The sequence below is a fragment of the Achromobacter sp. 18P8.1.1 genome (assembly GCF_057799415.1).
In genome coordinates this window covers 225,798-339,166 of sequence record NZ_JBYOKH010000001.1, presented here as the reverse complement: position 1 = coordinate 339,166, position 113,369 = coordinate 225,798, and the positions used below count along the sequence as shown (strand labels likewise).

Here is a 113,369-nt window from a genome sequence, read left to right as displayed (position 1 = left end):
AGGCGCGCCGCCGTGACGGGGTCCAGCCGTGCAAGTTCGGCATGCAGCGCGGGCCAGCCCTGCGCGGCTGCGCGGGCTTCCAGTTCGGCGCGCAGGGCCGGGTCGGCCTGCGGCAGGTCGTCCAGCCCGTCGCGCAGCGCCTTGTAGTACATCATCGTGCCGCCGGCCAGCAGCGGAATGCGTCCCCGCGCGCGGATCTCGGCAATCAGGCGCAGCGCGTCGGCGCGGAACTCGGCGGCCGAATACGACTGCGCCGGGTCCAGGATGTCCAGCAGGTGCTGCGGCACGCGGGCCTGTTCTTCCCGTGAGGGTTTGGCCGTGCCGATATCCATGCCGCGGTAGATCGTGGCCGAATCGACGTTGACGATCTCCATCGGCCAGCGTTCGGCCAGGGCCAGCGTCGAGGCGCTCTTGCCGGCGGCGGTGGGGCCGGCCAGGCAGATGACGGGCAGCGTGTCGGGAGAGGGGATCGACGACAAACCTATTGTCCGCGCAGAAAGAGCTTGTCCAGGTCCGACACCGACCACTGCACCCAGGTCGGGCGTCCGTGGTTGCACTGGTCGGCGCGTTCGGTCGTTTCCATCTGGCGCAGCAGGCCGTTCATCTCTTCGATGGTCAGCTTGCGGTTGGCGCGCACCGAGCCGTGGCAGGCCATGGTGGACAGCAGTTCGTTGCGCTGTTCGGTCAACAGGCGCGAGACGCCCACGGCGCCCAGGTCGCGCAGCACGGCGCGGGCCAGCGTCTCGATGTCGCCGCGCGCCAGGATGGCCGGCACGGAGCGCACGGCGATCGACGTGGGACCCGACGGGCGCATCTCGAAGCCCAGGTCGGCCAGTTGCTCTTCGAATTCCTCGACCGTGGCCACGTCCTTTTCCTGGGCGTGGAACACCACTGGCACCAGCAGGTCCTGGCGGGGCAGGCTGCGGGCGTCCAGCGCCTGTTTCAGCTGTTCGTACACCACGCGCTCATGGGCGGCGTGCATGTCCACCAGCACCATGCCGCGGCGGTTCTGGGCCAGGATGTAGATGCCGTGCAGTTGCGCAAGCGCCATGCCCAGCGGGTGCTCCTCGTCGGCAGGCAGGCGGGGGGCGGAGCTGGGCTCGCTCACCGGCGTAACGGTCGCCGCTGTGTCGTCGGACAGCGGGCGGTACAGCGACTGCCAGTCCGCGGCCGGAATGCCGGCGGGTTCTGCATGCAGGCGGAACGGCACCTGCGTGTGGGCGCGTTGCGGGGCCGGGGACGGGCGCAGGCCGTAGGTGGCGCTGCTGCCTGCGCTGCCGGCAGAATGGCTGCCCGGATTGCCGCCGGAATAACCCGGCCGGGGCGTGTCCGCCATTGGAGCGGGGCTGCCGGCGGGGGCGCTTTGCGGCGCGAGGGAAGGCGCGGGCGTGGAGCCCTGCGCGACGGTTTCGAAACCGCCGTCTTCCGCGTCGCTTTGCTGCGCGGCGGGCGTGACGGCCGATGAGCCACCCGTCTGTGCCAAGGTCTGGCCGACGGCGTGCGACACGAAGCGGTGCACGGCGCCGCTGTCGCGGAAGCGGACCTCGTGTTTGGCCGGGTGCACGTTCACGTCCACGGCGGCGGGGTCGATGTCCAGGAACAGCACGTAGGCCGGCTGGCGGTCGCCATGCAGCACGTCCGCGTAGGCGGCGCGCAGCGCATGGCTGACGGTGCGGTCGCGCACATAGCGGCCGTTCACGTACAGGTACTGGCGATCGGCGCGGGCGCGCGCGGCCGTCGGGCGGGTGATCATGCCGGCCAGGCTGACGGTGCCGACCGAATGCGACAACAGCAGTCCGTGTTCGGCGAATTCAGCGCCCAGCACGTCGCGGATGCGCTGCGGCGGTTCCGCCGGCAGCCATTGGCGTTGCGCGCGGTCGTGATGGAACAGGCGGAACGCGATCTGCGGGTGCGCCAGCGCGATGCGCTCCATCGCGTCGACGCAGTGGCCGAATTCGGTGGCCTCAGAGCGCAGGAACTTGCGCCGCGCCGGAACCGCGTCGAACAGCTGGCGCACGTCCACGGTGGTGCCGGGCGGCCCCGACGCGGGGCTGACCTGCATGCTGCCGGCGTCGATCTGCCAGGCATGCTCGCCGTCGCGGGTGCGGGAAATGATGGTGACCTGGGCAACCGAGGCGATCGATGCCAGCGCTTCGCCGCGGAACCCCATCGACGCCACGGATTCCAGTTCGTTCAGCGAGCGGATCTTGCTGGTGGCGTGGCGCGCCAGGGCAAGGGGCAATTCCTCGGGCGGGATGCCGCCGCCGTCGTCCGTGACGGCAATCCGGCGGATGCCGCCGCCTTCCAGGCGCACTTCAATGGCGCGGCCGCCCGCGTCGATCGCGTTCTCAAGAATTTCCTTGAGCACGGAGGCGGGGCGCTCGATCACTTCGCCAGCGGCGATCTGGCTGATGAGCAGGTCGGGAAGCGCAAGAATGGAACGGCGTTCGGTCATTAGGCTCAGGTCTGGTGGGGCTATGTGGATGATTTTAGCGCCATGGCCGGGTGGGCTATAGTCGCTGGGGATTAACCCTCTACCGACTTCCGGGCTGCTGAATGCTTGAATTTTTCAATATGGTGCTCCACATCGACAAGACGCTGGGCGTCTGGGTCGCGCAATACGGCGTGTGGGTGTACCTGGTGCTGTTCTTGATTGTGTTTGCGGAAACGGGGCTGGTCGTCCTGCCCTTCCTGCCTGGCGATTCCCTGCTGTTCATTGCCGGCGCGTTCGGCGCCACGGGGCATATTGATCCCGTCATGATGGGGGTGCTGCTGATCGTCGCGGCGATCTCCGGCAATACGCTGAACTACATGATCGGCCGCTATATCGGGCCACGCGTATTTTCGATGAACCTGCGGTTCCTGGACCGGGGCGCGCTGATGCGCACGCATGCGTTCTACGAAAAGCATGGCGGCAAGACGATCGTCATGTCGCGCTTCATCCCTGTCGTGCGCACGTTCGCACCCTTCGTGGCGGGCGTGGCCGACATGTCGATGTCGCGTTTCCAGCTGTTCAACGTCCTGGGCGCGCTGCTCTGGGTCGTGAGCCTGGTCGCCGCAGGCTATTTCTTCGGCAACATCCCGCTGGTGCGTGAACACCTGAACACCATCGTGCTGCTGGGCCTGGCCGCGGCGATCGTGCCGGTCGTCGGCGCCGGCATATTCAAGCTGATCAAATCCCGCCGCTCGTAGGATGGGTGTAGCGCGCGAGGCCGTCGCCCAGAGCGCCGGCCGGCAGCGCGCGCAACCCATCAAGCACACAGGGCCGCACGACGGCTTTCCAAAAGAAAAAAAGGCGATGCGTCCAGAACGCATCGCCTTTTTTTACGCCAGCGTGATCAGCTGACGTCGCCCAGCCGCGCCAGCGGCGGGTTGGCGGTGAAGTAGCGCTGGATGCCGGTCATCATGGCTTGGGCCAGCTTGTCCTGGTGCGCGTTGCTGCGCAGCAGGGCTTCTTCCTGGGGGTTACTGATGAATGCGGTTTCGACCAGCACGGACGGAATGTCCGGGGCCTTCAGCACGGCAAAGCCGGCCTGCTCGACGCTGTTCTTGTGCAGGCGGTTGATCTTCTTGATCTCGTCCAGGAAGGCGTTGCCGACCTTGAGCGAATCATTGATCTGCGCGGTGGTGGACAGGTCCAGCAGCACCTTGGCCACCTGGCGGTCGTGGCTGCCCAGGTTGACGCCGCCGATCAGGTCGGCCGCGTTTTCCTTGTCGGCCATCCAGCGCGCTTGAGCGCTGGTGGCGCCGCGCTGCGACAACGCGAACACCGACGAGCCATTGGCAGACGGCTTGACCCAGGCGTCCGCATGGATCGAGATGAACAGGTCCGCGTGCACGCGGCGGGCCTTCTGCACGCGCACATGCAGCGGTACGAAGTAGTCGTCGTCGCGCGTCAGGTAGGCGCGCATGAAAGGTTGGCTGTCGATCAGCGCTTTCAGGCGCCGGGCGATGCGCAGCACCACGTCTTTTTCGCGCAAGCCGCTGCTGCCGATGGCGCCAGGATCTTCGCCACCGTGGCCCGGATCCAGCGCGATGGTCAACATGCGCTGCTTGCCGCGGCCGGCGGTGGCGGGGGGCGGCTTGGGCGCCGTGGGCAGCGGCGGGGCCGGCTGCTGGCCCTTCACGCGGGGCGGTTCGGGCGGATCGGCGCGGGTTGCCGGATTGCGCTGGATGTCTTCCAGGATGCGCGCCAGCGGGTCGTCCGCGTCGGCGCCTCCCTTGTTCAGAATCGCCACCAGGGGGTCCTGGGCGATCTTGGGGTACAGATCCAGCACCAGCCGGTACTGGTAGTCAGCCACGGGCTTGAGCGTGAACACCTGGGGCGCCACGGGCTGCTTCAAGTCGAACACCAGCCGCACGACGTTCGGGCGGTTCTGCGCCACGCGCAGGCTCTGGATATAGGGGTCGTCCGGGCGGACCTTCGAGACCAGGTCGTTCAGGGCCGCGCTGATGGTCAGCCCTTCGATGTCCACCACCAGGCGGTGGGGGTTTTCAAGCGTGAACTGTTCGGCCTTGAGCTCGCTGTCGAGTTCGAGGGTGACCCGGGTGTATTCGTCTGCCGGCCAGGTACGGACGGCCAGGATCGTCGCGGCTTGCGCCAAGCGCGGCAGAACCGGCAGGACGAGCAGCGTGGCCGCGACGCTGATCAGGCGGCGCCGGGTGGCGCCTGCCGAGGGAAGGGCGCCGTCTTTGGCGGGGGGACAATCGCGTTCAACCATGTTTGTCCTCGAGCGGTGTTCGCGGTCAGGGTGGCGTCACGTCCCTCGCCGGCATAAGCCAGGGAAATCAGCAGGTCGGGCGGGGGCAAAAGACCCTCGGCCCGCTCCGGCCATTCGATCAAAACGACCGCATCGTCACGCAGTAAATCCCGGAATCCTGCGTCCAACCATTCACGCGAATCACTAAATCTATAAAAATCAAGATGATAGAAGTATAAGTTAGAAACTTTATAGGATTCAAGCAGCGCGTAGCTTGGACTTTTGATTCGGCCAGTGATGCCGCATTCCCGCAACAATGCCCTGGTGAAGGCCGTTTTTCCTGCTCCGAGGTCACCTTGAAGGTGGATACAAGCGCCTGCCGGGCCGGTTTTGCCTCCGGAAATCAAGGGGGCAAGCTGCCGCGCCAGCGATTCCGTGGCGGCTTCGTCGGGCAGGTGCAAGGTCAGGCTGCAAAGAGGGGCGGACATGGCGCTGGGCGAGTGGTAAAAAACGGTGGAGGGAACACGGATTCCTGCAATTATAGGAATGCGGGTTTCTGCTAACCTAATAAGTGATTGCTATTCTCAATAATGTCGCGCTTGGCGGGTGCCGCCGGCCGCGACTTACGTCGCCACGGAGTTGTACGCGCCATGAAGACCCGCATCGAAAAAGACACGTTTGGGCCCATCGAAGTCCCCGAGGATCACCTCTGGGGCGCCCAAACGCAACGTTCGCTGCATTTTTTCGCGATTTCGACCGAGAAGATGCCTGTTCCCCTGGTCAACGCCATGGCCCGCCTGAAGCGCGCGGCCGCCAAGGTCAACGCCGAACTGGGTGAGCTGGATCCGAAGATCGCCGACGGCATCATCCGCGCCGCCGACGAAGTCATCGACGGCAAATGGCCCAACGAGTTTCCGCTGTCCGTCTGGCAGACGGGGTCGGGCACGCAAAGCAACATGAACATGAACGAGGTGCTGGCCAACCGCGCCTCGGAGCTGCTGGGCGGCGTGCGCGGCGAAGAGCGCAAGGTGCACCCGAACGACCACGTCAACCGCGGCCAATCGTCCAACGACACCTTTCCGACCGCCATGCACGTGGCCGCCGCCGTCGAGGTCGAGCACCACCTGCTGCCGACGCTGAAGAAGCTGCGCGCGACCTTTGCCGAGAAAAGCGCCGAGTTCTACGACATCGTGAAGATCGGCCGCACCCACCTGCAGGATGCGACCCCGCTGACGCTGGGCCAGGAACTCTCGGGCTACGTCGCGCAGCTTGACCTGGCCGAGCAGCAGATCCGGGCAACGTTGCCCGGCCTGCACCAGTTGGCCATCGGCGGCACCGCCGTGGGCACCGGCCTGAACGCGCATCCGCAATTCAGCGTCAAAGTGTCCGCAGACCTGGCGCATGCCACCGGCACGGCCTTCGTGTCGGCGCCCAACAAGTTCCAGGCGCTGGCCTCGCACGAAGCGCTGCTGTTCGCGCACGGCGCGCTGAAGGCGCTGGCCGCCGGCCTGATGAAGATCGCCAATGACGTGCGCTGGCTGTCCAGCGGCCCGCGTTCCGGCCTGGGCGAAATCAGCATCCCCGAAAACGAACCGGGCAGCTCGATCATGCCGGGCAAGGTCAACCCGACGCAGTGCGAAGCCATCACGATGCTGGCCGCGCAGGTGCTGGGCAATGACGTGGCCATCAACATCGGCGGCGCCAGCGGCAACTTCGAACTGAACGTGTTCAAGCCGCTGGTGATCCACAACTTCCTGCAATCCGTGCGCCTGCTGACCGACGGCATGGCCAGCTTCAACGAGCACTGCGCCGCGGGCATCGAGCCCAACCACGAGCGCATCGCCGAGCTGGTGGACCGTTCGCTGATGCTGGTGACGGCCTTGAATCCGCACATCGGCTATGACAAGGCCGCGCAGATCGCCAAGAAGGCGCACAAGGAAGGGCTGTCGCTGAAGGAATCCGCGCTGGCGCTGGGTTATGTGACCGAGGCGCAGTTCGCCGAATGGGTCGTGCCGGGCTCCATGACCAACGCGCACAAGCCGTCCTGATCGGCTTTGCCCAAGCGTGAGAATGGCCGCCTTCGGGCGGCCATTTTTTCATGAGATGGCGCGGGCCCGCCAAGCCCGCGTAAACCGCATGAAATAAGGGAAAACCAGAAGATTTTGCCTTGGCCGGAAAGGCATTTTCTGAGGGCGCTGGTTGCAGATCCGCACGCTATGCGTGTGTAAGCATTTGCTGCTATTCTCCGTCATTCTGGCGGGCGCGTGTGCCACAAGCAATCCATAAAAGCAGCGCGAAACACGCAGCACACACGCAAAGCGCCCCCACCGTTAACTGCTGGTCCGCCTACAGGCGGGCACATCACAAAACGGGCCGTTTACATACGGGCTCGCAATCTTGGAGGAAACACACCTATGAATAAAGTTCGCTCCCTGGCCGTGGCTATCGCTTTGGCTACTGGCGCTGCCGGCACGCTTGGCGCCTCCGTCGCGCACGCCGCCGACAAGTACCCCAGCAAGCCCATCCGCGTGATCGTTCCGTTCGCGCCCGGCGGTTCCACCGACATCATTGCGCGTCTGGTGACGCAGCGCATGAGCCAGGAACTTGGCCAACCGATGGTTGTGGAAAACAAGGGCGGCGCAGGCGGCGCCATTGGCGCTGCGGAAGCCGCGCGCGCGGATGCCGACGGCTACACGCTGTCCATCGCCACCGTTTCGACGATGGCCGTGAACCCGGCTTGCCGTCCGAAGGACCTGCCGTACGATCCGATCAAGGACTTCCAGCCCGTCACCAACTTCGCCAATACGGCCAACGTGGTCGCGGTGAATCCGAAGTTCCCGGCCAAGGACTTCAAGGGCTTCGTCGAAGAGCTGAAGAAGAACCCGGGCAAGTATTCCTACGGCAGCTCGGGCACGTGCGGCGTGCTGCACTTGATGGGCGAGTCGTTCAAGATGGCCACGGGCACCGATATCGTGCACGTGCCGTACAAGGGTTCGGGCCCGGCCGTGGCGGATGCCGTCGGCGGCCAGATCGAAATCCTGTTCGACAACCTGCCGTCGTCGATGCCGCAGATCCAGGCGGGCAAGCTGCACGCCATGGCCATCGCATGGCCCGAGGAAATTGCTGCCGTCAAGGGCGTGCCGACCTTCAAGCAAGCCGGCTACCCCGTGCTGAACCAGCCCGTCTGGTACGGCCTGCTGGCGCCCAAGGGCACCCCGATGGACGTCGTGAACAAGCTGCGTGACGCCGCTGTCGTGGCCCTGAAGGACCCGAAGGTCATCAAGGCGCTGGACGACCAGGGCTCGGCACCGTCGGGCAACACGCCGGAAGAGTTCGCCAAAGAGATCAAAGAGCAGTTCGACTGGGCTCAAGACGTCGTGAAGAAGCAGAACATCAAGCTGGACTGATGCTGCGCGCGGGGGCAGGCTTTGGCCCGCCCCGGCTTGCACGGCAAAACGGGCGCCTTCGGGCGCCCGTTTTCTTTTGGCGCAGGGTCCGCAATTCAGGCTCGCAATTCAGGCCGGCAAGTCCAGCGCGGCGATGCGTTCGGCGCACGCGGCGCGCAAGCGTTCGATCAGGTCGCGGTGCAGGGATGACAAGGGGTCCTGGTTGCGCACCATGATGCTGATCGGCACGCGCAACGCGGGCTCCAGCCGGCGCAGGTGCATGCCGGGCCGCAGCATTGCCTGCGCCGTGATGGCGTCGACGATGGCGTCGCCGCAACCCGCATCGACCAGCGCGCAGGCCACGTAATGCGTCTGCACCTGGATGGCGACTTGCGGGTCCAGGCCCTGCGCGTCCAGCGCCATCTGCAGCAAGGCGCCCGAGGCATCGCTGGCGTCCAGCACGATGAGCGTGCCGCCCGACGGCGTCGTCAGCTCCGGCAGCCGTATCGGGCCCGAGCCGGCCGTGCGGCTCAGGTGCACCAGTTCGGTATGGCCCAGGCCCATGCGCGTCAGGCCGGGATAGTCGTTGGTGTCGAAGGTGACGGCTAGATCCAGTTCGCGGGTCAGCAGCCCCTGCACGAGTTCGGCGCTGTGATGCGTGTGGATATCGAAGGTGATGCCGGGCTGTGCGTCACGGCTGTCGCGCACCACGCCCGGCAATAGTCCCAGGCCCAGCGCGGGCGCGCATCCCAGGCGCAAGTGGCCGTTGGGCCGGTCGCGCAGATTCGCGGCCAGACGGCGCACGCTGTTCAAGTCTTGCGAGAGGCGCGCGACTTCGGGCGTCAGGATGTCGGCCTCGTGCGTGGCGACCAGCCGGCCCTTGACGCGTTCGAACAGCTTGAAGCCCAGTTGGGCCTCGGCGTGCGCCAGCAGCTTGCTGGCGGCGGGTTGCGAGATATGCAGCGTGGCGGCGGCCTCGGTCAGGGATCCGGTACGGCGGATCGCTTCGAAAATCTCGATGTGGCGCAGGCGCATGGCACGATGGGGGAAGAAGGACCGGAACCGGGATTCTATGTCGGAAGGCGTGGGGCAGCCATTTCCGGTGCGCGGCCCGCCGTGGGGCGACAGCGGCGGGTGCCTTGACTATGATGGACGCCTGCCGGAACGCCGGCGTTATCCCGGAGCCAGATCATGCGCGCCTGCCGCCACGCCGCCGCCTTCCTGCTTGCCGCCGCCATGGCGGCTGCGCCCGCCGTGTGGGCGCGCACTCCGCAGGCGGCCGAAGACCGCAATCCCGAAGCCGCCAGCGGCACGCAGGCGCGCGAACTGGTGCGCGCGCCGCATTACATGATGGTCTCGGCCAACCCGCTGGCGACCCAGGCGGGCGAAGCAATGCTGCGCCGGGGCGGCAGCGTGGTGGACGCCGCCATCGCAACCCAACTCGTGCTGAATCTGGTGGAACCGCAATCTTCCGGTATCGGCGGCGGCGCATTCATGGTGCTGTATTCGGCCAAGACCGGGCGCATCCAGACGGTGGACAGCCGCGAGACCGCGCCCGCGGCCGCACGCCCGGACCGCTTTCTGGATGCGCAGGGCAAGCCGCTGCCCTTTGCGCAAGCCGTCAACAACGGCATGTCCGTAGGCGTGCCCGGGTTGCTGCGCGGCCTGGAACTGGCCCACGAGGAAGCGGGCGTGCTGCCTTGGGCCGACCTGTTCCAGCCCGCGATTGGGCTGGCCGAGCAGGGCTTTGCGGTGTCGCCCCGCTTGCATGCGCTATTGGCCGGCAACAAGGCTTTGCCCAAGCAGGCGGCTGCCGCGGCGTATTTCTATGCGCCTGACGGCGCGCCGTGGCCGGTGGGGCATGTACTGAAGAATCCCGAATTCGCGGCCACGTTGCGCGCCGTGGCCCAGCAGGGCGCGGATGCGTTCTACCAGGGCGACATCGCCCGCGATATCGTGGCTGCGGTGCACGGGCACGCCACGCCGGGCGACCTCAGCTTGGCTGACCTGGCCGGCTACCGCGCCAAGACGCGCGACCCGGTATGCGGCGCTTATCGCGGCTACCGACTGTGCGGCATGGCACCGCCTAGCAGCGGCCCGATCGCCGTGCTGCAGATGCTGGGCGAGCTGGAACAGTTTCCGATGGCCAGCTTCGCGCCCGGCTCCGTCGAGGCCGTGCATTATTTTTCCGAAGCCGGGCGCCTGGCATTCGCGGACCGCGACTTCTATGTGGCGGATCCGGATTTCGTTCATGTGCCCGTGCGCGCCATGCTGGACCCGGCCTATCTGCGCGCCCGCGGCGCGTTGATCCAGCCCGACCGCAGCATGAAGGTGGCGCTGCCCGGCGACCCCGAAGGAAAGCTGCTGACGCTCGGCCGCGACAACGCGTTGGAGTTGCCATCCACGAGCCATCTGGTGGCGGTGGACGCGCAAGGCAATGCGTTGTCCATGACGACCACGATCGAAAGCGAGTTCGGCAGCAAGATCTTCGTACGCGGCTTCTTGCTGAACAACGAGATGACGGATTTTTCATCGTCGTTCAAGGACCCGGAGGGGCGCTTGATCGCCAACCGCATTGAACCGGGCAAGCGCCCACGCAGCGCCATGGCGCCGATCATCATCCTGCGCGACGGCAAGCCCGTCATGCTGGTGGGCTCGCCCGGCGGCAGCGCCATCATCAATTACGTGGCCAAGACGATCGTGGGCGTGCTGGATTGGGGGCTGGATATCCAGTCCGCGATTTCCCTGCCGAACATGGGCAGCCGCAACAAGGAAACCGAGCTGGAGAAGGGCACCGCGCTGGAAGCGCTGGCGCCTGCCCTTGAACGCATGGGGCACCCGGTGCGCATCACCGAGTTCCCCAGCGGCATCCACGGCATCGTCATCGACGGCAACGGCCTGCAAGGCGGCGTGGACCCGCGGCGGGAAGGGCTGGCCGCCGGGGGCTAACCCCGGCGCCCGTCCTGCCTGTGGCGCTGACCTACTCCAGCGTGGACGGGTCCAGTTGCATGCGCGCTTCCTTGCGGTGCGCCAGATAGGTCACGCCCCACATCACGACGCCCAGCAGCAGCAACCAGCCCGCCACCTGATACTGGATGACGTCGCGCCCGGTCAGCGGCGTGACCAGGAACAGGCACGCCGCCGCGCCCAGCCAGGGAATGATGCGGTTGATGCTGAAGTGTTCATGCTTGACCTTGTCGCGGCGCAGGACCAGCACCGCGACGTTGACGAAGGCGAACACGCCCAGCAGCAGCAACGCGGTGGTGCCCCCCAGCGCGCGGATGGCTTCGGAATCCGCCAGCGCCACCAGGATGATCAGCCCCAGCGCCAGCACGGTGGTGAACAGGATGGCCGTCCACGGCGTCTGGTTCTTGCGGTGCACGTGCGCCAGGAAGGCTGGCAGCACACCCTGGCGCGACATGCCGTAAAGCAGGCGGCTGGCCATCATCATGTTGATCAGCGCGGAGTTCGCCACGGCGAACATCGAGATGACGGGCATGATGTATTCCACCGGCAGGCCGGGGGCGGCGCGCTTGACCACCAGCACCAGCGGCGTCGAGCTCTTGGCCAGTTCACCCACCGGCACCAGCGCCACCGCGCAGATGGACACCAGCACATAGATCACGGCGGTGATGCCCAGCCCGGTCAGCATTACCTTGGGAAAGATGCGGCTGGGATTATGGGTCTCTTCGGCCATGTTGACCGAATCCTCGAAGCCGACCATTGCGAAGAAGGCGAGCGCCGTGGCGGAGGTCACCGCCAGGAATACGCTTTTGTCCTCGGGCGTGTCGAACGCGATCACGCGCGAAAAGTCCGCTTGCCCGCCGGCAATGGCATAGAAGCCCAGCAGGATCACCATCAACAGGCCCGACAGTTCGATCAAGGTCAGCACCACGTTGGCTTTGACGCTTTCGGCCGCGCCGCGCAGGTTCACCAGCATCACCAGCAGCATGAAGCCCAGCGCGCCGAACGTGATCCAGGTCTTGTCCGCCTTGATACCGAAGGCGGCGAACAGGTTGGCGGCAAATGCCTGCGACGCGGTGGCCGCGGACGTCAGCCCCGAACACATGACGGTGAAGCAGACGATGAAGGTCAGAAAGTGCACGCCGAACGCCTTGTGCACATAGAGCGCCGCACCGGCGGCCTTGGGATACTTGGTGACGAGTTCCAGATAGGACAGCGCGGTCAGCAAGGCCACCGCAAACGCCACCAGGAACGGCAGCCAGGCCGCGCCGCCGACTTCGGCGGCCACCTGTCCGGTCAGCGCATAGACGCCTGTGCCCAGGATGTCGCCGACGATGAATAGCAATAATAGTTTGGGGCCCATCACCCGCTTGAGCGGGGCGTGTTCTTTCGTTTCATTCGTGGCCATGGTCCTTCTCCTCTTTCTTCGAATTTGGGGGAGGTGCTGCCCGGCAACGCGAGGCGACCCGAAAAGTCTACGGCGGCCGGTGGCCTTTCGATGCAACATCGGTGCAACGAAATGTCTTAGTTGTTGGCATTCGTTGAAAATGTGGACGTAGGATGGGTGAAGCGCGAGAAGACGTACGCACGCACACTGACGCCAAACGCGCGCAACCCATCAAGCAGCGTTGGTGCCGTGGCTGATCCAGCCATTGCTTGCCATGCAGCTTGATGGGTTGCGCGCGCTTGGCGCATCAGTTCGTAGGGCGGTGCTCTCGCGCTTCACCCATCCTACGTGATCGCGATGGCGGCCGTCTTATTGGGCGTCGGTCTGTGGCGCCAGCGCAGGCGGCAGCTTGCGCAGCGTGGCGGGCGTACGCGACAGTTTGATCGGCGAACCCACGCCTTGGTAGTCGCCCTGTTCCAGCACCATGCCGCGGTGGCGCGTGTGCGGATGCGCCAGGGCCTGGTCCACCGTTTGCACGGCGGCAGCCGGTACGCCGGCGCGCAGCAGGCGATCGGCCAACGCGGCAGCGTCCTGTCCCGCCAGCAAGGCGGACAGCTCGTCGCGCAGGGCTTGGCGGTGCTGCAGGCGGTCGGCATTGGCGGCATAGCGCGGGTCCGTCGCCAGGCCCGGCGCCTCCAGCACCTGCGCCAGCAATGCGAACTGCCGGTTGTTGCCGATCGCCAGGAAGATCGGGCCGCTGGCGGTGGGCAGCGTTTCGTATGGCGCGATGTTCGGATGCGCGTTGCCGCTGCGGCGGGGCACCTTGCCGCTGTAGAAGTAATTGGCCGCATGCGGATGCAGCAGCGACAGCGCGCAGTCGTACAGCGTGATGTCCAGGAACTGGCCCAGGCCGCTGCGCGTCCGTTCATTCAGGGCAAGCAGAATGGCGACAGCCGCGTTCAGGCCGGTCACCATATCTACGACCGGCAGGCCGACGCGGGTGGCGTCGCCGTCCGCTTCGCCGTTCACGCTCATCAGCCCGCACATGGCTTGTGCGCACGCGTCGTAGCCCGGCAGCCCCCCCAACGGGCCATCCGATCCGAAGCCGCTGACGCGGCAATGGATCAGCTTGGGAAAGGCCTGGCTCAGGGTATCGAAACCCAAGCCCCACTTCTCCAGCGTGCCGGGCTTGAAGTTTTCGACCAGCACATCGGCGTCGGCCAGCAGGTGGCGCAGCAACTCCTGGCCGGCCGCCTGCGACAGGTCCAGCGTCATGCCTTCCTTGTTGCGATTCACGCCGATGAAGTAGGACGCGGTGTCGCCCAGGAAGGGCGGGCCCCAGCCCCGGGTTTCATCGCCGCCGGGCGGCTCGATCTTCAGGACGTCGGCGCCGTGGTCGGCCAGGATCTGCGTGCAATAGGGACCGCCCAGCACGCGGGACAGGTCGATCACCTTGCAACCGGCAAGCGCGCCGGCATTCGGTAGGGTGGGAGCCATGGGGAGTCAGCTTCAGTCGATGGAAACGTTGGCGCTGGTGATGAGCTCGCGCCACTTGGGGACTTCGGTGGTGATGAACGCCGCCAGGCCTTGCGGGGTCTGGTCCTGCGCTTCGACGATGCCCTGCGAATGCAGGGTCTGCTTGATGGACGGGTCCGCCAGCGCAGTCTTGAACGCCTGGTTCAACGTGTTCACCACGTCGGCCGGCGTGTCCTTGGGGGCGACGATGCCGAAGAAGACGCTGACGTCATAGCCCTTGAGGCCCTGTTCGGACAAGGTAGGCAGGTCGGGCAGGGCTTCCGAGCGCTGGGCGCTGGCCAGGCCGATGGCGCGCAGCTTGCCCGCCTTGATGTAAGGCAGCGCGGTCAGGATGTCGGTGAACGACATGGATACCTGCCCGCCCAGCAGGTCGTTCAACGCCGGGCCCGTGCCCTTGTAGGGGATATGCATGATCTGCGTGCCGGCCATCTTGTTGAACAGGATGCCGGCCAGGTGCGACGAGGCGCCATTGCCGGACGAGGCGTAGCTGAGCTTGTCCGGATTCTTCTTGGCGTAGGCGATGAGCTCTTGCGCGTTGTTGGCCGGCACCGACGGGTTCACGACCAGGATGTTGGGCAGATGGCCCAGGCGGATGATGGGCGCGAAGCTGGTTTCGGGGTTGTAGCCCTGCTTCTTGTACAGGCTGACATTGATGGCCAGCGGGCCGGACGTGCCGAACAGCAGCGTGTAGCCGTCGGGCTTGGCCGAGGCTACGTATTCCGATCCGATGTTGCCGCCCGCGCCGCTGCGGTTTTCGACGATGACGTTCTGCTTGAGAGGTTCGCGCAGTTTCTCGGCCAGCCGACGCGCCATGGCGTCAGTGGGGCCGCCGGGCGGGAAGGGCACGATCAGCGTGATGGGGCGGGCCGTGGGGAAGGCGTCCGCGGCCAAGGCGGGTGCGGACGGGGCCACGGCGGTGGCCGCCGCCAGCATCAGAGGGGCAAGAAGGCGTTTCATGGTGGTGTCTCCTGAGGGGCGCGCCGGCTGTGCCGCCGGCGTCGGTTTACAGCGCGTAATGCAGGATGGCCTGGCACGCCGCGCTTTCGTTGGGGGGGATGGCATAGGGATCGCGGGGCGCCAGGCGGTGCAGCAGCACCTGGTCGGCCAATTGCGCGCGGCTTTCCAGGCCGGCACTGGTGGCTTCCCAGCGCAGCGCAGCCATCGACACCGCGTGGTACAGCAACGATGCCGCCTGGCGGGCCAGTTCGGCATGGTCGCCCTGGGCGGCATACTCGGCCAGCGCGAAGGTCTGTTCGAGAGCGTGCGCCTGCGCCTCGGCCAGGGCGGGCGGGCAGGGCGCGCCGTCAGCCAGCAGGCGCTCGATGTGGGCGCGCAGCGCGGGCAGCGAATTTTCTTTCTTGATGGCGCGCAGCACGTCCAGCGCGACGATGTTGCTGGTGCCTTCCCAGATGGAGCCCAGATGGGCGTCGCGCACCAGGCGCGGTTCGGTCCATTCTTCGATGTAGCCGCAGCCGCCGCGCACTTCCATCGCGTCGCCCGTTACCTTGCGGGCGTCGCGGCAGGCGCGGAATTTGATCAGGGGCGTCAGGATGCGGGCCAGCGCGGGATCGGCCGCGCCGTGGTCCGCGTCGGCCAGCGCGCGGGCCGTCTGGAACATGACGCTGCGCGCCTGCTCGGCCCAAACCGTCATTTTGACCAGTTGGCGCTGCATCAGCGGCATGTCGATCAGGCGCTTGCCGAAGGCGCGGCGGTTCTGCGACACGTAGACGGCTTCGGTGACCGCGCGGCGCATCAGGCCGGCCGCGCGCATGCCGTTGGACAGGCGCGAGTTGTTGATCATGTCGGCCATGTGCTTGAAGCCGCGGCCGCGTTCGCCCACCAACCAGGCGACCGCGCCCTCCAGCCGGATTTCACCGCTGGCCATGGAACGCGTGCCCAGCTTGTCTTTCAGGCGCAGGATTCGGTAGTGGTTGTGGCTGCCGTCGGCCAGGTCGCGCGGCAGCAGGAAGAGCGACACGCCCTTCAAACCGGGCTGCGGCTCGCTGCGGGCCAGCACCATCGCAAAGCCGGCGTCGGGGTTCGAGCAGAACCATTTGTCGCCGTGGATGCGCCACGTGCCGTCGTCCTGGGCCTCGGCCGTGACTTCGGTGGCGCTGACGTCCGAGCCCGCGCCCTGTTCGGTCATGAACATGGCGCCCTGGCGCAAGGTGTCGAAGTCCTGGGAGGTGACCTGCGGCAGCACGCGCTCGACCAGCGCGGGGGCGCCGAACTTGCGCAGCGTGCGCGCCAGCGAATCCGTCATGCTGACCGGGCAGCACAGGCCGAATTCCGCCTGCACGAACAAGTGGCTCAGCGCGTACTTGGCGGCAGCCGGCATGGGCTCGGGCCAGCCCAGCACGCCGCCGCGGTGCGAGAGTGCCGCCAGGCCGAATTCGCTGTAGGCCAGGCGTTCAAGTTCGACGTAGGCCGGATGCTTGTCGACGCGGGATTCGTCGGTGCCGGCGCGGCTGCGCACGGACAGGGTGGGGGGATGCTTGTCCGCCGTGGCCGCCAATTCGTCCATGACGCCGCCGGCCAGGCCGCCCAGCCGTTCCAGGTGGGGCAGCAGGTGGGCATGCAGCGCGGGCGGCAGGTAGCGCTGGCTGAGGGCCGCCGCATAGGGGTCCGCGTTGAAGAGGTTCAGGCCGCGGGAGTCCGGAACGGGCGTGGCGACGGGGGCGGCGGCGGTCGGGGCGGCGGTCTTGGGAGTATCCATGGCGGCATCCTGCGGAAAACGGGGAAGATGGCCGATGTTGCGCGGGTCGATTAATCTATGCAAATACCGTTTTCGTGTAGAACAATCCATAAAAAATATAGATTAGGAGGGGACGATGGACCTGGATCCGCGCCTGTTGCGCTACTTCATCGCGGTGGCCGAAGAGCGCCATTTCAGCCGCGCCGCCACGCGCCTGCACATTTCGCAGCCGCCACTCAGTTACGCCATCCGCCAGCTGGAAGACAACGTGGGCGCGCGCCTGTTGGCCCGCACCAGCCGCCACGTAGAGCTGACCGATGCCGGCCAGGTGCTGTACCGCGAGGCGTTGACCTTGCTGCGCCAGGCCGAAGAGGTACGTACGCTGGTGCAACGGGTCGACGCGGGCCTGCGCGGCCGGCTGCGCATCGGCTTTGTGGGGTCCATGCTGTATCGCGGCCTGCCCGCGCTGCTCAACGCCATGCGGGCCGAGCTGCCTGACGTGGAGCACGTGCTGACCGAGCTGAACTCCTATGAGCAGATCGAAGCCGTCCGGCGCGGCGAGCAGGACCTGGGCTTCATCCACGCCAATCCGGTGCCGGACGAGGTCCACGCCCGCGATGTGATGGCCGAACCTTTTGTCGTGTGCCTGCCGGACTCGCACCCGCTGGCCGACCGCGCGTCGCTGCAACTGGCGGAACTGGCAGGCGACGATTTCGTCTTCTTCGCGCGCGCCGCGTCGCCCAGCTATTACGAGACGGTGCTGTCGATGTGCGTGGCGTCGGGGTTCATGCCGGTGATCCGGCACGAGGTGCGCCACTGGCTGAGCGTGGCGTCGCTGGTGTCGCAAGGGCTGGGGGTGTCGATCGTGCCAGCCTGCCTGTCGCGCAGCGGCCTGGCGGGAACGCGCTTCATCGCCTTCGGGCACGAGGCCCGGTCGGTCAGCCAGGTGATCTGGCCGGCCCAGGCGCGTTCACCGCTGCAGCAGAAGGCGGTGGCGCTGGTGGCGCGCCAGTATCCGCCCGCCGCGGCTGGCTGAGGCTTAGCGGAACACGACGGTCTTGTTGCGGTTCAGCAGGATGCGGTGTTCGACGTGGCTGCGCACGGCGCGCGACAGCACCAGGGATTCGATGTCGCTGCCGACCTGGGTCAGGTCCTGGGCGGTCATCGTGTGGTCCACGCGTTCGATGTCCTGATCGATGATCGGGCCTTCGTCCAGGTCGGAGGTCACGTAGTGAGCGGTCGCGCCGATGATCTTCACGCCGCGCGCATGCGCCTGGTGATACGGGCGGGCGCCCTTGAAGCTGGGCAGGAAGCTGTGGTGGATGTTGATGGCGCGGCCGTTCAGCGCGCGGCACATGTCCGCCGACAGGATCTGCATGTAGCGGGCCAGCACCACCAGGTCGGTGTTTGACTGCTCCACGATCTGCAGCACCTGCTTTTCCTGTTCCGCCTTGGTGTCCGCCGTGACGGGCAGGTAGTGGAACGGGATGTTGTAGGACGCGGCCAGGCTGGCGTAGTCGTTGTGGTTCGACACGATCGCGGCCACTTCGGCGTGCAAATGTCCGCTATGCACGCGGAACAGCAGGTCGTTCAGGCAGTGGCCCTGCTTGCTGACCATGATCAGCAGGCGTTCCTTGCGGCGCGCATCGTGCAGCTTCAGGTCCATGCCGTATTCGCTGGACAGCGTGGCCAGGCGGCCGCGCAGGTCGTCGGTGGCCACGGCGGTGGGCAGGTCGAAGTGCACGCGCAGGAAGAACTGGCCCGTTTCCTCGTCGCCGAATTGCTGCGAATCCAGGATGTTGCAACCCAATTCGAACAACAGGCCGCTGACGCGGTAGACGATGCCGGTGCGATCGGGGCAGGACAGGGTCAGGATGTAGTCGTTGTGCTGCATGGTGCGGAAATAGGCCGAGGTAAGAAGGGGAATGGGGCGGAATCAGGCGGCCAGGCGCGCCAGGGTTTCTTCCGCCAGGGCCAGGCTGGAGGTCAGCCCGGGGGATTCGATGCCGAACAGGTTCACCAGGCCGGGCACGCCATGCACGGCGGGGCCGGCGATGACGAAGTCGGCGGCGGGTTCGTGCGGCCCGGAGATCTTGGGCCGGATGCCCGTGTACCCGGGTGCCAGCGCATTGTCGGGCAGGGCGGGCCAGTAGCTGCGCACTGCTTCGTAGAACACGTCGGCGCGGGCCGGGTCCAGCGTGTAGTCTTCGGTGCCGACCCATTCGGTGTCGGGGCCGAATTTGGCCTGGCCGCCCATGTCCAGCGTCAGGTGCACGCCCAGGCCGGCGTGCTGCGGCACGGGGTAGATCAGGCGCGAGAACGGGGCGCGGCCGGACAGCGTGAAATAGCTGCCTTTGCACAGGTAATCGGTGGGGATGCTGGCGGGCGGCACGCCGTCGATGCGGCGGGCCAGCGCCGGCGCCTGCAAGCCGGCCGAATTGATCAGCACGTTGCAGGTCAGGGTCATGGCTTCATCGCCGCCGAATTGCAGGTCGAACCCGCCTTCGGGACGGACGCGGCCGGACACCAGCGGCGTGTGGAACACGCATTGGGCGCCGGCGTTCTCGGCATCGCCCTGGAACGACAGCATCAGCGCGTGGCTGTCCACGATGCCGGTCGACGGCGACACCAGTGCGGCCGTGCATTGCAGCGCGGGCTCCAGGCGCATGGCGTCTTCGCCGGAAATGTATTGCAGGTCGTCCACGCCGTTAGCGCGGGCGCGCTGCGCGATGCCTTCCAGCTGGGCGGCCTGTTCGCGGTCGGTGGCCACGATGAGCTTGCCCAGCCGCTTGTGCGGGATGGCGCGTTCGGCGCAGTACGCGTACAGCAGATGCTTGCCGCGCACGCACAGGCGGGCCTTGAGGCTGCCGGCGGGGTAATAGATGCCGGCGTGGATGACTTCGGAATTGCGCGAGCTGGTCCCGGTGCCGATGGCTTCCGTGGCTTCGGCCACCAGCACTTCGCGGCCGGACTGGGCCAGCGCGCGGGCAATCGCCAGGCCGACCACCCCTGCGCCGATGACGACGCAATCGACATCCACGCTCATGGGGCTTTCCTTTCGGACCGGGAACCCGCCGGGGTCAGGTCGAAGCCGCCGGCATGGAAGACGAGCGGCGGTTCGCTGCTGTGGCCGCAGCGTTCGACTTCGCCCACCATGATGATGTGGTCGCCTTCTTCGTAGCGGCTGCGGTTGCGGCATTCGAACCAGGCGGCGCAGTGGCCGTCCAGCATCGGAGTGCCGCCGGGCGCATGGTGCACGGTCAGGCCGGCGTAGCGGTCAGGCGTCTTGCCCGTGGCGAAACGCCGCGCCAGCGCAATCTGCTCGGCGCTCAGCACGTTGACCACATAGCGTTCGCACCGCTCGAACGCCTCCAGCGAGGATGAACCGCGCGACAGGCTCCAGAGGATCAGCGGCGGGTTCAGCGACACGGAGTTGAAGGAGCTGACCGTCAGCCCGATGGGGGCGCCATCAAGGCCGGCGGCAGTGACGACCGTTACGCCCGTGGCATAGCGGCCCAGCGCGGTACGGAAGAAGGAAGCGTCAAAATCGGGGGAGGAGGCGGGCATGCAATCGTTAAGTCGGGCGGGCGCGCGGGGCGCCCGGCATCAAGGCGACAGGCGTTCGATATTCCAGGCCGTGCCGTCGGCGACATAGCGCAGGCGGTCGTGCAGGCGCGAGGGCCTGCCTTGCCAGAACTCGAAAGCGGTGGGCTTCAGGCGGTAACCGCCCCAGTGCGGCGGGCGCGGCGGCTGTTCGCCGAAACGTTCGCGGAATTCCTGCTCGCGGGCTTCCAGCTCTTCACGGGTGATGGGCTGGCTTTGGCGCGAAGCCCAGGCGCCGATGCGCGAACCGGCGGGCCGGCTGTGGTAGTACGCATCCGACTCTTCGGCGGCGACTTTTTCCACCACGCCCTCGATCCGCACCTGGCGTTCCAACGGCTGCCAGAAAAACAGCAGGCAGGCGCGCGGCTCGGCCAGCAGATCCTGGCCCTTGCGGGATTCATAGTTGGTGAAGAACGTGAAGCCGTGCTCGTCAAAGCCCTTGATCAGGACGATGCGGGCGCTGGGCTGGCCGTCGGCGTTCACCGTGGCGAGCGTCATGGCGTTGGGTTCCGGCACCTTGGCGGCCAGCGCTTCGTCGAACCAGCGGGAAAACTGCTGGAACGGGGATGCGGCGGCCTGGCTTTCCAGCAGGACGTTCTTTTCGTAGCTTTGACGCAGATCTGAGACGGACATGAGGCGTGGGATTCAGCGTTGATAACAGGGAGTTTATACCGCTTGGGGCATCCCTCCCTTATTGACCCCGCGCAGGTCTCAGGCATGTTTGGCGCCCGTGGCCGGGCGGGGGAGCTGTCAGCTGCCTTCCGGCAGCGGCCGCCCGTCCAGTTCCAGCCGGCGGGCAATGGCGTCCAGACGGGCGTCATGGATGCCCGCGGCGCGCAGCGCCTGGGCCGTCTGGACCACGTAGTCGGTGCAGGGGCCGTAGCGGCCGGCGGCCCGGCGCACGATGGCCAGCAGTTCGGCATCGGGCAGGGCGCGGATGTAGGCCGGATTGTCCCGGTTCATGATGAAGACCAGCGCGCGGACGGGGCCGGCGTCGGTCGCGCAGTTTATCCAGCGGGGCAGATAGGCCCCCGTGGACATCTCGCGTTCCCAGAGAGCGGGGAAATAGGTGGGCACCTGGTCGCCGGCCAGGCGGTAGACGACGCCCCGGCAGGAACCTCCGCGGTCCAGCCCGAAGACAAGACCCGGGCATTCCGGCGTGCCGCGGTTCACGCGCGACCACAGGCACAGCGCCCGGTGGTGCCCGCGCAAGGTCGCCAGGCGGCGTTCCATGAAATCGAAATCGGGGCGCCAGATCAGGGATCCGTACCCATATACCCAGACGTCTTCGCCGGATTGCCAATGCTGCAGGGCCTGGTCCAGCGAGGCCTGCCTTTCCTCTGGCGTCCAGAGGCGAAAGGGCAGGCTGGCGCCGGCGATGCCGGCGGCGGGAGGAGAGGACTGCATGTTCACGACTACGGGTTCCGGTCAGACTCGAGCGGGGGATTGCGGTTGGCCCATCCGCCCGCCATCAGGGCCAGCGAATACGCCCAGAACAACGGGGCGACGCCAATTACCGCACCCAGCGCGCCGAAGGTCAACGGCAGGGAAACCTGTGACCCGTTGATCAGCGCCATCCGCAGGCCGACGGCTTCGGCGGCGCGGCCTGGCGGCGAATGCTGGTGCAGCAGAGATAGCATACTCGGTTGGCAGCACCCCAAGGCAAGGCCCAGGATGAACGACAGCACGATCAGGACGGTAACGTCGGTGAACAGCGGGTAAAGCATGAAATCGATGGCGGCCGTCGCCATGGCCACCCGCACCAGCGTCCAGGACCGCACACGGCGCATGATCAGCGGCAATACCAGGCGGATGACGAACGTTGCCGCCGCGAAGGAGGCAAGAATGACGCCGATGGTGGTGGCCGACAGGCCGATGGCGACGCCAAAGATGGGCACGACGAACAAATGGGTGTCCCAGGCGCCGGACAGGATGGTGTTGACCATCAGGATGCGGCGCAACGCGGGCACGGCCAGCAATTCCGTTACCCGGCGGCGCTGTGCTTCCTTCGCCCCTGCGAGTTGCGAATCCACCGCCTTCAATTGGTGCCGCATCGCGTACAGCCCGATCCCGGACAGGATGGGGCCCAGGGCCAGCAGGCCGAAGGCCGTGCGCGTGCCCAGATGGTCGATCGCCAGGCCGGCGATCAGCGGCCCGGAAAAACCCGATCCGGCAAGCGCCAGCGACATGAACGAAAAATTGCGCAGCCGTTGAGTGGGCTCGGCATGGCCCAGCAAATCTTGGGTGGCGACCTGGTGCAGCATGAACCCGATGCCGATACAGCAGGAGGCAATGAGAAGCGCGGTCTGGGTTTGCGAGATAAAGGGCAATGCGGTGCCGATCGCCACCAATGACGTCCCGATGACGAGGGGACGCACGATGCCCACCCGGTCGACCCAACGTCCGGCGCGGACCGAGAACAGCATCGGCAGCACGGCGAATACAGCCACCAGCGTGCCGACCTTGAAGGTCGACAGGCCCATCTGCAGCGCGGTCAGCGAAACAGTGATCCGTCCCCCGGTCAGGGCGACGTGATTCATCATTGCCAGCAGGCACAGCAGCACCGCCCCGGAAAATTCCGGGGAACTGGAAGGCGAGGAGGGGGATCTGTTGGAGGTAGACACGGCGTAACTGCATTCATTCTGGGCGGATCGTCGGCCTATGTCGAGGCGCGGTTTTTTTGCACTGCCGCAAATTGTTTCAGCGGGTGGTGACAAGATAGGCGCCATCTAGCGGGCAAGTCACGTGCTTACGGCGCAAGATGGCGGCACGTTCGCGGCATGTGCGCAATGCGGAGTTCCGCGCGTGCGCCGCAGACGTTGTATCGTTCTCACAACGGAACAATCGCGTGCAGGCTTGACGAACCGGTGCCGCTTTACTGTTTTTCACCGTTTTGACACAGATTGGCAGTGGTTTGGACAGAAGGCGCGTTTAGGATGGGCGCCTATGCTTTGCAATACCGGCGCAGGTTCGCGGCCCGCGCCTCCTCTCATCAGGTTCAATGAAAAAGTCCCGCAGCAAGTTCAAGCGTTATGCGCTGATCGCCGTCGTCGTCCTGCTTGTGGCGTACGTCCTGCGCGCCATGTTCTTTTCGGCGCCGCCACCACCCACCTTCGCGGTGGGCCAAGTCAGCCGGGCAAATCTTGAAGACAGCGTGCTGGCCAGCGGCACCATCGACGCCATCGAGCGCGTCAGCGTGGGCGCCCAGGCAACCGGCCAGTTGAAGTCCCTGAAAGTGGCGCTGGGCGACCGCGTCAAGAAGGGCCAACTCGTCGCCGAGATCGACGACCTGACCCAGCAGAACGAACTGCGCAATGCCGAAGCCGCCCTGCAGACGCGCCGCGCCGAACGTGCGGCCAAGGTCGCCACGCTGAAGCAGGCCGAGCTGGCGTTCAAGCGCCAGCGCCAGATGCTGGCAGCCGACGCCAGTTCGCGCGAAGCCTTTGAGACGGCCGAGGCCACGCTGGCCGTGACGCGCGCGGAGATCGCCTCGCTGGACGCCCAGATCGCGCAGGCCGAGATCCAGGTCGACACCGCCCGCGTCAACCTCGGGTACACGCGCATCGTCTCGCCCATCGACGGCATGGTGGTGGCCGTGGTGACCAAGGAAGGCCAGACCGTCAACTCCATCCAGAGCGCGCCTACCATCATCAAGGTGGCCCAGGTCGACACCATGACGATCAAGGCGCAGATCTCGGAAGCCGACGTGACCCGCGTGAAGGCGGGGCTGCCGGTGTACTTCACCATTCTGGGCGAACCCGACCAGCGCTACCAGGCCAAGCTGCGCGCGGTGGAACCGGCGCCGGACTCCATCCAGAAAGACGACGCGACGTCGTCGCTGACGTCCTCCACCGGCAGTTCGACCACCGCCGCCGTCTACTACAACGGCCTGTTCGACGTGCCCAACCCCGACGAAAAGCTGCGCATTTCGATGACCGCCCAGGTCTTCATCGTGCTGGGCGAGGCCAAAGGCGCCGTCGTGGTGCCGGCCTCGGCGCTGGGCAAGCGCGGCGAAGACGGCCGCTATGCCGTGCGCGTGGTCTTGAAGGACAACAAGACTGAAGTGCGTCAGGTCAAGATCGGCATGAACAACAACGTGCAGGCGCAGGTGCTGGAAGGGCTGGAGGTGGGCGAGCGGGTCGTGACGGCGGATTCTGCGCCTGCGGCCGCCGCGGCGCCGGGGGCCTGACATGAGCGGCCCGCTAATCTCGCTTTCCGGGGTACGCCGCGAGTTCCCCGCGGGTGAGCAGACCATTGCCGTCCTGAAGGACATCAACCTGACCATCGAGGCCGGGGAAATGGTCGCCATCGTGGGCGCGTCCGGGTCGGGCAAGTCCACGCTAATGAACATCCTGGGCTGCCTGGACCGCCCGACCCGAGGCGATTACCGAGTCAGCGGTCGCAGCACCGGAGAACTTGGCCCGGACGAACTGGCCGAGTTGCGGCGGGAACACTTCGGCTTCATCTTCCAGCGCTATCACCTGCTGTCCGATCTGACGGCGCAGGGCAACGTCGAAATGCCGGCTGTCTACGCCGGCAAGCGCCGCGAAGCCCGGATGGCCCGCGCCGAGGAATTGTTGAAGCGGCTGGGGCTGGGCGACCGGTCTGAACACCGCCCCGGTCAATTGTCGGGAGGCCAACAGCAGCGCGTGAGCATCGCGCGCGCGCTGATGAACGGCGGAGACATCATCCTGGCCGACGAACCCACCGGCGCGCTGGACACGCATACCGGCCAGGAAGTGCTGCGCATCCTGGAAGAACTGAACGCGGCTGGCCACACCATCATCATCGTCACGCACGATATGAATGTGGCGCGCCACGCGCAACGCATCATCGAGATCAGCGACGGCGAGATCGTCGCGGACAAGCGCAATCCCGACGCGCCGCGGCGGGACGCCGACCGCGACCCGCCGCCGGAATTGCCCAAGCGGCCCGCCTGGCAGTCGTACCTGGACCGCTGCGGCGAAGCGCTGCGCATGGCGCTGCTGTCCATGAACGCGCACCGGCTGCGCACGTCCTTGACCATGCTGGGCATCATCATCGGCATCGCGGCCGTGGTGTCCGTGGTGGCGCTGGGCGAAGGGTCGCGGCGCAAGATTTTGGAAGACATCAGCGCGATCGGCACCAATACCGTCGAGGTGTTCCCCGGCAAGGACTTCGGCGACGAGAAAGCCGTCAACATCCGCACGCTGGTCGCCGCCGACGCGGACGCCCTGGCGCGCGAACCCTATGTAGACAGCGTCACCCCCGAAGTCGTCACCAGCAACACGCTGCGCTACCGCAACGTGTCGGTCAACGGCTCGATCCAGGGCGTAGGCGAACAGTACTTCCGCGTGCGCGCCGTCAAACTGGCGCAGGGCAAGTTCTTCGACGAGACCAGCGTGGTGCGCCGGGCGCAGGAAGTCGTGATCGACGAAGGCACGCGACGGACCTTGTTCGGCTCGCATACGGACCCGATCGGGCAGGTGGTATTCCTGGGATCGATGCCGGCCCGCGTGATCGGCGTGACCGAGAAAAAAGATTCCGTCTTCGGCAACAACGAATCGCTGAATGTCTGGATCCCCTACACCACCGCGCTGTCGCGCGTGCTGGGCCAGCAGCACTTGAAGAGCATTACGGTGCGGGTGAACGACGCCACGCCGCCAGCCGCGGCCGAGCGGGCCATCGAGCGCGTGCTGATGCGCCGCCACGTGGTGAAGGACTTCTTTGTGTTCAACACGGACGCCATCCGCAAGACCATCGAGCGTACGACGGCCACCATGACCTTGCTGGTGTCCCTGATCGCGCTGATCTCGCTGATGGTGGGCGGCATCGGGGTCATGAACATCATGCTGGTGTCCGTCACCGAGCGCACCCGCGAGATCGGCGTGCGCATGGCGGTGGGTGCGCGGCGCAGCGACATCATGCAGCAGTTCCTGATCGAAGCCGTGCTGGTCTGCCTGATCGGCGGTGCGCTGGGCATCATTCTGTCGCTGGCGCTGGGCGTGCTGGTGTCCAAGGCGACGGCAGGTTCGTTCCAGATGATCTATTCCACGGCATCGATGGTGGCGGCATTCACGTGCTCGACGCTGATCGGTGTGCTTTTTGGCTATTTGCCGGCGCGCAATGCGGCGCGCCTGGATCCCGTCGAGGCGTTGGCCCGGGAATGAGGACGATGAAAGCGGTTTCCCTGATTCGCACCCCCGCCGCCCTGGCGCTGCTTCTGGCGCTGGGCGGTTGCGGCAGCCTGCTGCGTACCGACTACGAGCCCCCGCTGACCCAGGCGCCCGCCGCCTGGACGCATGGCGCCCCGGGCGACGCGCAAGCGCCGCTGGCTGACGGCGGCGCCTGGTGGCGTAATTTCAATGACCCGGTCCTGAACGGACTGGTCGATGCCGTGCTGGCGCGCAACAACGACCTGGCCGCCGCGGCGATCCGGGTGCGGCGCGCCCAGTACCAGGCGGGGCTGACCGAAGACCAACTGATCCCCCAACTGGGCGGCAGCGCCAACGTGTCGCGCAACCGCAACCTGTACGGCGACCGCGCCATCGCGCGGACCAATGCCACCGAGCTGACTGTGAGCTACGAGGTCGACCTGTGGGGCAAGCTGTCGCGCCAGCGCGATGCCGCCCAGTGGGAGGCGCTGGCCACCGAGCAGGACCGCCAGTCCTCGGCCCTGTCCCTGGTGGGCACCACGGCCACGCTGTACTGGCAGACGGCCTTCATCAACCAGCGCATCGCCAGCAGCGAAGAAAGCATCGCCTACGCCCGCCGCACGCAGGACCTGGTGCGCGCGCAGTACGCCGCGGGCGGCGCATCGGCCCTGGAACTGGCGGAAGCCGAGCAGACCGTGGCCAGCCAGCAGGCGGCGCATACCTTGCTGGTGCAGCAGCGCGTGGAATACACGAATGCGCTGACCATTCTGTTCGACGGCCCGCCCGACCGCAGCATGGCCGACCCGGCCCGGCTGCCGCAGTACCCGCTGCCCGAAGCACGCGCCGGCGTCCCCGCCGACCTGCTGGGTCGCCGCCCGGACCTGCGCGCAGCGGAACTGCGCTTGCGTGAAGCGCTGGCCACGGTCGACGCCACGCGCGCCAGTTTCTACCCCCCCGTCACACTGACGGGCGCCGTGGGCAGCGCCAGCCCCACGCTATCGAACATCCTGCAAAACCCCGTCGCGTCCCTGGGGGTGGGCTTGACGCTGCCGTTCCTGCAATGGACGCAGATGCAGCTGAACATCAAGATTTCCAAGGCGGACTACGAAGAACGCGTCGTCAACTTCCGGCAGTCGCTGTATCAGGCGATGGCAGACGTGGAAAACGCGCTGTCGAACCGGACGCAACTGGCGTTGCAGGCGGAGCAGTTGGCGGTGTCGTTACGGGCGGCGCGTGATGCGGAACGCCTGTACGAAGTGCGCTACCGCGCCGGGGCCGTGTCGTTGAAGGACTGGCTGGACGCACAAGAGAAGCGCCGGACGGCGGAGATCGCGCGGGACGAGAACGGGTTGAATCGCTTGGTGAACCAGGTGACGGTTTATCGGGCGCTGGGCGGGGATGATGTTGTGGTTCGTTGATATCGGCGTTGGGTGTCGGGTGTCGGCGGTTGTCTCGTTGCGTGATGTTTGAGGTTCTTTAGACGCCCGGCGTGGCGGTGGGGCGGGGCGCGCGGGTCAACGATTGAGGTCCGGAGCCTTCGCTCCGGACTAGCCCCGTCGTCATCTTCGTCCAGGCCTGCGGCCTTCCCTTCAGATTCCCTCGGGCGCATCGACTCCCCGCGCACCCCGCCCCACCGCCACGCCGGGCTCTGCTAATTGAAATCTGACGTCAGCTGGGGAGGACGGCTTGCTTGGGGTTCCCTTCCGCGATGGGTGGGTGGTGAAAGATCTTGCGAGCCTCGCCCCAGGCCGGCCGCGCGGGCGGCCTTTTGGGGCTTTCACGGCGTCTTGCGTTGGGAGGATGCCGCTTCGCGTGTACCCGCGGATTTTCACGTCAATGTGGTGGTCGAAAATGATCGCAACCCCGGCAACCGCGCAAGCGACCTGCGCGACGACGTCAATCGACGTGTATGCCAATTGTGGCCGCCCACGCGGCCGCAATTTGGCGGGCAGCGCAAGACTCGCCCTTGCATACAGGTCTGGCAGCGCACCGACCCAAGACGGCGGCAGCCCGTCGTCGCGGTTGGCGTGCGGGCGCGCAACCTTGATGCGCCCGAGGGAATCTGAAGGCAGCGGCCGTAGGCCGCAACGAAGATGACGAGGGGGAAGTCCGGAGCGAAGGCTCCGGACCGCAATCGTGGGCGCGCGCCCGCACGCCAACCGCGGCGATGGGCGACCTACGAAGCACAACGCCGGCCCCTAAACACCGACAACGCCCCGACCTATAAAATACCCCCCATGAACTCCCCCGATCACCCGATCCCCCCCGCCGACCTCGACCGCCGCTTCGGCGGCCTGTCCCGTCTCTATGGCCCTCAAGCCCCCGCGCGCCTGCAAAACGCTCACGTTGCGGTCGCTGGCCTGGGTGGCGTCGGTTCCTGGACCGTCGAGGCGCTGGCGCGCTGCGGTGTTGGCGCATTGACCCTCATTGATCTGGACCACATCGCCGAATCCAACGTCAATCGGCAGATCCATGCGCTGTCGTCCACGCTGGGGCAATCCAAGGTGGATGCCATGGCCGAGCGGGTGCTGGCGATCAATCCGGAATGCCGGCTTACGCGGGTGGATGATTTCGTGTCGCCCGAGAACGTCGCCGACGTCCTGCCCGGGCCTTATACCGTCATCATCGATTGCACCGACCAGGCCACGGCCAAGATCGCCATGATTCTGCATGCCCGCGCGCTGGGCGTCCCGATGCTGCTGTGCGGCGGCGCGGGTGGCAAGACGGATCCGCTGGCGTTGCGGGCGGGGGACTTGTCGGCTGCGGTGAACGACGCCTTGCTGGCCAAGCTGCGCAACAAATTGCGCAAGGAGCATGGCTTTCCGCGCGCCTCAGACCAGAACGGCAAGGCGCTCAAGCGCGTGCCGAAGATGGGTATCCACGCGCTGTGGTTTGACCAGCCCGCCATCCTGCCTGACGCCTGGACCCGCCCCGTCGAGGGCGAGGACGACGTGGGCGCCTCGGGCCAGAACATCGCGCCCCAAGGGCTGTCGTGCGCGGGCTACGGTTCGGTTGTGACCGTGACGGCCGCCATGGGCATGGCGGCTGCTAACGAGGCGCTGCGACTGGCGATCTGAACGCCGGCCGGTGGCCGCGTCACGGCGTACCGGCCGCCCGGCTTTCGCCTTACAGCGCCACGAACACCATCCCGTCCTCGATCCTGACGGGGTAGGTCGCCACGTTTTCCCGCAAGGGGGAACACAACGCCCTGCCGTCGCGCACGTCGAAACGGCCCTGGTGCAGCGGGCACTCGATCTCGTGGCCTTCCAGAAAACCATCGCACAGCCGGGCGTTGCCGTGCGTACAGAGGTTGGCGGTGGCGTAGACCTCGCCGTCGACACCGTATAGCGCGATCTCGCGGTCGCCCGCCAGCACGGCGATGACGTCTTCTTCCGGCACGTCGGCCCGCGCGATGGCCTTGATCCATTGCGTACTCATAGCGATTGTCCTGGTCAGATGGGATAGATGAGCGAATTCGGGATCAGTTCGCTGTCGAAGATGCACAGCCGCGATTCGAACTTCAGGCCGTCGGACGTCTGGCGCACCACGTCCAGATAGCGCCCCACGTTGAAGACCGTGGTCAGCTGGTTGGGTTTGGTGCGGAACACCGCGTAGCTGGCCTCGGATTCGATGCGGTCGCCGTCGGCCGACAGCACGCGTGGCGCGCCCACGACGTGGCGCTGGTAGTACGGGTCGTGGAAGATCGTGTCGGTGGCGCCGTAGATGCGGTCCTTCAGCATGCCGCGGCTTTCGAACGCCATGGTCGCCAGCGGATAGCCGCGCTCGTGGTTTTCGCGGGGCAGCACCTTGTAGGTGCAGTCTTCCAGGAAAAAGTCCGGCCATTTCTCCCATTCCTCGGCGTCCAGCGCGGCGGCGTAGTCGGCGTACAGGCGGGTCAGCTGGTAGTAGAGCGGAAAGTCCAGCATCGTCATGCCTCCATCACGCGGCGCCAATACGCGTACATGCCGCGGATCAGCGTTTCGGTCACCATGTGGTCGGTGTTCTCGGCGGTCTTGCCGCCCAGTTCCGCCACGCTGCGGTGCCACGGCTTCTGTTGAAAACCCGCTTGCGAGAATTCGATGACTTCGCCGTCGTCGGCCGACACGAAGCCGGCCGGGCCGAACAGATTGGCCTGGCGCAGGCGCCGGCGTGTCATCTCGGGCGTATCGTCGGCAAAGCCGAAGTGGGTCCAGACGAAATCGAAGGCGTCGTGGCCCACGGGCTGGATGTGGCGAGTGGACAGCGAATTCACCTGCTGCTGGATGATGACGCTGGGGAACAACGTCATCAGCACGGCGGTGGGGCCGTTCCACCAGGGCTCCTGGACGATGTCCAGAAAGCGGTCGTCGTTAAGCGACATCTGCTCCTTGAAGCTGGACACGCCACTGGTGACGCTGCCTTTGCCGCCCTGGCCGCGCGTGGAAATCATGGCGGCGTGGCGGAAATGGCGGTCCATCTTCAGTTCCGACCGGTTGTCCGCGCGCCAGAGCCCGAAGGTGACGAACCAGGTATGCAAGAGGCCCGGGTGGTAGGGGTCTTTGATGTTCTCCTGCATCAGTTTCCAGTTGCCCGGAATGCGCTGGCGGCTGTAGCCGTGGATCACCAGTTCGCGGCCGTCGAAGACGCGGTCGAAGTAGTGCAGGATGTCCGGACCCAGGTAGTCTTCCAGCGATTCCACGCTGTGGTCGAACGAGGCGAAGACCACGCCGTTGCGGCAAGCCACGGCCAGCTTGGTCAGGCTGTGTTCTTCAGGCTTGAAATCGGGCGGCATGCCGCCGTTCACCTTGCCGTCCTGCTTCACGCCGCGCCGGAAGGGCACGCCGATCAGGTTGCCCTGCAGGTCGTAATTCCACTGGTGGTAGGGGCAGACAAATTCGCTGCGGTTGCCGGCGCGTTCGCGGCAGAACTGCACGCCGCGGTGGGCGCACACGTTTTCCACGACGCGCACTTGCCCGTCGTTATCGCGCAGCAGGATGACGGACCTTTCGCCCACCGCAGTGCGCTTGAAGTCGCCCGGGTTGGGGATTTCGGCCTCCAGGCCCACGTAGCTCCAGTGCGAGCGGTAGAAGAAGCGCTCCAGTTCGCGCTGGTGCAGCGCGGCATCGGTGTAGACGCCGAAGGGGATACGGTGGGATCCGTCGCCCTGCCAGGGCGGAACGAAGGTGAGCGGCTGGTCGGAGGCGTTCATGGGCGGCCTCCGGGGTGGCCGCCCGGTCTACAGGGCGTGGCGGATTGCATGGCTTGTCTCCATTGTTCATCTGCGCCGCTGGGGCGGGCAGGACCCGCGCGGCATCGGCGCGGGCAGTTGTCGCCTCATCATCGGGCAGACTGCCGAATAAATAAATAGAATCTGCTTGATAAGACAGATCACCAAAATCAATATTGGTGGAGACAAGCGCATGAACCTGAAAGACGTGGACCTGAATCTGCTGGTCGTCTTCAATGAACTGCAGAAGCACGGCCGGGTGTCCGCCGTGGCCCAGAGCCTGGGCATTTCGCAACCCGGCGTCAGCAATGCGCTGGGTCGGCTGCGCAAGCTGCTGGGCGACGAGTTGTTCCTGCGCACGTCGCGCGGCATGGTGCCCACGCCCTACGCGGAATCACTCGCCCAGCCCATTGCCGACGCCCTGGGTGCGCTGCACAGCACGTTGAACGCGCGGGCGCGCTTCGATCCCGCGCGCAGCGAACGGGCATTCGTGATCGGCGTGAACGACGTAGGCGAAACCTATTTCCTGCCGCGTTTGATGCGGGCGCTGGATGGCGCGGCGCCCGGCGTCACGATCCGGACGGTGCGCACAACATCGATCGACGTGAAAGACGAGATGGAGCGTGGCCGCATCGACTTGGCCATGGGTTTCCTGCCGGGCCTGAAGAGCGGCTTTTTCCAGCGCAAGCTGTTCAGCCAGCCCTACGTGTGCATCTTCCGGCGCGACCATCCGCTGGCGCGCTCAGGCGTAACGGCGCGGCAGTTCCGGGCGGCCGAACACGTGGCCATCGTGTCCGAAGGCACCGGCCACGGCGTGGTGGACGAGGTGATCGAACACGCCGGCATCCGCCGCCGCCTGCGGCTGACGGTGCCGCATTTCATGGCGGTGGGGCCGGTGCTGGCCGCCACCGACATGATCGCGGTGGTGCCCCAGCGATTCGCCGACTGCGCCTGTCAGCCTTTCGGGCTGGCGACGGCGCCCTGTCCGGTGAAGATCCCGGCGTCCGTCATCAACGTGTTCTGGCACGCCCGCAGCCACCGCGAACCCGCCAACCAGTGGTTGCGGCAAGTGGTGGTGGACGAGTTCGCAGATTGAGGCGGGTTCAGAACTGGACTTGGGCGGACAGCGCGACGCTGCGGGGGCTGCCCAGGTAATAGCTGTTGAGCCAGTAGTCTTTGCCTGTCAGGTTGTTGACGTTCAGGCGCAGCGTCACGGGGCGGCCCGACACCTTGGCGGCATAGCGCAAGCCCATATCGAATGTCGTGTAGGACGGCAGACGGCTGGTGTTGGTGTCCGTGGCCCATTGCTTGCCGACATGGTAGACGCCGCCGGTCACGCTTAGCCCGGGCGCGAAGGGCAACGCATATTCCGAATACAGCTTGGCCATGAATTTCGGCACGTTGACGGGAACCTGCCCGTCGTTGTCGCCGCCTTCGACGCGGGCGTGCAGCAAGGTGGCGCCGCCCATGACGGTCCATGCCTCCGTCACCTTGCCGACGGCCGACACCTCCGCACCGCGATGGCGCTGTATGCCGTCCTGGGCGTATATGTTTTCGCCGTTGATGAATTCGTAGGCCTTTTCGATATCGAACAGCGCGCCGCTGACGAGCACGCCGCCCACTTCGGCCTTGATGCCCAGTTCCTTTTGCTTACTGCGCATCGGCGGCATGACCTGCAGGCGGTTCACGGCTTCCTCAGGCGCCACGCCGCCTTGTTCCAGGCCCTCGATATACGTCGCGTACGTCGTCAACCAGGGTGCAGGGGTGAAGATCAGGGACGCGTTGGGCGAGTTGCGGCCGCGGTCGTAGTCGGGTTGGCTGGCGCTGCCGTCCGCTTGGCGGTCGATGGTCTGGATGGTGCTGCGGTTGATGCCGACCAGCGCGGACCATTGCTCATTGAACCGGACCAGGTCGCCGATCATGAAGTTGTCGTTGCGTACGCGGTTCGAGAAGTACGTCGTCTTGGGCGTGGACGGCCAGTCGGGTTCGGGCACATGCGTGGGCGAATCGAGCCCGTAAGGGCCCTGGTAGCCGGTGTGGGGAAAATAGCTGGTTTGCCATTGCCTGTCGGTGAAGCCGTAATAGCCCATGGTGACTTTGTGGGTGACGGACCCGGTGGCAAACGAGATGTCCGCCAGCGCTTGCCAGGATTCGGATTCCGTCCTGGTCGGACCGACCTTCTGCCGTAGCTGGAAGTACTCCCCCGGTCCCGATACCGAATTCATGCTGTGGTATTGCACCGGGCGGTCTTGGTACTCGCGGATATGCGCCACGCGCAGCGTCAGGTTGTCGCTGGCCTCGTAGGTGGCGCGGGCCATCCATTTGCGAGTTTCCGTTTCGTCCCGGATCCAGGGCTGGCTCCAGTTCTTGCTGGTATCCAGGGTCGGGCGAGGCGCGCCATCCTGGAAGAACCAGTAGGCCGTGGGCGCCTGCATCTTGTAGTCGCCATAGGACGCGCCCAGCTCAAGCTTGAAGCGATCGGTGATGTTGAAGTCCAGTGCCGCGCTGGCCAGCGTGCGGTCGATCTTCTGGTCGTCCACCGCGGTGTCGCCATCCTGGCGCACCAGGTTCACGCGATAGCCGACCTTGCCGTTGCTGTCGACGGGGCCGCCGAAGTCGCCGTGCACGTAGTACTGGCTACCGCCGTAGTTGCCTACCGTGATGCTGTTCAGTCGCTCTGCCGTGGGGCGCTTGTTGACGTAGTTCACCATGCCGCCGGGCGAGGCGGCGCCAAACAGGAATCCCGACAAGCCGTTCAGGATTTCGACCCGCTCTTTGTCTTCCAGCGACGCGGCAAAGCCGTAAGAGCGGCGCAAGCCATCTTCGGCCCGGTCGTAACTGTTGAAGCCGCGGATCTTCACCATCGGCGCCCATCCGCTGATCTGCGGCGTCTGCGACAGGGTGGACGGGCTGATCTTGTAGACGTCGTCCGGGGATTGCGCCTGCACGTTCTGCAGCAGTTCCCGCGACACGACGTTGAAGGCGTAGGGCGTATGCTGCCAATCCATGCCGCCCAGCGCGCCGACGGAAGACAAGGTCCCCGAGCGGTAGCCGTCGCTGGCCAGCCCGTCCTGTTGCAGGGCGGCGGTGGCCGACCCGATGACGGTGACACTGGGCAAGGTCGTCACGCCGGGCGTGAGGCTGGCGCGCAAGGTGTATTCGCCGCCGCCGCGGTTGACAGCTTCCAGCCCCGTTCCTGCCAGCAGCGCGTTCAGGCCGCCTTGCACCGATTGCCTGCCGCGCAGGCCGGGGCTGTCGCGGCCGGCGGTCAGCGACGCTTCGACCGACATCTGGATGCCAGCCTGCGCCGCGAACTGCGTCAGGACCCGGCTGAGCGCACCGGGCGCGATATCGTAGTCGCGCTCGGCCGGCGCGGATTGCGCGGACTGCGCCATTGCCGGTACGGCGGTGGCCAGGGCGATGCCTAGCAAGCTGGAACGGATTGCCAGCGACAGGACGGTGCGGCGGATGGGGGGTGACGAATGCATGGCGGGGCCTTGTCGATAGGGAGAGAAGTTGGTCTTCACCCCGTATGCCAAACACGGGCATCGAAAAGGGAACCTCCGCCTGAAAATAGTTGCGCCCGGCGCGAATTACTTCGGAACCACGACCACCCACCAGGGCATGGTGGCCCGCACGCGCACCGGCAGCGTGGCCGCCAGCGCGGCCAGTACGCGGTCCGTGTCGCCCACGGCATAGGCGCCGACGATCCGCAGGTCGGCCACTTCCGGCGCACACCCCAGATAGCCGCGCCGGTAACGCGACAGCTCGGCGATGAAATCGCCCAGGCGCATGTTCTCGGCGACGATCAGCCCGTTGGACCACGAGCGGCGGGCCTCGTTGGCGGGCACTGGCGCGTCGGCGCCGGTGCGGGTAACGCGGGACTGCTGACCGGCGTGCAGCAAGAGGGGGCGCGCGCCTGTCTGCAATGGCTCGACGCTTACCGCGCCGTCAAACACCGCGACGACGCTGGCACCGTCTTCCTGGTAGACGCTGTAGCGAGTGCCCAAGGCCCGCAGCCGCGCCTCGGCGGTGTCGACCACGAAGGGGCGGGCGGGCGACTGGATGTCGGGCGCGGTGTCGATCAGGATCTCGCCCGCGATCAGGTGGATGCGCCGCAGGTCCGCACGGTAGTCGACGTCGATTGCGCTATCCGTGTTCAACCACAGGCTGGCGCCGTCGGCCAGCCGGATTTGGCGCCGTTCGCCCAGGCCGGTGGCATGTTCGGCCGTCCAGACGCGCCACGGGGCGGTCCGTGCGGAAGCCCAGACGCCCAGGGCGGTGCCGCACAGCAGGGTCAGCATCTTCATGGCGCGCCGGCGCTGGGCGCGCTTGGCCGCTGCGGCATCCAGCAGGCGGTGCGCCATCGGCTTGTCGCCGCCGGGTACGTTCAGGAATTTGCCGCTGATGGCCTCGACCTGGCTCCAGGCCAGCTGATGGGCGGGGTCCGCATCGTGCCATTGCCGCCAGCGCAACCGCTCATCGGCGGGCACCGCCGGGGCCCGCAACACCGCGAACCATTCGGCGGCTTCCTGCAAGACCTTGAAGCTGGGAGAGGCGCCGCGAGCGGGCATCATGGCGCGACCGGCGCCGGCGCCAGGCTTGAGGTCAAGCACTGCAGCATCGCCTGCGCCATGTACTTCTTCACCATGCGCTCGGACACCTGCAGCTGCTCAGCGATCTCGATATAAGTGAGGCCTTCCAGATGGGCCAGCAGAAAGGCGGTGCGGGCCTTGGGATTCAGCTGGTTCAGCAGCGCGTCCAGTTCGCACAGGGCGTCCATCAGCAGCGCGCGATCTTCGGGCGAGGGCTGGTGAGTGTCTGCGACGGTGGCCAGCGTGTCGTGGTAGGCGCGTTCCAGGTCCTGGCGCCGCCAGTGGTTCACGACCAGCCCGTGGGCGATCGTGGTCAGGAATGCGCGCGGTTCGCGTATCGGTTCCTGGTTGCGGAACAGGCGCACGAACGTGTCGTGCGCGATGTCGGCCGCGTCGAACGCGTTGCCCAGGCGGCGCCGCAACCATTCCTGCAGCCAGCCGTGATGGTCGCAGTACAGGGACTCGATGCGGGCGGATGCCGCAAGGCGGGGGGAGGACACGATGGAACCGCTGACATGATATCAATAAGAATGAGTATCAATTATTATTCAGCGGCGCCGGTTTGGCAATCGGCGCATGCCCTTGGCAGACGGGCTCAGGCTTCCCGCAGCGTGACCGTGAACCAGCCGCGCAGGGCATTGGACAGGCGGATCTCGTCGGCGGCGTGCAGATCGGCCAGCGTCAGCACGCGTTCGCGGACGTTGCCCGTGTCCAGCAGTTCGCCGCGTTGCACACCGGGCAGGCAGCCGCTATCGACCGGCGGGGTGTACCAATGGCCGTCCATGCGCAGATACACGTTGCTGCGGCTGCCTTCGCACAGCTCGCCGCGTTCGTTCAGGTACAGCAGGTCGAAGATATGCGGGTGCGCGGGCAGCCATTCGATCGTCTTGGTGTACCAGGGGCGGTGCGTGGTCTTGTAGCGCAGCAGCGGTTCCGAGGAACGCAGCGCCTCCGGCGCCAGCATCACTTCCTGAATGGCGGGCAGCGGCGGCAGCCGGGCGGTCTGAATATGGCGGGAGCCGTCTCGGGCCACCAGCAGGCGCAGGCGATGCGGGCCGGGGGTGACGAGCCCCATCGCGGCGATCATGATGTCGCCTTCCACCGACCGTCCGCCCCAGACATAGCCCAGCGCCTTGCAGGACGCCTCCAGGCGCTGCAGGTGACGGGCCAGCAGAGGTACGCGTTGTTCGGCATCGACCAGGATGGTCTCGATCAATTCGGGTTGCATGGGACTCTCCTGGGACAAGGCGGGCGGGGCCGCGCTCTATGCTACTCCCGCTGCCGCCATCCTACGGTTATATCGTCAGGCGCGCAAAATCCGGGCCTTCCAATGGCATTCCTGCCATTCCTCCGCGGGGTTCGAGTCGTGCACGATGCCGCCGCCCACGCTGTAGACGCCGTGGCCGGCGGGGTCCAGCACCAGGGTGCGGATCGCCACGTTCAACGAGAAATCGCCATCCGGCGCCAGCCAGCCCACGCTGCCGCAGTACAGCCCGCGCGGCGCGGTTTCCATCTGGCGGATGCGGCGCATGGCGGCCACCTTGGGGGCGCCCGTAATCGAACCGCAAGGGAACAGGGCGTAGAGCACGTCTTGCAGCGTGGCCTCTGGCGCCAGCGCCGAGACGGTGGACGTCATTGTCCAGACCGTGGGGTAGCGTTCCAGCGAGAACAGCGCATCGACCTTGACCGAACCCGGCTGGGCCAGCCGGCCCAGGTCATTGCGCAGCAGGTCCACGATCATCAGGTTCTCGGCGCGGTTTTTTTCGCTGGCCAGCAATTCCTGGCCCAGGCGCGCGTCTTCGACGGGATCGGCGTGGCGCGGGGCCGTGCCTTTCATGGGGCGGGTCGTCAGCCGCGGACCTTCACGCCGCACAAAGAGCTCGGGGGAAAAAGACAGCACCGTGCGGTCGCCGTCCTGGATGAAGGCGCCGTGGGCCACCGGATTGCGGGCGGCGATGCGGCGGTAGAGCGTGGCCGGATCACCCTGGTACTGCAGATCCAGCGCTTGCGTGAAATTGACCTGATAGAGCTCGCCGTCGCGGATCAACCCGCGGATGGCGTCGATCTGGCGCACATAGTCTGCTTCGATCATGCGCGGCGCAGGCAGGCTGATGGACGCGGGCGCGCTGCCGGCGTCGGGCGCGTCCCACGGGGCCTCGTCCACCTTGCGTTCGAACACCAGCGCGGTCAGGCGCGGGCGTCCGTCGTCGCGCGGGGGCGTCCAGGGGCCGGCGGGCGCGGCCAGGGTGGCCTCGGGCAGCAGCCATTCGCCCAATTCGTAATCCAGCAACAGGGCGATCCATCGCCCCTCCCGCCGCGCGGCCTCGATGGCCGCCAGCGCGGGAGCGACGTCGGCCGCGGCGCGCGCTTCGATCCGGGAGCAAAAGCCCTCGAAGCGCAGCGCGCGGCCGGCCAGCCGGTCTTCAAAACGACATTCCATGCGTATTACTGCGGTTGATGTGCCAGGAATTCCGTGAGGACGCGTCCGGTGTGGGAGTGGTCGGCCAAGGTCATCACATGTTCCGGCGAGCCTTCGGCAACCAGCTGGCCGCCGCCCGTGCCGCCTTCGGGGCCCAGGTCCAGCAGCCAGTCGGCTTCGGCGATGACGTCCAGATTATGCTCGATCACGACCACCGTGTTGCCCGCTTCCACCAGGCGGTGCAGCACATGAATCAGTTTTTCCACGTCGGCCATCGACAGGCCCACCGTCGGTTCATCCAGCACGTACAGCGTGTGCGGAATGCGCGAGGCGCGGCCGGTCTTGATCAGGCCGTCGGTCAGGCGCGCCTTGGACAGTTCGGTCACCAGCTTGATGCGCTGCGCCTCGCCGCCCGACAGGGTGGGCGAAGGCTGGCCCAAGGTCAGGTAGCCCAGGCCCACGTCCTGCATCAGCTGCAGCGGGCGGTGGATCTTCGGGTGCGCCGCGAAGTAGCCGATGGCGTCGTCCACTTCCATGGACAGCAGTTCGCCGGCGTTCTTGCCGCGCATCTGGATGCTGAGCGTGTCGCTGTTGAAGCGCGCGCCGTTGCAGGCGTCGCACGGCACCTTCACGTCCGGCAGGAAGTTCATTTCGATGGTGCGCATGCCCTGGCCTTCGCAAACCGGGCAGCGGCCGTCGCCGGTATTGAACGAGAACCGCGCCGCCGTCCAGCCGCGCATGCGGGCTTCGCGGGTATCGGCAAACTGCTTGCGCACGTCGTCCCAGAAGCCCACATAGGTGGCCGGGCACGAGCGCGGTGTCTTGCCGATAGGCGTCTGGTCCACTTCCAGCACGCGGTCGATGGCTTCCCAGCCCTTGATGCTTTCGCAGCCCGCCCAGCCCGGCGACTTGCCTTGCGAGACGGCCTGGCTCAGGTTGTCCAGCAGCACTTCGCGCGCCAGGGTGGACTTGCCGGAACCGGATACGCCCGTCACGACGCTCAGTCGGCCCACCGGGATCTTGGCGTCCACGCTGCGCAGGTTGTGCAAGCGCGCGCCGCGGATCTCGATCATCGGCGTGTCGGCCTCGACCGCGCGGCGCCCTTGCAGCGGATGTTGCAGCGGTGTTTTCAGATAACGCCCGGTGACGGATTCCGGCGCATCCATCAGGTCCTGCACGGAGCCTTCCGCGACCACGCGGCCGCCGCGGATGCCCGCGCCCGGTCCGATGTCGATCACGTGCGAGGCGCGGCGGATCGTGTCTTCGTCGTGCTCCACCACCACCAGCGTGTTGCCGTTTTCTTCCAGGCGGGCCAGCGCGTTCAGCAGGATGCGGTTGTCGCGCGGATGCAGGCCGATGGTGGGCTCGTCCAGCACGTAGCAGACGCCCTGCAGGTTGGAGCCCAACTGCGCGGCCAGCCGGATGCGCTGCGCCTCGCCGCCTGACAGCGTCGGGGCGGCGCGGTCCAGCGCCAGGTAGTTCAGCCCGACTTCCTGCATGAAGTTCAAGCGTCCGCGGATTTCCGTGAGGATGTCGCGGGCGATCTCGCCTTCGCGGCCGCGCGCCACCAGTCCGGTGAAGAACGTGTGCGCATCCGACACGGGCAGCGACGCCAGTTCTGCGATGGATTTGTCGCGCCAGCGCACGGCGCGCGCCACGCGATTCAGGCGCTGCCCGTCGCATTGCGTGCAGGCCTTGGCCTCGCCTTCATACCAGGCGTTCCAGGCGGTTTCCTCGCCGGTCTGCTCTTCGTCGAAGCCTTGCAATTGCAGGCCCGTGCCGAAGCAGCCCGTGCACCAGCCGTGCTTGGAGTTGTACGAGAACAGGCGCGGATCGGGTTCGGGGAAGCTGGTGCCGCAAGACGGGCACGCGCGCTTGACCGAGAAATGCTGCTGCTGCAATTCGCTGTTCAACGCTTCGTGCAGCTTGTTCACCGGCCACACTACCGACATCACGCCCTGGCCGTTTTCCAGCGCGCTCTTGACCGCGGCGCGCAGGTCAGCCTCGTTGGCCGGGTCGACCACCACGTCCGCCACGGGCAGTTCGATGGTGTGTTCCTTATAGCGGTCCAGGCGCGGCCACGGGGCCACTGGGATGAACTCGCCGTCCACGCGCAGATGCGTATGGCCCTTGGAACCGGCCCACTTGGCCAGGTCCGTGTAATAGCCCTTGCGGGCGGTGACCAGCGGAGCCAGCAGGCCGATGTGCTCGCCCTTGTGGTCGCGCAGCAGGCGGGCCACGATCTGGTCCGTGTTCTGCGGTTCGACGGCCACGTTGCAGTCCGGGCAGTACTGCGTGCCCAGCTTCACATAGAGCAGGCGCAGGAAATGGTGGATTTCCGTCATCGTGGCCACGGTGGACTTGCGGCCCCCGCGGCTGGTGCGCTGTTCGATGGCGACGGTGGGCGGGATGCCGAAGATGGCGTCCACGTCCGGTTTGCCCGCCGGTTGCACGATGGCGCGCGCGTAGGCGTTCAGCGACTCCAGGTAGCGGCGCTGGCCTTCGTTGAACAGGATGTCGAAGGCCAGGGTGGACTTGCCCGAACCGGACACGCCGGTGATCACGGTGAACTTGTCGTGGGGGATCTCGACGCTGATGTTCTTCAGATTGTGTTCGCGCGCGTTGCGGATTTCGATCGCCATGTTGCCCTGGCGGCGCGCACGCATCACGGATTGCAGCGGCGTGCCTTCCCCTGCGCCGTTGGCTTGGCCATACGTCGCGGCGGGTTCGGCGATGCGGGCCGTCAGGCCGGCCTGCTCGACTTCCTGCGCGTCGGCGTCGCTGGTCACGACCACGTCGGCCGGCAGGATGCTGACTTCGTAGTCGCGCAGCGCGGCGCCGGTGTGGGACTTGGGGTTGTCCATCAAGTCCTGAGGCGTGCCCACGCCAAGCACTAGGCCGCCGGCGTCGCCGCCTTCCGGGCCCAGGTCGATCAGCCAGTCGGCCGCGCGGATCACGTCCAGGTTGTGTTCGATGACCAGCAGGGTGTGGCCCGCGGCCAGCAGCTTGCGGAAGGCGCGCATCAGGCGCGCGACGTCGTCGAAGTGCAGGCCGGTGGTGGGCTCGTCGAACAGGAACAGGCTGCCCTTCTTGGCGACCTTGGCGGTAGAGATGCCGCTGCGCGCGGCTTCGGCCAGGTGGCCGGCCAGCTTCAAGCGTTGCGCCTCACCGCCCGACAGCGTCGGCACGGGTTGCCCCAGCCGCACGTATTCCAGGCCCACGTCGGCCAGCGGCGCCAGGCCCGTCTGCACGTCGCGCAGACCCTTGAAGAAGTCCAGCGCTTCGCTGACCGTCATGGCCAGCACTTCGTCGATGGACGCGCTCTTGCCCAGGTGCTCGACACGCACTTCCAGTACTTCGGGGCGGAAGCGCTTGCCGTCGCAATCGGGGCAGCGCAGGTACACGTCGGACAAGAACTGCATTTCCACGTGCTCGAAGCCGGTGCCGCCGCAGGTCGGGCAGCGGCCGTCGCCGCCGTTGAAGCTGAACGTGCCGGCCGTGTAGGCGCGTTCGCGTGCCAGCGGGGCCTGGGCGAACAGCTTGCGAATGGCGTCGAAGGCGCCTACATAGCTGGCGGGGTTGGAGCGGGCCGTCTTGCCGATGGGCGTCTGGTCCACCATGACGACGTCGGCGATCTGCTCGGCGCCCAACAGGCGGTCAAACGCCCCGGGCGCTTCCGACGGCTTGCCCTTTTGCTTGAGCAGGGCGGGGTACAGCACGTCCTGCACCAGCGTGGACTTGCCCGAACCGGACACGCCGGTCACGCAGACCAGCCGGCCCAGCGGCAACTCCACCGAGACATTCTTCAGGTTGTGCGCGTTGACGCCTTCCAGCAGCAGCCGCGGCGTGTTCTTGGCGACCGGCATCGGACGGGGCGCTTCCACGCGCTGGCGCCCACCCAGGTAATTGCCCGTCAGCGTGTCAGCGGCGCGCAGCTGCTTGGGCGATCCGTCGAAAACGATGTAGCCGCCGCGTTCGCCGGGGCCCGGGCCGATGTCGATGATGCGGTCCGCGGCCACCATGACCTGCGGATCGTGTTCCACGACCACCAGCGTGTTGCCGGCGTTGCGCAGCCGGTGCATGACTTCGACCACGCGGTGCATGTCGCGCGGGTGCAGGCCGATGGACGGTTCGTCCAGCACGAACAGCGTGTTCACCAGCGAGGTGCCCAGCGCGGTCGTCAGATTGATTCGCTGGACTTCGCCACCCGACAGCGTGCGGCTCTGGCGGTCCAGCGTCAGGTAGCCCAGGCCCACGTCGCACAGGAACTTCAGGCGCGCGCGCACTTCGGTCATGAGCAGGTCGGTGGCCGCGTCCAGCGCGCCCGAAAACGACAGCTCGTCGAAAAAGCGCCGAACCCGCTCGATGGGCAGCAGCATCACGTCATGGATCGACAGGCCGCCCAGGTGGTTCAGCTGGTCGCGCGTCCAGTTGGCGCCGACCGGCATGAAGCGCTGGTAGCGGCCGTCTTCCGGCGGCAGCACCGTGTCGGCTTCTTCCTTGGTGCCCAGGCGCCACAGCAGCGCGTCGGGTTTGAGGCGAGCGCCGTTGCAGGTGGGGCAGGGCGTGTAGCTGCGGTACTTCGACAGCAACACGCGCACGTGCATCTTGTAGGACTTGGTTTCGAGCCAGTCGAAAAAGCGCTGCACGCCGTACCACTGGTGCTTCCAGGCGTCGTTGCCGCCCTTCCAGTCGGGGGTGCCGTAGAGCACCCAGCGCTTGTGCTCTTCGCTCATCGCCTTCCAGGGCACACCCAGCGGCACGCCCGCGCGCGGCGCGTACTTCTGCAGTTCGTCCTGGCATTCCTTATAGGACGGCGTGGTCCACGGCTTGATCGCGCCTTCCAGCAGGGTCTTGTTCTCGTCCGGGATGACCAGGCCGAAATCGATGCCGATCACGCGGCCGAAGCCGCGGCAGGATTCGCAGGCGCCCAGCGGCGAATTGAACGAGAAGCTGCTGGGCAGCGGGTCGGTGTATTCGATGTTGCAGTCGGCGCAATGCAGGCGGTCGCTGTATTTCCAGATTTCCGCGTCGCCGCCTTCGGCGTCCATCACGTAGACGGCCAGGTGCCCGGCGCCCATGCGCAGCGCGGTGTCCAGCGCTTCCATCACGCGTTCACGTTCGGTGCCCGCAAAACGGAACCGGTCCTGGATGACGTGCAGGATGCGGCGTTCTTCGCCGGCGTCCTTCGCGGCCTTGCCCTTCTTGGCGCCTTTGGCGGCTTTACCGCCCTTGGCCGCGGCGGTGGCGCGCGGCACGGCGGTTTCCTCGGCGTGCACGCGGGTGTAGCCCTGCTGCTCAAGAAAGCCGCGCACTTCGTCTTCGGTGAAGTTGGCGGGCACGGCGATGGGGAAGGTCACGACCAGACGCGGATCCCCCGCCACGGCGGCGCGTTCGGCCAGCGAATGGTAGATGGAGTCCGGCGTGTCGCGGCGCACCACCTTGCCGCAGCCGCGGCAGTACAGCCGCGCGCCGCGCGCGAACAGCAGCTTCAGGTGGTCGTTCAGTTCGGTCATCGTGCCGACCGTGCTGCGCGAGCTGCGCACCGGGTTGGTCTGGTCGATCGCGATGGCCGGCAGGATGCCTTCGATGCGGTCCACCTGCGGCTTGTCCATGCGGTCCAGGAACTGGCGCGCATAGGGCGAGAAGGTTTCCACGTAGCGCCGCTGCCCCTCGGCGTACAGCGTGTCGAAGGCCAGCGAACTCTTGCCGGACCCGGATACGCCCGTCACAACGACCAATTCGCCGGTGGCGATAGTCAGGTCCAGGTTCTTGAGATTGTTCTGGCGTGCGCCAACGATGCGGATTTGGGAGCTCATGGACGGTATCGTAGCCTGAGGAAGCCGCCTGCCCGAGCGATAACCCTTCGCTGGTTTCGAGCGCGGCGATATGGAATAATTGCCTATATTGTGAGTCAATGGTCCATAATATGGACAGTTATAGGCTAACTAGCTGTACAAATAAACAGTATCGCAGATTCGTCTGACATTCGCGCTGTTTGCCTTGCGAATTCTGTGTGTTCATAGTTAAGGCTGGTTGCCACTATTTGGGGACGTTCTTGTCGGAAACCAAGGTCGCGGGCGCTGCGGCGTTTGCCAAGTTCATGACCGTGCTGCAGGCGGTGGCCGACGCGCCCCAGCCGCCGACGGCCGCCTCGCTTGCGCGCAGTTGCGGCTACCCGCGCCCCACCGTCTATCGCATCGTGGCCGCGCTGGCCGAGCAGGGCATGGTGGCCGAAACTGGCGGCGTCTACCGACTGGGAACGCGCCTGATGTCCCTGGCCAGCCGTGCCTGGTCGCAGTTCGACCTGCGCGCCGCGCTGGCGCCCGACCTGCAGGCCCTGCGCGACGCCACCGGCGAAACCGTGCACCTGGCGGTGCCTGCCGGCCAGGAGATGATCTATATAGACAAGCTGGAAAGCCCGGGCCCGGTGCGCATGGTGTCGCGCGTGGGGTCGTCGGTGGCGCTGCATTCCAGCGCGGTCGGCAAGGCCTATCTGGCCGCCCTGGACGACGCCGCCCGCGAGCGCCTGCTGCGCGACCTGCCGCTGCCGGCGCGCATGCCGGGCACCGTGACCAGCCTGCCGGCCCTGCGGGCCGTCCTGGACGGGGACCGCGCCCGCGGCTACGCCATGGACAACGAGGAAAATGAAGCCGGCATCGTCTGCTACGGTGTGGCGCTGTGCGATGCGGCCGGCCGGCCCGTGGCGGGCGTCAGCGTCAGCACCTTGCTGTTCCGGCGACGCGATGACCCGCAAGCCGCCTATATCGATCCCTTGCTGCGGCTGCGCGATGCCGCCGCGGCCAAACTCGCCGTCCTGCCGGCATCGTCCGGCGGCGTCTGACCGCCCGCCCCAGAGGAATTCCATGACCGCATCCGCTCCCATTGCCTCCAAGCTATCCGCCCTGTTGGCCGCCCGGGTCGTGCCCGTGCTGCGCTACACGGACGCGGCCACCGCCGCCTATGCCGCCGAAGTCGCCGTGGCGGCAGGCTGCACCACGCTGGAGCTGACCTGGACGATTCCCGGCGTGACCGACCTGGTGCGCGCGCTGCGCGACAAACACGGCGCCAGCCTGCTGCTGGGCGTGGGCACGGTGCTGGACGAAACCCAGGCCCGCGAGGCGCTGGTGGCCGGCGCCGACTTCCTGGTATCTCCCGCTTTGGCGACCGAAATCGTGGACATGGCGCACGCGGCCGATGCCCTGTGCCTGCTGGGCGCGTTCACGCCCACCGAAGTGCTGGCCGCCCGCCGCGCCGGCGTGGACGTGGTGAAGGTGTTCCCGGCGGACACGGGCGGCCCCAAGCACCTGGCCGCACTGAAGTCCGTGTACCCGGACACGATCTTCTGCCCCACGGGCGGCATCACCCAGGACAACATGGGCACGTACTTCGCGGCCGGCGCCGGGCTGGTGGGCATCGGCAGCAACCTGTACGACAAGGCCGCGTTCGCCGCGCGCGACACGGCGGCGCTGGTTGCCCAGATCACCCGAACCCGCGAGGCCGCCCATGGCTGATTTCGACATCGTTGCGCTGGGCGAGCCGCTGGTCGAACTGAACCAGACGCACAAGGGCCAGTTGCAGTATCTGCAGGGCTTTGGCGGCGACACGTCCAACGCGGTCATCGCGGCTGCCCGCCAGGGCGCGCGCTGCGCCTACCTGACCCGCGTGGGCAATGATGCGTTCGGGGCGCAGTTCCTGGACTTATGGCAATCCGAAGGCGTGGACACGACGGGCGTGCAGACGGACGACGACGCCCACACCGGGCTGTATTTCGTGCAGCACGGCCCCGACGGCCACGCATTCAGCTATCTGCGCCGCGGCTCGGCCGCCAGCCTGATGACCGCGGCCTTGCTGCAAAGCGGCCTGATCGAACGCAGCCGTTTCCTGCACGTGTCGGGCATCAGCATGGCGATCAGCACCAGCGCCTGCGACACCGTGTTCGCCGCCATCGCCCGCGCGCATGCCGCGGGCGCGCAGGTCAGCCTGGATTCGAACCTGCGCCTGCGGCTGTGGCCGGTGGACCGCGCCCGCGCCGTCCTGCGCGAAGCCATGCGCGAGGCCGACGTGTTCCTGCCCAGCATGGACGATATGCAGCACCTGACCGGCAATGACGACCCCGAACGCACGCTGGACTGGATTCGCGACGGCGGTGCGGCGGGCGTGGTGGTGCTGAAACTGGGCAAGGACGGCTCCATCATCGACGACGGGCGCACCCGGACGCCGGTTGCAGCCTTGCGCGTGGACGCCGTGGATGCCACGGGGGCGGGCGATTGCTTCGCGGGCAGCCTGCTGGCGCGCCGCTGCCAGGGCGATTCCTGGGAAGACGCCGTGCGCTATGCCAACGCGGCGGCGGCGCTGTCCACGTTGGGTTATGGCGCGGTCGATCCGCTGCCGCGCGCGGAACAGGTGCTGGAACGGCTGAAATCGCTGGCGGGCTAGGCGGCGTCAGGACGGGACCGGGATCTTGGGGACGGATAGCATTCCTGCCCTATACCCTATCTTTCCGCCCCAATTGGCGTAGCCCAAGGATTTCAGGCTAAAATGCCAAGTTATCCGAATTTTTTCCGCCAGCCCTATTTCCGGTTGTGCGGGCCACTTTCCGCAAATTCAACAGGAGAATCAACATGGCTGAACGCAAACGCGTGCGTCGTAACACCCTGGAACGCCGTTGCTTGGGCAAGGCTTTCAAGCGCTTGTTCGTCAAGTCGCCCAAGGGTGTTTTCAAGATGCTGGAAAAGATCAAGCGCGTCTAATCAACGCCCTGATCTGAAAAATCCCCGCACGGCGCAAGCTGTGCGGGGATTTTTCTTTTGGGGCGCGGCCCGATCGAGCAACCCCCGAGCAACCCCCGAGCAACCCCCGAGCAACCCCCGAGCAACCCCCGAGCAACCCCCGAGCAACCCCCGAGCAACCCCCGAGCAACCCCCGAGCAACCCCCGAGCAACCCCCGAGCGACCCGCGCGCCATCACTCCACCGCCGGCCCCAGCTTGGGCTTGATGAAATCCATGAATGCCCGCGTTTTCGCCGGCTGGATGCTTGACGGGTAAATCACGTAGATCGAGATCGGGTCCACCGACCAGCCCGGCAATACGCGCCGCAGCGAATTGCGTTTGATGATCGGGTCCAGCGCCTGGCAGTGGGGCATCCGCGTGATGGCCAGATCCAACCCCGCCAGCGTGCCCGCAATGCTCATGTTGTTGGCGGCCAGATGGCCGCTGACCGGCACGATTTCGCTGTCCGTGCCGTTGTGCAGGGTCCAGTGCGAATGGGCGTCGTCGATGGTGGTGCGCAGGCATTGGTGCTGCGTCAGGTCGGCGGGCGTCTTGGGTTCGCCGTAGCGTTCCAGGTAGCGGTCGGAGGCGTACAGGTAATTGTTCAGCGACACCAGTTCCTGCACCACCGCGCCGTCGCTGCGCGCCACGGCCGTGCCATTGCCGTTGCCGTTGCCCGTGTCGATGGCAGCCAGCGGATAGTCGGTGTTGCGGCCAAAGCGCAGCACCACGTCAAACGGGGTGCCTTGCGCATCGGACGCGGTCATCATGCTCAGGTCGAACTCGCACTCCACTTCAGGATAGCGGTCGGTGAAATCGTTGATGGTTTCCGGCAGCAGCCAGATCGCCAGGCTGTAGGGCATGGACACGCGCAGGTTGCCGGACGGGCCGCCGGACAGCGACAGCAACTGCTCGTGCGCCAGGCGGGCTTCGTCGATCAGGCCCTGGCAGCGGCGCATATAAGCCGCCCCAGCCTCGGTCAGGTCCAGCCTGCGGGTATTGCGGTTGATCAGCCGCAAGCCGATTGCGCGTTCCAGTTCGTTGATGCGGCGCGAGAGCGTCGACGTGGGCATGTCCAGCGCGCGCGCGGCCAGGCTGAAGCTCTTGCGCTTGGCAACCTCTACGAACAAGGCGATGTCATTGAGCTGGACGGTCGAAGCTTCCATAGGCATTCCGGATTTGGCCGCCCGAGTTTACGCCACTCCCGCGCGCGCCCCAACGCTTAAAGGTCCCGAATACCCGTCAAAAAATGCAGGGGTTGACAGATTTGATTGCAAATTCGAATGGGTCGGCATCGGTTAACGCAGGCATATCCCCTACACTTCAGGCGAAAACAGTTAAGACCAAGACCGCAGCGGTGTCACGGAGATCGCAAAGGGGCATAGCAGGCATGACCGATACACCAACGTTTTTCACCGTTCTGACGCCCACCTACAACCGGGCGGGTACGCTGCACCGGGTGTATGAATCGCTTTCCCGGCAAACATTCAGGGACTTCGAATGGGTGGTGGTGGACGATGGTTCCACCGACAACACCCACGATTCCATCCTGGATTGGCAGACGCGCGCCGATTTTCCGATCCGCTACGTCTGGCAGAACAACCAACATAAGAAAACCGCGTTCAACCGCGGCGTGCGGGAAGCGCGCGGCCAACTGATCGTCGGCCTGGACAGCGACGACGAAATGCCTCCCGACGCGCTGGCTACCTTCAAGGACGCCTGGGAAAGCATTCCGCCCGCACGGCGCGATTCCTATGTGGCCGTCACCGGCCTGTGCGCGCGCCCCGACGGCACGATCGTCGGCGACCGCTATCCGCAGGACGTGTTCGACAGCACGGCGGTGGACGTGTATTTCCGCTATCGCATCAAAGGCGAGAAATTCGGCTGTATGCGCACCGACATCCTCAGAAAATATCCATTTCCCGAGGATGTGGCGGGTTTCGTGCCGGAAAGCCTGGTGTGGTGGGCGGTGGCGCGCGCGGGCTATCTCAGCCGCTTCATCAACCGCGTGGTGCGCACCTATCATGACACGCCGGGCGGGCTGAGCCAGGGCGCCGTGTCGGTGGCCAACAACGCGCAGGGCCTCTACCTGCTGGCCTGGGACATGCTGCAGCACCACCTGGAATTCTTCCGCTTCCGGCCGCGCGAATTCATCATGGCGGCCGCGCGCTACACGCGTTTCCGGCTGCACCTGAAGCACTCCGGCGTGCCTACGGCCGTCCAGGCCTACCGCCTGACGAACCCGGCGGCGACCTTCATGGTGGCGGCGATGTGGCCCGTGGGTTATGCGCTCTACCGCCGCGACCGTCGGCGCGGCGTCGCGTAGGCGCATGCCCTGCAGGCGCGGGCCTCAGGCGGGCGCCGCCGCTGGCGCGCCGTGCCCCAGCCCCAGATACACCTCGACGACACGCGGATCCACCGCGACTTCCGCCGCCGGGCCTTCCAGCGTGACGGTGCCGGTCTCCAGCACGTACGCGTAGTCGGCCACTTGCAGGGCCGCGCGGGCGTTCTGTTCGATCAGCAGGATCGACACGCCCATCTCGCGCAGCCGTGCGACGATGCGGAACACTTCCCGCACGATGCGCGGCGCCAGCCCCAGGCTGGGTTCGTCCAGCATCAAGAGCCGTGGCTTGGCCATCAACGCACGGCCCACGGCCAGCATCTGGCGTTCGCCGCCGGACAGCGTGCCGGCCAACTGGGCGTGGCGCTCCTTCAGGCGGGGAAATAGCTCGTAGACCTCGGCCAGCGTCTTGTCCTGGTCGCGCAGGCCGCAACGGAAGCGGTGGAACGCGCCCAGCATCAGGTTGTCTTCCACCGTCATTTCGGCGAAGAGCTCGCGCTTTTCAGGCACCAGGTTCATGCCAGCCGCCACCATTTCCTCGATCTCGGCGTGCGCCTGGGCCTTGCCGCCGAACACGATCTGGCCGGTCGAGGGCAGCACGCCCATGATGGCGGACAGGAGAGTGGTCTTGCCGGCGCCGTTGGGGCCGATCACGGTCACGATCTGGCCTTCGCCCACCGTCAGGCTGATGCCCGACACGGCTTCCACCTTGTCGTAGGCGACGCGCAGGTCGCGCACTTCCAGCAGTTTCGCAGTCATCATTCCACTCCGCCCAGATAGGCTTCCAGCACCGCGGGGTTGTGCTGGATCTCGGCGGGCAGCCCTTCGGCGATCTTCTCGCCGAAGTCCATGACCACCACGCGATCCACCAGGCCCATCACGAAGTCCATGTCGTGCTCGACCAGCAGGATGGCCATGCCTTCCGCACGCAGCTTCTTCAAGAGTTCGGCCAATTCGCACTTTTCCTGATAGCGCAGGCCGGCCGCGGGCTCGTCCAGCAGCAGGATGCAGGGGTCGGAGGCCAGGGCGCGCGCGATCTCCAGGATGCGTTGCTGCCCCAGCGCCAGCGAGCCGGCTTCGTCATGCAAATGCTTGCCCAGCCCCACCCGTTCGACCTGCCGTGCCGCTTCGGCCAGCAGGCGGGATTCTTCGGGGCGGTCCAGCCGCCAGGCGGCCGGCAGCACGCCGCGATGTCCGCGCAGGTGGGCGCCGATGGCAACGTTTTCCAGCACGCTCATGCGCGAGAGCAGGCGCACGTGCTGGAAGGTGCGGGACAGGCCCAGCCGCGCGATCTTGCGCGCGCCGACGCCCGCCACCGATTGGCCCAGCAGCGTGACTTGACCCGAGGTGGGCGTGTCCACGCCCGAAATCTGGTTGAACATCGTGCTCTTGCCGGCGCCATTGGGGCCGATCAGCGCCAGGATCTCGCCCGCCCGGATTTCCAGGTTCATGGCGTTGTTGGCGACCAGGCCGCCGAACTTGCGCGTCACGTCCACGGCCTTGAGCACGACCTCGCCGCGTGGCGGCATCGGCTTGCGGGGCAGGGGTTCGGCATCCATGTCCACGCGGCGCACGGGCTTCTTCACGCGGATCCAGCGCGTCAGCACCGGCCACAGGCCGCTGCGCGCACGGTGCAGCAGCAACACCATGCCAAAACCGAAGACGATGACCTCGAAGTTTCCGGTCTGGCCAAGCAGCTTGGGCATCCAGTCCTGCAGCCATTGCTTGAGCACGGTGAACACGCCTGCGCCAACCAGCGCGCCCCAGACCTGCCCCGCGCCGCCGATGACGGTCATGAACAGGTATTCGATGCCCATCTGCAGGCCGAACGGGTTGGGGTTCACGAAGCGCTGCATGTGCGCGTACAGCCAGCCCGAGGCGCAGGCCTGCAGCGCGGCGATGATGAAGATCACCATGCGCGAACGTGCCGTGTCCACGCCCATCGACTCCGCCATCACGCGCCCGCCCTTGAGCGCGCGGATGGCGCGGCCCTCGCGTGAATCCAGCAGGTTCTGCGTGGACCATACGGCAATCAGCAGGAACGCCCAGATCAGGTAATAGATGCTGCCGCCCTGGTTCAGCGACCAGCCGAACACGTTGATGGCGGGGATGTCCGGGATGCCGGTGTGGCCGCCCAGGCCTTCGACGGAGCCGAAGGCGAAATACAGCGACAGGCCCCAGGCAATGGTGCCCAGCGGCAGGAAGTGGCCCGACAGCTTGAGCGTGATGGCGCCCAGCAGCCAGGCGATGAAAAGCGTCAGCACCAGTCCGGCCAGCAAGGTCAGCCAGGGGGAGGCGCCCAGCCAGGCCAGCCACGTCGGCAGGGTGTCGGCGCGGGTGGTGAGTAGCGCCGTGGTGTAGGCGCCCACGCCCACGAAGGCAGCCTGCCCGAAGCTGGTGAGTCCGCCCACCCCGGTCAGCAGCACCAGGCCCAGCGCCACCAGCGCATACAGGCCGATGTAGTTCAGCAGGGTCACGTAGAACGGCGGCAAGGCCAGCGGCCCCAGCGCCAGCAGCGCCAGGAATACGAAGAGGATGATGCGGGGGTTCATTCGTCTTCTTCCTCGACGTGATGGCTTTTCAGCGAGCGCCAGAGCAGCACGGGGATGATCAGCGTGAATACGATGATTTCCTTGTAGGCGCTGGCCCAGAATGACGAGAAGGCTTCGATCAGGCCCACCAGGATGGCGCCGGCCGCGGCCAGCGGATAGCTGACCAGACCGCCGATGATGGCGCCTACGAAGCCCTTCAGGCTGACCATGAAGCCGGAGTCGAAGTACATGGTGGTGATGGGGGCGATGAGGATGCCCGACACCGTGCCGATCAGCGCGGCCAGGAAGAAGGTGGCGCGACCGGCGAAGATGGGGGAAATGCCCATCAGCCGTGCGCCCAGCCGGTTGAAGGCGGCGGCGCGCAGCGCCTTGCCGTACATCGAGCGTTCAAAGAACTGGTACAGCACGATGATGAGCACCACCGACACCGCCACCACCCACAGGGCCTGGCTGTTGATGTTGATGGGGCCGAGTGCCAGGCTGGCGTCGCTGAAGGGCGCGGTGCGCGCCCCTTCGGCGCCGAAAGCCAGAAGGCCCAGGCCGACCAGCGCCAGATGGACGGCGATGGACACGATCAGCAGCACCAGTGTCGAGGCCGACGCGATGGGCTGGTAGAACAGACGGTACAGCTGCGGGCCCATCGGCACCACCAGCAGCAAGGTCAAGAGCGCCTGCACCGACATGGGCAATTGCGCCAGCGGCAGCCGATAGAACAGCGCCGCCAGCACCAGCGGATAGATCGCCTTGGCCGCGATGCGCCAGAGGCCGCGGGCGCGGCCCGGACGCTTGGCGCGCGCCACCAGGTCGGCAGCCGCTTCGGCCAGCGCGAACGCCAGCAGCAGCCAGACCAGCAGCACGGGCTTGCCGGCCTGGATGGCCGCCATGGTCAACGCGCCGAAGGCGACGAATTCGCCCTGGGGGATGAACAGCACGCGGGTAACGGTAAAGACCAGCAGGATCGACAACGCCAGCAACGCGTAGATCGCGCCGTTGGTGATGCCGTCCTGCCCAAGTATCAAGGCGATCTGAGCATTCATGCGAAATTCCGACAGGGACGGGAAATGCCGGGCGGCCCGAAGGCGGCCCGCGCAACGCGGACGGTGTGCGCCGTCCGCGTTGCGGTTAAGGCCTTACTTGACGAGCGCCCAGTTGCCGTCCTTCACGGTGATGAGTTCGCGACCGCGGTCGTCGAAGCCGCTGTGGTCGGCCGCGCTCATGTTGTAGACGCCTTGCGTGCCCACCAGCTCCTTGGTCTGTTCCAGCGCGTCGCGCAGGGCGCTGCGGAATTCCTTGGTGCCCGGCTTGCCGGCCTTTTCCGCCAGCGGCACGGCCTTTTCCAGCAGCAGGCCGGCGTCGTAGACGTTGGCGCCGAAGGTGGCGGGCTTGGAGCCGTTGAGCTTTTCGTAGGCCGCGATGTAGTCGCTGGCGACCTTCTTGGACGGGTTGCTGTCCGGCATTTCGGGCAGCACCAGCATCAGGCTGGCGGCCAGCACCGTGCCTTCGACCTTCTTGCCGCCCAGCTTCAGGAAGTCGGGCAGCGCGGCGCCGTGGGTCTGGTAGAACTTGCCCTTGTAGCCTTGATCGAACAGGGTCGTCTGCGGCAGCACGCTGGCGGCGCCGGGGGCGGCCACCAGCACGGCGTCCGGCTTGGCGGCCAGGATCTTCAGCGCCTGGCCCGTGACCGAGCTGTCGAAGCGCAGGTAGCGTTCATTGGCGGTGACCTTGATGCCCTTCTCGGTGGCCAGGCCCGAGAAGACCTTGTACCAGTTCTCGCCGTAGGGATCGTTCAGGCCGATGAAGCCGACCGTCTTCACGCCCGTCTTGACCATGTGGTCCACCAGCGCGCGGGCGATGATGTCGTCGTTCTGCGTGGTCTTGAACACCCACTTCTTCTGGTCGTTCATGGGCAGCACGACGGCCGCCGTGCCCACCGGCGCCAGCATCGGCACGCCTGCTTCGGCCGCGAACTGGATCACGCCCATCGCGTTGGGTGAACCCGACGGGCCGATCAGCGCGTCCACGTTCTGCTCCGAGATCAGCTTCTTGAAGGCGGTGACCGAGTTGGTGGAATCGCTGGCGTCGTCCAGCGAGATGTATTCCACCGTCAGGTCGCCGATCTTCTTGGGCAGCAGCGGCACGGTGTTCTTCTGCGGAATGCCGACCAGCGCGGTCGGTCCGGTGGAAGACGTGACCACGCCGACCTTGACTTGGGCGAGGGCGGGCAGGGCGAACAGGGCGGCGACGGCGGCGGCCGCGGCCAGGGGGAGTTTCTTCGACAGCATGGCAAAACCTCCGGATAGGGAGCAATGGGCGTGCGACTTGAAAACGGAGAAAACGGGGAACTGCGGGAATTACTTGTTGCTTAAACTTTCTATGGGGCAAGGCTCAGCACTGTAGACCCGGTCCCCGTGCTTACCTATCCGTCAAAACCCGAAGGAGCGGTTGGAATGCGGACTCAGATGGTGATGGAACTGACGCTGGCGCCGCCGCAGACGAACAGCGTCTGTCCGGTGACGAAGCTGTTGGCGGGGTCCGCGAAGAACATCACGGCGCGCGCGACGTCGTCCGAACGGCCCAGGCGCTTGACCGGGATGCCGTTGGCCAGCTGCTTTTCGCGTTCGCTACCGGGTTCGATCACTTCATAGAACATGTCCGTCTGGATAGGGCCGGGCGCCACGACGTTGACCGTGATGCCGTACGGCGCCAGTTCCAGCGACCAGGTGCGCGCCATGCCGACCATGCCGGCCTTGGTGGCCGAATAGGCGGTGCGCGTGGGCAGGCCCAGCGCGCCGCGCGAGGACATCATTACGATGCGGCCGAACTTGCGTTCCTGCATGCCGGGCAATGCCGCCTGCACCAGGGCAATCGCCGCGCCCAGGTGGATCTGGGTCAGGCCGTGCAGTTCTTCCTGCGTGACCTGCGGCAGCAGGTTGGGCCAGATGACGCCGGCGTTGTGGATAACGTGGCTGATGGGGAACTTGGCGGCGGCTTCCTGCCCGGCCTGGGCGGTGGCGGCGGCGTCCAGCAGGTCCACCTGCATGTTGTGCAGGCGAGGATGGCTGAAGTCGGCCGCGCGGCGCGCCATCGAAATCACTTCATAGCCCGCGTCCAGCATGCTGCGGCAGATTTCCGCCCCGATGCCGGCGCTGCCGCCGGTGACGAGGGCAACATTCGCTTGTGTCATGGATTCCCTTTGTTGGTTGTGGCCGCGGCCGGTCAGGCCTTGGGCGCCAGCGCCAGCACGCGCAGGGGGCTGCCCGAGCCGCTGCGGATCTTCAGCGGCGCCGAAAAGATCACCGCGCCGGTGGGCGGCAGCTGATCCAGGTTCGTCAGGCATTGCAGACCGTAGCGGTTGTTGCCGTGCATGTAGTAGTGGCAGGGGTAGGGCGGATTCAGGTGATGGGCCTGGCCGGCGTCGGTGCCCACGGATTCGGTGCCGAAGCCGTGCACGTCGCGTTCCTTGATCAGCCATGGCACGACGTCCGCGTCGGGGCCGGGCGAGTGCGCACCGTCCGCCTGCATGTTCAGGTATTCGGCGGGCTTGGCGCGCTTGGACCAGTCGGTGCGCATCAGCACCCACGAGCGTGCCGGGATGCGGCCGTGCTTTTCTTCCCAGGCCTTCACGAAATCGATGGTCAGCAGGAAGTCGGGGTTGTCGCGCGCTTCGGCGGAACAGTCGATGACGCAGGCGCTGGCGATGAAGGACTCGATGGGGATCGTGTCCACCGTGTTGTCGGGCTGGTCCTTGCCGGTGACCCAGTGGGCCGGCGCATCGAAGTGGGTGCCTGTGTGTTCCGAGCACGAGAAGTTGTTCCAGTACCAGGCGGGGCCGCGCTCGTCATAGCGCGAGATCTCTTCCATGCGGAAGGGCCAGGCCTGGCCGAACTCCGGCGGCAGCACGATGGTGGGGAATTCCGGCGTCAGGGTCTCGGTCAGGTCCACCAGGCCGATGCGGCCCGACACGAGTTCCGACATGAATTGGGCAAGAATGTTCTGGCTCATGCTGTTGCTCCTCTTGGTTCGTGCGTTGTCGGGGGGGCCGTCAGGCGCCCAGTTCCCGTTCCAGTCCCTTGGGGTTTTCGGCCAGCCGGGCGCGGAATTCCTGCGCCACGTCGCCAACGTAGACGTCTTCGACGCCGTCCTTCAGCGCGCGCACGATGGCGGCCGCGATCGCGGCGGGGGCCACGCGCGGCGGGGGCGTGCGTTGCTCCCATTCGTGGTCCACCGGACCGGGGAACACGTTCACCACACGCACGCCCGCGCCGCGCATCTCGGCGCGCAGGCATTGGGCCAAGGACAGTGCGGCAGCCTTGGATGCCGACCACATGCCGCGTGCCGGCAGGTTCATGTGCGCGTAGATGGACAGCACGTTGACCCAGGCGGTGGCGCTGTTTACGCCGTCGGCAGCGCGGCCGCACAAGGCCGGGCCGAAGCACTGCGCCAGTCGCATCAGGCCCAGCACGTTCACATCCATGGCGTCGCGCGCGGTGTTCACGTCCTTGCGGCCCAGCAGGCCGCCTTCACGTTCCAGATCGGCCGTGTTCACCAGGATCTCGACCTTGCCGCCGATGGAGGCGGCCACGCGTTCGACGGAATCCGTGTCGGTAACGTCCATCACGACGGTTTGCACGCGCGGGTCGGCGGCCAGGGCGTCGAAGGCGTCGTCGCGCTTCCAGGCCTGCGGATCGCCCAGGAACACGGTGGGGCAGCCCGCATCCAGCAGGGCGCGCGCCACGGCCTGGCCCACCGCGGACTTGCCGTCCGTGACCAGGGCCCGACGGAACTTCGGGTCGCACGAGGTCTCGCGCAGGGTCTTGTCGTCTTCCATGTTCGGGGTGTTCCTTTCTGGCAGGGCGATCATCACGGCCTGGCCGCTGCGATCCAGCTTCAGCGCCAGCCGCACGCGGGCGCCGTCGGCGCAGTCCTGGTGCACGTGGGCCACGACCGAGGGGCCGGCGTCCATGCGCACGGTGCCCACGCGCCACGGCAGGCGTTCGCGGAAATAGAGGTCGTTGCTGTGGTGCAAGGTGGTGCTGACCAGCAGCACGCCGTTGGGGTCGGCCGGGCGCCAGGGCAGGTGCTCGGACAGGCAGTGGCCGCAGACTTCGCGGGGCGGGTATTGCACCGCGCCGCAGTCGGCGCAGGTTTGCAGGTCGAAACGGCCCTCGGCGGCGGCCGCGGTCAGCCCCAATGCGCCGCGGCTGCGCCAGCCGGGCGGCAGCGTGGGCTGGCGGGTACGCGCAACCGGGTTCTTCCGGGGCGGTTTGGCTAGCGGCTCGGTCATGCGTCGCTCCTGGCCAGAATGGCCGCGGCGGTGCACAGCCCGCGGTCGTAATTGATCATGCCGAAGCCGCTGACCATGCCGATGCGGGCATCGGCCACCTGCGTGCCGCCGGCCGCGCCGGTCAGCTGGCGCAGCGCCTCGACCATGCCCAGATAGCCGCCCGCGGCGCCTGCCTGGCCCACGGACAGCTGGCCGCCGTTGGTGTTGAACGGGAAGCTGCCGTCCACGGTGAAGGTGTTGTCGCGGATGAAGGCGGGGGCGGCGCCTTTTGCGCAGAAGCCCAGGTCTTCGATCTGCATCAGGTTGATGACCGGGTAGTCGTCATAGGCTTGCAGGAAGTCCATGTCGGCGGGCGCGGCGCCGGCCTGGCTATAGAGCTCGTCGATGTCCATGGTCCAGCCGCCGCGCGTCTGGATGGGATCGTCGATCCAGGCGTTGTGGCGTTCGATGGTGGACAGGATGCGGGCGTACGGCAGGTTCAGCGTGCGCGCCTGGGCCTCGCGCATGACAAGAAAGGCATCGGCGCCCGCGCAGGGCATCACGCAATCGAACAGATGGATCGGGTCGGTGATGACGCGGGCGTCCAGGTATTGGGCCAGCGTCAGCGGCTTTTTCATCAGCGCGTGCGGATAGCGCAGTGCGTTGTCGCGCTGCGCCACGCACAGCTTGCCGAAGTCTTCGCGCGTGGCGCCGGTCGTGCGCATGTAGTTCGTGGTCAGCAGCGCGAAGCTGGCGTTGGGGCCGCCGGCGCCGTAGGGATACACGGCGTCCTGCGCAAAGCGCGAGAACTGGCTGACGGTGTTGCGGAAGGAATCCACATGGTTGGTGTCGCCCGCGATGCAGGCCACGATGTTCGCGTCGCCGGCCTGTACGGCGCGGGCCGCGCGGCGCAGGGCCGCCACGCCGCTGGCGCCGCCCATCGGGATGTGGTCCAGCCAGCGTGGGCTCATGCCCAGATGCTGGACCAGGCCCACGGCGGTATCGGGCGCCAGCGTGAAACTGGACACGCACAGGCCGTCTACGTCCGCCTTGGCCACGCCGGACTGCCGGATCAGCGCGCCCAGTGCGCGCCCCAGCCACCAGTGGGCGGCGTGCGTGGAATAGCGCTCGTACGGGATCGTGACGGGCAGGGCCGCCACAATGCCGTCATAGCCCAGGCGGCTCATCGGGGCGCCTCCTGGCGTTTCTTCATGCCGGTCGTGTCGACGCAGCGCGCCGTGCCGGGCAAGGTGGGCGCCAGCGCCTTCATCTCGCCGCGCTGGATCTTGTTGGTGGTGGTGAGCGGCAGGCTGTCCACGAAGGCAACGTAGCCGGGCGCCTTGTAGTACGCCAGTTGTTCCAGGCACCACTGCACGATGCTGCGTGCGGCATCGGAGATGCCTGCATCGCCGGCGGGCAGCGATTCCGGCACGACGCAGGCCAGCACTTCGTCGCCACGCACGGCGTCGGGCACGGCGGCCACCGCCACGGCCTTGACCAGCGGATGCTGCATCAGCACGCTTTCGACTTCCACGGCCGAGATGTTCTCGCCGCTGCGGCGGATCACGTTCTTCTTCCGATCGACGAAACGCAGCGCGCCGTCGTCCTCGCGGCGGACGATGTCGCCCGTGTGGAACCAGCCGTCCTGCCAGGCTTCGGCGGTGGCGGCCTCGTCCTTGAGGTAGCCCGCGAAGAAACCGTAGCGCGGGTCGTCGCCCGCATGGCGCACCAGCAATTCGCCGTGTTCGCCGGTGGCGGCCGGCTGGCCGGCGTCGGTCACGATGCGCACTTGCACGTCGTCTTCCTCGCGGCCGAAGCTGCTGGTGCCGATGTGGCGCGGCTCCTGGTTGGCGATGATGACGGCGCCGGCGCCGGTTTCGGTCATGGCCCAGGCTTCCAGCAGCGGAAAGCCGAAGCGGGCCTCAAACGGGGCGTGCAGCTTGCGGTCCACGCCTGCGCCGAAGCCGAAGCGGATGGCGGGTTGCAGGTCGCCGTCGGACGGCGGCGCCTTCATCAGGATGGCGGGCATGACGCCCAGGTAATGCAGCACGGTGGCGCCGGAATCCCGCACGCTGCCCCACCAGGTCTTGGGATGGAAGCGGTCCAGCGGGATCAGGCAGCCGCCCGTCAGCATCATGGCCATGGCCGAATAGGCCATCGCGTTCATGTGGACCAGCGGCAGCGGGGTCAGCATGCGCTCCTGGCCGGGACGCAAGGCGGCCAGTCCGCCGATGCGGGCGTACCAGCCGCCCGCGTGCAGGAAGTAGCGGTTCGGCAGGATGCAGCCCTTGGGGCGGCCGGTGGTGCCGGACGTGTACAGCAACGCGCATTCGCTCAGTTCGGTCGGGGCAGTGTCGCCCAGCGGAGCGGCAAAGGGCGCGGCGGGCGGCGCGTCGTCCGGACCCATCACGCGCAAGGGGCGGCCGGCGCGTGCGGCGGCCGCCAGCAGGTCGGCGTGCCGTTCCGGCAAGGCGACGGCCAGCGCGATCTCGGAGTGGCCGGTCAGGTATTCCAGTTCGGCCGCGCGCAGATCGGGGTTGATCGGCACGACCGATACGCCCAGCGCATTCAACGCGAACCAGTGCAGGAAAAACGACGGGCGGTTCTCCAGCAGCAGGCCGGCGCGGTGGCCGTGGCCATAGCCGGCGCGGGCATAAGCGGCGCGCAGCGTCTCGATGGCGTCTGCGGCTCGGGCGTAGGCCAGTTCGCCGACTTCGATGCCATAGGCGGCTGCCGTTTCCGGCAGGATGCACAGGAAGGGCTGGGCGCCGTGGCGCGACGCGGTGTCGCGGAAAGCCTGGTGGACGGTCGTGTTCACAAGCCGCTCCTACATGAACAATTGGATGTTGCCGAACGCGGCGTCGCAGTTGACGAGGTCAACGCGCTTCAGGCGGATACGCAGGGCGCCGTCCTGCTCCACCAGATGGTGCGTGGTCCAGCCGGCGTAGAGCGTCTGGGCGTCCTGGCGGGTTTCGACGTAGTGGAAGGCGGTGCGCACGACGTGGTGGCCTTCGGCGGGCGCCGAGTCGGGATGGCCGTGTTCGACCGTGGGCGCCTGCAGCAGGTGGTGGCAACGGCTTTTCGGCTGCTGCGAAAACGTGCGCTGGCCGGCCAGCCGTTCCACGCGCACGCGCAGCAGCAGCTTGTCTTCGTACATCAGCGAGGCGTGCAGCTTTGGGTCCGTCTGACCGTGCGCCAGCGGCATCCAGTAGTAGCCGTCTTCGGTGTACAGGTCCAGCCAGTCCTCGAAGCGCAGCTCGTCCAGCAGGCGCGCCTCGGCGTAGACAAAATCGATCAACTCGCGGTCGCTTGCGCTCATACCGACTCCGGTCCGGTCATGTAGCGGCCCCATGCGCGGTACTGGTTGCGCATCTGCCATTCATTGGTGCCATTGGTGGTGACGTTCTTCTGGTCGATTTCGTCGGGCGTGTACAGCCGGCCCACGTTCACCCAGTCGCGCGCGCGGGAATTCAGGCCGTCTTGCGCGCGTTCGTACATTTCCAGGTCGTCGTGGCCAACAACCGAGGTGGGCGCATTGATCAGCCGGTTGTACATGAGCGTGCGTTCCAGCAGCAGGTCGGGAGCGCCTACCAGGCGGAACGTCCACGATTCGACCAGCGTGCGGTCCGCGGCGATGGGCTTGAATACTCGCAGCGTCTGGATGGGGCCCTTCACCATGATGTTGGGGAAGTACACGGTGTTGTGACGCACGTCGCCCAGGATCTGCTTGGCGCGCTCCTCGCCATAGGCGGCGACCATCGCGTCCCAATAGCCGGGCACGCCCGAGTAGGACGCGTGGATGGAGTCCGACACGCCCGTGTGGCCGTGCCCGTTTTCCCACACGCGGATGCCCATGTTCTCGAAGAACTCGTAAGGCGAGATGAAGGGCGCGAACAGTTCCACCGCCATCGGTTTGGGCGTGCCTTCCGGCGCCTGTTCCCAGACCTTCACGGCCGTGCCGGCCGACGATTCGTGCGCCACCATGGGGTGGCAGGTGTCGGTCTGGTTGTCGACCAGCATCTTCCAGTTGCAGCGGTGCATGTAGCGCAGCACGCCACCTGCCACTTCCAGCCGGCCTTCGGGCGAACGGTCGACCATGTTGTCCAGCGTGGACAGTGATTCGCCGAAGAAGTCCTCGAAGGACTGGCCTTCCGGATTCAGGCGGCAGAAGACGAAGCCGCGATGGTTCTTCACGTCCTTGACGGCCGCCATGCCCTGGCTGGCTTCGCAGTTCTCCAGCCCGGTGTTCTCGTAGCCCTTCTTCAGCGGGATCGACAGCAGGCTGCCGTCCGTCTTGAAGGTCCAGGCGTGATACGGGCAGCGGAAGAACTTGCCGGTGTTGCCGCAGGCATCGCCCGCCACCATCGTGCCCTTGTGCGGGCAGCGGTTGTGCAGCACGCGCACGCTCTTGTCGCTGTGGCGAACCATCACCACGGGCTGGTTGCCCACGGTGGTGGTGATGTAGTCGCCCGGATTGGGCACCTGGCTGTCGTGGCCGACGTAGACCCAGGTGTTGGCGTATAGCCGCTCCATCTCGAGGTCGAACAGTTCCTGGTCGATGAACAGGTCCTTGTGGACTTCGGTATCGCGCAACAGGGCGCGGATGGCGTCGGGGTTATCGCGGTATTTGGCCATGGTCGCTTCCTTGTCCGGCCTTAGAGGTCCAGCACCAGACGCGCCGACTTCGCGCGCGAGATGCAGATCTGGATGATCTTGCCGCTGGCCTTCTCGGTGTCCGAGAGGTAGTAGTCGCGGTGGTCGGGCTCGCCTTCCAGCACCGTGGCCTGGCAGACGCCGCACTCGCCGCGCTTGCAGTCGAACATCGGATCGCAGCCTTCTTCTTCCATGACGTCGACGATGGTCTTGTCGGCGGGGATGGTCAGCGTGCGGCCCGATTGGCGCAGCTCAACCTCGAATGGCTGGTCGCCGGCCTGCGGGGCGGCCGTGACGAACAGTTCGAAATGGATGTGGGCGTCGGGCCAGTGGCGCGCGCGGGCCTCGTGGATGACGGCGTCGATCAGCCCTTTGGGGCCGCAGACGTACAGGTGCTGCTTCGGCGAGGCCGCGGCCAGCAACGCTTGCAGGTCGAAGCGGCATGAGGGGTCGTCGTCGGCATGCACGGTCAGGGCGTCGCCCGCCAAGGCGGCAAGTTCGGGCAGGAAGGCCAATTGGTCCTTGCTGCGTCCGCAGTAATGCAGATGAAAGTCGCGGCCGGCGGCTTTCAGCGCGGCGGCCATGGATGCCACCGGCGTGATGCCGATGCCGCCCGCGATCAGCACCACGGGCTCGTCGCCCGCAGGCGATTCATGCAGCGGAAAATCGTTCTTCGGGCCTTCGACCGTCAGTACGTCACCTTCGGCAAGCCCATGCATGTGGCGGGATCCGCCCTGGCTGGATTCTTCCAGCCGCACACCCAGCCGGTATTCCACAGGCTGGGCGAATTGCCCGGCCTGGGGCGCCAATTGCACCAGCGAATAGCAGCGCGGGTCGCGCAGGCCCGGCACCGTCACCTTCAGGTGCGCGCCCGGCCCGAAGGCGGGCAGCGGGCCGGCGTCCTCGCGCGCCAGGCGGAAGGATCGGATCAGCGGCGACTCTTGCCGGACTTCCCGGACGATCAGTTTGAGTGTCTGCACGGCGGTTGTCTCTTTCTGTGTTCTTGTCAGGCGGCCAGCTTGTCAGCCAGCTGGCGTTCCATGGGGCCGCACTTCTCGTTGGCCAGCGCGGTGTCGCGCAGGGCGCGCAAGGTGTCGGCGGCATCGGGGCGGCCCACCAGTTGCGCCGCCGCGGCGATCAGTTGGCGGTACTTGCCGCCGCCGCGCACATGCGTGTCGCTATAGCCCTTGACCAGGCGGCGGCAATTGACGGTTTCGACGGCCAGGGCGTAGTCCTGCGGCGCCAGGCGCGCGATCAGGTCCAGCCACTGTTCCAGGCCGGCGGATTCGATCTGGTGGCGCAGCGTGCTGCGGCGAAAGCGCCGCATGCCGGCCAGCGAATACAGCATCAGGAAGCCGCCCAGCGTGCTGCTTTGCATCAGGCGGCCCTTGCCCAGGCGGCGTTCCACAAAGCCGCCGAAGGCCTTGGAGCCTTCCAGCCAGCGCCCCATCCGTACGGGCAGGGTCCCGCAGATCTCTTCCAGCCGCGGATGCATGTAGTCGGTCGTCAAGACCAGCTGTTCCGGGCGCGCGCCCACTTCCTGGCGCACGCGGTCAAAGCGCGAGCCGCGCGTCTTCAGGTCGGCGACGCGGATCACGTCGTCGTAGGCCATGGCCGTGGCCACGTAGCGGGCCGCGGCACAGGTCAGCGCCCACTGTTGGGCCTCACCGCCGTGTTGGGCGTCCAGGTCGCGCAGCGTCTTCATGCGGCGCAGGTAGTCGGCGGCGTAGGCGGCGTCCTGGAATTCCAGCTGGCGGCGCACCCCGGCCGTCAGCATGGGCTGCGCACAGGCGGGGAAGTCGCGCTTGATGGTGTCCAGCAAGGCCTGGGTCTTGGGGCTGGCGGCGCGCTCGGGTACGGCAGGCACCGGGCGCGTCAGGTCGATGGCGGCCGGCTGGGCCGGGGCCTGGTGAGCGGCGTCGAAGCCCAGCGCGAAGGCGCGCAGGCTGGCTTCCACGCCCAGCCCCGCGCGGCGCACGGTGGCTTCGAAGTCTTCGCGGGAAAAGGGCAGGGCGCCGCTGCCGGCCACCGCGCCGAACAGGCTGGCGCTGATGACGCTGCCGGCGCGGTCCGCCAGGTCTTGCAGGTCGAAGCACAGGAAGCGCTTGGCGGCGGCGCGGCCGGCCTCCAGTACCTTGTTGGGATCGGCGATGCCGTTGCCCGGCGCGGATTTTTCGCTGACGGCGTAGCTGCGGTGTGACGACGAAAGCAACACCGTGCGTTCCGGGGTGACCAAGCCGCGCTGGATGGCGCGGCCGCCTTCCATCAGTTCAGCGGCCACCACCAGGTCCACGTCGCCCGGGGTGGGCATCAGCGCCAGGGCCGGCGGCCGGCCGGCGCGCTGCACGTCGGCTTCGGGCAGCAATTCCAGGTAGTAGATCGTGGCGCCGGTACGCTGGGCCACGCCCGGCACGGACGTTGTCTGCGCCCACCAGCCGGCGTGCTCGGCCATGTCGACGATCCAGTCGGCCAATACGCCGCCGCCCTGGCCGCCCATGGCCAGGATGGCGATCTTGATCGGGTTGCCTTGTTGCAGTGCCACCGGGTTCATGAAGCTGTCGTCCTTACAGGGCGTATTGGGCCAGGCGCGCCGCGCGGCGGCGTTGCAGGAAACCGATGACGGCACCGCGCACCCGGGCCAGGAAGCGGTCGCCGCCCGTCGGGTTGTGCACGATGTCGGCGCGGTAGAAAGACGGGCACAGCACCGCGGCATGGGCGACTTCGCCGCAGTTGCCGCAGCCGACGCAGCTGCTTTCCACGTGCGCCACCGGGTCTTCCTTCAAGGGGTCGCCGCTGTCCTTCACCGACAGCGACGGGCAGCCCGACAGGCGGATGCAGGCGTGGTCGCCGGTGCAGACGTCAGGGTCCACGCCAAAGCGTTCCTTCACCACCCGCTTGCCTTCCTTGACCGCCTTGTTGAACAGCGGCTTGATGCGGCGCTGCTTGTTCAACATGCATTCGGACTGCGCGATGATGACCTTGGGACCCTTGATGTCGGTGGTCAGCGCCTCTTCGATCGTGGCGCGCACGCGTGCGACGTCATACGTGCGGTCCAGCGTGCGCACCCATTTCACGCCCACGCCGCGCACGGCATGGTCGATGGGGTTGTTGGTGGAACGGTCGGGGTTCTCGGCGCGAGACGACAGGATGTCCTGCCCGCCGGTCGCCGAGGCGTAGAAGTTGTCGACGATGACGATGACGCCGTCGTACTTGTTGAACACCGCGTTGCCGATGCCCGAGGACAGGCCGTTATGCCAGAAGCCGCCGTCGCCCATGATGGAGATCGGGCGCTTGGCGGCCGGCACGTTGAAGGCCGCCGCGCTTGACGCGCCCAGGCCGTAGCCCATCGTGGTGGCGCCCAGGTTGAAGGGCGGCAGGATGGAGAACAGGTGGCAACCGATGTCACAGGAAATATGGTGCTGCCCCAGCGTTTCCTGCGCCAGCGTCAGCGCGGAAAAGATGGGGCGTTCGGGGCAGCCCGTACAGAAGCCGGCGGGCCGTGGCGGCACGACGGACGCCAGGCCTTCCACCTGCTTGTGGAAGGTGATGGGCTGCTCCACGGCGACGGGCTTGGCCGGCTTGGGACGCGAGACTTCGGTGATTTCCAGCTGGCGCGCCTCGGCTTGCGCATCAACCGCCACGGCCGGATGGGTCTGCAACGATTCCGGGCGGTGGCGCTTCAGGAATTCGCGCACGCCGTCGCGCATGACTTGCGTCGTGTACTCGCCCGCCATGGGCAGCACGTCCTTGCCGGACAGGTGGGTGTCGATGCCGGCTTTGCGCAGCACGGCATGCAGATTCTGCTCGATGTAGTCGGGCTGGCCTTCTTCCAGCAGCAGCACGGCGCGCTTGTCGCGGCAGAAATCGATGACCTCGTCTTCGATGACCGGATAGGTCACGTTCATGACGTACAGCGGAATGCGGCTATTGCCGAAGTTGTCGGCCAGGCCCAGCAATTGCAGCGAACGGATGACGCCGTTGTACAGGCCGCCTTGCAGGATCAGGCCGATGTCTTTCTGGTCGCCGTCGAAGTGCTCGTTGAGCTTGTGTTCCTTGATGTAGCGGATGGCGGCGGGCCAGCGCTCTTTGATTTTTTCCTGCTCGTGCAGGAACGAGGCGGGCGGCAGCACGATGCGGCTGGTATCGCGCGCCGGGCTTTCCAGCGCTTCGGCCAGCGAAAAGGCGGGCCGCTTGTTTTCCTTGGCGATGAAGCGGCCATGCACGTGGCAGCCGCGGATGCGCAGCTGCAGCATCACGGGCGTCTTGCTGGCTTCCGACAGTTCAAAGCCGTCTTCCACCGCCTTGACCATGCTTTCGAGGTTGGGGCGCGGATCCAGCAGCCAGATCTGCGACTTCATGGCGAACGCGTGCGAGCGTTCCTGCATGATGGACGAGCCTTCGCCGTAGTCTTCGCCCACGATGACCAGCGCGCCGCCCGTGACTCCGCCAGAGGCCAGGTTGGCCAGCGCGTCGGAGGCGACGTTGGTGCCTACGGTGGATTTCCAGGTGACGGCGCCGCGGATCGGGTACATGACCGAGGCAGCAAGCGTGGCGGCGGCGGTGGCTTCCGAGGCGCTGGCCTCGAAATGCACGCCCAGCTCTTGCAGGATGTCGTTGGCGTCGGCCAGTACGTCCATCAGGTGCGAGATGGGCGAACCCTGGTAGCCCGCCACATAACCCACGCCGGATTGCAGCAGGCCTTTCGTCACGGCAAGGATGCCCTCGCCGCGAAACTCTTCGCCTTCGCCGATGCGCAACTGCTGGACTTCTTTCTTGAAAGACCTTTCAGCCATCTCGAACTCCTTCGCGGGCCGGGTTGCCGGTCCTCAAGCCTTGCTGCCGTGCAGCATCGTCATGCCACGAAAACTTCATCTGAAAAATACTTTAGGAGTCAACGTTTTAGCTGTCAACAAAAAAGATGAAATTTCATGGAAATCAAAAAATATCACGCTAAAACAAGGGTGTATATACTGGTTGTTCTCTAGGCCGATGGCGGTATTTCAGCGCCGGCATGGTGCAAAAACGGGTTGCGATTCCGGGTATACCCTGTGCTGCGCAACAGCATTGCGGCTCATCATGGCGCGTGTTTGCGCCGTCGTGGTGCAATGCGCTTTTCGGCCGTCGGCCAAACATGAATTCCGGTGCGTGGGAGCAAAGCAACATGCGGTTGGACAAGCAGCGGGACACGCTTCTGACAGGTCGGGGCGCGGCGGGGCCGCGTTTCGTCGACGGCTACCTGGCCTATCTGCTGGCGCAGGCCAGCCAGCGCATTTCGGCCGAATTCCATTTGCAGGTGAAGGCGGCCGGGTTGTCGGTCACCGAATGGCGCGTGCTGGCCAGTCTGGAAGGCAGCCCGGGCGAAACCATCGGCACGCTGGCGGTGCTGGCTATCACCAAGCAGCCGACGCTCAGCAAGGTGGTGCAACGCATGGAGGCCGAAGGGCTGGTGGCGCGCACCGGTGTCCGCGCCGACCGGCGCCAGACGCGGGTCTGCATCACGAACAAGGGCACCCATCTGATCGCGTCCCTCTGCGAGCAGGCGCTTCAGCATCAGAAAGCGGTGCTGGCGCCCTTCGGCGAAGAACGCGCCGCGTTGCTGATCGAGATGCTGGGCGTGCTGATGACGGAACACGTGCCGCTGGAGCTGCCGATCGACGCGGACGAGTAAGCCTGTTGCAGGCGCGCACTCGAACGCTGTTCGCTTCTATTATTTTGTTACAAGCATATGCGTCCCCAATTGTTCTCTCCCTGTGAAAAGGGTCTCCGGTACGCATAAACCCTGAATTGACGCGGTTCTGGCGCGTAGGCACACTCGCGCCGGTATTCAGACTAATGTCAGGAGTTAACCCCTATGCGCCGCACCTTGATTGCTATCGCGATCGCCGCCGCCGTGGCTGTGCCCTCGATCGGGCAGGCCAAGTCCTTCCGCTGGGCCGCCCAGGGCGACATCCTCACCTTCGATCCGCACTCCCAGAACGAAGGCATGACGATCGCCGCCAACAGCTACATCTACGAACCGCTGGTGGACTACGACAAGACGTTCAAGGTGGTGCCGCGCCTGGCGACGGAGTGGGAGCAGCTGTCGCCCACCCTGTACCGCTTCAAGCTGCGCCCGGGCGTGAAGTTCCATGACGGCGCCGCCTTCACGGCGGACGACGCGGTCTTCTCGATTCATCGCGCCATGGCCCCGACGTCGAACTACAAGGCCTACACGACCGGCATCAAGGAAGCGCGCAAGATCGACGACCTGACGATCGAGATCGAAACGTCGGCGCCCAACCCCGTGCTGCTGCGCCAGCTGACCAACGTGTTCATCATGAACAAGGCCTGGTCCGAAAAGAACAACATCGCCAAGCCGCAGGACTACGTCAACAAGGAAGAGACCTACGGCGCGCGCAATACCAACGGCACCGGCCCCTACAAGCTGAAGTCGCGCGAAGTGGACGTGCGCACGGTCTTCGAAGAAAACAAGGACTGGTGGAACAAGGCCGGCAAGGTCGGCAACGTGACCGAAGTGGTGTTCACGCCGATCAAGCAGAACGCCACGCGCACCGCCGCGTTGCTGTCCGGCGAAATCGACTTCGTGCTGGACCCGGCGGCCCAGGATCTGGAGCGCATCCGCCAGGCGCAAAAGGTCGTGGAAGGCAACGAATACCGCACCATCTACCTGGGCCTGGACCAGAAGCGTCCGGAACTGCAGTACTCGAACATCAAGGGCAAGAACCCGTTCCAGGACATCCGCGTGCGTGAAGCGCTATATCGCGCCATCGACGTGGACGCCATCAAGCGCGCCGTGATGCGCGGCCTGTCCGCGCCCACCGGCACGATGATCGCGCCGCAGGTGCATGGCTGGGCGGAATCCGTGCACAAGCGCGTGCCCTACGATCCCGAGAAGTCCCGCGCGCTGTTGAAGGAAGCCGGCTACGACGGCACCTTGAACTTCACGCTGGACTGCCCGAACAACCGCTACATCAACGACGAAGCCATCTGTCAGGCCGTGGTCGGCATGTGGGCCAAGGTCGGCGTGAAGGCCACGATGAACGCCATGCCGCGTTCCACGTACTTCCCCAAGGTGCAGTCGTTCGACACCAGCGCCTTCCTGTTTGGCTGGGGCGTGCCCACGTTCGACGCCATGTACTCCCTGCAGAACCTGATCCGCACCAAGGGCGAAGGCGCTGACGGCATGTACAACCTGGGCGGCTACAGCAACAAGGAACTTGACGTGATCATCGATCGCATCAAGACCGAAACCGACCCCGCCAAGCGCGACGCCGACATCATCACCGTGCTGCAAGGGCACGCCAAGGACTTCGGCCACATTCCGCTGCATGACCAGGTCATCCCCTGGGCGATGCGCAAGAACGTCACGGTCATCCACCGTGCCGACAATCGCCTCGTTGCGGATTGGGTCAAGGTTGACTGACCCTGATTAACCGGACGGCGTGGGGTCTACCCGACCCCCGCCGTTTTGTTTTCTTCTTTTCCGCCGAGCGGTCCCAAGGAAAATACGCCCCCTTGGGAGGCAGCACGCACGCTGACCGTGCGCGGCGTGGGGGTATTTCCATCTATGTTTGCTTTCATACTGCGTCGCCTGTTGCAGGCCGTAGCGGTGATGCTCACCGTCGCGCTACTGGCCTTTGTGCTTTTTCAATACGTCGGCGACCCTGTCACCATCATGCTGGGGCAGGACGCCACCGATGCCGAGCGCATCGAGTTGCGTGAACGCCTGGGGTTAAACGAGCCCGCCATCGTTCAGTTCGGCCATTTCGTGGCCAACGCCGCCCAGGGAAATTTCGGCATTTCCCTGCGCCAGAGCGAACCCGTTTCCACCTTGCTCAAATCCCGCTTGCCGGCCACCTTGGAACTGTCCATGGTGGCGGCCTTGCTGGCGCTGGTCGTGGGCGTGCCGCTGGGCGTGTACACGGCGCTCAAGCGCAATAGCCTGGTGTCCCAGATGCTGCTGGCGGGTTCCCTGCTGGGCGTGTCGTTGCCCACCTTCCTGATCGGCATCCTGCTGATCCTGGTGTTCTCCGTGCAGCTGGGCTGGTTGCCCAGTTACGGGCGCGGCGAAACCGTCAGCGTGGGCTGGTGGACGTCGGGGCTGTTCACGGCCACCGGCTGGAAGCACCTGATCCTGCCATCCATCACCTTGTCGCTCTTCCAGATGACGCTGGTGCTGCGCCTGGTGCGATCCGAAATGCTGGAAGTGCTGCGTTCGGACTACATCAAGTTCGCGCGCGCCCGGGGCCTGAAGCGTCGCGCCATCCACTTCGGCCATGCGTTGAAGAACACGATGGTGCCGGTCATCACGATCACCGGCCTGCAGCTGGGCGGCATCATCGCCTTCGCCATCGTCACCGAGACCGTGTTCCAGTGGCCGGGCATGGGCCTCTTGTTCATCCAGGCGGTCCAATTCGCCGACGTGCCGGTCATGGCCGCGTACCTGTGCCTGATCGCGCTGGTGTTCGTGGTGATCAACCTGATCGTCGATCTTCTGTATTTCGTCGTGGACCCGCGCTTGCGTTCGGGCATGACCCGTGCCGGGGGAGCTCACTGATGCGCGCCGTACTCAAACGCTGGTGGGACAGCGACCTTGCCTGGGCCTGGCGCCGGGCGCCCGTGGCCATCGTGGCGACCGTGCTGCTGGCGCTGCTGCTGATCGGCTCCTTCGGGGCCGGCTGGGTCGCGCCGCACAACCCTTTTGACCTGACCACGGTGGAATTGCTGGACGCCTTGCTGCCCCCCGCCTGGGAGGCCAACGGCCAGCAGACCTATCTGCTGGGCACCGACAGCCAGGGCCGGGACCTGTATTCGGCCATCCTGTACGGCACCCGCGTGTCGCTCCTGATCGGGCTGGCGTCGGTGGTGCTGTCCATGCTGATCGGCATCGTGCTGGGGCTGATCTCGGGATACGCGGGCGGGCGCATCGATGCGTTCATCATGCGAATCGCCGACGTGCAGCTGTCGTTCCCTGCGATCCTGATCGCGTTGCTGATCGACGGGGTGGCGCGCGCCGCCGTCCCGCGCGAGATGCATGAGCTGATCGCATTCCCGGTGCTGATCGGCGCCATCGCGCTGGCCGGCTGGCCGCAGTATGCGCGCACGGTCCGCGGCTCCACGCTGGTGGAGAAGAACCGCGAATACGTGCAGGCCGCGCGCGTGATCGGCGTGGCATCCCCCGTGATCATGTTCCGCCACGTGCTGCCCAATGTGTTGGGGCCCGTGCTGGTGTTGGCAACGGTGCACCTGGCCACCGCCATCATCACCGAGGCGACGCTGTCGTTCCTGGGGGTAGGGGTGCCGCCGACGGCGCCGTCGCTGGGCACGCTGATCCGCATCGGCAACGACTTCCTGTTTTCCGGCGAATGGTGGATCACCATTTTCCCGGGCGCGGCGCTGGTGCTGCTGGTGCTGTCGGTCAACCTCCTGGGTGACTGGCTGCGCGATGCGCTCAACCCACGGCTGAATTGAGGTAACCATGAGCGCACTTCTAGAAGTCCGCAATCTGCGCGTGGAATTTCCCACGCGCCGCGGCACGCTACGCGCCCTGGACGATGTGTCCTTTTCCATCCAGGCGGGTGAAGTCCTGGGCGTGGTGGGGGAATCGGGTGCCGGCAAATCGCTGACCGGCGCGTCCATCATCGGCCTGCTGGAGCCGCCCGGGCGCATTGCCGCGGGCGAGATCCTGCTGGCGGGCCGTCGCATCGACAACCTGCCCGACGAGCAGATGCGCCGCGTGCGCGGCCGCGAGATCGGCGCGGTGTTCCAGGACCCGCTGACCTCGTTGAATCCGCTGTACACGGTGGGCCGGCAGTTGGCGGAAACCATCGTCACGCACCTGGACATGACGTGGTCGCAGGCGCGCAACCGCGCGGTCGAACTGCTGGCGTCCACCGGCATTCCGGCGGCGCGTGAACGCATCGACCACTATCCGCACCAGTTTTCGGGCGGCATGCGTCAACGGGTGGTGATCGCGCTGGCCTTGGCGGCCGAACCCAAATTGGTGGTGGCCGACGAGCCCACCACCGCGCTGGACGTGTCCATCCAGGCGCAGATCATCGAACTGCTCAAACGCCTGTGCCGCGAACATGGCACGGCGGTGATGCTGATCACGCACGACATGGGCGTGATTGCGGAAACCGCTGACCGCGTGGCGGTGATGTACGCGGGCCGCGTGGCCGAGATCGGCCCGGTGGCGGACGTGATCCACAAGCCGCGCCATCCATATACGGCGGGGCTGATGGGATCGATCCCGTCGCTGGAGGGCCATCGCGACCGGCTGGTGCAGATCGATGGCAGCATGCCGCGCCTGAACGCAATTCCGCCGGGCTGCGCGTTCAATCCGCGTTGCGGGCAGCGCCTGCCGCGCTGCGCGACGGAGCGCCCCGAGTTGCTGCCTGCGGGCACGTCGCGCGCGGCCTGTTGGCTGCATGACAACGGCAATGCCCCCACGACGCTCCCGCCTGGCGGGTTTGTCGCCCCCGACGGGGCGGGGTGGTCCGATGGCAAACGATCAGAGGAGGCAGCATGAGCGCGCCCTTGGTGGAAGTGAAGGACGCGGCGCGCTGGTTCGATGTGTCGCCGCCGTGGTTGGAACGCAAGCTGGCCGGCAAGCCCAAGGTGATGCTGCGGGCGGTGGACGGCGTGTCGTTCGAGATCGCCCGCGGTGAAACGCTGGCGCTGGTGGGCGAATCGGGCTGTGGAAAATCCACGGTCGCCCGCATGTTGGTGGGCCTGTATGGGTTGACGCGCGGCGATATCCGCTTTGACGGGCAGCCCTTGTCGCGTATGTCGGAACCCGGCGGGCGCGCCTTGCGCAAGCGTTTGCAGATGATTTTCCAGGATCCCTATGCCAGCTTGAATCCGCGCTGGCGCGTGGGCCGCATCATTGCGGAGCCGATGCTGACGCATACCCAGATGACGCCGGACGAACGCGTGGCGCGGGTCAGCGAATTGTTGAAGCAGGTGGGCCTGGATCCGGCGGATCAGGGGCGTTATCCGCACCAGTTTTCCGGCGGGCAGCGCCAGCGCATTTCGATCGCGCGGGCCTTGGCGGTGAATCCGGAATTCCTGGTGTGCGACGAGCCGACGTCGGCGCTGGACGTGTCAGTGCAGGCGCAGGTGCTGAACCTGATGAAGGACCTGCAGCGCAAGCTGGGGCTGACGTACCTGTTCATTTCGCACAACCTGGCGGTGGTGCATCACGTAGCGGACCGGGTGGGGGTGATGTACCTGGGGCGCATGGTGGAAGTGGCGCCGCGCGACGAGCTATTCGCGCGGCCGCGGCATCCCTATACGCGGATGCTGCTGGAGGCGATTCCGGATATCAACGGGGCGGGCAAGCCGCGCACTGCGGTGGCCGGGGAAGTGCCGAATCCGTTGAATCCGCCATCAGGGTGCACGTTTCATCCGCGGTGTCCGCATGCGAACGATCGGTGCCGGGCGGAGGCGCCCGTGGCTCGGCTGACGGGGGTTTCCGTGGTGGCTTGCCATGCCGTGGAGGAGGGGCGGATCGCTGCGTGATCCGTCGGTTCTTTAGGCGTCAGAGGGGCAGGGCGGGAAGATCTTGCGGGGCCGCCAAAGTCGGCCGCGCGGGCGGCCTTTTTTGGCATTTGGTGCTGGAAGTTCGTTGCGTCGTAGGATGGGTGGAGCGCGTGGATGTGGTGGCCGGGGCGCTGGCGGCTATCGCGCGCAACCCATCACCCGGCTGCGCCGGGCTGCTGCCAATCAGTGGCGCGGCTCTTCGACGCGTTCGTACGGCGTGTCGTCGTCTTCGTCGTCTTCATCGTCGTCTTCCTCTTCTTCCTCGCTCGGCTCCGGTTGCGGTTCTTCCGTCAGGGCGAAGGGCAGGACGTCTTCCAGGTTGTCGGACCAGGCGGATTCTTCGCCGTCGTGGTCCAGCTTGATGAAGCGCTCGCCTTCATTCATGGAAATCTGGACGGCCCAGAGGTAGAGGCAATCGTAGGTGTCGTCGTCGGCGTGGGGCAGGCCGCCGCGGTTGCCCAGGATGCGGGCGCCGGGGCCGCCGAGCTGGACGTGCGTCTGGTCTTCTTCGGTCGTTGCATTTTCGTCCAGCGGCACGCCGTAGGTGACCCATTCGGTGCCTTCGTCGCCCAGGATCACTTCAGCCAGCACGGGCTTGCCCAGATAGGCGCTGAGCGCGTCGGCGGTCTTGGCCAGCATGTCCAGTTCGGATGCGCTGAAGTGGGTCACGGAGGCGGGTGGGGTAGCAGAGGCGGACATGAAGGGGTTCCTGGGCGCGATGAAGCCGCGACGGCACGGCAAGATACATGAGTCAGGCGTTATTGTCGCGCGATCGGCGTTGCAGTGCATCGGACGCTTGGATGACGACGCCAGCCGCGCGGTCAGGCAGGGGCCGCGGCGCTGCGTTTGCGGGCGCTGTCGGGGGATTCGCCTGTCAGGCGCTGGAACATCGCGATGAAGGCGGACGGCGTGCTGTAGCCCAGTTCGCGGGCCACTTCCTGCACGGGGCGGCCCGCGTCCAGCAGGCCCAGCGCCGACACGACGCGCAGGCGCTGGCGCCATTCGTTGAACGACATGCCCAGGTGTTGTTGGCAATAGCGCAGCAGCGTGCGTTCGGTGATGCCTGCGCTGGCGGCCCAGTGCGCCGCGCCGCGCTTGTCGCCCGGCATGCGCTGCAGCGCCGACAGAATGGGGGCCAGCACCGGATCGGTGCATGACGGCAGGTAGCTCGCGTAAGCGCGGGCCTGGCGGAGCTGGTCGATGACGATCTGCGCCATGCGGCGGTCTTCCGGCGTAGCCGGATAGCGGATGCCGCGCCGTTCGAAGTCGGCCAGGATCGCCCGTGTGACTGCGCTGATCTCCAGCGTGCACGGCGCGTCCGGCAGGCCGGCGCAGGCCTCGGCCGGGATGTCGATGCAGGCGTAATGCACTTCGCCTTCGTTCTGGCAGCAGTGCTCCACGTGTGGCGGTATCCAGATGGCGTACTGCGGCGGGGACAGGTAGGTGACGCCGTTGATGGCGATTTCCATGATGCCCGACAGCGAAAAATTCAGTTCCGCCCACGGCGAGCTGTGACGCTGCATGCTGGAATGCGGCGTGAAGTGCAGGATGCGGCAGGCCAGCGGATAGGGCAGGTGGCCGGCCAGGATGGGCGCGGTATCAGCCAGTTCCATGTCGGAAGTTCGTGCAGATTTGTCTGTTTTTCATTATATACGTTGTCTCGGACAGGGCCTACACTGGCCCCCTATCCTTATCGGCAAGACTCGTCCATGACGCGCGACACCCCCCACATTCCCGCCCGCTACCTGTTGTTCCCCTTGCTGGCGGCCCTGATCTGGTCGGTCAACATGATCGTGACCAAGATGGCCGCCGGCGTGATCTCACCCGCCGTCATCGGCTTTTACCGCTGGGCGATCGCCGGCGCCGTGCTGACGCCGTTCGCCCTGCCGGGCGTGTGGGCGCAGCGCCGCCTGATCGTGCCGTACCTGCCCAAGTTCGCGGTGCTGGGCGGGCTCGGGATGGCGCTGTACCAGGGGCTGGCCTACGTGGCGGCCTCCAGCACCACGGCGACCAATATGGGCATCATCACGGCCATGATCCCGCTGCTGACCATCGCGGTGGGCGCAGTGGTGCTGCGCCAGCGGCCCACGCTGATGGCAATGCTGGGCGGCCTGGTGTCGCTGGCCGGGCTGGCGCTGCTGATCGGCGAAGGCGACCCGTCGCGCCTGCTGTCGGTGGGCGCGAACCCGGGCGATCTGCTGATGGGCTTGGCCGCGCTGGCCTATGCGCTGTACGGCGTGCTGCTGCGCCGCTGGGGCCTGCCGGTGGGGCCGTGGCAGTCGCTGTACGTGCAGGTGGCATTCGGCGTGCTGTTCCAGCTGCCGGCCTTCCTGATGGCCGCGCCGTCCCCGCTGAACGCCGACAACGTGCCGCTGGTGCTGTACGCGGCGATCTTCCCGTCCCTGTTTGCGCCCTTCCTGTGGATGCAGGGCGTCAAGCACCTGGGCCCCAACCGGGCCAGCATCTTCCTGAATCTGATGCCGGTGGGCACCGTGGCGATCGCCGCGGTATTCCTGGACGAAAAGCCTCACGTCTTCCATATCGTGGGCGGCGTAATGGCGCTGGCCGGGGTGATGCTGGCGCAAATGCGCACGCCCCGCCTGGGCCTGCGCACCGGCAAAGCGGCGGGTTGAACGCCTTCGGCGGCTCCTGACGCGCGCCTGTCAGGGTTCCGGCCTACAATCGACGGTTCATCAGCTTTCTTTCCCTATACGAGCCCATGGCCCAATACGTCTACACCATGAACCGCGTCGGCAAGATCGTGCCGCCCAAGCGGCAGATCCTGCGTGACATCTCGCTTTCGTTTTTTCCTGGCGCCAAGATCGGCGTGCTGGGCCTGAACGGCTCGGGCAAGTCGACGCTGCTGAAGATCATGGCTGGCGTCGATAAAGAGATCGAAGGCGAAGCCATTCCCATGCCGGGCCTGAACATCGGCTATCTGCCGCAGGAACCGCAACTGAACCCCGAGCACACGGTGCGCCAGTCGGTGGAAGAGGGCCTGGGCGCCGTCGTCACCGCCAAGAAGCGCCTGGACGAGGTCTATGCCGCCTACGCCGAGCCGGACGCCGATTTCGATGCCTTGGCCGCCGAACAGGCCGAACTGGAAGCCATCATCGCCGCGGCAGCTTCCAGCGGTTCGGACGATATCGAGCACCAGATGGAAATCGCTGCCGACGCGCTGCGCCTGCCGCCCTGGGATGCCATCGTCGGCAATCTGTCCGGGGGTGAAAAGCGCCGCGTGGCCCTGTGCCGCCTGTTGCTGTCCAAGCCCGACATGCTGCTGCTGGACGAACCCACCAACCACTTGGACGCCGAAAGCGTGGAGTGGCTTGAGCAATTCCTGCACAAGTTCCCCGGCACCGTCGTCGCCGTGACCCACGATCGCTACTTCCTGGACAACGCCGCTGAGTGGATCCTGGAACTGGACCGCGGCTACGGTATTCCGTGGAAGGGCAACTACAGCTCGTGGCTGGAACAGAAAGAAGACCGCCTGAAGCAGGAAGAGTCCTCGGAATCCGCCCGCCAGAAGACCATCAAGAAGGAACTGGAGTGGGTGCGCCAGAACCCGAAGGGCCGCCAGGCCAAGGCCAAGGCGCGTCTGGCCCGCTTCGAGGAACTGTCGTCCTACGAATACCAGAAGCGCAACGAAACCCAGGAAATCTTCATTCCCGTGGGCGAGCGCCTGGGCAACGAGGCCATCGAGTTCAACAACGTCAGCAAGGCCTATGGCGACCGCCTGCTGATCGACAACCTGAGCTTCAAGGTGCCGCCGGGCGCCATCGTCGGCATCATCGGCCCCAACGGCGCCGGTAAGTCGACGCTGTTCCGCATGATCGCGGGCCGCGAGCAGCCGGATTCGGGCGAAGTGAACATCGGCCAGACCGTGAAGCTGGCCTATGTGGACCAGTCGCGCGATGCACTGGAAGACAAGAAGACGGTGTTCGATGCGGTGGCCGACGGCGCCGACATCCTCACGGTGGGCAAGTTCGAAATGTCGTCGCGCGCCTATCTGGGCCGCTTCAACTTCAAGGGCGGCGACCAGAACAAGGTCGTGGGCCAGTTGTCGGGCGGTGAACGCGGCCGCCTGCACATGGCCAAGACGCTGATCGCCGGCGGCAACGTGCTGCTGCTTGACGAACCGTCCAACGACCTCGACGTGGAAACGCTGCGCGCGCTGGAAGACGCGTTGCTGGAGTTCCCCGGCAGCGTCATGGTCATCAGCCACGATCGCTGGTTCCTGGACCGCATCGCGACCCACATCCTGGCATTCGAAGGCGATTCGCAAGCGGTGTTCTTCGACGGCAACTACCAAGAGTACGAAGCCGACAAGAAGCGCCGCCTGGGCGAAGAGGGCGCCAAGCCCAAGCGCCTGCGCTACAAGGCACTGAAGTAAGCCTTAGCCAGTAAAGCAGTCTGAGAAATCCCAGCCAACGCGCTGGGATTTTTTTTGCGATGATAGAATCAAAAAATGCATCAAATGATGTATTTTTTGATTCATCTCCTGGCGAGGGCAACATGCGAACCACGGTGACGCTCGATGACGACTTGCTTGAGCAGGCGCGAACCTATACCGGTATCCAGGAGACGTCGGCGCTCGTGCAGCAAGCACTGGTCAATCTTGTGCAGAAAGAAGCAGCTAAGCGTCTGGCCAAACTGGGCGGCAGCTCGACCAAACTGAAGCCGACTCCCAGGCGGCAAACTGAGACCTCCGATGATCCTGGTTGATACGTCGATCTGGGTTGATCACCTGGGGCCGGCCGGCGAGCCTCGGCTGGTGCAGTTACTGAACAATGAGTATGTGCTGATGCATCCGTTCATTGTTGGCGAACTGGCACTGGGGTCGCTGAGCAAGCGAGACTTGGTGTTGGGCGCGCTGACGCTCTTGCCGCAAGTCGTGCGGGCGAGCCACGACGAGGCGCTGCATTTCCTCCACGCCGAAAGACTGTTTGGCAAAGGAATTGGCTATGTTGACTTGCACCTGCTTGCATCCACGCGGCTGACTCCAGGCGCATCGCTGTGGACCAAGGACAAGCGGCTGCGGTCCGTCGCCATGGACTTGAAGCTGTGCGTCGAGCCGCCGCTATATCATTGAATCTGCATAGGCAGGTTCTCAGGCCCGGCCGCTGGTTCGATTCGACACGCTATCCGCAGGATTTCCGGAGATATCCCATGTTGCTGCAAGCCGCAGATTCCACCCTTCTCATCGTCGACATGCAGGGCCGGCTGATGCCGGTCATCCACAATGGCGATGCCGTGCTGAGCACGGCGCACAAGCTCGCACAGGCGGCGCGCCTGCTCGATGTGCCGGTGATCGCCACCGAGCATCACAGCAAGATGCTGGGCGTCACGGTGGATCCGCTGCGCGATATCGTGCAGGCCACGTTCCAGAAGATGCACTTCTCGTCCGCGCGCGAACCGGGTTTCGAGGCGTGGCTGCCTGCCGCGCGCAAGACGATCCTGGTGGCGGGGTGCGAGGCCCACATCTGCGTGCTGCAAACCGTGATCGGCCTGTCGGACATGGGCTACAAGGCCGTGCTGGTGTCGGACGCGGCGGGCTCGCGCAAGCCTGCCGACCATCACGCGGCGCTGCGCCGCGCTCGCGCGCACGGCGCCGAAATCGTCACTTCAGAAATGGCGATTTTCGAATGGATGGAGACTTGCGAGCACCCGCGCTTCCGTGACGTGTTACGTCTGGTCAAATAACCGACGCGGCCTGCAACACTGTCCCGGGGGCACGCAAAGATTCACTCGCCGTTTGACACAATTCCTGGGCAAACCTAACACCACCCGCCCGTTTATTTTGAGATCCTGAATGCTCTAAACCCATAAGGGGACCGCGCGCTCGCGTCAGGTCCATGGTGCGGCCCCGGGGTACAAGAATAGGAGCCTCATCATGAAAATCGCATCTCTTTCCAAAATCTGTGTCGCACTGGCAATGACCGCCGCCATGGCTGGCTGCTCGTCCTGGGACGGCATGAGCCATCGTCAGAAGAGCACGGTCGGCGGCGCCGCCTTGGGCGGTGTCGCAGGCGCCGTGATCACCAATGGCGGCGTCCTGGGTACGGTGGGTGGAGCGGCGATCGGTGGTGTGATCGGCGATCAGGTCGGCAAACACTAAGCCCCCGCGCCCCAAGCAAAACGCCTGGCATTGCCAGGCGTTTTTTTTATCGTCGTGTTTTGCACGAGGGCTGAAGCGCGCCGGATGGCCGGCGCGCGTCGGCGTTATGGCGCCTCGTTTTGTGGCATCTCGATCTTCACTTCCAACACTTCCAGCGTGTCCTGGCGTTCCAGGTGCACCTTGATGTCTTCGGGGTTGATCTTCACGTATTTTGAAATCACGGCGATAAGTTCCTGCTGCAACTGCGGCAGGTAGTCGGGCGAGTCGCCGCGGCCCCGCTCGTGGGCCAGGATGATCTGCAACCGTTCCTTGGCAACGGAGGCGGAAGATTTCTTTTGACCAAGCAGAAACGACAGGAAGGACATTGCTTACTTGCCTCCGAACAGGCGTTTCAGAAGACCGGGCTTTTCGTAATCGGTAAAGCGCAGGGCCTTGTCTTCGCCAAGGTAACGGGCCACGACGTCCTTGTAGGCTTCGGAGACGTCGGTATCTTTCAGGTGGATGGCCGGCAGGCCTTGGTTCGACGCTTGCAGCACCGCTTCCGATTCGGGGATGACGCCGATCAGCTTGATGCGCAGAATGTCTTCGATGTCGCCCAGCGACAGCATTTCGCCGTCGACGACGCGCTTGGGGTTGTAGCGCGTGAGCAGCAGGAATTCCTTGACGGGCTCGCCGCCGTCCACAGCCCGCTTGGACTTGGCGGCCAGGATGCCCAGGATTCGGTCGGAGTCGCGTACCGACGAGACTTCCGGGTTCGTCACGACCAATGCGTCGTCGGCGAAATAGGCGGCCATCAGCGCGCCCGTTTCAATGCCGGCGGGCGAATCGCAGACGATGTACTCGAAGCCCATTTCCTTCAGGTCGTTGATGACCTTTTCCACGCCTTCCTGCGTCAGCGCGTCTTTGTCGCGCGTTTGCGAGGCGGGCAGGATGAACAGGTTTTCAAGCTGCTTGTCCTTGATCAGCGCCTGGTTGAGGGTGGCTTCGCCCTGGATCACATTGACGAAGTCGTACACCACGCGACGCTCGCAGCCCATGATGAGGTCGAGATTGCGCAGGCCGACATCGAAGTCGATGACAGCGGTCTTGTGGCCCCGCATCGCGAGGCCCGCGGAAAAACTGGCGCTCGTCGTGGTTTTACCCACGCCGCCTTTGCCGGAAGTCACCACAACAATGCGTGTCATGACGATCAAACCCTTATGTTCGAATAAATCGCGTTATCGTAAAGCAAAAAGCCCGTGTAAGGCTTCTTACAGAATGTGTTGAGACGTTCGCGCACCAGCGAAGAAAGCGGTCAGGCTTTCAACGCTTCGATGCGCAGGGTGTCGCCGTCAAGGCGAACCAGGGCGGGCTGGTTTTGCAGCGTCCGGTCCAGTTTGTCTTCCACCACGCGGTACACGCCGGCCACGGCAAGCAGTTCCGCGTCCAGATGCGTTGTGAAGATGCGCGCCGACGTGTCGCCGCGCGCGCCGGCCATGGCCTTGCCGCGCAAGGGGCCGTAGACGTGCACGTTGCCGTCGGCGATGACTTCCGCGCCTTGGCTGACCATGCCGATGACGACGAGGTCCGTGTGCCGCGCGTAGACGCGCTGCCCGGAACGCAGGGGTTTGGTGATGACCAGCGCCGACGACGAATGCGGCGCGGCTTGCGTCGGGGCGGGTGCGGACGTGGTGCTGCTGGCTTCGCGCGCCGGCATCGGTTCGGCCGAGGCGGCGGCGGGCTTGTCTGCGGCGGGCGTCTCGGGGGCGGACGTATCGGTGGGCGCGGGCGCGGTCTCGACGGCGGCGGCCGGCACCGAGGGCACAGGCGTGGACACGTCGTTCGGCGGCGCGGTATCCACGACCGGGGCCGGGCGGGCGGCGGGGGTGGACAGTTCCACCGGCGTCAGGCCGGCTTCGCGCGCGGCTTTCAGGTTGGCGCCTTCGGCCACGACGCCGATCGGGGGCAGGTTATGGCTGCGCAACGCGGCCACCAGGGCCTTCCAATCGATCTTCTCGTCGACGCGGCTGGCGTCGATCACGACGGGTTCGTTCTCGAAGAAGCTGCCGGCGTCGGCCATGCGCTTGGTCAGCGCGGCAACGAGGCGTTCGGGGTCTGCGCTGTGCAGAACCACCCGGATGGCATACAGGGTGGCGCTTTTGAAGTCCAGGGCTAGGGATTCAGTGTTCATCTTGATTGTGGCTGGCGGTCCGGGCGCCAGGAAACGGCGCGCACAACCGGCTGCGGGATGTCGGGGATGATAACCCGCCGGGGAGCGGGGTGCGCAGTGGGGAAGACGAAAGAAAAAGGCGCCCGAAGGCGCCTTTTTCCGTGATACGCACGCGGGCGGGTCAGCCTTGCACCCAGGAATCGCGCAGCGTCACGATGCGGTTGAGCACGGGCGCGGCTTCGGAGGATTCCTTCAGGTCGGCCGTGAAGTAGCCCAGGCGTTCGAACTGCCAGGTGGCGCCAGGCGTGGCGACGGTACCGGGTTCCAGCCAGGCCGTGACGGTCTGCTTGGAGTTCGGGTTCAGGCAGGCCAGGAAGTCCTTGTCGCCGCCATCGGGGCGGGCGTCGGCGAACAGGCGGTCGTACAGGTGGATCTGGGCAGGCACCGCGTGGGCCGCGCTGACCCAGGTGATGTTGCCCTTGACCTTGACGCTGTCGGCGCCCGGCGTGCCGCTCTTGGTTTCCGGCAGGTATTCGGCCTGCACTTCGACGATGTCGCCGGCTTCGTTCTTGGTGAAGCCGGTGCAGCGCACGACGTAGCCGTATTTCAGGCGCACGGTGTTGCCCGGGAACAGGCGGAAGTACTTCTTCGGCGCTTCTTCACGGAAGTCGTCGCGCTCGATCCAGAGTTCGCGCGACAGCGGGAACTCGCGCACGCCGGCTTCCGGATCGTGCGGGTTGCGCGGCGCGGTGCAGATCTCGGTCTGGCCTTCCGGGTAGTTGGTGATGACGAGCTTGATCGGGTCCAGCACGGCCACCGAGCGGGCGGCGATGGGGTCGAGGTCGTCGCGCACGGCTTGTTCCAGCAGGCTGTAGTCGATGCGCGAATCCGACTTCGAGACGGCGGTGCGCTCGCAGAACAGGCGGATCGAGGCCGGCGTGTAGCCGCGGCGGCGCAGGCCGAAGATGGTCGGCATGCGCGGATCGTCCCAGCCGTCCACGTGGCCTTCCTGCACCAGTTGCAGCAGCTTGCGCTTGCTGGTGACGACGTAGCTCACGTTCAGGCGGGCGAATTCATATTGGTGCGGCAGCGGCTGGGCCAGCTTGCCGAGTTCGGCCAGGCGGGTCAGGATCCAGTCGTAGAACGGCCGCTGGTCTTCGAATTCCAGCGTGCAGACGCTGTGCGTGATGCCTTCCAGCGCGTCTTCCACCGGGTGCGCCCAGCTGTACATCGGGTAGATGCACCATTGGTTGCCCGTGCGGTGGTGGGTGGCGTGGCGCACGCGGTACATGACCGGGTCGCGAAGGTTGATGTTGGGCGACGCCATGTTGATCTTGGCGCGCAGCACCAGGCTGCCGTCCGGATGCTTGCCGTCGCGCATTTCGCGCAGCAGCGCGACCGACTCCGCGGCCGGGCGGTTGCGCCAGGGCGAGTCGGTGCCGGGTTCGGTCAGCGTGCCGCGGTTGGCGCGGATGGCTTCGGGGCTTTGCTCGTCGACGTAGGCGTGGCCGGCTTCGACCAGCGCCTCGGCGAATTCATACATATAGCCGAAGTAATCACTGGCGAAATACAGGTTTTCCTGGCCGTTGTCGGCTTTCCAGTCGAAACCCAGCCAGCGGACGGCTTCGATGATGGCGTCGACGTACTCCTGGTCTTCCTTTTCGGGATTGGTGTCGTCAAAGCGCAGGTGGCAGACGCCGCCGAAATCGCGCGCCAGCCCGAAGTTCACGCAAATGCTCTTGGCGTGGCCCAGGTGCAGGTAGCCGTTGGGCTCCGGCGGGAAACGCGTGCGGATGCGGGCCGGATCCGGTTCTCCCTGCTGCTGCACGGCGGCCGGGCCAGGCTTGCCCGCCCAACGTTTGCCCTGGAAGCGGTTGGCTTCGAGGTCGTCCTGGACGATGTTGAGCAGGAAATTGGATGCAGCGGGGGTCGGCGTCGTGGCGGAGGTCATTCTTGAAAGAATAGGAAAAAGCGGCGACAAAGCGTCAATTTTGCCACGTTCCGCCGCGAGGGCCTTTTCAGACCCCCTGCAACCGGTTTCAAACTGCCCCCATTGTCTTGTAACTGGCTCTACACTACGGGCCATTATGGATATATCCACCCTTTCCCTGGCCCGTGCGCAGTTCGTGGCCAGCCTGAGTTTTCTGGCGCTGTTCCTGGCGATTTCCCTGGCGCTTGCCTGGGTCTTGCTGTTTTTCAAGGTGCGCGCGCGATGGTCGGGCCGTGGCGGCTGGACGGCTGCCTACCGCTTCTGGGTGCGCATCTTTGCGCTGGCCTTCGTGCTGACCCTGGCGGCCAGCGTGCCGGTGTTGATCCAGATCGGCAGCCTGTGGGCGGGCCTGATGGACAAGATCGGCAATGTGGCCGGCCCCTTGCTGGGCTACGGCATCCTGTCCGTCTTCATCTTGAAGTCGTGTTTCCTGGGCGTCATGCTGTTCGGCCAGCGCCGCGTGTCCGATGGCGCGCACACCCTGGCGGTGCTGATGGTGGCCGTGGGCCAATTGGTGGCGGTGTTCTGGGTGCTGGCGCTGCAATCCTGGATGCAGACGCCGGACGGCGCGATCCTCGTTGACGGCCGCTACCAGGTCTATGACTGGGCCGCCGTGGTGCTGAACCCCTCGGTGGGCTGGCGCATGGCGGTGGTGGTCGTGGGCGCGGCGCTGGCCGCCTCGTTCCTGATGATGGGCGTGACCGCCTTGCAGGCGCTGCGCCGCCCGCTGGGAGATGGCGAGCGCAATGCGTTCAAGACCGGGCTGGTGATAGCGGTGGTCGCGGCCTTCCTGCAGGTGCCGGTGGCCACGGGCGCCGGCCAGATGGTCGCCAAGCTGCAGCCCGCCAAGGCGGCCGCCGCGGCCGGCTTCTGGGAAAGCGGCGCGGAACCCCAGCTGGTGCTGTTCGGCTGGCCGGACGCGCGCGCGCACGTCAACGTGTCGGACGTGACCATCCGCAATGCTGGCGGCATGTGGCTGCACCGCAATGCTGACGGCACCTATCAGGGCCTGGACAAATATTCCGGCATGCTGCCGCCGGTGGCGTTGACCTTCTGGTCGTTGCGCGTGGCGGTGGGGTTGGGCCTGCTGATGCTGGCCGTGGCCTGTGTCACGTTCGTGTGGACCTTCCGCCGCGGGCTGGACCCCTCGACCCTGCCGGTCTGGTGGCAGCGCGTGCTGTGCGGCATGATGTTTTCCGGCGGCATCGCAGTGGTGGCCGGCTGGTGGGTGTCCATCATCGGGCTGCAGCCTTTCGTCGTCAACGGCACCATCACGCAATCCGAAGTGCTGGGGCAGACGGCGTCCAGCACCATTCTCTACGGGCTGGCGGGCTATGGCCTGCTGTATGCCTTGCTGCTGTCCGCGTTCGCCGCCATGCTGTTCCATGCGGCGCGCTATGGCGTGGTGCCGGTGCGCAAACTGGGCGGAGGTTCGCCATGATCGCCATGCTGGCCGCTTCGCAGGGCCTGAGCCCCGAAGACCCTTCCTTCTGGATGCCGCTGGCCTTCATGGGGCTGCTGTTCGTGGTGATCGCCGCGGGCATGGTCCTGGACGGCTTCGATCTGGGCGTGGGCATCCTGCTGCAATTGGCGCCCGAGCACGAGCGCGGCCGCATGATGTCGCTCTTGAGCCCCTGGCGTGACGCCAATGAATTCTGGTTGCTGCTGGGCATGGGCCTGTTCGCGTCGGCGTTCCCGTTCGCGTGGGGCGCAGTGCTGGGCAAGCTCTACGGGCCGCTGACCTTCATGGTGCTGGGCGTGGTGCTGCGCAGCGTGTCGTTCGAATTCCGCATCCGCGCGCGCAATGAAATGAAGCCGCGCTGGATCTTCGGTTTCTGGGCCGGCTCGATCATCACGGCGTTTGGCCAGGGCATGCTGCTGGGCCGGATCGCCACCGGCTACCAGTCCGACGCCGGCTACGGCTGGTTCGCGATGTTCGTGGGCCTGTGCGCCGTGGCGGCCTATGTGCTGCTGGGCGCGTCCTGGCTGGTCATGCGGGTGGATGGCGACTTGCAACGCCGCGCCGCCGGCTGGGCCCGCCACGCCATCCGCTGGACGGCGGTAGGCATGGTCGCGATCGCCGTGACGCTGGGGCTGGCCAACGCCGGCATCTTCTACAAGTGGAGCAACATCGCCCACCTTAGCCTGGCTGCAACGGTATGGGTGATGATGCTGGCGGGCTACGTGGCGGCCGAGATGCTGCTGGCACGCCTGCCCGGCCGTGCGGACCGCTTCAGCTGGCTGCCGTTCGTGCTGTGCGTGGCGCTGTTCCTGCTGATGCTCAGCGGCCTGGCGTACAGCCTGTTCCCCTACCTGATCCTGGACGACATGACCTTGTGGGACGGCGCGGGCGCGCTGAGCTCGATGCGCCTGGTCATGGCCGGCGCGGTCGTGGGGATACCGGTGGTGCTGGTGTTCAACATCCTGGCGTACCGGTCGGTCTTCGGCAAGGAGCGCGCGCCGGTGCCGCTGTTGCCGCCGCCGTCGGCCTGACGACGACAGCGGCGCGGCGGTAGCGGGATGCCTACAGCACCGGCTTGGCGACGCGTTGCAGGATCTCTTCGCCGTAGGCTTCGAGTTTGCGCGCGCCCACGCCGCTGATGTGGCTGAGCGCATCCATCGACTCGGGCTGGGCCAGGGCGATTTCGCGCAAGGTCGCGTCATGGAAGATGACGTAGGCGGGCACGCCGTGGCTCTTGGCCACTTCGCCGCGCCAGGCGCGCAGCGCCTCGAACACGGGTTGCAGTTCGGCCGGCAGGTCGATGGCGGCGGCCTTGGGGCGGCCATTGCTGGTCTTGCCCGAACGGGTCTTCTTTTCGGATTCGCGCCGCAGCATCAGCTGGCGCTCCCCTTTAAGCACCGCGCGGCTGCCTTCGGTCAGCGCCAGCGTGCCGAACCCTTCGTTGTCCACCGTCAGGAGGCCTTGCGCCAGCAACTGGCGCAACACGCCGCGCCAGGCGGTGTCGCTCAGGTCTTCACCCACGCCGAACACGCTTAGCGTTTCATGGCCATGCTGCTTGGTGCGGTCGGTGACCTTGCCGCGCAGGATGTCGATGATGTGGCCCGCGCCGTAGCGCTGGCCGCGTTCTTTCCACAGGCGGTAGACGGCCGACAGCACCTTCTGCGCGGCGACTGTGCCGTCCCAGGCCTGGGGCGGTTCCAGGCAGACGTCGCAGTTGCCGCAGGCCGTGATCTGCTGGCCGAAATACGCCAGCAGCCGCACGCGGCGGCATTCCACGGTCTCGCACAGCCCCAGCATGGCGTCCAGTTGCTGGCCCAGCCGGCGGCGGTAGGACTCGTCGCCCGGGGATTCGTCGATCATGCGGCGCTGCTGCACCACGTCCTGCAGGCCGTAGGCGAGCCAGGCGGTGGCGGGCAAGCCGTCGCGGCCGGCCCGGCCGGTTTCCTGGTAGTAGCCTTCGACGGATTTGGGCAGGTCGATGTGGGCGACGAAGCGCACGTCGGGCTTGTCGATGCCCATGCCGAACGCGATGGTGGCCACCATCACCACGCCGTCCTCGCGCAGGAACCGGGCCTGGTTGGCGGCGCGCACCTGCGGGCTGAGTCCGGCGTGGTACGGCATGGCGTCGATGCCCTGATTGCACAGGAATTCGGCGGTTTCTTCCACGCGCGCCCGCGACAGGCCGTACACCACGCCGGACTCGCCTTCGTGTTCCGTGCGGATCATGTCCAGCAACTGCTTGCGCACTTCGTTCTTTTCGATGATGCGGTAGCGAATGTTGGGGCGGTCGAAGCTCGAGACGAAATGGCGGGCGTCGTCCAGCGACAGGCGCTGGGCGATTTCCGTGCGCGTGTCGGCGGTGGCGGTGGCGGTGAGCGCAATGCGCGGCACGTCGGGCCAGCGCTCGTGCAGCATCGACAGGCCCAGGTATTCCGGCCGGAAGTCGTGGCCCCATTGCGACACGCAGTGCGCCTCGTCGATGGCGAACAGCGCGATGCGGCCGCGTTCCAGCAATTGCAGGCAACGGTCGGTCAGCAGGCGTTCGGGGGCAACGTACAGCAGGTCCAGCTCGCCGGCCAGGAACGCCTGTTCGACGTCGCGCGCCACCCGCCATTCCTGCGTGGAATTCAGGAACGCCGCGCGCACGCCCAGTTCGGTCAGGGCGTCGACCTGGTCCTGCATCAGCGCGATCAACGGCGAGACGACGATGCCGGTGCCTTCGCGGACCAGCGAGGGAATCTGGTAACAGAGCGATTTCCCGCCGCCGGTGGGCATGAGGACCAGCGCGTCGCCGCCGTCGATCACCTGTTCGACAATGGCTTGCTGGTCGCCGCGGAAGGATTCGTAACCGAAAACGCGCTGCAACACGCCGAGGGCGCGCGCGTCAGACATGGGGGTAGGCCGGAAGCATCATGGCAGGGATTTTAAGCCGCAAATCCGGACGGCCCCTTTTACGGGGATATTTCCGTCCGTCTCGCGGTCCGGCTACCAGCTCAACCAGGTGCCGCGCATGAAGGTGTCGACCGGCATGCTCAGGTTGGCCCGCCATTCATAGTTGCCCGAAATGATGTCGCGGTCGGCGCCTACGGCCAGCTTCACCTTGGGGGCGACGAACATGCTGTGCGTCAGACCCACGCGCTGTTCAGCCAGTGTCGACCCCTCATGCAGGCCGGAGTAGGTGCCGCTGATGGTGCCCCAGCCCGTGATGGGCACGCCGGCCGACAGGGTGTTGCGCGACTGCGGGGCCGAGGCCACGCCGCCGGAGTAGGTGGACAGGTCGCCAAAGCCGGCGCCAATCTGTTCGTTGGTATAGCCCAGGTTCACGGCATCGGCCACGTCCACGCTGTAGCCGAAGCGATAGCGCCAGGCGTTGGACGCGTCGAACGAGCTTTGGGTGGCGCCGGCCTGGAACGTGCCGTATTCGCCGGCGGCGTAGGTGGTGCCCATGCCGCGGGTGGTCAGCGATGGGGCGCTCTGCATTTGGCCTTCCAGCGTCAGGGCGGGGGTCAGGCCGTAGCGCACGCTGCCGGTGCCGACCGAGGCGCCGTAGTCCACGGCGCCGGAACTGGCGGCCGGATCCATCCGGTTCAGTTTGCCCAGCGAAGAGGAATAGCCAAAGCTGCCTTCGGGCACGGTGGCGGAGGAACCCGCCCAGTTGGCGATCTGCAGGCCGCCGACGGGCGCGCTGCTGCCCCAGGCGGGGGCGTTGGCGTTGATGTTGCCCACGGTGACCGAGGGCCCCGCGGTGTTGCGGTAGACCCAGTTGCGGTCGCCGCCATAGCGCAGCCCGTCCTGGCCGCTGACCGAGGCGAACCAGGGTCGGGTGGGGCGCGACACGCCCGAGATTACGACGACCGGCACGCGGGGCAGGTCGCCGTCTTCCAGTGCGAAGGAGTAATCCGGCGTGCTTTCCTCGGCCGGGGCGGTGGCCGCCTGTTCGCAGCCCAACGTGGGCGCGTCGGCCGCGCCGGACAACGAGGATCCGATCCCCGGGATCAGTTCCGCGCCGCTGTCTTCCACGCCCTGCACGCTGGTGTCCATCGCCGGTTCCGCCACTTGCAGGTCGCAAGGGGACGGATCCAGGGGAACGGCCCGCGAATCGATCGACGGCGCCGGGCGCACGGGGATCGGCTGCACCGGGGACAGAACCCCGATGCCGCGCGCCATGCGGACCGGCGCCTCCTCGGGAAGGGGGGCAGCGAAATCAGGGGACGCTATCGGGGTGTCGCCGAACGCGGAAGCCAGCGGGCAGGACAAGCCCACCGCCAGCGCCGCGTGCAACAGCCGTCTGCGCCAGTGTGTAGGGGCGACCATACGGACCAGTGTAGAGAGGGGATGCCGCCGTAGCTGTAAACGATTTTTAGTAAACCGGACGAGCGGCAAGACCAGCCCGGTTATTTTAGGGCCAGTCCATGCCCCGACGGGCGTTTCAGGCAAAGCGCCGGAAAACACGGCGTACATCGTGCAACAGGTGTATTTCAGTTGATTTCTTGCCTCTTGCGGCCGGACGCGGCGCGCCTCACTATGGCATCCATGGACAATCCCCACACCAAGCTGCTGGTCGTCGACGACGACCCGGCGTTACGACAACTGCTGGCCGACTACCTGAATCGGCACGGCTACGACACCTTGCTGGCGCCGGACGCCACCGACCTGTCCTCGCGCATCACCCGTTACGCGCCCGACCTGCTCGTGCTGGACCGCATGCTGCCCGGCGGCGACGGCGCGGATGCCTGCCGTCGCCTGCGCGAGCAAGGCGAAGACATTCCCGTCATCCTCCTGACCGCCCGCGACGAAGCGGTGGACCGCATCATCGGCCTGGAAGCGGGGGCGGACGACTACGTGGGCAAGCCCTTCGACCCGCGCGAACTGCTGGCCCGCATCGAGGCCGTGCTGCGCCGCAAGCGCGGCCCGTCCGCGCTGACCAAGGATGCACCGGTCACGTTCGGTCCCTTCCTGTTCGACCCGTCCTCGCGCCAACTGTCGCGCGAAGGCACCGTGGTGAAGCTGACCGGCGGCGAAATCAACCTGCTTGAAGCCCTGGTGCGCAATGCCGGCAAGCCGCTGTCGCGCGAGCGCCTGCTGGCGCTGGCGCGCGACGACGACGCTGGCGAACGCAATGACCGCGCCATCGACATCGCCATCCTGCGCCTGCGCCGCGTGATTGAAGACGATCCCAAGCAGCCGCGCTGGATCCAGACCGTCTGGGGCATCGGCTACCGGTTTTCCCCCTGATGCGCTTTTCCCCCGGTTTCCTGGTGCCGCGTTCGCTGCGGGCGCGCCTGATCCTGCTGATCCTGGGTTCGGTGCTGCTGACGCAGGCGGCCACGCTCGTCACGGTGTCTTACTTCCGGCACAAGTTCCTGGAAGACGTGGCCATCGGCTACATCGTCACCACGATCCGCACCCTGCGCGCCGCCGTGTCCGAGGTGCCCGCCGAAGACCGCGCCGAGTTCGTGCGCACCGCGTCGCAGAACCAGTGGCGGCTGTGGTCGCGCGTGCTGCCGGCCGAAGCCAAGCTGCAACGCTTCAATGGCCGCCGTCCCCCGCCACCCCCGCGTGCCGCGCCGCGTCCGCCTCCCCCGCAGTCTTCGGCTGCTCAGCCCGGCGATACGCCGCGTCCGCCCCCGCCGCCCGAAGTGCGGGGCGACGACCATGACGCGGATGGCGACCGCGGCGACGACCACCGGGCCGACGCGCGCAACGCCGCCGACCGCGAGCGGGCGCGCGAAGAGCACATGCGCCGCTACAAGCCCGAGCCGGATGACATCCGCCGCGACCTGCGCGTGCTGGTGCAACTGCTGAACGAACGCCTGAACGACGGCACCCGCGTGGCGCTCTCGCGCGGCCCGGCCCCGGAGATCTTCATCTCACTGGCGCCCAATTCCGCCAGCGAAGATGTGCCGCGCTTGCGCGAATGGCTGGTCATCCCGCTGGACCGCCTGGATCCGCCCGTGGCCACGCCGTTCATCGCGGCCTGGCTGGGCGGCCTGGGCCTGTTGCTGCTGCTGGCGGTGGGCTTCTCGTGGCACATCACGCGGCCCATCACCCGGCTGGCTGATGCCGCCGACCGGCTGGCCGCGGGCCAACCCCAGCGCGTGGAGCCTTCCGGGCCACATGAAACACGGGCGCTGGGCGTGCGTTTCAACGCCATGCTGGATGCGCTGGCCGAATCCGACTCGGTGCGCCGCACCTTGTTGTCGGGCCTGCCGCACGACCTGAAAGGGCCGTTGTCGCGGATGTGGCTGCGCATCGAGCTGGCCGACGATTCCAAGCTGAAGGAAGGCTTGCGCACCGATCTGCAGGACATGCAGCACATGGTTGATCAGTTCATCGGCTTTGTGCGCGGCACCGACCCCGCGGCCTACCGCTATGCGCCCATCGTGCTGTCCGACTGGCTGACCGAACGCGTTGGCGCCTGGCAGGGCGCGGGCACGGACATCCACCTGACGGCCGCCGACGACGATGCGCCGCTGGTGGTGCAGGCCGACGCCGTGGCGCTGGGCCGCCTGCTGGACAATCTGATCGGCAATGCCTTGAACCACGGCGCGCCACCGGTGGACGTCAGCCTGCGCCGGGAAGAGCGCCACGCCGTGCTGGATGTGGCCGACCATGGCCCCGGTATCGTCGCCGAACGCCGCCAGGAGGCGCTGCGCCCGTTCAGCCGGCTGGATGATGCGCGCACGCGCACCGGCAGCGTGGGCCTGGGCCTGGCGCTGGCCGAGGCCATTGCCCGCGCCCACGGGGGCTCGCTGGAATTGCGCCAGGCGGAGTCTGGCGGCCTGTGCGTGCGGGTCAAGCTGCCCCTGTCCGAAACCGCATAGGGCGGCGGGGCCCTTTGCGGCCCCACCATACGGTACGATGCATCCTGCTTCGTCCCTTGTCGTATCCGCACCATGGCCATCCAGTCCGATTCCCTTTCCTCCCGTCCCGACGCCCCCCGTATCGTGGCGCCGCAGCCGGTGTCGCCCAACGAGGAATCGATCGAACGCGCCTTGCGGCCCAAGGCGCTGCAGGAATACGTCGGCCAGCAGCGCGCCCGCGAACAGCTCGAGATCTTCATCGCCGCGGCCCGAAAGCGCGGCGAGGCGCTGGACCACGTGCTGCTGTTCGGCCCCCCCGGGCTGGGCAAGACCACGCTGGCCCACATCATCGCGCACGAAATGGGCGTGCAGCTGCGCCAGACGTCCGGCCCCGTGCTGGAGCGCCCGGGCGACCTGGCCGCGCTGCTGACCAACCTGGAAAAGAACGACGTCCTGTTCATCGACGAAATCCACCGCTTGTCGCCGGTCGTCGAGGAAATCCTCTATCCGGCGCTGGAAGATTTCCAGATCGACATCCTGATCGGTGAAGGCCCCGCCGCGCGCAGCGTGAAGCTGGACCTGCAGCCGTTCACGCTGGTGGGCGCGACCACGCGGGCGGGCATGCTGACCAACCCGCTGCGCGACCGCTTCGGCATCGTCTCGCGGCTGGAGTTCTATAACGCGGCCGACCTTGGCCACATCGTCACGCGCAGCGCCGGCCTGCTCAACGCCGGCATCACGCCGGACGGCGCGGCGGAAGTGGCGCGCCGCGCTCGCGGCACGCCCCGGATCGCCAACCGCCTCTTGCGCCGCGTGCGGGACTACGCCGAGGTCAAGGCCAGCGGCACGATCGACGCCGACGTCGCCGGCCGCGCGCTGGCCATGCTGGAAGTGGACCCTCAGGGCCTGGACCTGATGGACCGCAAGCTGCTCGAAGCCATCATCCACAAGTTCGATGGCGGGCCGGTGGGCGTGGACAGCCTGGCAGCCGCCATCGGCGAAGAGCGCGACACCATCGAAGACGTGATCGAGCCCTACCTGATCCAGCACGGTTACCTGCAACGCACCCCACGCGGCCGCACCGCCACGCTGACGACCTGGCGCCATCTGGGCCTGACCCCGCCCACGGGTGTCACGACCGGCGGCGGCGATCTGTTCGGCAAGTAGGCGCGGGCGGCGCGCAAACCGCGCGACGGGTTTATGATCCGGGGGTTTCGACATTCCTGCGATCAAAGGACCGGATTCCCATGCTGCCCGAATTGCCTACCTATGATGATGTCGTGCGCGCCAGCGAGCGCCTGGCCGGCAACGCACACCGCACGCCCGTCTTGACCTCGGCCACGGCCGACGCCATCAGCGGCGCATCGATCTTCTTCAAGTGCGAGAATTTCCAGCGCATGGGCGCCTTCAAGTTCCGCGGCGGCTACAACGCCATCGCGCGCCTGACGCCTGAGCAGCGCGCTGCAGGCGTCGTCACCTTCTCGTCGGGCAACCACGCGCAGGCCATCGCGCTGGCCTCCAAGCTGCAAGGCGTGTCCGCCACGATCATCATGCCGCTGGACGCACCCGCGGCCAAGCGCGCCGCCACCGAAGGCTACGGCGGCAAGATCGTCACGTACGACCGCTACACCGAAGACCGCGAGCAGATCGCCCAGCGCATCCAGGCCGAGACCGGCGCCACGCTGATTCCGCCCTACGACCATGAAGACGTGATCACCGGGCAGGGCACCGCGGCCAAGGAGCTGTTCGAGGAAGTCGGCGAGCTGGACTATCTGTTCGTCTGCCTGGGCGGCGGCGGCCTGCTGTCGGGCTCGGCCTTGTCCGCGTTCGCGCTCAGCCCGCGCTGCCTGGTCTACGGCGTCGAGCCGGAAGCCGGCAACGATGGCCAGCAGTCGTTGCGCAAGGGTGAAATCGTCCGGATTCCGGCCCCCAAGACCCTGGCCGACGGCGCCGCCACGACGCACCTGGGCAACCTGACCTTCCCCCTCATCCAGAAGCATGTACGCGACATCGTCACGGTGACGGATGCCCAGCTGGTCACCACCATGAAATTCTTCGCTGAACGCATGAAGATGGTGGTCGAGCCCACGGGTTGCCTGGGCGCGGCGGCCGTCATGCAGAACGTGGTGCCGGTGCGCGGGGCGCGGGTCGGCGTCATCATCAGCGGTGGCAACGTCGACCTTCCGGCCTACGCCCGATTGCTGGCTTCCTGATCGCGATCGGCGGTTCGCCTGCCGGACCGCCGATGCGTGCTTGCGGTTGCCGCCCGCGCAAGGCAGAATCGGGACTCGATCCTGACAAACAGGAGGCTGCGGCATGCGTATCCTTATCATTGGTGGCACCGGTTTCATCGGCCGTCACCTGATTGCCCGGCTGTCCGGCGGCTTGCACCAGATGATTGTGCCCACGCGCCTTCTGGCGCGGGGCAGCGAACTGCAAGTCTTTCCCACCGTCACGCTGGTCCAGACCGACATCCACGATGACGCGGCGCTGGATGGCCTGGTCCGTGGTTGCGACGTGGTCGTGAACCTGGTGGGCATCCTGCATGGCAACATCGGCAAGCCGTACGGGTCGGACTTCGCGCGGGCCCACGTGCTGTTGCCCCAGCGCATTGCGCAAGCCTGCCGGCGCCAGGGCGTGCATCGCCTTCTGCATGTCAGCGCGCTGGGCGCCGATTCCCAGGGCGACAGCATGTACCAGCGCTCCAAGGGCGACGGCGAGGCCGCGATCAAGCATGAATTCCAGGCCGCGTCCGAAGGCGGCTGGACGATTTTCCGTCCGTCCGTCCTATTTGGGCCGGACGACAAATTCACCAATATGTTCGCCACGCTGGCGCGCTGGCTGCCCGTGCTGCCGCTGGCGGGAGCGCACGTGCGCATGCAGCCGGTCTATGTGGGCGATGTGGTGGAAGCGATGATGTCCGCCCTGGGCGACACGCACACCTGTGGCAAAACGTATGAGCTGGGCGGGCCGCAGGTCTACACGCTGGGCGAGATCGCGCGGCTGTGTGCGGCCTGGAGCGGCCATCCGCGGCCTGTGATCAGCATGCCGATGGGCGTGGGACGCATCCAGGCCCGCCTGTTCGAATGCCTGCCGGGCAAGCCCCTGATGTCGCGCGACAACCTGGATTCCCTGCGTCGCGACAATATCTGCGCGGGGCCCATTGCGCCGGAACTGCACGTCGTGCCGACCGGGCTGGAGGCCGTCGCGCCCCGCTACCTGTAATCAGCGGGCCAGCGCCTTCAACGCCTGCTTGATCCCGTCCGACACGCCGACCCCTTCGGGCAGCGTCTTCAGTGCCGACAGCGATTCCTTTTCCGAATAGCCCAGCGCCAGCAGCGCATTCAGGATGTCGGACTGGTGGTCCGGCGTCGCATGCGAGGACGCGCCGATGTCCGCGCCCAGCTTGCCGCGCATTTCCAGCAGCAGGCGTTCGGCGGTCTTCTTGCCGATGCCGGGCACGCGGGTCAGGCGGCCCGATTCCTGCAAGGTGATGGCCTGCGCCAGATCCGCCACCGACATGCCCGACAGCACCGACAGCGCCGTGCGGGCGCCGATGCCGCTGACCTTGATCAGTTCGCGAAAGGCGCTGCGTTCGCTGGCCGTGCCGAAGCCATACAGGATGTGCGCGTCCTCGCGCACCGTCAGGTGCGTGTACAGCGTGACGCGCGCGCCGGTTTCCGGCAGCGCGTACAGCGTGCTCATGGACACGTCGATGTCATAGCCCAGTCCGCCCACGTCCACGCAGATGGTGGGGGGCAGCTTTTCGATCAGGGTTCCGGTGATGCGTCCGATCATGGTGATGAAGGCCTGGTAAAGGGGTAGGGCAGGAGAGGCGCGCGGAATGCGCGGCGAATGCGGGCATTCTATACGCGCAAGGGCGCGTTCAGCCGATCAGGCGTCCGTTACGGATACGCGTCTTGCCGCTCATGCGCAGCGACGTGCCCAGGCGTTCCAGCTTGTCCTGCAGCGGTCCGACGTGGGCGTGGCAGATGGCGCAAGCCAGCGCGTCGGCGGAGTCGGGGGCGGGCGTGCCGTCCAGCGCAAGCAAGTGCTGCACCATCATCTGCACCTGCTCCTTGGCGGCGCGTCCGGTGCCGACCACGGCTTTCTTGATCTGCAGCGCGGTGTACTCGTGGACAGCCAGCGAACTGTCGGCCAGCGCGCACAGCGCTGCGCCCCGCGCCTGCCCCAGCAGCAGGGTGGACGCGGGGTTGGTGTTCATGAAGACGATTTCCAGCGCGGCGACGTCGGGTTGCGTGTCGCGCGCCACCTGGCGCAGGTTGTCCAGGATGACTTTCAGGCGTTCGGCCAACGTCAGCGCCGGCGGGACCACGATGGTCCCGCTGGCCACGTACCGCAGCCGCGAGCCGTCGGCATCGATCACACCGAAACCGGTGCGGCGCAAGCCGGGATCGATGCCGAGGACGCGCATCAGTGGCGGAAGTGGCGGGTGCCGGTCAGCACCATGGCGATGCCATGCTCGTCGGCCGCGGCGATGACTTCGTCGTCGCGCATGCTGCCGCCGGGTTGGATCACGCAGGTCGCGCCTGCCGCCACCACCACGTCCAGGCCGTCGCGGAACGGGAAGAACGCGTCAGACGCCACGGCCGAGCCCTTCAGGGTCAGGCCGGCGTTTTCCGCCTTGATCGACGCGATGCGGGCCGAGTCGATGCGGCTCATCTGGCCGGCGCCCACGCCGAGCGTCATGCCGCCGCCCACGAAGACGATGGCGTTGGACTTGACGTACTTGGCGACCTTCCAGGCAAAGGCCAGGTCGTTCATTTCCTGCTCGGTGGGCTGGCGCTTGCTGACCACCTTGAGCGCATCGCGCGGCACGTTGTAGGCGTCCGGGCTTTGCACCAGCCAGCCGCCGCCCACGCGCTTGATGTCCATGGCGTTCTGGCCCACGCCCATCGGCACTTCCAGCACGCGCACGTTCTTCTTGGCGGCCAGGATGGCCAGCGCGGCGCCGTCATACGCCGGGGCCAGCAGCACTTCCAGGAACTGGGCACTGACGGCTTCGGCCGTCGCGGCGTCCACGGGGCGGTTGAAGGCGATGATGCCGCCGAACGCGGAGGTCGGGTCGGTCTTGAATGCTTGCTGGTACGCGCCCAGCGTGTCGGCCGCCACGGCGACGCCGCAGGGGTTGGCATGCTTGACGATGACGCAGGCAGGCACGTCGAAGCTGCGCGCGCATTCCCATGCGGCATCCGCATCGGCGATGTTGTTGTAGGACAGTTCCTTGCCCTGCAACTGGCGGTAGTTGCCCAGCAGGCCGGCCGGACGCTGCGCGTCCACGTAGAAGGCGGCGGTCTGGTGCGGATTCTCGCCGTAGCGCAGCGCCTGCTCCTGCTTGACCTGCAGGGTCAGCGTGCCGGGCCATTCGGTGCGCGCCGGGACCGCTTCCTGGGCCGGTTCGGCTTCGGTCAGGCTGGTCAGGTAGGCGGCGATGGCGCCGTCGTAGGCGGCGGTGTGGGCGTAGACCTTCGAGGCCAGCGCCAGGCGCAGGCCGTAGGAGGTGCTGCCGTTCTTGTCCATTTCCGACAGCACACGCGAATAATCGATCGGGTCGATCACGACCGTCACGCCGCCGGCTTCCGTGCCGTGGTTCTTGGCGGCGGCGCGCAGCATGGCCGGGCCACCGATGTCGATGTTCTCGACCGCATCGGCGAACGTGCAGTCCGGCTTGGCGACGGTTTCACGGAAGGGGTACAGGTTGACCACCAGCATGTCGATGCGATCGATGCCCGCCGCCTTGATGGTGTCCATGTGCTCGGCGCTGTCCCGGCGCGCCAGCAGGCCGCCGTGGATCTTGGGGTGCAGCGTCTTGACGCGGCCATCCAGGATTTCCGGCGAACCCGTGTGGGCAGCCACTTCGGTGACGGTCAGGCCGGCGTCGGCCAGCAACTTGGCGGTGCCGCCAGTCGACAGCAGGCGCACGCCACGCGCGGCCAGGGCGCGGGCAAATTCAACGATGCCGGTCTTGTCGGACACCGAAAGCAGGGCGGTTTCGATTTTCATGGTGGGGGACGGGAGTCGGGCGCAGCGCCTTTCTCGTTCAGGTCGGGATGGGAAATCGGAGGACGGGGCGGACGGCGCCCGGCAAGGGGCCGTCCACGCGGAAAAGCTATACCTGGATATTGTGCGCCAGCAACTTCTTGCGCAGGGTGTTGCGGGTGATGCCCAGCATTTCGGATGCCCGCGACTGGTTGCCGCCCGACCGCTCAAGCGCTACTTCAAGCACCGGGCGCTCCACACAGCGCATCACCATGTCCCACATATCGTGGGGCTCGGATTCACCCAAGTCTTCGAAATAGCGCTCCAGGCTGGCGCGCACGCATTCTTCCAGGACATCTTTCTTGCTCATTTGAGTACAGATATTTTTATGTTGGTGTTGAGGCGGTCATGCCGCCAGCAGGGCTTCTGCGACCGGCGCCGGATGGGGCTCGCCGTCGCGCGAGATGATGTCGAACCAATCAGACACCGCCCGCCACTGGTCGCGGGTGTTGTCGATCAGGTTCATGCGGGCGCAGAACGAATCCGCGCCCGGCAGGCCGTCCAGATACCAGCCGATATGCTTGCGCGCCGTGCGTACGCCGGTGTGCTCGCCATAGAACCGGTAATGGTCGTCGAGATGTTCGAGCAACAGCTCGCGCATTTCCCCATAGGAGGGAGGGGCCAGTGTTTCGCCCGTGCGCAGGTAGTGGTCGATTTCGCGGAAAATCCAGGGACGGCCCTGGGCCGCCCGGCCAATCATGACCGCGTCGGCGCCAGTGTAATCCAGGACGTGCCTGGCTTTTTCAGGTGAGTCGATATCCCCGTTTGCGATCACGGGAATCGTCAGCTCGGCCTTGACGGCGCGGATAGTGTCATATTCCGCCTCGCCCGTATAGAGGTCGGCGCGCGTGCGGCCATGCAAGGTCAGGGCCGCGATGCCGGCGTTTTCGGCCAGTTTCGCCACGCGCAAGGCGTTGCGGCTTTCACGGTCCCAGCCGGTGCGGGTCTTCAGCGTGACCGGCACGCCCAGCGGCGCGCATGCCGACACGACGGCGTCCAGGATGCGGACGATCAGGTCTTCGTGGCGCAGCAGCGCCGAGCCGGAGGCCACATTGCAGACCTTCTTCACCGGGCATCCCATGTTGATGTCGATGATCCGGGCGCCCTTGCCGGCGTTGAAGACGGCGGCTTCGGCCATCATGGCCGGGTCGGCGCCCGCGATCTGCACGGAAATGGGGGCGATCTCGCCGTCGTGGTTCAGGCGGCGGGACGTCTTGACGCTATCCCACAGCTTGGGGTTGCTGGCGGCCATTTCCGACACGGCATAGCCGGCCCCCAACTTCTTGCAAAGTTGCCGGAAAGGGCGGTCCGTCACGCCCGCCATGGGCGCGACAAGAACGTTGTTGGGAAGGGTCCATTGGCCTATGCGCATGGTCACATTTTAACCGGCTCGATCGAACCCCCGTTTTCAGCTGGCAACAGCTTGGTAACAAACGGGGGCGAAAGCAGTCGATTCCGACCCCCGGGCGGGGGCGGAACGAGAGCGGAATCAGGCGCGGAAACCTTGCAGCAGATGTTGGGCCAGCGGCGCGCGCAACGGGGAGGCCAGATCCATCCCCAGCAAGGCCAGCCCGCACGCATGCTCCACCGGGGCCAGGCCGGTGGCGAACACGCGGGGCATCAGGTCGGTCAGGCCGGCGGTGATGAAGCGGTCGACCTGGCGCGCTTGCGCGAACTCCGCCAACAGGGCGGTGGGACTGGCCTCGGGGCGGGCCAGCCAGCCCGCCAGCGTCTGAGCCAGGCGGGCGGCGTCGCGCAGCCCCAGGTTCAGGCCCTGGCCCGCGACCGGGTGGAGGGTCTGGGCGGCATTGCCGATGGCGGCCACGCGGCCTTGCACTTGCGCCCGGCGGGCGGCCAGCGACAGCGGAAAGACATGGCGCGGCGCCTGGCTGGACAGCCGGCCCAGGCGGTCGCCGAAGGCGGCCGACAGCGCCTTCGAGAAAGCCGTGTTGTCCAGCGCGGCCAGTTCGGTGGCGCGATCCGGGGCGCTGCACCACACGACGGAATAGGCATCCGGCGTCTGCGGGTGGGGCAGCAAGGCCAGCGGTCCTTCGGCGGTGAAGCGTTCCCAGGCCCAGCCGCGGCGCGGCAGGGTGGCATGGGCGGTGGTCAGCACCGCGTGCTGGCCGTAGTCGCGGCGTACGTCGGCCGCGCCCGCGCCGTCGGACTGCACGGCGACCTGGCAAAGCAGCGTGGTGTCGCCCTGCACGATGCGCACTCCGCCCGCGTCCTGGCTGTCCACGCGCGCGGCAGGACCCGGCAGGACGGTGACGCCACAGGCGGCCACGCATTCGTCCAGCTTGGCGTGCAGCCCCGAATAGGCGACGACGCTACCCAGCTGCGGCACGCCGAAGTCGGTGTTCTGGATCACGGTGCGGCCCAGCCGTCCGCGCTGCGAGACATGAATGTTGCGGATGTCGGCCGAACGTTCGGGCCAGGCATGCAGCGATTCCAGCAGCACGCGGCTGCCATGGTTCATGGCCAGCACGCGGGGGTCGGCCGCGGGCACGGCCGCGGCCGGCGTCGCCGGGGCGGGCGCAGCGCCCGCGAGCAGCGCGATGCGCGCCGGATCCGGCGCCACGCGCGCCAGCATCAGGGCCAGAACGCGGCCCACGGGGCCGGCGCCAAGAATCGCAATGTCGAAGGCGGGTGCAGTCATGTCCCGATTTTAACCGTCCACTACAATCCGGGACAGCCAGCGCGGTGGGTCGCGCGGCCCACCCCACCCGGTTGATCGATATGACGCAGGTTCAGGCTTCCCCTTCGCTGTCCGCCGTATCCGCTCGCCGCCCGCGCGGCAAAGTCGCCGTGGGGCTGCTGGCCTGCCTGTTCGGCTGGCTGGGCGCCCATTGGTGGTATCTGGGCCGGCGCCACGCCTGGCTGGTCACCGCACTGTCGCTCGTCTGCCTGTTCTGCGCGTTTCGCTTCTACCCCGTCTGGTACGACAACCCCGCGTTCTTCCTGGTCTTCATTCCGATGATCGACGGGTTCATCGAAAGCGCGGTGTTCTCGCTGATGCCGGACGAGAAATTCGACCGTCTGTATAACCCCGAGCTGGGCCGCCCCACCGCCACGGGATGGGGGCCGGTGCTGGTCGCCATCCTGGCCTGCCTGGTGGGCTCGGTCGTCTCGATGTTCGCCATCGCCATGGTGGTGGTCTACGTCTGGGTGGCGATGGGCTGGCTGGACGGGCTGGTGCTGTAGGGTCGGGGCTGTGGGGCCGGCTATTCGCGCATCAGCGCTTCGATCTCGCTGGCCTCTACCGGCACGCCACGGGTGATCAGTTCACAGCCTTCATCCGTCACCAGCGCATCGTCCTCGGTGCGGATACCGATATTCCAGTAGATTTCCGGCACGTCGTCCGCCGGGCGCACATAGATGCCCGGCTCGATCGTCAGCATCATCCCGCGCTCCAGCTTGCGCCAGGGGCGGTCGGCGCCCTGGGCGGGGCCCGGCTGGCGGTAGTCGCCCACGTCATGGACGTCCAGGCCCAGCCAGTGGCCGGTGCGGTGCATGTAGAAGCGGCTGTAGTCGCCGGATTCCAGCACCCCGTCCAGCGATCCCTTCAACAGCTTTAAGTCCAGCATGCCTTGCGCCAGCACGCGCAGCGCGGCTTCGTGGCCGTCGTTGAAGGTGCGGCCGGGGGCGGTGGCCTGGGCCGCCGCTTCCTGCGCCGCCACCGTCAGATCGTACAGTGCGCGCTGCGGGCCGCTGTAGCGGCCGTTCACGGGAAAGGTCCGGGTGATGTCGCTGGCGTAGCTGTCCACCTCGCAGCCGGCGTCGATCAGCACCAGGTCGCCGTCGCGCAGCACGGCTTCGCCCGCCGGGTAGTGCAGCACGCAGGCGTTGGCGCCCGTCGCGACGATGCTGTTGTAGGCCACGGCCTGGGCGCCGTGGCGACGGAATTCATACAGCAGCTCGGCTTCCAGCTCGTACTCGTGCATACCGGCGCGGGCGACGCGCATGGCGCGCGCGTGCGCCCCGGCCGAGATCTTGGCGGCGCGCCGCATCGCGGCGATTTCGGCCGGGTCCTTGATCAACCGCATTTCCGCCAGCAGCGGGCGGATGTCCTGTTGGCGCGAAGGCGGCGCGTGGCCGGCGCGGCTGGCGTCGCGCGCCGTAGCCAGCCAGCGGTGCAGGCGGCCGTCCGTGCGCTTGTCGCCGGCTAGCGGCGCGTACAGGGTGGGGTGGTCCAACATCAGCGTGGGCACCACTTCGTCCAGGGCGTCCAGCGCGTGCGCATCGTCGAAACCGAAATAGGCGGCGGCCGCTTCGGGGCCGAAGCGCTTGCCTTCCCAGATCTCGTGTTCCACGTGGCGCGGGCGGCAGAACAGCACGGCGCGGTCGGTCGCTCCTGCGATCAGCACCAGCCAGGCACCGGGTTCGGTGAACCCGGTGAGGTAGAAGAAATCGCTGTCGTGACGGTACGGGAATTCGGCGTCGCGGTTGCGGATTGCCTCGGGGGCGGTGCTCAGGATGGCGATGCCGCCGCCGTCGGCGCGCATCCGGTCCATCAGGCGTTGGCGCCGGGCGGCGAAGGGGGCGATGTCGGCGGGAGGCAGGCTCATGGCGGGCAGGGGCGCGAACCCCGCGAAGGTGTGGATGCGGCTTACTTTACCCCGCTATCGCGCGGAAACAACAGCGGGTGGGGTTCCCGCGGCGTCCGCGCGGGATTCACTGGACCGTCAGATTCGCGCTGCTACAATCGCGGCTCTGTCATTGGGGAGTAGCCATCCTTTGTCCCCAAAGGAGTTAGCGTCAACAGACTTGGTGGTTCAGGGCCGCGTAGCGGTTGCTAGAACTCCATGGCGCTAACGGTTTCCATGCAAGCGGCCTGCCCGCCGCATGGATCAGCCAGGCGAGACCTTTGGCCGCGTTGCGTTCACCCTAGCCGGGCGAGCCGCAGCGTCGCGCCAATTGGTTTCTGCTCGTCCGGCTGCGTTCATATGTTGCTCACCCTGTTTCTGTTTTTCCTGTCTGCGGCAGTGATTTACTTCGCCTGCGAATTCTTCGTCAATGGCGTTGAATGGGTCGGACACCGCTTCCATCTGGGCGCCACCGCCACCGGCACCGTGCTGGCCGCGTTCGGCACCGCATTGCCGGAAAGCGCGGTCACCTTCATGGCCGTCATGTTCGGCGACACCCCGGAGCAGAAAGACATCGGCGTCGGCGCGGCCATGGGCGGCCCCCTGGTGCTGGCGACCCTGGCGTACGCCGTAGTGGGCTTCGCCCTGTGGCGCGCTCGCCGGGGCCAGACGACGCAAGCCAACTGTATCAACGCGGACCAGCGCCGGCTGGCCCGCGACCAGGCCTGGTTCATGGGCATCTTCATCTTCAAGGTGGGCCTGGGCCTGCTGGCCTTCGCGTGGAAGCCCTGGCTGGGCATCCTGTTCCTGGCGACGTACGGCCTGTACATCAAGCGCGAACTGAGCCATGACGAGGAACGGACCGACAGCGAGGACCTCGAGCCGCTCAAGCTGCGCCCCCGCGATGAGGACCCGACCATGTTCTGGGCCGCGACGCAGACGATCCTGGCGCTGGTGGTCATCGCGGGCGCCTCGCACGTGTTCGTCAACCAGATCGAAGTGCTGGGCATTTTCATGGGCGCGTCGCCGCACGTGGCCGCCTTGCTGCTGGCGCCCGTCGCCACCGAATTGCCCGAAATCATGAATGCGCTGATCTGGGTGCGCCAAGGCAAGGAACGCCTGGCGCTGGCCAACATCTCGGGCGCGATGATGATCCAGGCCACCATCCCCAGCGCCTTGGGTATTTTCATGACGCCGTGGCTGCTGGATGCCCCCTTGCTGGCCGCGGGCCTGTTCACGATGCTGTCGATCGGCCTGCTGTGGCTGCGTTTCCGCCGCTCGGTGATGAGCGTGCCGGCGTTGTCGGCGGTGGGCGGCTTCTATGCCTTGTTTGCGGCATATCTGGGGTGGCACTTCTACGCCTGATCCCGGACCCTGGTGCGAATTGCGGCGCAGGCTCAGCGGGGCCTGCGCCGCTTTTGCATTTTTTGGCGGTTTTCCGGGCAGTTAAGGCCCATAAACCTTGTCCATCAGTGGAAACCCGCGTAAACTTCCGTGGTTATCCATCCCAGGAGCAGTCTTCGTGAATACCGATTCCGGCGAAAGTAGTCGATCTTGCATCGACCTCGCTGTCTGACAGGAAACACGCAGAACTCCATCTGCCGCATCCTGTCATGCAGGTTGCGGCGTATCCCAAGCCTCGGGCGCGAGTCCAGGCAATAGCGCAGGCCTTCGGCTTGCCGGGAATCTCCCCAACGTAAACCGCCAGAACCGCCGCTTGCCGCAGCGCCAGCGTTCGTGCACGTCTTGTGTTCGTCCGTCATGCGCCGCGCAGTTGCGCTCGCGTACTCGCGATCACGCTCCCCATTCTTGCAATGGAGGTCGTTATGCGTTTCTTCGACTTGTTCCTACGCCGCGCTGGCGTGGACCGCGCCACCGCCCTGGGCCGCCGCCGCGGCACTTCGCGCTTGACGGTCATCTGTCCGCGCGACGAACTGGGCGCCTTGCGCAAGCAGATCTGCCTGGACTTCAGCGCCGCCGGCCTGGATGTCTCGCAAGTGCAGATCGACCAAGGCCAGGACCCGAGCATGGCGTCGGCTTGCATCACCGTCAATTGCCCCCCGGAACTGCGGGCGGAACTGATGTCGCAAGCGCGCCGCCTGAGCGCCAATCCCGCCGTGCGCCACGTGCATTTCGGTGCGCAAGCCGCCGCAATGGCCTGACGCCAGCGCCTATCCCCACAGGAGAGATCATGCCTAGTGCCTTAGACCCCGAACCTCGATCGCGCCAAGTGCATGGCGCCGGCATGCCTGTCTGACCTGTCATCTCCCTGCGAGCCGACCGGCCGGACAGTCATCCCGGTTCCGACGGACTCCGCAGCAAAGAATCCCCGGCCACGCCCCCAGAGGCCAACGGCGCCGGTTCCGATTCCCTAGCTAGCCCCCTTTCCGTTTTCCGCACCCGGCGCGACTTCGACGCGATCCGGACACCGGCAACTTTGCCCCGGTGCCTGCGCACGCCTGTACGTGGCGGATTGACGGCTTTCCCGCGAAAGCCGCGGCCCGCTGCTGCCCGCGCGCAGGCCGAGGGGCAGGCGCGCCCGTGTCTCCGACAACAACACTAAAAACCGGAGCACTCCGATGTTTACGTTCCTGAAATCGTTTTTTTCTTCCGCCGCCGGCCGACGGCGCGCAGGCCGCCACTTCCGGCGGTCCCCCATGCTTGAGCAAGGCGGCCATACCGTTGCGGCGTCCGCCGCTTCCGACACGTCGCGCCGCGCCAACCGCCGCATGCTCGACATGTCCCGCATGGGCATGGATGCCTTGTTTTCGCTGCTGGGCAGCGGCCGGGGAGGCCTGTCGGAAGTCCAGGCGCAGACCGCGCGCGAGCGCCACGGCGCCAACGAGGTCGACCACGAGAAGCCCCTGTCCTGGCCCGCCCACCTGTGGCTGTCCTACCGCAACCCGTTCAACCTTCTGTTGACCGCGCTGGCCGCCCTGTCGTGGCTGACCGATGTGTGGATGGCCGAACCGGACGACCAGTCCTGGACGGCAGTCGTGATCATCGGATCGATGGTCGTGATTTCGACGGTGCTGCGCTTTGCGCAGGAACTCCGTTCGAACCGGGCGGCCGAGGCGCTGAAGGCCATGGTGCAGAACACCGCCACCGTGCTGCGCAGCGGCCCGATGGCGTCAGCGGGGGACGGCACCGGCCACCGCCCCTACGGCGCGCCCCTGCACGAGTCCGGCTCGCGTCAGCTGGAAGTGCCGCTGGCGGAGCTGGTGCCGGGCGACGTGGTGCTGCTCTCCGCGGGCGACATGATTCCCGCCGATTGCCGCATCCTGAACGCCAAGGACCTCTTCATCGCGCAGGCTGCTCTGACGGGCGAATCGCTGCCGGTCGAAAAGCATGCCATCCAGCGCGTGGAGACCGGCAATTCGCTCGAGCTGGAGAACATGGCCTTCATGGGGACCAATGTGGTCAGTGGCTCGGGCAGCGCGCTGGTCGTGGCGACGGGGGCCAACACGTATTTCGGCCAACTGGCAGGACGCGTCACCCAGGCCACCCGCGCGCCCACGCAGTTCCAGCAGGGCATCAACCGCGTCAGCTGGGTGCTGATCCGCTTCATGCTGGTCATGGCGCCGATCGTCATGCTGATCAACGGGTTCACCAAGGGCGACTGGCTGGAAGCGCTGCTCTTCGCGCTGGCCATCGCGGTGGGGCTGACCCCCGAGATGCTGCCGATGATCGTCACGGCCACGCTCGCCAAGGGCGCATTGCGCATGTCGGGCCGTAAAGTCGTCGTCAAGCGGCTGGATGCGATCCAGAACCTGGGCGCGATGAACGTGCTGTGCACCGACAAGACCGGCACGCTCACGCAGGACCGCATCGTGCTGGAGCGCCACACCGACGTCTACGGCACCACCAGCGACGATGTGCTGGCCTACGCCTACCTGAACAGCTACTACCAGACCGGCCTGAAGAACCTGCTGGACGTGGCGGTGCTGCAGCACGCCGAAGTGCAGCGTCGCCTGAACCTGGCATCCCGCTACCGCAAGGTCGATGAGATCCCTTTCGACTTTTCGCGGCGCCGGATGTCGGTGGTGGTCAACGAGACCGAAAATGGCCGCGACCACCACGAACTGATCTGCAAGGGGGCGCTGGAAGAAATGCTGTCTGCCTGCACGCGGTTGCGCGTGGGCAGCGAGGTGCACCTGCTGACCGATTCGCGCCGGGCGGACATCCGCCGGGTGACGGCCGAGCTGAACCGCGACGGCCTGCGGGTGATCGCGGTGGGCGTCAAGGAAATGCCGCCCACGCAGGAGGTCTATGGCGTGGCGGATGAATCCGACCTGGTGCTGGTGGGCTATATCGCCTTCCTGGATCCTCCCAAGGAATCGACCGGCCCCGCGCTGGCGGCGTTGAAGGCCTCTGGCATCGAGGTCAAGGTGCTGACGGGCGACGTCGAACTGGTCACGCAGAAAGTGTGCCGTGAAGTGGATTTCGAGGTACGCAAAGTCTATCTGGGCGCCGAGATCGAGGCCATGAACGACACGCAGCTTGCCGCCGCCGTACTCGAAGCGAACGTGTTCGCCCGGCTGACGCCCGCCCACAAGGAGCGCATCGTGCGCAGCTTGCGCGCGCAGGGCAATACGGTGGGTTTCATGGGGGACGGCATCAATGATGCGCCCGCCCTGCGCGCCGCCGACGTGGGTATTTCGGTGGATTCCGCGGTGGATATTTCGAAGGAGGCGGCCGACATCATCCTGCTGGAAAAGAGCCTGATGGTGCTGGAAGACGGCGTGATCGAAGGCCGCAAGACCTTCTGCAACATGCTCAAGTACCTGAAAATGACCGCCAGCTCGAATTTCGGCAACGTGTTTTCGGTATTGGTGGCCAGCGCCTTCCTGCCTTTCCTGCCGATGCTGCCCATTCACCTGCTGCTGCAGAATTTGATGTACGACATTTCCCAGACGGCGATTCCGTTCGACAATGTCGACGAAGAACTCCTGAAAAAGCCGCAGCAATGGGACCCGGACGGCTTGGGCCGCTTCATGGTGTTCTTCGGTCCGATCAGCTCCCTCTTCGACATCGCCACCTATGCGCTCATGTGGTACGTGTTCCAGGCCAACGCGCCTGAGCATCAGACGCTGTTCCAGTCGGGCTGGTTCGTCGAAGGCTTGTTGTCGCAGACCTTGATCGTGCATATGATCCGCACCCGCAGGATCCCCTTCCTGCAAAGCCGTGCCGCATGGCCGTTGATGGCGATGACGCTCATGGTGGTGGTCATGGGCCTGATCCTGCCGTTCTCGCCGCTGGCTGAATACTTCCAGCTGCAAGCGTTGCCGTGGAGCTACTTCCCGTGGCTGGTGGGCATCTTGTTGAGCTACTGCGTGCTGACGCAACTGCTCAAGGGCATCTGGGTACGCCGCTACGGCTGGCAATAAGTCTGTGCATGCTGCGGCGGGCCGCAAGGCCCGCCGCCATCGGGAGAAGAACATGAGAATCGCATTCTGTGCCGCCGCGGTGGCAGGCGGCCTGGGGCTGCCGCTGGCGGCGCTGGCCGCCGATGAGGGATACGGCGTGCACCTGTACGGCATCGTGGACGCCGGCATGGCCGTGACGAGCGTGTCGGGGCAGGGCAGCCACAGCGGCCTGCTCAACGGCGGCCTGACGGATTCCCTTTGGGGCTTGCAGGGCGCCGAGGACCTGGGCGGAGGCTGGCATAGCCGTTTCCAGTTGGAAAGCGGCTTCAACCCGTCCAACGGCAACGCGGAGGAAGACGGCCGCTTGTTCAACTACGCGGCGTGGGTCGGGATTGGCCACGACAGCCTGGGCGAAGTCCGGTTCGGGCGCCAGCACACGATCGGCCAGCTTTACGGCAACGCGCTGGAAATCGCCTCGTGGAAGGACATGGGCATGGGCGCCACCTTCAAGGCGTCCGACAATTTCCAGTTGAGCAATATGGTCAATGTCACCTCGCCTACCTGGAACGGGTTGCAGGTGGGCGTCGGCTATTCGTTCGATGCCGGGGACCAGGGCCAGTTCCGCACGAATCAGAACAATCGCGCGCTGAGCATGGGCCTGAAGTTCGAAAGCGGGCCCTTGCTGGCCGTGGCCACGTGGGACCAACTGCGGTTGGCCCAGGCGCCCGAAGGCAGTGGCGGACGGCCCCAGGCGCTGCAATTGGGGGCCTCGTACGATTTCGAAGTGCTCAAGCTGTCCGTGGCCTGGTCGCGCCAGAAGAACGGCTATGCGGGGCTGGACGGGGGCGATCCCGACGGTTTGGGGCTGGGCTTGGGTCCGGCGCCTTTCGTGCGTGGCGGCACGGTCGACGCGTGGCTGGCGGGCGTCAGCGTACCCGTCGGCCCGGGCGCCATCCTTGTGCAATGGTCGCTGGCGCGGCCGAACTGGCATTGGGACAACGGTATGACGGCGCGCAATGCGCAGCTTGCGACCTTGGGTTATACCTACGCGTTGTCCCCGCGCACGACGCTATACGGATTTGCCGGTTACGCGTCGAACTACACGCTGGACAACCAGTTCGACCCCGCCAATTCCCACACCACGCGTGTCGGCGCGGGCATTTCGCACCATTTCTGATCCCTCCGGGCCACCGGAGCACGGGCTGGCGGGGTCTACTACAATCGGCGGGGATGGCGCATCGCGCCCGTCCCGTCTTCCCCGATGTCTTCCGGATGGCCCGTATGGATAGTCTTGAATGGCTCATACCCTGGGAGTTCTCTCCCACGCTGGTCGCTTCCTTCGTAGTGGCGATCGTGCTGTTCGTGCGCGGCCAGCGGGTTCACCATGTGACGGGTGCGCGCCGCGTCTTTTTCTGGGCGGGCCTGGTACTGCTGTACCTGTCGATGCATACGCGGGTGGACTACTACGCCGAGCGCATGTTCTTCATCCACCGCATCCAGCATCTGGTGCTGCACCATCTGGGGCCGCTGCTGGTGATGGCGGCGTTTCCGGGGCAGGTCATGCGGGCAGGGCTGCCCATGGCCTGGCGCATCCGGCTGCGTGATTTCCTGCGCACGGGCACGGGCCGCGCCACGGTCGCGGTGCTGACCAACAAGATCTTCGTGCCGACGCTGTTCGTCTTCCTGGTACTGGTCTGGCTGATTCCGTCGGTGCAGTTCTATTCCATGCTGGACTGGCGCCTGTACCGGCTGATGAACTGGTCGGTCGTGATCAGCGGCTTCATGTACTGGAACCTGATCCTGGACCGCCGTCCCGCGCCTCCTGCGGCCATGACGCCGGGCGGCCGGGTCATCTCGCCCGTGCTGACGATGCTGCCGCAAATGGTGGCGGGCGCGGTCATCGCCTTCACCGAAAGCGACATCTATCCCTTGTTCGAGCTGTGCGGCCGCGCCATCGCGATGTCCGCCCAGACCGACCAGACCATCGGCGGCCTGACCATGTGGATACCGGCGGCGCTGGTGGAGGTGATCGGCTTGATGGTGGCGCTGGGCACCTTGATGCGCCTGTCAGGCAAGGGCCGATTGCGCAAGGTTGACCGCGAGGCCCGCGCACGGGCCAAGGCGCGCGCGGCGGCATCCGCTTAGCGCGGCCTTGCGGCCTGCTTATTCCGGCAGCAGGCCGTGGTACTTCTTGCCCAGGGCCACGGTGGCCTGGAACATGCCCGCCTTGTTGCCGCAGTCGTAGCGCACGCCGTCGAAGCGGTGCGCAAACACCGCGCGTTCGCGCATCATCGAGGCGATGCCGTCGGTCAGCTGGATTTCATTGCCCGCGCCCATCTTGGTGGAGCGCAGGTGATCGAAAATGGCGGCTTCCAGCACGTAGCGGCCCACGACCGCCAGGGTGGACGGCGCAGCGTCGGGTTCGGGCTTTTCAACGATATGCGTGACGCGCTCGGTCCGGGCATCCAGCCGGGTATCGCCGCCGCGCGTGGCCACGATCCCGTATTTACGGGTGTCGGCCCGCGGCACGTCCTGCACGCCCAGTACGCTGGCGTTCTGCGCCACGGCGATGTCCACCAGCTGCTTCATGGCGGGCGTGTCGGCGTCGATCAGGTCGTCGGCCAGCAGCACGGCAAAAGGCTCGTCGCCCACGGCGGGGGCGGCCGACAGCACGGCGTGGCCCAGGCCCAGCGGGGCCGATTGCCGGATGTAGAGGCAATTCACGTGCGCAGGTAGAATGCCCCGCACCATCGCCAGCAGCTCGTGCTTGCCCTTGCTTTCCAGGTCGGATTCGAGCTCAGGCGCGGAGTCGAAGTGGTCTTCGATGGCGCGCTTGTTGCGGCCGGTCACAAAGATAAGATCGGTGATGCCCGCGGCAACGGCCTCTTCCACGGCATATTGAATCAACGGCTTGTCGACCACGGGCAGCATTTCCTTGGGCATCGCCTTGGTGGCGGGCAGGAAGCGGGTGCCCATGCCGGCGACAGGGAAAACGGCTTTACGGACGGGACGCATTGAGACCTCGTTTGGGGTATCGGTGAAACATTTTAAGCTCATCGCTATCATAGGCTTATGAACCGCAGGAAAATGCCATCCATTTGCTCTATTGCGAAACGGGGTGCGATTGCCGGACTGTGCGCCGCCTTGCTCGCCCCCTCCATCCCCGTCGCTGCCTGGGCGCAGCCGGTGGGCCTGCCCACGATGGGCGCCGCGTCCGCTGCCGATCTTTCGCCCATGCTGGAACGCAGCCTGGGCGAAGCTATCATGTCGCAAGGCCGGCGCGACCCGACTTACGTCGACGATCCTGAACTCAGCCAGTATCTGACCACCATGGGCCGCAAGCTGGCGGCCTTTGCGCCTGGCGCGGTGCCGGAAGTGGAGATGTTCGGCGTACGCGACCCCGAAATCAATGCCTTCGCCATGCCCGGCGGCTTTATCGGCATCAACACCGGGCTGATCGTCTCTTCGGGCAGCGAATCCGAGCTGGCCGCGGTGGTGGCCCACGAAATCGGCCACGTCGTGCAGCGCCACATCGCGCGCGGCATGACGCAGCAAAACCAGAACGGCATGCTGATGCTGGCCAGCCTGGCCGGCGCGCTGCTGGCGGCCCTGGCGGGCGGAGGCGGCAACCTGGCGATAGGCGTGGCCGCCTTCGGCCAGGCTGCGGCCATCAACCGCCAGCTGGGTTTTTCCCGCGATGCGGAACGCGAGGCCGATCGCGCCGGCTTCCAGATGCTGACCAAGGCCGGGTACGACGCCGAAGGCATGTCGCAGATGTTCTCGCGGCTGATGAACGCCTCCCGCCTGAACGAAGGGGCGGGCGGCGGCTCTTGGGCCAGCACCCACCCGCTGTCGATCGAGCGTATGTCCGATGTGCAGAACCGCGTGCGCTCGGCGCCGCCGTCGCGCCACGTGGATTCGGACGATTTCTGGTACGTGCGCGCCAAGATGCGCGTGGTGCAGGGGCGCGATGCCGTCAGCCTGCGCTCGGCCGGTCAGCAGTTGCAGGACGAAGCCCAGGCCTTGTCCGGCGTGCGCCAGTCGGCCGCGTATTACGGCCTGGCCCTGCAGGCCTTCCAGCGCAACAACCTGACCGAAGCCGACCGCCTGTGGAGTCTGGCCACGGCAGGGGGGCGCAATTCTGCCCAGTTGGCCAAGCTCAGCGTCGATATCGCGCTGGCCCGCAAGGAGTATCCGCGCGCGCTTGAACTGGCGCAGTCGGCCACCAAGCGCTGGCCCGACCAGCGCGCGCTGGGCATCGCCTACGCCCAGGCGCTGCAAAGCAACGGCCGCCACGCCGAGGCGCAGGACTATCTGCGCGCCAAGATCAAGCAGTGGGGCAGCGACGAGCCGAGCCTCTATCAGATGCTGGCGCAAAGCGAGGAGCGCAACGGCAAGCCGGTACAGGCCCGGCGCGATCTGGCGCGCTACTACCTCATGACCGGCGCATTCGCGGCGGCGGAATCGCAGTTGCAGCAGGCGCGTGGGCTGTCTACCGACTTCTACGAGCAATCGCAGATCGACGTGCAGATCAAGGAAGTGAAGGACAAGCTTGCCGAAGAGCGGCAATTGCTCGAGCGCTTCAAGTCGGGGTAAAGCGGCAGGGGGGAATGCCCGGGGGCGCACCCCGGGGATTTCCTACAGGCCGGTTTCGAAGAATCGGCCCAGGCGCTGCGGCAACCAGTTCAGGTGCGCCGGGAAAGGGCCCGTGGGAAAGCCCGCATGCCCGCCGTCGGTGGGCTGATGCAGCAGGATGACGGGCGCGCATTCTTCCGGCTTGGGCAGCGACGCCGCCGGGATGAACGGGTCGTTGCGGGCGTTGAGCACCAGCGTCGGCACCGAGATCTTCGGCAGCCAGGGCTTGCTGGACGCGCGCGTCCAGTAATCCAGGGCATTGCGAAAGCCATGCATCGGCGCGGTATAGGTGTCATCGAATTCGCGCAGGTCGTGTGCGTGCGCAATGCGCATCACGTCGATGGATCCGGGAAAGCGATGGGCCTTCTCCAGCACCTTGTGCTTGAGCGTCTTCAGGAAATGGGCCGAGTAGACGCGCCGGTTGAACATACCGGTCGATAGCGTCTTGCC

97 protein-coding genes and 1 riboswitch (2 of these 98 cut by a window edge) are annotated in these 113,369 nt (G+C 66.4%); of the genes, 41 read left to right on the top strand and 56 right to left on the bottom strand.

The window, feature by feature from the left end:
• Together miaA and mutL are read right to left on the bottom strand one after the other, a co-directional pair.
• Positions 1-479 carry the 5' end (the start) of a tRNA (adenosine(37)-N6)-dimethylallyltransferase MiaA gene (miaA, locus tag AC27VE_RS01550; RefSeq protein WP_488702876.1) on the bottom strand. 487 nt of this gene lie to the left of the window's left edge, so only the first 479 of its 966 coding nucleotides appear in the window; the start codon lies at positions 477-479; its stop codon lies beyond the left edge, outside the window.
• Between the two features lie 2 nt (positions 480-481).
• A complete protein-coding gene (mutL, locus tag AC27VE_RS01545) occupies positions 482-2,455 on the bottom strand; it encodes a DNA mismatch repair endonuclease MutL (RefSeq protein ID WP_488702875.1) in 1,974 nt (657 codons plus the stop codon).
• Positions 2,456-2,556: 101 nt separating this feature from the next.
• On the opposite strand from mutL, the gene AC27VE_RS01540 reads away from it, so the two are divergent.
• Positions 2,557-3,192 (top strand): VTT domain-containing protein, encoded by a 636-nt coding sequence (locus AC27VE_RS01540; RefSeq protein ID WP_006226371.1) that lies wholly within the window; start codon positions 2,557-2,559, stop codon positions 3,190-3,192.
• Between the two features lie 146 nt (positions 3,193-3,338).
• Here the strand turns inward: AC27VE_RS01540 and AC27VE_RS01535 are convergent, their stop codons facing one another.
• Both AC27VE_RS01535 and tsaE read right to left on the bottom strand, forming a co-directional pair.
• Positions 3,339-4,721 (bottom strand): N-acetylmuramoyl-L-alanine amidase, encoded by a 1,383-nt coding sequence (locus AC27VE_RS01535; RefSeq protein WP_315138184.1) that lies wholly within the window; start codon positions 4,719-4,721, stop codon positions 3,339-3,341.
• Positions 4,649-5,188 (bottom strand): tRNA (adenosine(37)-N6)-threonylcarbamoyltransferase complex ATPase subunit type 1 TsaE, encoded by a 540-nt coding sequence (gene tsaE / locus AC27VE_RS01530; RefSeq protein ID WP_088587704.1) that lies wholly within the window; start codon positions 5,186-5,188, stop codon positions 4,649-4,651. The genes AC27VE_RS01535 and tsaE overlap by 73 nt, the downstream gene beginning before the upstream one ends.
• 162 nt (positions 5,189-5,350) lie before the next feature.
• On the opposite strand from tsaE, the gene fumC reads away from it, so the two are divergent.
• Together fumC and AC27VE_RS01520 are read left to right on the top strand one after the other, a co-directional pair.
• Entirely contained in the window at positions 5,351-6,748 is a 1,398-nt protein-coding gene (gene fumC, locus AC27VE_RS01525; RefSeq protein ID WP_427957639.1) for a class II fumarate hydratase, read from the top strand.
• Positions 6,749-7,114: 366 nt separating this feature from the next.
• Positions 7,115-8,107: a tripartite tricarboxylate transporter substrate binding protein BugE gene (locus AC27VE_RS01520; RefSeq protein WP_280028939.1), complete on the top strand. Its 993-nt coding sequence runs from the start codon at positions 7,115-7,117 to the stop codon at positions 8,105-8,107.
• A gap of 108 nt (positions 8,108-8,215) precedes the next feature.
• Here the strand turns inward: AC27VE_RS01520 and AC27VE_RS01515 are convergent, their stop codons facing one another.
• On the bottom strand, positions 8,216-9,121 hold the full coding sequence (locus AC27VE_RS01515; protein ID WP_006226377.1) for a LysR family transcriptional regulator: 906 nt from the start codon (positions 9,119-9,121) through the stop codon (positions 8,216-8,218).
• 156 nt (positions 9,122-9,277) lie between these two features.
• Here AC27VE_RS01515 and ggt point away from each other — a divergent pair, with 156 nt between their 5' ends.
• A complete protein-coding gene (ggt, locus tag AC27VE_RS01510) occupies positions 9,278-11,035 on the top strand; it encodes a gamma-glutamyltransferase (protein WP_488702874.1) in 1,758 nt (585 codons plus the stop codon).
• 31 nt (positions 11,036-11,066) lie between these two features.
• Here the strand turns inward: ggt and AC27VE_RS01505 are convergent, their stop codons facing one another.
• The 4 genes from AC27VE_RS01505 to AC27VE_RS01490 form a co-directional block, all read right to left on the bottom strand.
• Entirely contained in the window at positions 11,067-12,458 is a 1,392-nt protein-coding gene (locus AC27VE_RS01505; RefSeq protein ID WP_488702873.1) for an APC family permease, read from the bottom strand.
• Between the two features lie 348 nt (positions 12,459-12,806).
• The gene (locus AC27VE_RS01500; protein ID WP_488702872.1) at positions 12,807-13,934 is read right to left on the bottom strand and encodes a CaiB/BaiF CoA transferase family protein; all 1,128 of its coding nucleotides are present in this window, start codon (positions 13,932-13,934) and stop codon (positions 12,807-12,809) included.
• Positions 13,935-13,946: 12 nt separating this feature from the next.
• Positions 13,947-14,930 carry a Bug family tripartite tricarboxylate transporter substrate binding protein gene (locus AC27VE_RS01495; RefSeq protein WP_488702871.1) on the bottom strand — a complete coding sequence of 328 codons (984 nt, stop codon included), beginning with the start codon at positions 14,928-14,930 and terminating at the stop codon, positions 13,947-13,949.
• 46 nt (positions 14,931-14,976) lie between these two features.
• Positions 14,977-16,689 (bottom strand): acyl-CoA dehydrogenase family protein, encoded by a 1,713-nt coding sequence (locus tag AC27VE_RS01490; protein WP_488702870.1) that lies wholly within the window; start codon positions 16,687-16,689, stop codon positions 14,977-14,979.
• A 115-nt stretch (positions 16,690-16,804) separates the two neighbouring features.
• On the opposite strand from AC27VE_RS01490, the gene AC27VE_RS01485 reads away from it, so the two are divergent.
• Positions 16,805-17,704 (top strand): LysR family transcriptional regulator, encoded by a 900-nt coding sequence (locus AC27VE_RS01485; protein ID WP_280028928.1) that lies wholly within the window; start codon positions 16,805-16,807, stop codon positions 17,702-17,704.
• 3 nt (positions 17,705-17,707) lie between these two features.
• On the opposite strand, the gene purU is transcribed toward AC27VE_RS01485, so the two are convergent.
• The 6 genes from purU to AC27VE_RS01455 all read right to left on the bottom strand — a co-directional run bounded on the left by purU (position 17,708) and on the right by AC27VE_RS01455 (position 22,895).
• The gene (gene purU / locus AC27VE_RS01480; RefSeq protein ID WP_488702869.1) at positions 17,708-18,562 is read right to left on the bottom strand and encodes a formyltetrahydrofolate deformylase; all 855 of its coding nucleotides are present in this window, start codon (positions 18,560-18,562) and stop codon (positions 17,708-17,710) included.
• Positions 18,563-18,604: 42 nt separating this feature from the next.
• Positions 18,605-19,714 (bottom strand): NAD(P)/FAD-dependent oxidoreductase, encoded by a 1,110-nt coding sequence (locus tag AC27VE_RS01475; RefSeq protein ID WP_088587711.1) that lies wholly within the window; start codon positions 19,712-19,714, stop codon positions 18,605-18,607.
• Positions 19,711-20,235 carry a flavin reductase family protein gene (locus AC27VE_RS01470; RefSeq protein ID WP_006226386.1) on the bottom strand — a complete coding sequence of 175 codons (525 nt, stop codon included), beginning with the start codon at positions 20,233-20,235 and terminating at the stop codon, positions 19,711-19,713. The genes AC27VE_RS01475 and AC27VE_RS01470 overlap by 4 nt, the downstream gene beginning before the upstream one ends.
• Before the next feature lie 39 nt (positions 20,236-20,274).
• Entirely contained in the window at positions 20,275-20,904 is a 630-nt protein-coding gene (gene pdxH / locus AC27VE_RS01465; protein WP_088587712.1) for a pyridoxamine 5'-phosphate oxidase, read from the bottom strand.
• A gap of 117 nt (positions 20,905-21,021) precedes the next feature.
• Positions 21,022-21,684, bottom strand: coding sequence for a gamma-glutamylcyclotransferase (locus AC27VE_RS01460; protein WP_035213776.1), 663 nt, complete (start codon positions 21,682-21,684; stop codon positions 21,022-21,024).
• A 2-nt stretch (positions 21,685-21,686) separates the two neighbouring features.
• Positions 21,687-22,895, bottom strand: coding sequence for an MFS transporter (locus AC27VE_RS01455; RefSeq protein WP_085946962.1), 1,209 nt, complete (start codon positions 22,893-22,895; stop codon positions 21,687-21,689).
• Between the two features lie 377 nt (positions 22,896-23,272).
• Here AC27VE_RS01455 and AC27VE_RS01450 point away from each other — a divergent pair, with 377 nt between their 5' ends.
• The 4 genes from AC27VE_RS01450 (at position 23,273) to AC27VE_RS01435 (ending at position 29,482) form a co-directional block, all read left to right on the top strand.
• Complete coding sequence (locus tag AC27VE_RS01450) at positions 23,273-24,460, top strand: efflux RND transporter periplasmic adaptor subunit (RefSeq protein ID WP_488702868.1); 1,188 nt, start codon at positions 23,273-23,275, stop codon at positions 24,458-24,460.
• 1 nt (position 24,461) lies between these two features.
• The gene (locus tag AC27VE_RS01445) at positions 24,462-26,420 is read left to right on the top strand and encodes a MacB family efflux pump subunit (protein ID WP_006226392.1); all 1,959 of its coding nucleotides are present in this window, start codon (positions 24,462-24,464) and stop codon (positions 26,418-26,420) included.
• Positions 26,421-26,425: 5 nt separating this feature from the next.
• Positions 26,426-27,823, top strand: a complete 1,398-nt coding sequence (locus AC27VE_RS01440; RefSeq protein ID WP_006226393.1) for an efflux transporter outer membrane subunit — start codon at positions 26,426-26,428, stop codon at positions 27,821-27,823.
• Positions 27,824-28,642: 819 nt separating this feature from the next.
• Positions 28,643-29,482 (top strand): tRNA threonylcarbamoyladenosine dehydratase, encoded by an 840-nt coding sequence (locus AC27VE_RS01435; RefSeq protein ID WP_006226394.1) that lies wholly within the window; start codon positions 28,643-28,645, stop codon positions 29,480-29,482.
• A gap of 49 nt (positions 29,483-29,531) precedes the next feature.
• On the opposite strand, the gene AC27VE_RS01430 is transcribed toward AC27VE_RS01435, so the two are convergent.
• From AC27VE_RS01430 to AC27VE_RS01420, 3 genes are read right to left on the bottom strand one after another with little or no spacing between them, the layout of a single operon-like run.
• Entirely contained in the window at positions 29,532-29,843 is a 312-nt protein-coding gene (locus AC27VE_RS01430; RefSeq protein WP_006226395.1) for a non-heme iron oxygenase ferredoxin subunit, read from the bottom strand.
• 14 nt (positions 29,844-29,857) lie between these two features.
• Positions 29,858-30,331, bottom strand: a complete 474-nt coding sequence (locus tag AC27VE_RS01425) for an aromatic-ring-hydroxylating dioxygenase subunit beta (protein ID WP_035213777.1) — start codon at positions 30,329-30,331, stop codon at positions 29,858-29,860.
• A 2-nt stretch (positions 30,332-30,333) separates the two neighbouring features.
• Entirely contained in the window at positions 30,334-31,593 is a 1,260-nt protein-coding gene (locus AC27VE_RS01420) for an aromatic ring-hydroxylating dioxygenase subunit alpha (RefSeq protein WP_488702867.1), read from the bottom strand.
• Between the two features lie 211 nt (positions 31,594-31,804).
• Here AC27VE_RS01420 and AC27VE_RS01415 point away from each other — a divergent pair, with 211 nt between their 5' ends.
• Positions 31,805-32,707, top strand: a complete 903-nt coding sequence (locus AC27VE_RS01415; RefSeq protein WP_088587718.1) for a LysR family transcriptional regulator — start codon at positions 31,805-31,807, stop codon at positions 32,705-32,707.
• A 7-nt stretch (positions 32,708-32,714) separates the two neighbouring features.
• On the opposite strand, the gene AC27VE_RS01410 is transcribed toward AC27VE_RS01415, so the two are convergent.
• From AC27VE_RS01410 to uvrA, 6 genes are all read right to left on the bottom strand, one after another.
• Positions 32,715-35,099, bottom strand: a complete 2,385-nt coding sequence (locus AC27VE_RS01410) for a TonB-dependent siderophore receptor (RefSeq protein WP_488702866.1) — start codon at positions 35,097-35,099, stop codon at positions 32,715-32,717.
• A 105-nt stretch (positions 35,100-35,204) separates the two neighbouring features.
• Positions 35,205-36,227 carry a FecR domain-containing protein gene (locus AC27VE_RS01405; protein ID WP_488702865.1) on the bottom strand — a complete coding sequence of 341 codons (1,023 nt, stop codon included), beginning with the start codon at positions 36,225-36,227 and terminating at the stop codon, positions 35,205-35,207.
• The gene (locus AC27VE_RS01400; RefSeq protein ID WP_488702864.1) at positions 36,185-36,706 is read right to left on the bottom strand and encodes a sigma-70 family RNA polymerase sigma factor; all 522 of its coding nucleotides are present in this window, start codon (positions 36,704-36,706) and stop codon (positions 36,185-36,187) included. Before AC27VE_RS01400 ends, AC27VE_RS01405 begins: the two co-directional genes overlap by 43 nt.
• A 95-nt stretch (positions 36,707-36,801) precedes the next feature.
• On the bottom strand, positions 36,802-37,434 hold the full coding sequence (locus AC27VE_RS01395) for an aminotransferase class IV family protein (RefSeq protein WP_006226403.1): 633 nt from the start codon (positions 37,432-37,434) through the stop codon (positions 36,802-36,804).
• Between the two features lie 75 nt (positions 37,435-37,509).
• The gene (locus AC27VE_RS01390) at positions 37,510-38,646 is read right to left on the bottom strand and encodes an aminodeoxychorismate synthase component I (protein WP_488702863.1); all 1,137 of its coding nucleotides are present in this window, start codon (positions 38,644-38,646) and stop codon (positions 37,510-37,512) included.
• Between the two features lie 5 nt (positions 38,647-38,651).
• A complete protein-coding gene (gene uvrA, locus AC27VE_RS01385; RefSeq protein ID WP_488702862.1) occupies positions 38,652-44,444 on the bottom strand; it encodes an excinuclease ABC subunit UvrA in 5,793 nt (1,930 codons plus the stop codon).
• 239 nt (positions 44,445-44,683) lie between these two features.
• On the opposite strand from uvrA, the gene AC27VE_RS01380 reads away from it, so the two are divergent.
• From AC27VE_RS01380 to AC27VE_RS01365, 4 genes are all read left to right on the top strand, one after another.
• The gene (locus tag AC27VE_RS01380; protein WP_006226405.1) at positions 44,684-45,469 is read left to right on the top strand and encodes an IclR family transcriptional regulator; all 786 of its coding nucleotides are present in this window, start codon (positions 44,684-44,686) and stop codon (positions 45,467-45,469) included.
• A gap of 22 nt (positions 45,470-45,491) precedes the next feature.
• Positions 45,492-46,139: a bifunctional 4-hydroxy-2-oxoglutarate aldolase/2-dehydro-3-deoxy-phosphogluconate aldolase gene (locus AC27VE_RS01375; RefSeq protein WP_006226406.1), complete on the top strand. Its 648-nt coding sequence runs from the start codon at positions 45,492-45,494 to the stop codon at positions 46,137-46,139.
• Complete coding sequence (locus AC27VE_RS01370) at positions 46,132-47,064, top strand: sugar kinase (RefSeq protein WP_427958540.1); 933 nt, start codon at positions 46,132-46,134, stop codon at positions 47,062-47,064. The genes AC27VE_RS01375 and AC27VE_RS01370 overlap by 8 nt, the downstream gene beginning before the upstream one ends.
• A gap of 185 nt (positions 47,065-47,249) precedes the next feature.
• On the top strand, positions 47,250-47,378 hold the full coding sequence (locus AC27VE_RS01365) for a hypothetical protein (protein ID WP_006226408.1): 129 nt from the start codon (positions 47,250-47,252) through the stop codon (positions 47,376-47,378).
• Between the two features lie 213 nt (positions 47,379-47,591).
• On the opposite strand, the gene AC27VE_RS01360 is transcribed toward AC27VE_RS01365, so the two are convergent.
• Positions 47,592-48,563, bottom strand: coding sequence for a LysR family transcriptional regulator (locus AC27VE_RS01360; RefSeq protein ID WP_315139727.1), 972 nt, complete (start codon positions 48,561-48,563; stop codon positions 47,592-47,594).
• Between the two features lie 224 nt (positions 48,564-48,787).
• Here AC27VE_RS01360 and AC27VE_RS01355 point away from each other — a divergent pair, with 224 nt between their 5' ends.
• Positions 48,788-49,723 (top strand): glycosyltransferase family 2 protein, encoded by a 936-nt coding sequence (locus AC27VE_RS01355; RefSeq protein WP_006226410.1) that lies wholly within the window; start codon positions 48,788-48,790, stop codon positions 49,721-49,723.
• Between the two features lie 24 nt (positions 49,724-49,747).
• Here AC27VE_RS01355 and AC27VE_RS01350 read toward each other — a convergent pair whose 3' ends face one another.
• The 14 genes from AC27VE_RS01350 to AC27VE_RS01285 form a co-directional block, all read right to left on the bottom strand.
• Entirely contained in the window at positions 49,748-50,497 is a 750-nt protein-coding gene (locus AC27VE_RS01350; RefSeq protein ID WP_488702861.1) for an ABC transporter ATP-binding protein, read from the bottom strand.
• The gene (locus tag AC27VE_RS01345; protein WP_488702860.1) at positions 50,497-52,290 is read right to left on the bottom strand and encodes a branched-chain amino acid ABC transporter ATP-binding protein/permease; all 1,794 of its coding nucleotides are present in this window, start codon (positions 52,288-52,290) and stop codon (positions 50,497-50,499) included. Before AC27VE_RS01345 ends, AC27VE_RS01350 begins: the two co-directional genes overlap by 1 nt.
• Positions 52,287-53,327 (bottom strand): branched-chain amino acid ABC transporter permease, encoded by a 1,041-nt coding sequence (locus tag AC27VE_RS01340; RefSeq protein ID WP_488702859.1) that lies wholly within the window; start codon positions 53,325-53,327, stop codon positions 52,287-52,289. The genes AC27VE_RS01345 and AC27VE_RS01340 overlap by 4 nt, the downstream gene beginning before the upstream one ends.
• A 93-nt stretch (positions 53,328-53,420) precedes the next feature.
• Entirely contained in the window at positions 53,421-54,572 is a 1,152-nt protein-coding gene (locus tag AC27VE_RS01335; protein ID WP_006226414.1) for an ABC transporter substrate-binding protein, read from the bottom strand.
• Positions 54,573-54,745: 173 nt separating this feature from the next.
• Positions 54,746-55,474, bottom strand: a complete 729-nt coding sequence (locus AC27VE_RS01330) for an SDR family NAD(P)-dependent oxidoreductase (protein WP_488702858.1) — start codon at positions 55,472-55,474, stop codon at positions 54,746-54,748.
• 32 nt (positions 55,475-55,506) lie between these two features.
• Entirely contained in the window at positions 55,507-56,292 is a 786-nt protein-coding gene (locus tag AC27VE_RS01325; protein WP_006226416.1) for a cyclase family protein, read from the bottom strand.
• A gap of 40 nt (positions 56,293-56,332) precedes the next feature.
• Positions 56,333-57,574 carry an SDR family NAD(P)-dependent oxidoreductase gene (locus tag AC27VE_RS01320; RefSeq protein WP_488702857.1) on the bottom strand — a complete coding sequence of 414 codons (1,242 nt, stop codon included), beginning with the start codon at positions 57,572-57,574 and terminating at the stop codon, positions 56,333-56,335.
• Positions 57,571-58,740, bottom strand: coding sequence for a thiolase family protein (locus tag AC27VE_RS01315; RefSeq protein WP_427955649.1), 1,170 nt, complete (start codon positions 58,738-58,740; stop codon positions 57,571-57,573). The genes AC27VE_RS01320 and AC27VE_RS01315 overlap by 4 nt, the downstream gene beginning before the upstream one ends.
• Complete coding sequence (locus tag AC27VE_RS01310; RefSeq protein ID WP_488702856.1) at positions 58,737-60,371, bottom strand: AMP-binding protein; 1,635 nt, start codon at positions 60,369-60,371, stop codon at positions 58,737-58,739. Before AC27VE_RS01310 ends, AC27VE_RS01315 begins: the two co-directional genes overlap by 4 nt.
• A gap of 9 nt (positions 60,372-60,380) precedes the next feature.
• Positions 60,381-60,872, bottom strand: coding sequence for an aromatic-ring-hydroxylating dioxygenase subunit beta (locus AC27VE_RS01305; protein WP_488702855.1), 492 nt, complete (start codon positions 60,870-60,872; stop codon positions 60,381-60,383).
• On the bottom strand, positions 60,869-62,188 hold the full coding sequence (locus AC27VE_RS01300) for an aromatic ring-hydroxylating dioxygenase subunit alpha (protein ID WP_006226421.1): 1,320 nt from the start codon (positions 62,186-62,188) through the stop codon (positions 60,869-60,871). Before AC27VE_RS01300 ends, AC27VE_RS01305 begins: the two co-directional genes overlap by 4 nt.
• Before the next feature lie 20 nt (positions 62,189-62,208).
• Positions 62,209-63,186, bottom strand: a complete 978-nt coding sequence (locus AC27VE_RS01295) for a PDR/VanB family oxidoreductase (RefSeq protein ID WP_006226422.1) — start codon at positions 63,184-63,186, stop codon at positions 62,209-62,211.
• 26 nt (positions 63,187-63,212) lie between these two features.
• Positions 63,213-64,757 (bottom strand): indolepyruvate oxidoreductase subunit beta family protein, encoded by a 1,545-nt coding sequence (locus AC27VE_RS01290; RefSeq protein ID WP_006226423.1) that lies wholly within the window; start codon positions 64,755-64,757, stop codon positions 63,213-63,215.
• A gap of 13 nt (positions 64,758-64,770) precedes the next feature.
• Positions 64,771-66,999, bottom strand: coding sequence for a ferredoxin family protein (locus tag AC27VE_RS01285; RefSeq protein ID WP_006226424.1), 2,229 nt, complete (start codon positions 66,997-66,999; stop codon positions 64,771-64,773).
• A 368-nt stretch (positions 67,000-67,367) separates the two neighbouring features.
• Between AC27VE_RS01285 and AC27VE_RS01280 the strand changes: the two genes are divergently transcribed.
• The 6 genes from AC27VE_RS01280 to AC27VE_RS01255 all read left to right on the top strand — a co-directional run bounded on the left by AC27VE_RS01280 (position 67,368) and on the right by AC27VE_RS01255 (position 73,729).
• Positions 67,368-67,874, top strand: a complete 507-nt coding sequence (locus AC27VE_RS01280) for a MarR family winged helix-turn-helix transcriptional regulator (protein ID WP_006226425.1) — start codon at positions 67,368-67,370, stop codon at positions 67,872-67,874.
• A gap of 183 nt (positions 67,875-68,057) precedes the next feature.
• Positions 68,058-69,629 carry an ABC transporter substrate-binding protein gene (locus tag AC27VE_RS01275; RefSeq protein WP_006226426.1) on the top strand — a complete coding sequence of 524 codons (1,572 nt, stop codon included), beginning with the start codon at positions 68,058-68,060 and terminating at the stop codon, positions 69,627-69,629.
• A gap of 144 nt (positions 69,630-69,773) precedes the next feature.
• A complete protein-coding gene (locus tag AC27VE_RS01270) occupies positions 69,774-70,763 on the top strand; it encodes an ABC transporter permease (RefSeq protein ID WP_088587736.1) in 990 nt (329 codons plus the stop codon).
• The gene (locus AC27VE_RS01265) at positions 70,763-71,677 is read left to right on the top strand and encodes an ABC transporter permease (RefSeq protein WP_006226428.1); all 915 of its coding nucleotides are present in this window, start codon (positions 70,763-70,765) and stop codon (positions 71,675-71,677) included. Before AC27VE_RS01270 ends, AC27VE_RS01265 begins: the two co-directional genes overlap by 1 nt.
• Before the next feature lie 7 nt (positions 71,678-71,684).
• Entirely contained in the window at positions 71,685-72,737 is a 1,053-nt protein-coding gene (locus tag AC27VE_RS01260; RefSeq protein WP_006226429.1) for an ABC transporter ATP-binding protein, read from the top strand.
• Positions 72,734-73,729, top strand: coding sequence for an ABC transporter ATP-binding protein (locus AC27VE_RS01255; RefSeq protein WP_488702854.1), 996 nt, complete (start codon positions 72,734-72,736; stop codon positions 73,727-73,729). The genes AC27VE_RS01260 and AC27VE_RS01255 overlap by 4 nt, the downstream gene beginning before the upstream one ends.
• 204 nt (positions 73,730-73,933) lie before the next feature.
• Here the strand turns inward: AC27VE_RS01255 and AC27VE_RS01250 are convergent, their stop codons facing one another.
• Both AC27VE_RS01250 and AC27VE_RS01245 read right to left on the bottom strand, forming a co-directional pair.
• Positions 73,934-74,449 (bottom strand): hypothetical protein, encoded by a 516-nt coding sequence (locus AC27VE_RS01250; protein WP_488702853.1) that lies wholly within the window; start codon positions 74,447-74,449, stop codon positions 73,934-73,936.
• A 122-nt stretch (positions 74,450-74,571) separates the two neighbouring features.
• A complete protein-coding gene (locus tag AC27VE_RS01245) occupies positions 74,572-75,363 on the bottom strand; it encodes an AraC family transcriptional regulator (protein WP_427955638.1) in 792 nt (263 codons plus the stop codon).
• Between the two features lie 96 nt (positions 75,364-75,459).
• Here AC27VE_RS01245 and AC27VE_RS01240 point away from each other — a divergent pair, with 96 nt between their 5' ends.
• The 6 genes from AC27VE_RS01240 (at position 75,460) to AC27VE_RS01215 (ending at position 79,868) form a co-directional block, all read left to right on the top strand.
• The gene (locus tag AC27VE_RS01240) at positions 75,460-76,383 is read left to right on the top strand and encodes a DMT family transporter (protein WP_488702852.1); all 924 of its coding nucleotides are present in this window, start codon (positions 75,460-75,462) and stop codon (positions 76,381-76,383) included.
• An 86-nt stretch (positions 76,384-76,469) separates the two neighbouring features.
• Complete coding sequence (ettA, locus tag AC27VE_RS01235; protein ID WP_169274244.1) at positions 76,470-78,143, top strand: energy-dependent translational throttle protein EttA; 1,674 nt, start codon at positions 76,470-76,472, stop codon at positions 78,141-78,143.
• Positions 78,144-78,202: 59 nt separating this feature from the next.
• Positions 78,203-78,475: a type II toxin-antitoxin system VapB family antitoxin gene (locus AC27VE_RS01230; protein ID WP_488702851.1), complete on the top strand. Its 273-nt coding sequence runs from the start codon at positions 78,203-78,205 to the stop codon at positions 78,473-78,475.
• On the top strand, positions 78,462-78,842 hold the full coding sequence (locus AC27VE_RS01225) for a type II toxin-antitoxin system VapC family toxin (protein ID WP_488702850.1): 381 nt from the start codon (positions 78,462-78,464) through the stop codon (positions 78,840-78,842). Before AC27VE_RS01230 ends, AC27VE_RS01225 begins: the two co-directional genes overlap by 14 nt.
• Positions 78,843-78,919: 77 nt before the next feature.
• The gene (locus AC27VE_RS01220) at positions 78,920-79,453 is read left to right on the top strand and encodes an isochorismatase family protein (protein ID WP_488702849.1); all 534 of its coding nucleotides are present in this window, start codon (positions 78,920-78,922) and stop codon (positions 79,451-79,453) included.
• Between the two features lie 190 nt (positions 79,454-79,643).
• Positions 79,644-79,868 (top strand): YMGG-like glycine zipper-containing protein, encoded by a 225-nt coding sequence (locus tag AC27VE_RS01215; RefSeq protein WP_039882797.1) that lies wholly within the window; start codon positions 79,644-79,646, stop codon positions 79,866-79,868.
• Between the two features lie 104 nt (positions 79,869-79,972).
• Here AC27VE_RS01215 and minE read toward each other — a convergent pair whose 3' ends face one another.
• The 4 genes from minE to AC27VE_RS01195 form a co-directional block, all read right to left on the bottom strand.
• On the bottom strand, positions 79,973-80,233 hold the full coding sequence (gene minE, locus AC27VE_RS01210) for a cell division topological specificity factor MinE (protein ID WP_006226437.1): 261 nt from the start codon (positions 80,231-80,233) through the stop codon (positions 79,973-79,975).
• 3 nt (positions 80,234-80,236) lie between these two features.
• The gene (minD, locus tag AC27VE_RS01205; RefSeq protein ID WP_006226438.1) at positions 80,237-81,052 is read right to left on the bottom strand and encodes a septum site-determining protein MinD; all 816 of its coding nucleotides are present in this window, start codon (positions 81,050-81,052) and stop codon (positions 80,237-80,239) included.
• A gap of 110 nt (positions 81,053-81,162) precedes the next feature.
• A complete protein-coding gene (minC, locus tag AC27VE_RS01200; protein WP_488702848.1) occupies positions 81,163-82,038 on the bottom strand; it encodes a septum site-determining protein MinC in 876 nt (291 codons plus the stop codon).
• A gap of 160 nt (positions 82,039-82,198) precedes the next feature.
• Complete coding sequence (locus tag AC27VE_RS01195; RefSeq protein WP_315139750.1) at positions 82,199-83,968, bottom strand: glutamine--tRNA ligase/YqeY domain fusion protein; 1,770 nt, start codon at positions 83,966-83,968, stop codon at positions 82,199-82,201.
• Positions 83,969-84,104: 136 nt separating this feature from the next.
• Here AC27VE_RS01195 and AC27VE_RS01190 point away from each other — a divergent pair, with 136 nt between their 5' ends.
• Positions 84,105-85,448, top strand: a complete 1,344-nt coding sequence (locus AC27VE_RS01190; protein WP_427961322.1) for a cytochrome ubiquinol oxidase subunit I — start codon at positions 84,105-84,107, stop codon at positions 85,446-85,448.
• A complete protein-coding gene (locus AC27VE_RS01185) occupies positions 85,445-86,500 on the top strand; it encodes a cytochrome d ubiquinol oxidase subunit II (RefSeq protein WP_006226442.1) in 1,056 nt (351 codons plus the stop codon). The genes AC27VE_RS01190 and AC27VE_RS01185 overlap by 4 nt, the downstream gene beginning before the upstream one ends.
• Before the next feature lie 31 nt (positions 86,501-86,531).
• On the opposite strand, the gene recQ is transcribed toward AC27VE_RS01185, so the two are convergent.
• On the bottom strand, positions 86,532-88,361 hold the full coding sequence (recQ, locus tag AC27VE_RS01180) for a DNA helicase RecQ (protein ID WP_006226443.1): 1,830 nt from the start codon (positions 88,359-88,361) through the stop codon (positions 86,532-86,534).
• 93 nt (positions 88,362-88,454) lie between these two features.
• Positions 88,455-89,783, bottom strand: coding sequence for a fimbrial protein (locus tag AC27VE_RS01175; protein WP_488702847.1), 1,329 nt, complete (start codon positions 89,781-89,783; stop codon positions 88,455-88,457).
• A gap of 219 nt (positions 89,784-90,002) precedes the next feature.
• Between AC27VE_RS01175 and AC27VE_RS01170 the strand changes: the two genes are divergently transcribed.
• The 5 genes from AC27VE_RS01170 to AC27VE_RS01150 all read left to right on the top strand — a co-directional run bounded on the left by AC27VE_RS01170 (position 90,003) and on the right by AC27VE_RS01150 (position 95,497).
• Positions 90,003-90,704, top strand: a complete 702-nt coding sequence (locus AC27VE_RS01170; RefSeq protein WP_006226445.1) for a response regulator — start codon at positions 90,003-90,005, stop codon at positions 90,702-90,704.
• Positions 90,704-92,293, top strand: coding sequence for a sensor histidine kinase (locus tag AC27VE_RS01165; protein ID WP_488702846.1), 1,590 nt, complete (start codon positions 90,704-90,706; stop codon positions 92,291-92,293). Before AC27VE_RS01170 ends, AC27VE_RS01165 begins: the two co-directional genes overlap by 1 nt.
• A 72-nt stretch (positions 92,294-92,365) precedes the next feature.
• The gene (gene ruvB / locus AC27VE_RS01160) at positions 92,366-93,439 is read left to right on the top strand and encodes a Holliday junction branch migration DNA helicase RuvB (protein ID WP_006226447.1); all 1,074 of its coding nucleotides are present in this window, start codon (positions 92,366-92,368) and stop codon (positions 93,437-93,439) included.
• Between the two features lie 80 nt (positions 93,440-93,519).
• Positions 93,520-94,485 carry a threo-3-hydroxy-L-aspartate ammonia-lyase gene (locus AC27VE_RS01155; RefSeq protein WP_006226448.1) on the top strand — a complete coding sequence of 322 codons (966 nt, stop codon included), beginning with the start codon at positions 93,520-93,522 and terminating at the stop codon, positions 94,483-94,485.
• A gap of 103 nt (positions 94,486-94,588) precedes the next feature.
• Complete coding sequence (locus AC27VE_RS01150; RefSeq protein WP_006226449.1) at positions 94,589-95,497, top strand: complex I NDUFA9 subunit family protein; 909 nt, start codon at positions 94,589-94,591, stop codon at positions 95,495-95,497.
• Here AC27VE_RS01150 and ruvA read toward each other — a convergent pair whose 3' ends face one another.
• The 6 genes from ruvA to AC27VE_RS01120 form a co-directional block, all read right to left on the bottom strand.
• The gene (gene ruvA / locus AC27VE_RS01145; RefSeq protein ID WP_006226450.1) at positions 95,498-96,070 is read right to left on the bottom strand and encodes a Holliday junction branch migration protein RuvA; all 573 of its coding nucleotides are present in this window, start codon (positions 96,068-96,070) and stop codon (positions 95,498-95,500) included.
• A gap of 88 nt (positions 96,071-96,158) precedes the next feature.
• The gene (gene ruvC, locus AC27VE_RS01140; RefSeq protein ID WP_175177940.1) at positions 96,159-96,707 is read right to left on the bottom strand and encodes a crossover junction endodeoxyribonuclease RuvC; all 549 of its coding nucleotides are present in this window, start codon (positions 96,705-96,707) and stop codon (positions 96,159-96,161) included.
• Positions 96,707-98,296: a bifunctional phosphoribosylaminoimidazolecarboxamide formyltransferase/IMP cyclohydrolase gene (purH, locus tag AC27VE_RS01135; protein ID WP_006226452.1), complete on the bottom strand. Its 1,590-nt coding sequence runs from the start codon at positions 98,294-98,296 to the stop codon at positions 96,707-96,709. The genes ruvC and purH overlap by 1 nt, the downstream gene beginning before the upstream one ends.
• Positions 98,297-98,402: 106 nt before the next feature.
• Positions 98,403-98,642 carry a helix-turn-helix domain-containing protein gene (locus AC27VE_RS01130; protein ID WP_006217670.1) on the bottom strand — a complete coding sequence of 80 codons (240 nt, stop codon included), beginning with the start codon at positions 98,640-98,642 and terminating at the stop codon, positions 98,403-98,405.
• 36 nt (positions 98,643-98,678) lie between these two features.
• Positions 98,679-99,704, bottom strand: coding sequence for a tRNA dihydrouridine synthase DusB (gene dusB, locus AC27VE_RS01125; protein ID WP_167390031.1), 1,026 nt, complete (start codon positions 99,702-99,704; stop codon positions 98,679-98,681).
• Between the two features lie 117 nt (positions 99,705-99,821).
• A complete protein-coding gene (locus AC27VE_RS01120; protein ID WP_488702845.1) occupies positions 99,822-100,991 on the bottom strand; it encodes a UbiH/UbiF/VisC/COQ6 family ubiquinone biosynthesis hydroxylase in 1,170 nt (389 codons plus the stop codon).
• Positions 100,992-101,071: 80 nt separating this feature from the next.
• Between AC27VE_RS01120 and AC27VE_RS01115 the strand changes: the two genes are divergently transcribed.
• Complete coding sequence (locus tag AC27VE_RS01115) at positions 101,072-101,536, top strand: TM2 domain-containing protein (RefSeq protein ID WP_280025889.1); 465 nt, start codon at positions 101,072-101,074, stop codon at positions 101,534-101,536.
• Between the two features lie 20 nt (positions 101,537-101,556).
• On the opposite strand, the gene AC27VE_RS01110 is transcribed toward AC27VE_RS01115, so the two are convergent.
• Positions 101,557-102,900 carry an aminopeptidase P N-terminal domain-containing protein gene (locus AC27VE_RS01110; protein WP_488702844.1) on the bottom strand — a complete coding sequence of 448 codons (1,344 nt, stop codon included), beginning with the start codon at positions 102,898-102,900 and terminating at the stop codon, positions 101,557-101,559.
• Positions 102,901-103,034: 134 nt separating this feature from the next.
• A riboswitch (yybP-ykoY riboswitch) is annotated at positions 103,035-103,199 on the top strand.
• Positions 103,200-103,278: 79 nt separating this feature from the next.
• Between AC27VE_RS01110 and AC27VE_RS01105 the strand changes: the two genes are divergently transcribed.
• The 5 genes from AC27VE_RS01105 (at position 103,279) to AC27VE_RS01085 (ending at position 110,429) form a co-directional block, all read left to right on the top strand.
• On the top strand, positions 103,279-104,283 hold the full coding sequence (locus AC27VE_RS01105; RefSeq protein ID WP_006226457.1) for a sodium:calcium antiporter: 1,005 nt from the start codon (positions 103,279-103,281) through the stop codon (positions 104,281-104,283).
• 461 nt (positions 104,284-104,744) lie between these two features.
• Positions 104,745-105,080 (top strand): hypothetical protein, encoded by a 336-nt coding sequence (locus tag AC27VE_RS01100; protein WP_006226458.1) that lies wholly within the window; start codon positions 104,745-104,747, stop codon positions 105,078-105,080.
• A gap of 417 nt (positions 105,081-105,497) precedes the next feature.
• Complete coding sequence (mgtA, locus tag AC27VE_RS01095; protein ID WP_488702843.1) at positions 105,498-108,305, top strand: magnesium-translocating P-type ATPase; 2,808 nt, start codon at positions 105,498-105,500, stop codon at positions 108,303-108,305.
• A 52-nt stretch (positions 108,306-108,357) separates the two neighbouring features.
• Positions 108,358-109,461: a porin gene (locus AC27VE_RS01090; RefSeq protein ID WP_488702842.1), complete on the top strand. Its 1,104-nt coding sequence runs from the start codon at positions 108,358-108,360 to the stop codon at positions 109,459-109,461.
• A gap of 95 nt (positions 109,462-109,556) precedes the next feature.
• Entirely contained in the window at positions 109,557-110,429 is an 873-nt protein-coding gene (locus AC27VE_RS01085; protein WP_488702841.1) for a cytochrome c oxidase assembly protein, read from the top strand.
• A gap of 18 nt (positions 110,430-110,447) precedes the next feature.
• Here the strand turns inward: AC27VE_RS01085 and galU are convergent, their stop codons facing one another.
• Entirely contained in the window at positions 110,448-111,299 is an 852-nt protein-coding gene (galU, locus tag AC27VE_RS01080; protein ID WP_006227684.1) for a UTP--glucose-1-phosphate uridylyltransferase GalU, read from the bottom strand.
• A 57-nt stretch (positions 111,300-111,356) separates the two neighbouring features.
• Between galU and AC27VE_RS01075 the strand changes: the two genes are divergently transcribed.
• A complete protein-coding gene (locus tag AC27VE_RS01075; protein ID WP_488702840.1) occupies positions 111,357-112,880 on the top strand; it encodes a M48 family metalloprotease in 1,524 nt (507 codons plus the stop codon).
• Between the two features lie 42 nt (positions 112,881-112,922).
• Here the strand turns inward: AC27VE_RS01075 and AC27VE_RS01070 are convergent, their stop codons facing one another.
• Positions 112,923-113,369, bottom strand: the final stretch of a protein-coding gene (locus AC27VE_RS01070; RefSeq protein ID WP_427957091.1) for a YheT family hydrolase. Its footprint extends 654 nt past the window's final position; 447 of the gene's 1,101 nt are visible here — the last part of the coding sequence; the start codon falls outside the window, past its right edge — the gene reads right to left on this strand; the stop codon is at positions 112,923-112,925.

What these genes read in the sequence shown, in the direction of transcription:
- AC27VE_RS01285 (WP_006226424.1), bottom strand. Translation starts at nt 66,999, where the DNA reads ATGGCTGAAAGGTCTTTCAAGAAAGAAGTCCAGCAGTTGCGCATCGGC.
- AC27VE_RS01355 (WP_006226410.1), top strand. Translation starts at nt 48,788, where the DNA reads ATGACCGATACACCAACGTTTTTCACCGTTCTGACGCCCACCTACAAC.
- AC27VE_RS01445 (WP_006226392.1), top strand. Translation starts at nt 24,462, where the DNA reads ATGAGCGGCCCGCTAATCTCGCTTTCCGGGGTACGCCGCGAGTTCCCC.
- AC27VE_RS01365 (WP_006226408.1), top strand. Translation starts at nt 47,250, where the DNA reads ATGGCTGAACGCAAACGCGTGCGTCGTAACACCCTGGAACGCCGTTGC.
- AC27VE_RS01435 (WP_006226394.1), top strand. Translation starts at nt 28,643, where the DNA reads ATGAACTCCCCCGATCACCCGATCCCCCCCGCCGACCTCGACCGCCGC.
- AC27VE_RS01270 (WP_088587736.1), top strand. Translation starts at nt 69,774, where the DNA reads ATGTTTGCTTTCATACTGCGTCGCCTGTTGCAGGCCGTAGCGGTGATG.
- pdxH (WP_088587712.1), bottom strand. Translation starts at nt 20,904, where the DNA reads ATGTCCGTCTCAGATCTGCGTCAAAGCTACGAAAAGAACGTCCTGCTG.
- AC27VE_RS01325 (WP_006226416.1), bottom strand. Translation starts at nt 56,292, where the DNA reads ATGAGCCAGAACATTCTTGCCCAATTCATGTCGGAACTCGTGTCGGGC.
- AC27VE_RS01440 (WP_006226393.1), top strand. Translation starts at nt 26,426, where the DNA reads ATGAAAGCGGTTTCCCTGATTCGCACCCCCGCCGCCCTGGCGCTGCTT.
- AC27VE_RS01485 (WP_280028928.1), top strand. Translation starts at nt 16,805, where the DNA reads ATGGACCTGGATCCGCGCCTGTTGCGCTACTTCATCGCGGTGGCCGAA.
- uvrA (WP_488702862.1), bottom strand. Translation starts at nt 44,444, where the DNA reads ATGAGCTCCCAAATCCGCATCGTTGGCGCACGCCAGAACAATCTCAAG.
- AC27VE_RS01450 (WP_488702868.1), top strand. Translation starts at nt 23,273, where the DNA reads ATGAAAAAGTCCCGCAGCAAGTTCAAGCGTTATGCGCTGATCGCCGTC.
- AC27VE_RS01120 (WP_488702845.1), bottom strand. Translation starts at nt 100,991, where the DNA reads ATGACTGCACCCGCCTTCGACATTGCGATTCTTGGCGCCGGCCCCGTG.
- minC (WP_488702848.1), bottom strand. Translation starts at nt 82,038, where the DNA reads ATGAACACTGAATCCCTAGCCCTGGACTTCAAAAGCGCCACCCTGTAT.
- AC27VE_RS01340 (WP_488702859.1), bottom strand. Translation starts at nt 53,327, where the DNA reads ATGAATGCTCAGATCGCCTTGATACTTGGGCAGGACGGCATCACCAAC.
- minE (WP_006226437.1), bottom strand. Translation starts at nt 80,233, where the DNA reads ATGTCCTTCCTGTCGTTTCTGCTTGGTCAAAAGAAATCTTCCGCCTCC.
- AC27VE_RS01290 (WP_006226423.1), bottom strand. Translation starts at nt 64,757, where the DNA reads ATGAACCCGGTGGCACTGCAACAAGGCAACCCGATCAAGATCGCCATC.
- AC27VE_RS01230 (WP_488702851.1), top strand. Translation starts at nt 78,203, where the DNA reads ATGATAGAATCAAAAAATGCATCAAATGATGTATTTTTTGATTCATCT.
- AC27VE_RS01410 (WP_488702866.1), bottom strand. Translation starts at nt 35,099, where the DNA reads ATGCATTCGTCACCCCCCATCCGCCGCACCGTCCTGTCGCTGGCAATC.
- AC27VE_RS01105 (WP_006226457.1), top strand. Translation starts at nt 103,279, where the DNA reads ATGTTGCTCACCCTGTTTCTGTTTTTCCTGTCTGCGGCAGTGATTTAC.
- AC27VE_RS01315 (WP_427955649.1), bottom strand. Translation starts at nt 58,740, where the DNA reads ATGAGCCGCCTGGGCTATGACGGCATTGTGGCGGCCCTGCCCGTCACG.
- AC27VE_RS01260 (WP_006226429.1), top strand. Translation starts at nt 71,685, where the DNA reads ATGAGCGCACTTCTAGAAGTCCGCAATCTGCGCGTGGAATTTCCCACG.
- AC27VE_RS01185 (WP_006226442.1), top strand. Translation starts at nt 85,445, where the DNA reads ATGATCGCCATGCTGGCCGCTTCGCAGGGCCTGAGCCCCGAAGACCCT.
- AC27VE_RS01150 (WP_006226449.1), top strand. Translation starts at nt 94,589, where the DNA reads ATGCGTATCCTTATCATTGGTGGCACCGGTTTCATCGGCCGTCACCTG.
- AC27VE_RS01215 (WP_039882797.1), top strand. Translation starts at nt 79,644, where the DNA reads ATGAAAATCGCATCTCTTTCCAAAATCTGTGTCGCACTGGCAATGACC.
- AC27VE_RS01360 (WP_315139727.1), bottom strand. Translation starts at nt 48,563, where the DNA reads ATGGAAGCTTCGACCGTCCAGCTCAATGACATCGCCTTGTTCGTAGAG.
- AC27VE_RS01430 (WP_006226395.1), bottom strand. Translation starts at nt 29,843, where the DNA reads ATGAGTACGCAATGGATCAAGGCCATCGCGCGGGCCGACGTGCCGGAA.
- AC27VE_RS01255 (WP_488702854.1), top strand. Translation starts at nt 72,734, where the DNA reads ATGAGCGCGCCCTTGGTGGAAGTGAAGGACGCGGCGCGCTGGTTCGAT.
- recQ (WP_006226443.1), bottom strand. Translation starts at nt 88,361, where the DNA reads ATGTCTGACGCGCGCGCCCTCGGCGTGTTGCAGCGCGTTTTCGGTTAC.
- AC27VE_RS01240 (WP_488702852.1), top strand. Translation starts at nt 75,460, where the DNA reads ATGACGCGCGACACCCCCCACATTCCCGCCCGCTACCTGTTGTTCCCC.
- AC27VE_RS01075 (WP_488702840.1), top strand. Translation starts at nt 111,357, where the DNA reads ATGAACCGCAGGAAAATGCCATCCATTTGCTCTATTGCGAAACGGGGT.
- AC27VE_RS01100 (WP_006226458.1), top strand. Translation starts at nt 104,745, where the DNA reads ATGCGTTTCTTCGACTTGTTCCTACGCCGCGCTGGCGTGGACCGCGCC.
- AC27VE_RS01520 (WP_280028939.1), top strand. Translation starts at nt 7,115, where the DNA reads ATGAATAAAGTTCGCTCCCTGGCCGTGGCTATCGCTTTGGCTACTGGC.
- AC27VE_RS01335 (WP_006226414.1), bottom strand. Translation starts at nt 54,572, where the DNA reads ATGCTGTCGAAGAAACTCCCCCTGGCCGCGGCCGCCGCCGTCGCCGCC.
- AC27VE_RS01175 (WP_488702847.1), bottom strand. Translation starts at nt 89,783, where the DNA reads ATGGTCGCCCCTACACACTGGCGCAGACGGCTGTTGCACGCGGCGCTG.
- AC27VE_RS01345 (WP_488702860.1), bottom strand. Translation starts at nt 52,290, where the DNA reads ATGAACCCCCGCATCATCCTCTTCGTATTCCTGGCGCTGCTGGCGCTG.
- ettA (WP_169274244.1), top strand. Translation starts at nt 76,470, where the DNA reads ATGGCCCAATACGTCTACACCATGAACCGCGTCGGCAAGATCGTGCCG.
- ggt (WP_488702874.1), top strand. Translation starts at nt 9,278, where the DNA reads ATGCGCGCCTGCCGCCACGCCGCCGCCTTCCTGCTTGCCGCCGCCATG.
- AC27VE_RS01250 (WP_488702853.1), bottom strand. Translation starts at nt 74,449, where the DNA reads ATGTCCGCCTCTGCTACCCCACCCGCCTCCGTGACCCACTTCAGCGCA.
- AC27VE_RS01425 (WP_035213777.1), bottom strand. Translation starts at nt 30,331, where the DNA reads ATGCTGGACTTTCCGCTCTACTACCAGCTGACCCGCCTGTACGCCGAC.
- ruvC (WP_175177940.1), bottom strand. Translation starts at nt 96,707, where the DNA reads ATGCGCGTCCTCGGCATCGATCCCGGCTTGCGCCGCACCGGTTTCGGT.
- AC27VE_RS01115 (WP_280025889.1), top strand. Translation starts at nt 101,072, where the DNA reads ATGACGCAGGTTCAGGCTTCCCCTTCGCTGTCCGCCGTATCCGCTCGC.
- AC27VE_RS01225 (WP_488702850.1), top strand. Translation starts at nt 78,462, where the DNA reads ATGATCCTGGTTGATACGTCGATCTGGGTTGATCACCTGGGGCCGGCC.
- AC27VE_RS01275 (WP_006226426.1), top strand. Translation starts at nt 68,058, where the DNA reads ATGCGCCGCACCTTGATTGCTATCGCGATCGCCGCCGCCGTGGCTGTG.
- AC27VE_RS01495 (WP_488702871.1), bottom strand. Translation starts at nt 14,930, where the DNA reads ATGAAACGCCTTCTTGCCCCTCTGATGCTGGCGGCGGCCACCGCCGTG.
- AC27VE_RS01265 (WP_006226428.1), top strand. Translation starts at nt 70,763, where the DNA reads ATGCGCGCCGTACTCAAACGCTGGTGGGACAGCGACCTTGCCTGGGCC.
- AC27VE_RS01330 (WP_488702858.1), bottom strand. Translation starts at nt 55,474, where the DNA reads ATGACACAAGCGAATGTTGCCCTCGTCACCGGCGGCAGCGCCGGCATC.
- AC27VE_RS01415 (WP_088587718.1), top strand. Translation starts at nt 31,805, where the DNA reads ATGAACCTGAAAGACGTGGACCTGAATCTGCTGGTCGTCTTCAATGAA.
- AC27VE_RS01305 (WP_488702855.1), bottom strand. Translation starts at nt 60,872, where the DNA reads ATGAGCGCAAGCGACCGCGAGTTGATCGATTTTGTCTACGCCGAGGCG.
- ruvB (WP_006226447.1), top strand. Translation starts at nt 92,366, where the DNA reads ATGGCCATCCAGTCCGATTCCCTTTCCTCCCGTCCCGACGCCCCCCGT.
- AC27VE_RS01130 (WP_006217670.1), bottom strand. Translation starts at nt 98,642, where the DNA reads ATGAGCAAGAAAGATGTCCTGGAAGAATGCGTGCGCGCCAGCCTGGAG.
- mutL (WP_488702875.1), bottom strand. Translation starts at nt 2,455, where the DNA reads ATGACCGAACGCCGTTCCATTCTTGCGCTTCCCGACCTGCTCATCAGC.
- purH (WP_006226452.1), bottom strand. Translation starts at nt 98,296, where the DNA reads ATGAAAATCGAAACCGCCCTGCTTTCGGTGTCCGACAAGACCGGCATC.
- fumC (WP_427957639.1), top strand. Translation starts at nt 5,351, where the DNA reads ATGAAGACCCGCATCGAAAAAGACACGTTTGGGCCCATCGAAGTCCCC.
- AC27VE_RS01110 (WP_488702844.1), bottom strand. Translation starts at nt 102,900, where the DNA reads ATGAGCCTGCCTCCCGCCGACATCGCCCCCTTCGCCGCCCGGCGCCAA.
- AC27VE_RS01505 (WP_488702873.1), bottom strand. Translation starts at nt 12,458, where the DNA reads ATGGCCACGAATGAAACGAAAGAACACGCCCCGCTCAAGCGGGTGATG.
- mgtA (WP_488702843.1), top strand. Translation starts at nt 105,498, where the DNA reads ATGTTTACGTTCCTGAAATCGTTTTTTTCTTCCGCCGCCGGCCGACGG.
- AC27VE_RS01515 (WP_006226377.1), bottom strand. Translation starts at nt 9,121, where the DNA reads ATGCGCCTGCGCCACATCGAGATTTTCGAAGCGATCCGCCGTACCGGA.
- AC27VE_RS01470 (WP_006226386.1), bottom strand. Translation starts at nt 20,235, where the DNA reads ATGCCCGCCTCCTCCCCCGATTTTGACGCTTCCTTCTTCCGTACCGCG.
- AC27VE_RS01375 (WP_006226406.1), top strand. Translation starts at nt 45,492, where the DNA reads ATGACCGCATCCGCTCCCATTGCCTCCAAGCTATCCGCCCTGTTGGCC.
- AC27VE_RS01245 (WP_427955638.1), bottom strand. Translation starts at nt 75,363, where the DNA reads ATGGAACTGGCTGATACCGCGCCCATCCTGGCCGGCCACCTGCCCTAT.
- AC27VE_RS01500 (WP_488702872.1), bottom strand. Translation starts at nt 13,934, where the DNA reads ATGGCTCCCACCCTACCGAATGCCGGCGCGCTTGCCGGTTGCAAGGTG.
- AC27VE_RS01220 (WP_488702849.1), top strand. Translation starts at nt 78,920, where the DNA reads ATGTTGCTGCAAGCCGCAGATTCCACCCTTCTCATCGTCGACATGCAG.
- AC27VE_RS01395 (WP_006226403.1), bottom strand. Translation starts at nt 37,434, where the DNA reads ATGCAACCCGAATTGATCGAGACCATCCTGGTCGATGCCGAACAACGC.
- AC27VE_RS01280 (WP_006226425.1), top strand. Translation starts at nt 67,368, where the DNA reads ATGCGGTTGGACAAGCAGCGGGACACGCTTCTGACAGGTCGGGGCGCG.
- dusB (WP_167390031.1), bottom strand. Translation starts at nt 99,704, where the DNA reads ATGCGCATAGGCCAATGGACCCTTCCCAACAACGTTCTTGTCGCGCCC.
- AC27VE_RS01155 (WP_006226448.1), top strand. Translation starts at nt 93,520, where the DNA reads ATGCTGCCCGAATTGCCTACCTATGATGATGTCGTGCGCGCCAGCGAG.
- AC27VE_RS01085 (WP_488702841.1), top strand. Translation starts at nt 109,557, where the DNA reads ATGGCCCGTATGGATAGTCTTGAATGGCTCATACCCTGGGAGTTCTCT.
- AC27VE_RS01195 (WP_315139750.1), bottom strand. Translation starts at nt 83,968, where the DNA reads ATGACCTCCGCCACGACGCCGACCCCCGCTGCATCCAATTTCCTGCTC.
- ruvA (WP_006226450.1), bottom strand. Translation starts at nt 96,070, where the DNA reads ATGATCGGACGCATCACCGGAACCCTGATCGAAAAGCTGCCCCCCACC.
- AC27VE_RS01165 (WP_488702846.1), top strand. Translation starts at nt 90,704, where the DNA reads ATGCGCTTTTCCCCCGGTTTCCTGGTGCCGCGTTCGCTGCGGGCGCGC.
- AC27VE_RS01190 (WP_427961322.1), top strand. Translation starts at nt 84,105, where the DNA reads ATGGATATATCCACCCTTTCCCTGGCCCGTGCGCAGTTCGTGGCCAGC.
- galU (WP_006227684.1), bottom strand. Translation starts at nt 111,299, where the DNA reads ATGCGTCCCGTCCGTAAAGCCGTTTTCCCTGTCGCCGGCATGGGCACC.
- AC27VE_RS01420 (WP_488702867.1), bottom strand. Translation starts at nt 31,593, where the DNA reads ATGAACGCCTCCGACCAGCCGCTCACCTTCGTTCCGCCCTGGCAGGGC.
- minD (WP_006226438.1), bottom strand. Translation starts at nt 81,052, where the DNA reads ATGACACGCATTGTTGTGGTGACTTCCGGCAAAGGCGGCGTGGGTAAA.
- AC27VE_RS01535 (WP_315138184.1), bottom strand. Translation starts at nt 4,721, where the DNA reads ATGGTTGAACGCGATTGTCCCCCCGCCAAAGACGGCGCCCTTCCCTCG.
- AC27VE_RS01350 (WP_488702861.1), bottom strand. Translation starts at nt 50,497, where the DNA reads ATGACTGCGAAACTGCTGGAAGTGCGCGACCTGCGCGTCGCCTACGAC.
- AC27VE_RS01300 (WP_006226421.1), bottom strand. Translation starts at nt 62,188, where the DNA reads ATGGCCAAATACCGCGATAACCCCGACGCCATCCGCGCCCTGTTGCGC.
- AC27VE_RS01170 (WP_006226445.1), top strand. Translation starts at nt 90,003, where the DNA reads ATGGACAATCCCCACACCAAGCTGCTGGTCGTCGACGACGACCCGGCG.
- AC27VE_RS01320 (WP_488702857.1), bottom strand. Translation starts at nt 57,574, where the DNA reads ATGACCGAGCCGCTAGCCAAACCGCCCCGGAAGAACCCGGTTGCGCGT.
- AC27VE_RS01490 (WP_488702870.1), bottom strand. Translation starts at nt 16,689, where the DNA reads ATGGATACTCCCAAGACCGCCGCCCCGACCGCCGCCGCCCCCGTCGCC.
- tsaE (WP_088587704.1), bottom strand. Translation starts at nt 5,188, where the DNA reads ATGTCCGCCCCTCTTTGCAGCCTGACCTTGCACCTGCCCGACGAAGCC.
- AC27VE_RS01370 (WP_427958540.1), top strand. Translation starts at nt 46,132, where the DNA reads ATGGCTGATTTCGACATCGTTGCGCTGGGCGAGCCGCTGGTCGAACTG.
- AC27VE_RS01090 (WP_488702842.1), top strand. Translation starts at nt 108,358, where the DNA reads ATGAGAATCGCATTCTGTGCCGCCGCGGTGGCAGGCGGCCTGGGGCTG.
- AC27VE_RS01475 (WP_088587711.1), bottom strand. Translation starts at nt 19,714, where the DNA reads ATGAGCGTGGATGTCGATTGCGTCGTCATCGGCGCAGGGGTGGTCGGC.
- AC27VE_RS01390 (WP_488702863.1), bottom strand. Translation starts at nt 38,646, where the DNA reads ATGGAATGTCGTTTTGAAGACCGGCTGGCCGGCCGCGCGCTGCGCTTC.
- AC27VE_RS01540 (WP_006226371.1), top strand. Translation starts at nt 2,557, where the DNA reads ATGCTTGAATTTTTCAATATGGTGCTCCACATCGACAAGACGCTGGGC.
- purU (WP_488702869.1), bottom strand. Translation starts at nt 18,562, where the DNA reads ATGCAGCACAACGACTACATCCTGACCCTGTCCTGCCCCGATCGCACC.